Below are 114,452 nucleotides of genomic sequence, written 5' to 3' on the forward strand. Positions count from 1 at the left end.
GTCGACGTCATATAAGCGACGGTGCCGGAAAAACCGGTCAGCTTCGACCAGCCGAACATCACGAACAGCACCATCAACAGGATGCGGGCGACGAGAAGGACCGTGTCTTTCTGGTTTTCAAATAGCGTATAGCGCATGATTTTTCTCTGTAGGTAAGGGACGGTGCGGTTCGCCGCAAACTTCGCGGCGAGCCACGCTTGAGCCGGCCAGATCTAACGACAGGATTGAGCCGCTTAAGCCCACAACTCCGATACTTCAATATTACGCAGATCGAACACCAACACCTCCGCGTCGTGACCTTGCGTGAAGGTCAGGGCTTCTTCGCCGCGGACCCGCGCGCCGTCGCCTTCGCCAAGCTCGACGCCGTTTACCGTGACACTGCCGCGCGCCACGTGAATATAAGCATAGCGATTACTGGCCAGTTCGAGGCGCGCAGTTTCGTCACCGTCGAAAAGACCGGCATAGACCCGCGCGTCCTGTTGCAGCACCAGCGAGTCGTTCGCACCGTCCGGTGACATCACGAGGCGCAGCGCACCGCGCTTCTCGTCTGCGCCAAAGCGCCGTTGCTGATAGCGCGGCGTGGTGCCTTTCTGCGCCGGCGCAATCCAGATCTGCATGAAGTGCACCGGGTCGGTCTTCGAATGGTTGTATTCGCTATGCGCGACGCCGGTTCCCGCGCTCATCAACTGGATGTCGCCAGGCACGATCACCGAGCCGGTGCCCATCGTGTCCTTATGTTCCAGCGCACCTTCCAGCACGTACGAGAAAATTTCCATGTCACGGTGCGGATGCTTGCCGAATCCTTGCGCTGGCGCGACACGGTCGTCGTTGATCACGAGCAGGTCGGAAAAGCCGTTCTGCTTCGGATCGTGATAGTTCGCGAAGGAAAACGTATGACGCGAGCTAAGCCAGCCGTGCTCCGCGCGGCCGCGTTGATTGGCGTGTCTGATTTCGAGCATCGTATTTCTCCTTGTTTCCGGTTGTGCGATCCGGCCGGATGTTTGGCCGCGATCCATGAATGACAGTGTAGGTCAATCAGGATGGTTATAATCGGATGCATATAGGAAACACTGTCTCCGTAAGGTAGACAATACGATGCAACTCGATGATATGCGGATCTTTGTCGCCACGGTCGACGCCCATAACTTCACCGCCGCAGCAAAACGGCTGGCGCTGTCGAAGCAGTTCGTCAGCCGGCGCGTTATGGCGCTGGAAGAGGCGCTCGGCGTGCAACTGCTGATCCGCAATACGCGCAAGTTGGCTGTGACCGAACTCGGGCAAGAGTTTTATGAGCGTGCGCGGCGCATTCTGGGTGAGGTGGAAGACGCCGAGCAGGCGATGTCGTTGCGGCGCGCCGGGCCGCGCGGGCTCTTGCGGGTTAGTGCGCCGATGTCGTTTGGGATGATGCATCTGTCGCCATTGGTGGCGAGCTTTCTGCGCGAGCATGCAGATGTGCGCTTCGATATGGAGTTGAGCGATCGTACTGTCGATGTGGTCGGCGAGGGGTTCGATATGGCGATTCGGATTGGCGCGTTGCCGGATTCCACTCTGATTGCGCAGAAGCTTGTGGATGTCAGGATGGTGGTGTGTTGTAGTCCTGGGTATGTGCGGAGGCGGGGGGCGCCGGTTGTGCCTGCTGATCTTGCGCGGCACTCATGTCTGTTGTATGGGCATGGTGGGGTTGTGAGTTGGGATTTTGTTGTTGATGGGGTTTCTAAGGGAGTCGAGGTTAGTGGGCCGCTTCGGGCTAATAATGGGGAGTTGGTTCGCGATGCGGCTGTGGCTGGGTTGGGGATTGTTCGGCTTCCTGATTTTATTGTTGCTGAGGCGGTGGGGAGTGGGTTGCTTGTGACTGTTCTCGAGGAGTTCTTGCCTTCGGCGACTACTGTTTATGCTGTCTATCCGCAGCATCGGCAGAGCTCTGTCAGTATTCGGGTTTTTGTTGAGTTTTTGCGGGAGAGTTTGAGGAAGAGGTTGATGGGTTGATGTTTTTTGCCGGCGCGGCGCTTGTTTGTCTGTGTGCCTGGGGCTTTGGCCTTTCCTTGTTCTGGCTTTCGTGCCTTTCCTTGTTTTGTTAGTGGTCTATTAGCGTTGCCCCTGTGCGGGGCGGCACTTACTTTCTTTGCCGCCGCAAAGAAAGATAAGCAAAGAAAGCGGCTAGAAGCCCCTGCTAAGCGGGTCCCGCAGCTTGCTCAGGGTAGTGGTGCATCTGGAATCTGGGTTCGTGCCCCTGCATAAGCTTGTGACAAGGGCGTCATACTTCCGGCGGCGCTGCGCGCGCCGAAGAGCCGTTCGTGAAACCGATCGCTGCGTTTCAGTCCCCGGCTTCGCCGCTGATCAGCGACACTTCGCGGAGCAGCGGCGGACCTTGTCACGGCAGACTAATCACCGCCCGCCACTCCCAAGCCTACCGCCGCCTAGCCGTTCCGGAAAATGAAGCTGTAGCCGTTCAGTGCCGGCACGCCGCCCAAGTGCGCGTACAGCACGCGTGAGCCTTCCGGGAATTCGCCGTTTCGGACCATGTCGATCATGCCGTGCATCGATTTGCCCTCGTACACGGGGTCAGTCAGCACGCCCTCGAGGCGCGCGCATAAGCGAATTGCTTCCAGCGTGCCTTCGTTCGGCAAGCCGTATTCGGGGCCGGCGTAGCGTTCGTCCAGAACCACGTCCTTGCTCGTGATGTCGCGCTCCAGGCCGACTTTTTCGGCGGTCTGCCTGGCGATTCGGGTGATCTGCTCACGCGTTTGCGCCGGTTTTGCGGATGCGTCGATGCCGATCACTCGGTCCGCGCGGCCGTCGGCGGCGAAGCCCACTACCATGCCGGCCTGGGTGCTGCCGGTCACGGAGCACACCACGATGTAGTCGAATTTGAAGCCCAGTTCGGCTTCCTGTTGACGGACTTCTTCGGCAAAGCCGACGAAGCCGAGGCCGCCCAGCGGATGGTCGGAACAACCGGCCGGGATCGGGTAGGGCTTGCCGCCGGCGGCGCGCACGCTCTCCAGTGCATCTTCCCAGCTCTTGCGAAAGCCAATGTCGAAGCCGTCTGCAACCAGGCGGACGTCCGCGCCCAGAATGCGCGACATCTGGATGTTGCCGACCCGGTCGTATACGGCGTCCGAATAGTTGACCCAGTTCTCCTGTACCAGCACGCACTTCATTCCCAGATGCGCCGCAACCGCCGCCACCTGGCGGGTTTGGTTCGACTGGATGCCGCCAATCGACACCAGCGTGTCGCAACCCTGCGCCAACGCCTCGGGAATCAGATACTCCAGCTTGCGTGTCTTGTTGCCGCCGAAGGCAAAGCCGCTGTTGCAGTCCTCGCGCTTCGCATAGAGGTGCACCTTGCCGCCCAGGTGGTCGCTCAAACGCTTCAGCGGTTGGATCGGCGTGGGCCCGAAAGTCAGCGGGTAGCGAGGGAAACGTTGCAGGTTCATGGCAGCTCCGAATTTGTAGGTTTGACGCGAGCAGCAAGCAGTCGCGTTACAACAAATGGTAGGGAAAAGCGCTAGAAATGAGCTTGCAAATAAATTCTGTTCCGCATACTTTTAAAACCATCCGTTCAAAAATGACCTAATAAACAGCCGGACAGGAATCAATGAACGCAACAAAAGTTCGCAGGGCACCTATGACTGCAGCCGCAGCTGCCGCCGCCTCATCTGCGGAAGCCGATCCGCTTCACGCGCTCGATCGCATCGACCGGGCGATCCTGCGTCAACTGCAAACCGATGCGTCGATCTCGAACGTCGCGCTCGCGGCCAAGGTCAAACTCAGCGCGCCCGCGTGTCTGCGGCGCGTCGAGCGGCTGAAGGAGTCGGGGCTGATTCGCGGCGTCGTTGCGCTGATTGACCCGAAGGCGGCCGGGGCGGGCATGCTGGTCATCATCGGCGTGGTGCTGGATCGGTCTACGCCGGAGTCGTTTGCCGAATTCGAAAAAGCAGCGCAGAAGGTGGCCGGGTGCATGGAATGCCATGTCGTGACCGGCGAGTTCGACTATTTCATGACGATCCGTACGCGCGATAGCGACAGCTTCAACCGTCTGCACGCGGAACAGTTGCTCTATTTGCCGGGCGTCCGGCAAATCCGCTCGTTTATGGTACTCAAGGAAATCCTGTCGACCACCAAATTTCCGCTGTAGTCGCTGCCGCCAAGTTAAAAGACGCGCATGCTGTCATAAATCCCCTTGCTGGACGACTAAGTGTCGGGACCACTCGCGGGCGGCGCGCTTAGCGCCTGAGCGGGTGGGCGGTACGGACTTTCCGGGGCGATCATCATGGCTTGCAACAGACGGACATTCTTCAGGTTAATCGGCGCGGCGTCGCTCGCCGGCGGCACCGCGGCATGGCGCACGGCAGGCGCGGCGGACTTGGGCACAGCGTCGGCCTACGAGGTTGCGCACAGCGACGCCGAATGGCACAAGCTGCTCACGGACGCGCAATTCCGCGTGTTGCGCGAAGCGGGCACGGAGCGCCCATTCAGCAGCCCGCTGAACGACGAGCACCGCGTCGGCACATTCGCGTGCGCCGGTTGCGCGCTGCCGCTATTTTCGTCGAAAACAAAGTTCGATAGCGGCACCGGCTGGCCGAGTTTCTGGCAGCCGATGGATCACGCGGTCATCACGCATACCGACAAATCGTTCGGCATGACGCGCGACGAAGTACTGTGTCGGCGCTGCGGCGGTCATCTGGGTCACGTATTCGACGACGGCCCCAAACCAACCGGCCTGCGCTATTGCATGAACGGCCTCGCGTTGACTTTTACGCCTGCCGCGCACGGCACGAGTTGATCGAATCAGGACGGACATCATGAACATCGAAAAACGCATCACCGACAAACCGGCCCGCTCGCGCGGGGCGGCTATAGCGCTTTCGGTCGGACTTGGCGCGCTTGCGCTGCTGCTGGCGCAGCGCATGGCATTCTCGTCGGAAGCCGGGGTTGTCATTGCGCCGCCCGCGGTCGACGAACCAATCTCCGCCACGACCGCACACGAAGAGACCGCCGTGTTCGCGGGCGGCTGTTTCTGGGGCGTGCAGGGCGTGTTCCAGCACGTGCGAGGCGTCACAAAGGCGGTATCGGGCTATTCGGGCGGTCAGCGCGATACCGCACAGTACGAGACCGTCAGTGGCGGCGAAACCGGCCACGCGGAATCCGTGCAGGTCACGTTCGACCCCACCAAGGTCACCTACGGGCAGTTACTGCAGGTCTACTTCTCGGTGATTCAGGACCCGACCGAGTTGAATCGCCAGGGGCCGGACAGCGGCACGCAATACCGCTCGGCCGTGTTCCCATTGAATGACACGCAGCGGCACGTCGCGCAAAGCTATATCGCGCAACTCGAGAAGGCGCATGCCTTTCCGGCGCCGATCGTCACGAAAACGGAACCGTTCAAAGGCTTCTATCCGGCTGAGTCCTACCATCAGAACTACCTGACCTTGCATCCAAACTCGGCGTATATCGCTATCAACGACATGCCGAAGGTCGCCAACCTGAAGCGTCTGTTTCCGAATCTCTATCGCGACAAGGCGGTGCTGGTCGAAGCGGCGCAGTAACAGGGCGAGCGCCACGCCGGCGGCTATCTTCCCTCGCTGAACTTGCCGGCGCCGCATCGCGCGGCGCCGGCCACCCTTTTTTTGTGGTTGTATTCTGCCTGTCATCATCGCCACGGCATGCTTGCCAGCGTCCGTCGGTCTGTCCTTCCGTTTCTCCGATCAGAGTTGGCTCCCCAGCGACCAGGCCCGCATTTTGCACAGCAGCGTGCGTCGGCAAATCTTTCGCACGCATCTGTTCATACAATTGCCCCATTGACGGGGCGGTATCAGGACCGAATGGTGCGTTTTGTTGGGCAATGTGTGTCGTTTGCTGAAAAAATTACATGCCGTGCGTAGCAATGCGGCGGTTGCCCGGATGGTGTCCAATCCGTTGTGGACTTCGGGCGAGAACATAAACCTCTTCGCGATACGCGAGAAACGGAGGCTTCTGGTGTTGATCAGCCGTAGAAAGCGGATCGGCAAGATCCGCAACAAACAAACAAGCATCGCGGCAACATCGCTGGTCGCCGTGACCCTCGGCGGTATTGGCATTCTGCCGGGTTCGGCCTTCGCCCAAACCCCCTCGCCATTGGGCGAATGGCAGTACTCCGTGGGCATTCCGCTGCAGAAGATGTGGCAGCCCGACATTCCGGACTGGCAGCTACGCGTCGGCGCGGCGACATCGTTCCAGCCGCGTTACGAGGGCTCTGACCGGTATCACGTGATGGCCGGTCCGAGCATCGACGTGCGCTACAAGGATCTGTTCTTCTTTTCGAGCGGCGAAGGCCTCGGGGTTAACTTCGCGCAGGGGCAAAACTGGCGCGCGAGTCTCGCGGCCGTCTACGATCTCGGACGTCGTGCGCACGACGATCCGCAGGAGTTGAACGGCCTCGGCAACATCAATCCGGCGCCGGGCGTCAAACTCTCCGGCGAATACGTCGTGTCGAAAGATTTCCCGCTCGTGCTGCGCGCCGACGTGCGACGCTATTTCGGCGGCTCGAACGGCTGGATCGGCGATCTGGGCGCCTATATGCCGATGCCGGGCAGCACCAAAAAATTCTTCTGGTTCGCCGGGCCGAACGTGACGCTCGCGGACTCCACCTACATGAACAGTTGGTACGGTGTGAATCAGAACCAGGCGGCGCACTCGCAATACTCGCAGTATCACGCGAGTGCCGGTTTCAAATCGGTGGGTTTCGGCATTAGCGTGGTGTGGCTGTTCGACAAGCACTGGTTCGCCACTGCCGACGGCGCATTCGAACAACTGGTCGGCAGTGCGGGCAATAGTCCGATTACACACACCAGGGCCACGGGCGTGGCCGACATTTCCATCAACTATCGCTTCTGATGCAGCGGTTCTCCATTTGACAGAACGGACGCCGGCGCGCGATTCAGGCGCGCCGCTTTTTTTAGTCCATCAGTCATCAGCCTGATTCGCAGCAAATCCAGTCCGCAATCGAGCGCTCGCGGGTACATCGCTTGCTGCCTTCTTCGGGTGCGTTAAACCGGACATTCCCCGGCGCGCCCGAACGCAAGGAGCAGATCTCATGGCAGGAAAAACGAATACACGGAAGCCCGCAGCGAAACCCGGACACGCCAACGATCCGAAGTCGAAGGATCTCGAACCGTTTCGAGTCAGTCCCGAAGGTGAGGCGCTGCGAACCAATCAGGGCGTGAAGATCGCCGACAATCAGAACACCTTGCGCGCCGGTCCGCGCGGCCCCTCGCTGCTTGAAGATTTCATCATGCGTGAGAAGATCACGCACTTCGACCACGAACGTATCCCCGAGCGCATCGTTCATGCGCGAGGCTCGGCAGCCCATGGTGTGTTCCGGGTGTACGAGTCGATGAGCGAGTACACCAAAGCTGCATTCCTGCAGAACCCGAACGAGCAGACGCCGGTCTATGTCCGTTTCTCGACGGTGCAGGGCCCGCGCGGTTCGGCCGATACCGTGCGCGACGTGCGCGGCTTCGCGGTGAAGTTCTACACACAGGAAGGTAATTACGATCTGGTCGGCAACAACATGCCGGTCTTCTTCATTCAGGACGCCATCAAGTTTCCGGACTTCGTGCATGCGGTAAAACCTGAAGCGCCGAATGAAATGCCGACCGGCGGCTCCGCGCACGATACGTTCTGGGACTTCGTATCGCTCGTGCCTGAATCCGCGCATATGGTGCTGTGGACCATGTCGGACCGCGCGATTCCGCGCAGCCTTCGCACCATGGAAGGCTTCGGCATTCACACGTTCCGCTTCGTGAATGCGCAAGGCAAGGGGCGTTTCGTCAAATTCCACTGGCGCCCGGTGCTGGGCTCGTATTCGCTGCTGTGGGACGAAGCGCAGAAGCTCGCCGGCAAGGATCCGGATTTCCACAGGCGCGACTTGTGGGAATCGATTGAACGAGGCGACTTCCCCGAGTTCGAGCTCGGCGTGCAGATCGTCGAGGAAAAGGATGAGCACAAGTTCGACTTTGACCTGCTCGATCCGACCAAGCTGATTCCGGAAGAACTGGTGCCGGTGAAGATCATCGGCAAGATGACGCTCAATCGCAATCCGGACAATTTCTTCGCCGAAACCGAGCAGGTTGCGTTTCATCCGGGCCACATCGTGCCGGGTCTCGACTTCTCGAACGATCCGCTGTTGCAAGGTCGTTTGTTCTCGTACACCGACACGCAGATCAGCCGCCTCGGCGGGCCGAATTTCCACGAGATTCCGATTAACCGGCCGGTATGTCCGTTCCATAATAATCAGCGCGATGCGATGCACCGCCAGACGATCAACGTCGGGCAGGCCTCGTACGAGCCGAATTCGGTGAGTGGCGGTTGGCCGAAGGAAACCGATCCGGCGCCGGCGGATGGTGGCTTCGAAAGCTATCCGGAGCGCGTGGAAGGCAACAAGATTCGTGTGCGTAGCGAGTCGTTCGCCGATCATTTCTCGCAGGCCGCGATGTTCTACAACAGCATGTCTGCGCCTGAGAAAGACCATATCGCCGCGGCTTACCAGTTCGAACTCGGCAAGGTCACCAAGCCGGAGATTCGCGCGCGCGTGGTCAATGAGATCCTGGCTAATTTCGATGCGGGGCTTGCCGCGAAGGTGGCCGAAGGTCTCGGTTTGCCGGCGCCGAAGAAGGGCACGGCGAAGCTCAAGGGGACTAAAGTGTCGCCCGCTCTGAGTCTGCTCAATCGCGTGAAGCCCGGGATCAAGACCTGCAAGATTGCTTTGCTGGCTGCGCCGGGTTCCGATGGTGCCGCGATCAAAAAGCTGCAACAGGTGCTGCAGGCCGAGGGTGCAGCGCCGATGTTGATCGCACCGACCCTTGCTGCCATCGACGGTATGGCGCCGGACGCAACGATTGCCGGCTTGCCGTCGATCATGTTCGATGCGGTGATCGTGGTGGGTGGTGAGGCGGGCGCGAAGAAGCTGGCGCAATCGGGCGACGCACGGCATTTCGTGCTCGAAGCGTTCAAGCACCTGAAGGCGATTGCGGCCATCGGCGCGGGGCGCGACGTGTTGACTGCAGCTCACTTGCCAGCCAATGCCGATGGTGTGGCAACCGGCGACGACAAGCAGGCTGCCGAGGTGCTGAAGACCTTCATCAAGGTGGCCGAACAGCATCGCGTGTGGTCGCGTGCCGCACAGGCGGAGACGGTGCCGGCGTAGCCGCAGCAAGGGGCAAGGGTCAAGCAATCGGATTGATCAAGCAGAACTGGCCGGGGCGAACCGGCCAGTTTTTTTGCGTGCTGAATAACCGGACTCGCTCCTGAGACTTCCTGACCCGCGCGAACTGCCGCACGCAGGATCGTGGCCCTCTGGCAGATTCGGGAATGGGTCGAGGCAGGCAAGGTCGATTTCCTTGCTGTCAAGTTGGGAGCGTTGTAGTTTTATCGCCGGCCGAAGGGTTTGGGAGGACTCGGCGGCGTGAGCGGATTTCGCCGTGAAGGCAGCGCAGCATCAGATGCAATGCTTCATTGTGCTACGCTTGCCAGACCAAACTCCACGTAGCGTGACCTTGCCATCATCATGCGTTCCTGGCGCATATCCACACCGGCCCGCAGCGGGCACATCAACACCTCGCGTGTTACCGACCTCGTCATGTCGATCTCACATGACGACCCGGACGCGCTTGCTGCAAGCATTCTGAAAACGGTTGGCGACGCGCTTCCCGTTTCGCAGTGCACCATCTTCGCCTACGAATTCGACGCGAGACCGCGCACCGTCTCCGCCGCCGACCATCGCGGCGGCCGGTTCCTGCGCGATGTCGCCGATCGCTACGCCACGCACTTCTATGCGCTCGACGGAAACCGCGCCATCGTCGGCGGCTCGCAAGCGAACCAGGCGCGCGAGGCGTTAGTGCTGCATCAGCAGCAAAGCGAAGAAATCGAAAACGAAGCCTACCGCGTGGCCTGCTACGCGCAGCCCAACGTGTCCGACCGCTTGTCGCTGCTTTTGCAACCCATGGAAAGTGTCTGGCTGTCGATCAATCTGTATCGTGACAGCGCGTACGGCATGTTTCAGCCAGGCGAACTGGAACATGTGGAAAGCTTGGCGCATCTGTTCGCGCACGCTGCAAAGAGCCATTACGCGCTCAATGGGCAGCATCAGCAAGGCGCGGCAGCCGCGATGCTGGCACGCGTGAGACGTGCCTGCCCGGCGCTGACGCCGCGCGAGATCGACGTGCTGCGCGGCACGCTCGAAGGCGCAAGCGCGGCCGAGATCGCCGAGCAAATGGGCGTCAAGGCCACCAGCGTGATTACGTATCAGAAGCGTGCTTACGCGCGGTTGGGGATTTTCAGCCAGCGCCAGTTGTTTGCGCTATGTTTGCAGCCTGAGCGGTCTTGAGCCGGCGCGCTTAAATTGCAGCCGTAGATTAATCGCGAGACGGCCGAAGAAGAACTGCCGAGGTGCCGTGGAACTCGCACCAAAGATCATCCGCGCTTTGCCCGCGCATCCACCTGCGTCTCGCGATCCCAGCGCTTCAACCAAGGCATGATGAATTCCGCGAAACCATCTGCGGGCGGTGACAGTGCACGTTCGGTCGAACGATACACACACACTTCACGGATCGTTTCAGGATCCACGATCCGCTTCATCACGAGGCCAAAGGTTCGCGCAAGCGGCGCGACATAGGCGGGCGCGAGTGTCACGGCAAGCCCCTGTGACGCCAGCCCGAACGCTGTCGTAACGTTGTCCACCACATCCACCGGAATGATGCGCGCCTCCGCCGGCAGATTAGCCAGCATCTGTTCGACCGCACGCTCGTGGTCGCGGCCGGTGGCAACAATGGGCACGCCGCGCAGGTGCTGCCACTGCACCCGGCGCCGCGTGCTCAACGGATGCGTCGGCGCGCACCACATCACCCATGGGCTCGCGAAGGCCGGATCGCAACGCACCCGCGTGCCGCTCTGACGATCCGGGCCGATCGCGAGATCCACGTCGCCGCTTTCCACTCGCTCCACCAACTGTTCGACCACGGTGTCGCAAATGCGCACAACCACCTTCGGTTTGTCGCGCGCATATTCGGCGATGGCTACTGGCAACGCGGTCGCCGCGAGCACCAGCGGCGCGCCGACTCGCACGATCCCGGCCGCGCGATTGCGGATGTCGTCGGCGGACTGGGCGGCGGCGCGCACATAGCGCAACACCGATTCGGCCGACGACAGGAAATCCTGCCCCGCGCTCGACAGATTGACGCGCCGAGTCGTACGGTCGAAGAGGCGAAAGCCCAGTTCCGTTTCCAGTTCGGCCAGTAACTGGCTGACCGCTGACGAGGTCAGCCCGAGTCGTTCCGCCGCCGCGCCGATGCTGTGCAAATCGACGATGGCGAGAAACGCTTCGAACTGACGGATGGTGACGCGTGTGAGTGGCATCAGGCGATTCTAAAGAAAAACTTACGAATGGTGAAAAATCGATTGATTGTAGATAGCGTGCCATTGATCGACACTTGTCCCGATCGACGCGAAGCTGGAAACCCGCTTAGACTTCCGACTCGCCCAAGCTGCTACGACCAGCCTGCAACAGTCCACACTCAGGGTATACGCAGGCCGCAATCAAGCCGTATGCAGGGCTCCACTCAAGGAATTGCCATGTTCGACCACATTCCCGCCTATCCGGGCGACCCGATCCTGAGCCTGAACGAGGATTTTCAACTCGATCCGCGACCCAACAAGGTCAACCTGAGCATCGGCATCTATTTCGACGACGCCGGCAAGCTGCCGGTGATGGACGCCGTGCGGCGCGCCGAAACCGCGCTGCTCGATTCGATCGGCCCGCGCTCCTACCTACCGATGGCGGGCCTGCCGCTTTACCGCGACGCAGCACAGGCGCTGGTGTTCGGCGCGGACAACGAAGCGCGTGCGGCGGGTCGGATCGCGACCTTGCAGACCATCGGTGGTTCGGGTGCGCTGAAAGTCGGCGCGGATTTTCTGAAACGTTATTTCCCGGCCTCGCAGATCTGGATTAGCGATCCGAGTTGGGAAAACCATCGTGTGGTATTCGAAGGCGCGGGCCTCACGGTCAACACGTATCCGTATTACGACGAACACACCGGCGGCTTGCGTTTCGCTGACATGCTCGACACGATCAGCCGCTTGCCGGAACAGAGCGTCGTGCTGCTGCACGCGTGCTGCCACAACCCGACCGGCGTCGATCTGAGTCCGGCGCAATGGGCAGAATTGGTGCCGGTATTGCAGCGCCGCAAACTGATTGCGTTTGTCGACATGGCGTATCAGGGTTTCGGCGCAGGTCTTGAAGAGGACGCCGCCTGCGTGCGCCTGCTCGCCGATGCGGGCGTGCCCTTGATCGCCGCGAATTCGTTTTCGAAGAACTTCTCGCTGTATGGCGAGCGCTGCGGTGCGTTGAGCGTGGTGTGCAAGAGCAAGGAGGAAGCAGCTCGCGTGCTCGGTCAATTGATGTCGACGGTGCGCGCCAACTACAGCAATCCGCCGACGCATGGCGCGCGCCTCGTCGCCAACGTGCTGTCCGACGCATCCTTGCGTGCCTCGTGGGAAGCGGAACTCGCCACCATGCGCGAACGGATTCTCGCCATGCGCGGCACGATTCACGAAGGCCTCGCAGGCCGTGTCGATGAAGTGATGCGCGCACGTTACGTTGCGCAGCGCGGCATGTTCACGTACACGGGTTTGAGCGAAGCCCAGGTCGAGCGTTTGCGCAGCGAACACGCTGTGTATGTGCTGCGTTCGGGACGCATGTGCGTCGCCGGATTGAATGCGCGCAACGCCGACTATGTGGCGTCGTCAATCGCGTCGGTAGTGGCGGGCGCATAACGGCTGCCATTCGCAACGGCTTGACGATAACGAACGATAAATACGGAGACCCTGATGACGACTCTTGAAATGCAAGCGGCGAGCCCAGCGAAGGCCGCCGCGATGCACCCCGACGAATGGCAGGCGCGCGTGCAACTGGCCGCGTGCTATCGCATCTTCGACATGCTCGGCTGGACCGAGATGATCTACAACCACATCACGCTGCGTGTGCCGTCGAGCGTGAGCAGCGGCGAGCGCCACTTCCTGATCAATCCGTTCGGCCTGCACTACAGCGAAGTGACGGCGAGCAATCTCGTGAAGATCGACGCGCAAGGCCGCGTGCTCGACAACTCGCCGTATCCGGTGAACCCTGCAGGTTTCGTCGTCCATGCGGCGATTCACGAAGGCCTGGCTGATGCGCACTGCGTGATGCACACGCACACCACGGCCGGCGTCGCGGTAGCCTGCCTCGAAAACGGCCTGGAGCAAACCAACTTCTATAGCGCGCAGTTGCATGACCGCATTGCGTATCACGACTTCGAGGGCATCACGGTGCATGCGGAGGAAGGGCCGCGTCTGCTCGAACATATCGGCAACAGGCAAGCGGTGATCCTGCGCAATCATGGCCTGCTGGCATGGGGCCACACCTTGCCGCAGACTTTCGCTATTCTGTGGACGCTCAACCGCGCGTGCGAAATCCAGATGGCCACGTTTTCGATGGGCCGCGCGCGGCCGGTGCCGGAGGACGTGGCGATCCGTTGCTCGCGCGACTCCTTGCAATTCGATCCGCGTCACGGTGCGGGGCAGGATGTATTCGATGCGCTGGTGCGGCGCGTGGATCGCATCGACACGAGCTACAAGGATTAATGCGGACATTGAGCCGAAAGATTGACCCAGGGATTAACGCAAGGATTGAAGCAATGAAAGTAGGTATTTACGGTGCCGGCGCGATCGGCGGCTGGATGGGGGTGAAGCTCGCGCAGGCCGGCCACGACGTGAGCGTGGTGGCGCGCGGTGCGACACTCGGCGCGTTGCAGCAGCACGGCTTGCGTCTGATCGAAGGCGGCGTGACCCATGCGGTGAAGGTGACGGCAAGTGAACAGCCGCTGGATCTCGGCGTGCAGGACCTCGTCGTGGTGGCGGTCAAGGGTCCCGCGATGGCGTCGGTGGCCGCGCATATTGCGCCGCTGCTCGGCCCGCAGACGATTGTGCTGACAGCCATGAACGGCGTGCCATGGTGGTTCTGCGACGGGCTCGGCCGTGATTTTGCCGGCAAGCGGCTGAAGTCGATCGATCCTGACGGTGCGATCGCCGCCGCGATTCCGACCGCGCAGACCGTGGGCTGCGTGGTCCATGCCAGTTGTCTGATCGAGGCGCCGGGCGTCATCAGGCATCACCAGGGCAATGGGCTGATCGTCGGCGAAGCGTCGGGGCAAGCGAGTGAGCGCGTCAAAACGCTCACCGCCGCGCTGGTCGCAGCGGGCTTCAATGCGTCGATGTCGGAGCAGATTCAGCGCGACGTCTGGTACAAGCTGTGGGGCAACATGACGATGAATCCGATCAGCGCCATCACCGGTGCGACCACCGACCGGATTCTCAGCGACGAACTGGTGCGCAATTTCGTCACGAGCATCATGCTGGAAGCGAAGGAAATCGGCGCGCGCTTCGGTATTCCGATCGAACAGGCGCCGGCGGATCGCCACGAGGTCACGCTCAAACTCGGCGCGATGAAAACCTCGATGCTGCAGGATGTGCAAGCCGGCAAGGCGGTCGAACTCGACGCGCTGGTGGCTGCGGTGCGTGAACTAGGGCAGCTTACCGACGTGCCGACACCTTACACCGACGCGTTGCTCGGCCTCGCGCGCTTGCACGCGAGTACGTTGGGGTTGTATCCGCGGCAGTGAAGGTTGCGACGACCTCCGAAAAGAAGCCGCCCCATGTGATCAACGGGGCGGTTTTTTTCGTCTTATGTTTCGCGCGTTATTTAAAGGGCTTTCAGCATCACGCAGTCACGGCCGAAGAAGCCGGCAGCTTCGCCGCTTCGATCAACGACAGTGCTCGCTGCGTATCGCCGAGTTCCGTCATGCACAGTAGCGCAAGACGGGCCAGATATAAGGACGCTTGCGCTTCGCCTTCAGCGGTCAGTGTCTTGCAGAGCGTCGTGTAGACGAGGTCGAGTTCGCTATCGGTCATGGTGTGGGTTCCTCTTGCGTCAATTCGTCAGGCTGGCCGTCACGGCGCTTTGCACATCCGTCGCGTTGCCGTTGCGCCAGCGGGCGAGCATATGACCGTCCGGCCTGATCAGATAGACGGTGCCCGGCGTGGCATCGAGCATCTCATGCAAGCGTCCCGCCGGATCGACTACGTGCGGGACGTTGGCGCGCGGTGCATCGCCTTTGACCAGCGTGATCGCCTTGAACGGGATGCCGTGTTCGGCGAGCGCATGGGGCAATTGCTGCCACGCTTCGTCTTGCGCCGTGTCCGCGCCGAAGCATAGTGTGGTGAAGCATGGCCCAAGCAGATCGGTGAGATGGATATCGACCGGTACGCCGTCGCACGTGCGTTGAAGTCGGCACTCCGGTAGTACAGTGCCTGGCGCCGGACCCTTGGCGAACGCGCCGGATGCAGCCGCTGCGATCCAATTGAGCGGCGATTGGGCATATGCAATCGCATGCGTTTGCCGCGGATTGATCAGTGGCCGCACCGCCGGATGATGCGCGGCAAGTCCCAGAACTGCCTGGCGCATGAGGTCGAACGCGAACGAGGGCGGCGCCATGAATTCGGTGCTTTTCATACCGTAGCTCAGGTTTTCACGCGCCGCAAACACGCGCTCGTCGCTGTAGCTGTCGAGCAGGCGGTCCGACGCAATGCCGTTGACGACGCAACCGAGTTTCCAGCCGAGATTGTCGGCGTCGTCGATGCCGGAGTTCGCGCCACGCACGCCGAAAATCGGCACGAGATGCGCGGCATCGCCCGCGAACAGCACCGAGCCGTGGCGGTAGCGTTCGAGCGTCAATGCATTGGCCTTGTAGACCGTAATCCAGATCGGCGACCATTCGCCCGTTTCGCCCATCGAGTCCAGCACGCTCTGCACGCGCGGCATCACGTTCTCAGGCTTGATTGCGGCCTCGGGATCTTCATCGTCGCGAAGCTGGTAGTCGATGCGCCAGACGTTGTCGGGCTGCTTGTGCACCAGCACGGTGGAGCCGGGATTGGAGGGCGGATCGAAATAGGCGAGACGTTCGGTGGCGCGCTCGCTTTCCAGTTCGATATCGACAATCACGTAGCGTCCCTCGTACGTAGTGCCGGTGAGCTTGAGGCCGAGCGCCTCGCGAATTGTGCTGCGGCCGCCGTCGCATGCGACGACCCAATCCGCGTGCATTGTCCAGGCGGTATCGCCGGTGCTGAGGTCGAGCGTTGCACCAGTGGCGCCGTTGCCGGTATGTTGTTCAATACCGGTCACACGGGTTTGCCAGCGGATGTCGATCAGATCGGCATGCTGTTCCACTTCGTCGAGCAGCAACTGTTCGATCTGGTATTGCGCGATGTTGATCATCGGCGGCAGCGATTGCTCGTCGTCCTGATGCATGGCGAAGCGGAACACTTCGGCATCGCGGTAGAAGCTGCGGCCACCGGTCCACGGCAAGCCCTTTTGCAGGAAGCCCTGCACCACGCCGAGACGTTTGAAAATCTCCAGGCTGCGGCGTGAAATGCAGATCGCGCGACTGCCGGTGCAGACGCCGTCGTCAGCTTCGATCAGTACCGAGCGTACGCCTTGGCGAGCCAGCGCAAGCGCCAGCGTCATGCCGACCGGACCGCCCCCGACGATCGCTACGGCGCGCCGCACAGGGTCGCGCCCGTCGACCAGCGGCGGCACCTCGCCCGCACAGTGACGCGGCGTGAACGGATAGGGTTTGAAACTGCGGCTCATGCGTGTCTCCTGGATCTTCGTTGCCGATGGATTGCCCGCCGCGGCTTGAGTGCTCTCTGGAGGCGGTGCGAATCGATAGGTGAAGTATGGAGGAGGGGTAGCGCGTGGCTGTCCTCATTTTGGGTACAAGGACTCGGCGTTCCGGCGATAGAAAAGGCCGCAGGGCGCTCACGCCCCCTGCGGCCCTTCTGATTCTTGCAATGCAATGCAGACCGCGCGGACTTGCCTAATCCGCCCCGGCCAGATGCGAAGCCTGGCGCGAGTGCTGGACGCTCGCTCCCACCGTGCATTCCTCGATCATCGCGCGGAACGTCGGCGCCGCGTGTGAAGCGCCGGTCGCCCCCGTCTCCGGCCCGCTTTCCGGTGCGCCGCCCACGCCTACAACCAGGGTCGCCCTTGGCCGCCATTCCCGCGTGCGCCGCAGCATGTTGCGCAAATACGGCGGCGATTCCGGCGCGTCGAGCGAGATGATGCAGATGATCGGCGCGTCCTTGAAGCTCGGTTCGTCGGCATGCGCGCTGCGATAGCCCGAGTGCGTGGCCATCATCGGCGCGAGACCCTGCCGGCCGAGCAATTGCACGGCGATCGCGGCGGTGACCTCATCGAATGCGCCGCGTCCCGGTACGCACAGCACCGAGGTCCTGTCGGTTTCATGGCGCATCGCCGGATGGGCCGAAATGTGGCTGTCGTGCCGATCCGAAAGGTCGGCCGTAGCCGATGCCGAGATTGCCCCAGCGGAGTCAGCCGGTTCCGTGCGCGACAGGCGATCCGGCAGGCCGTCGGAAATTTCCAGGTTTTCGACGATATCGACCAGTGCGTCGTTGATTCGCGCCAGTTGCTCAGGCATCAACACCCCGCGCATCGCATCGTTGCGCGCGAGCTTGAGGCCTTCCAGCGCGACATTGTCGTAGTAATCGATCAGCGACATCTCGCGCAGCAGGCGCTCGGCCTGCACGATGGCTTCATGCGGATCGTCCGCCAGAAGCCGCTGATAGAAGTTCTGCGCAGGCGTGAGAGCAGGCTGGTCGCCCAGCAGCACCGTGAGAAAGTTCAGACGATCCGCGTAGCGTCCCAGCGTGACGACGCACAGCGTGAGCGGCGTGGACAGCACGAGGCCGATCGGCCCCCACAACCAGCTCCAGAAAATCGCCGCCACGACCACCGCCAGTGGCGACAGCCCCGAGCGATGACCGTACAGCAGCGGCTCGGCGATCTGCCCGGCTACCACATCGACGACGATAAACAGGATCAGCGTATAGACCGCCATGGTCCATTGCGGCTGGATAGCGGCCGCGAGAAACACAGCAAGAATTGCGGCGATCCAGATGCCGATATACGGCACGAAGCGCAGCAACGCGGCAATCACGCCGAACAGCAGCGCACCCGGCACGCCGATGATCGCGAGCCCGATGGCAATGATCCCGCCCGCGCTGAGATTCACGCCCAGTTGCGCGACAAAATAGCGGCTCAACCTCCCGGCGGCGTCGTTGATCGCGGTGGTGGTGCGGTGCAGATCGCGCGAACCGAAAAGACTGATCAAACGGTCGCGCAGGTCTTCGCGCTGCAGCAGGATGAAGATCGTGACGACCAGCACGATAAAGGTGGTCTCGATCGGCGCAATGGCGGGTGACAGCGCGCGTTGAGCGAGTTGCATCGGCGTGGGCGACGGCTCGTGCACTTCGACGGGCGTCGGCACAGCGGGTGCGTTGCGCGCTGCACGTCCGGTAAGGCGCGGCGGGCTCGGCTTGGTCGGCGCGACGCGTTGCAGTGTGGCGGCGGCGCGGCTCATCAGCGAATCGGCCCGGCCGACGGTTTTCTCCTGCACCGTCTCGATCTTTTGCTCGATCGCCGCCTGATACTGCGGCAGATCGCCCGCCAGTTGCACCAGTTGTGCTCCGATCAGCCCGCCGACTGCCAGCAGGGTGGCGAGGGCGAACAGCACCGCGATAAAGATCGACGGCAACTGGCCCATGTGCAAGCGCCGCAGCGCCTGCACCAGCGGCGCGAGCAGAAAGCTGAGCAGCACGGAGAGCGTGATCGGGATCAGCACCTCGCGGGCGAAGTACAGCGCGCAGACCACCACGACGCCGGTGATGACCGAGGCCAACCCATGCAGACTGGGCGTGCCCGGTGGGTATACGCGGTTCGGCCGCCCGGTTGGCGGTAACGATATTTTCATGGACACACTTCTCGATGTTGTGGCGCTGACGTTTTTACTGAGGGTTCGCGCGGCTGGAACGGCGGCGGTCGGTTAAAGCGCCCGAGCAATTCATATGCCCGGATTGTAGGCGCTTTGTAGTGCGGCGGCCGTATCCCTAGCCCATGTGCAAACGCAACAGCTCGAACAGCTGTGAGCTTGCATACAGTAGCAAGCCGATAAAGCCGCCCACAATCGTCCCGTTGATGCGGATGTACTGCAAATCCTTACCGATGTTCAACTCGATTTGCCGTGACATGTCGCGTGCGTCCCAGTTTTTCACTGTATCGCTGATGTGGCGCGTGAGGAACTGGGCAAAATCCGGCGCCATGGCGCGCGCCGCTTCTTCCAGATGGTCGTTCAGCGACTGGCGCAGCGCGGGGTCATGCGCCAGTTCGCGGCCTACCCACTGGCCCATCGCCATCACCCGGGCGTGCAGGGCCGAATCGCTGCTTTGCAGATCGCGTTTGAGCCATGCGCGCAATTCGCCCCACATGTCCTTCACATACGTGCTGAGCGCTTCGCCTTCCACCAGATAACGCTTCAATTCCTCGCCTTTCTGCAGGAATGCCGGATCGGTCTTGAGTTTGACGATCAGTTTCTGGGCCGCGTCGTCGAATTTCTGGCGCAACTGATGAGCAGGGTTCTCGCTGATCTGTTCGAGCATCCGGTTCACCGCATTGGCGATCGCATCGGCGCCTTTTTCGCCGAGCCACGCCGAGGGCAGGATCATCTCCATCTTCGGATATTCGCTCTTCACCCATTCGACGATGCGCTCAGCGATAAACTCGCGCGCCTGCGGTTCGCGCAGCAGCGTCACGACCTGTTCGATGCCGGCGTCGAGCCGTTCCTGATGACGGCCGTCCTTGGTGAGCGTGTCGAGAATCGAGCCCATGGATTGCGACAGATCGACTTTGGCCAGCACGTCGCGTAAGGCGTCCTTGATGAAGACCTGGATGCGCACGTCGTCGGTCAGTTCGAGAATGCCGCCCGTCAGTTTGACCACGTAGTCGCCCAGCCGCGCGGTATTGGCCGGTTTCGTCAGCCAGCCGGTGATGCTTTGCGCCGGGTCGTGTTTCTGGATCAGTCCGACCAGCGACGGCACGTCCAGAAACTTGTCCTGCACGAACACCGCGAGGTTGTCGGCGATCTTGTGCTTGTTCTTCGGAATGATCGCGGTGTGGGCGGAGACGATCGGGATCGGCACGCGGCGAAACAGCGCGACCACGGCGAACCAGTCGGCTAGCGCGCCGACCATGGCGGCCTCGGCTATCGCCTTGATGCCGTCCACCCAGAGGCCGCGCGGCATGAAGGCGGTCACAAGGAAAACGCAGGCGGCGGCCGCCAGCAGCAGTAGCGGGGTGCGCTTGGCCTTCTTCAATTCGGTTTCTTTGTTCATCGGCAGCAGAGCAGCGAGGTTTTATTCGAATGGAATGGTGCGGTGCGATCAGGATGCTGGTCCAGAAACGGGAGTGTAGCGCCGCTGTTCCGGCCGTGTGGAGCCGTCTTGGGACAGTTTTTGACCGCAGGCGCGGTAACATGAGCGCCGAATGAACATTGAGCGACGACGCAATTGAACGGAATGGAGGCACAGTGATCAGGTTTCTGCACACCGCGGACTGGCAGATAGGCACGCAATTCGGCCAGTTCGAGCCGGACGAAGCCGCGCATCTCGCGGAAGCGCGCTTCGAGACCGTGCGCCGGATCGCTGAGGAAGCGGCGGCGCGCAAGGTCGACGCCGTGCTGGTCGCCGGCGACGTATTCGACCTGCAGACCGTCTCGGACACGGTGATCCGCCGCTTATTCGGCGCGCTGCAGGCGTTCTCCGGACCCTGGGTCATGCTGCCGGGCAATCACGATGCGGCGCTGGTCGAGAGTGTATGGACCCGTGCACAGCGATTGAACTGCGTTGCGCCGAACGTACGGCTCGTGCTCGAACCCGGCGTGGTGACGCTCGACGCCTGCCAGTGCGCGTTGCTCTGCGCGCCGCTCACGCAACGCATCACTTACGACGACACGACGGGCTTCTTCGACACGACGGAGACGCCGCCCGGCTATCACCGCATCGGTCTCGCGCATGGCAGCGTGAGCGGGATTCTGCAGGAGGGCATTGATTCTTCGAACCCGATTGCGCCGACGCGTGCCGCGAGTGCGCGTCTGGACTATCTCGCGCTTGGCGACTGGCACGGTCATTTGCGCGTCGACGAACGCACCTGGTATGCCGGTACCCACGAGCAGGACCGTTTCCGCGCCAACGATCCGGGCTTCATGCTCGACGTCACGCTGACTGAGCCAGGCGCCGTGCCGGTCGTTGAAGCGGTGCGGGTCGGTAAATATCAATGGCATCGTTGGGAAGAGACGATCTCCGTGCCGACCGACGTCGATTCGCTCAAGCTGCGCCTCAGCGCGTTAGGCAGTCACGACGTGCTGCGCGTGACCGTAAGCGGCTCGACCGCACTGGCCGAAGCCGAAGCCATTCACGTCGCGATGGAAGAAACCCGTGCGCGCGTGCGTGCGCTACGTGTCGATCTGAGTGGTCTGCAGGTGCTGCCCACCGCCGACGACCTCGCCGAACTCGGCGCGCAGAGCGGCTACCTCGCGAAGGTGGTGGCGCGTCTGCGAGGCTTGCAGGAGGACCCGCAGTCCGACCCGCAACAGGTCAAGCGCGCGGCGGAGGCGTTATTGCTTCTGGCGCGTTTCCAACGTGAACTGCCGCGCGAAGCGAGGTCCGCATGAAGCTGGAAAGCATCGCGATTCAGGAGTTCAAGCAGTTCGCCGGACGGCTCGTCATCGACGATCTGCAACCCGGACTCAATCTGTTCACCGGCCCGAATGAGGCCGGCAAGAGCACGATCGCCGAAGCCGTGCGGGCCGTGTTCCTCGAACGCTACAAGGCTTCGCATCTGAAAGACCTGCTGCCGTGGGGCAAGGCGAGCGGGCAGCCCTCGGTTGAAGTGACGTTCGATATGGACGGCACGGCATGCAGATTGTCGAAGCAGTTCGTCACCCGGCAGCGCTGCGAGTTGAAGATCGGTCAGACGGTGTTCGGCGAGGACGAAGCGGAAGACAAGCTCGCCGCGCTGCTCGGTTTTTTGCGCGCTGCACGTGGGCCGCTGAAGGCGGAGAACGCCGGTGTCCCCGGTTTGTTGTGGGTGCAACAAGGCGGTACGCAGGAGGTGCGCGATTCCACGGGACATGCCGCGCAGTATCTGCGCGATGCGTTGTCGCAACTCTCGGGTGGCCATGAATCGGCGGGTGAGGATGCGCTGATCGCGGCGGTGCAGCGCGAGCTCCGGCAACTGCTCACGGCGCGTACGCAGAAGTCCACCGGCCCATTAGCCGAGGCAGAGCAGGCGTTGGCGGCGCTGATCGAAGAACGCGATGAGCTGGAGCAGCAGCGCCAGCAGTTCGACGAGAACATCGTGCGGCTCGCCACGCAGCAGGAAGCCTTCGACGACGCGCAACGCAAACGCCCCTGGGAGCTTCATGAGCAGAAGGCGGTGCAGGCGCAACAGCGCGCTGATGCCGCGGCCGAACTCGAACGGAGTCTTCATGGCTTGGCGCAATCGCTGCAATTGAAGGACGCGGAGTTAGCGCTTTCGTTGCAACAGGAACAGGCGGCGACTGAACTCGAAACCGCCGTTGCACGCGAGCGGCAGCAACTTGACGCAGCACGAGCCAATGTCTCGACGGTTCAGAACGAACATGCGCAGGCTCAGGCGAGCGTGGCGAAATTTGAGCAGGCGTCTGCCGATGCCAACCGTGCGTACGAACTGGCGAACGCCGCGGTGACCGCGGGCGATTTGCGCAGTCAGATTGCGTTGCACCGCACAGAAAGCGAACGGCTCGAAGCATCGATCGCGGCTGCCGGCGAGGCGAACGAGGCCGTACTGGAAGCAACGCGCGCAGCGGCCGCGCTCGAAATCGACGGAGCACAATTGAAGCGGCTCCAATCGCTCGATGCGGAATTGACCGTGCTGCGTGCGCGGACCGAAGCGGCGATGACGCGGATCGAATACCGGTTGAATGGCACGATCACAGTCGGCGATGCGAAGGTAAGCGGCGAGGGCGTGCTGCGGCTCGACGAGGAGAAACTGATCGGTCTTGGCGAACTCGGCGAGTTGCGCGTGATTCCGGGCGTTTCCGATCTGTCGGCGCGCTTGTCCGAGTTGGCGTCGCTCGAGGCCCAGCATGCGCAGTTGTTGCAGGCGCTGGGCGTGGCGTCGTTGGGTGAGGCCGAGGCCAGGCTCGAGCAGTGGAAGACGCTGGTCGCGCAGCAGAAAAGCCAGGCGAAGATTCTTGAGGTGCATGCGCCGCAGGGTATCGACGCGCTGCGGGCTGCGTTGGCTTCGGCCGATGCGCGATTGCAATCGGCCAACGAACGGCTTGCGGCCTTGCCCGATGTCTCCGCCGCGCCACCGCTCGACGAGGCTCGCCGCAATGCCGATATCGCACGTGACGCGCTGGAGGCCGCGAGGAAAGCATTGGAGCAAGCGGCGGAAAAGCGGTCGACGGCTGCGGCCACGACGGAATCGCTTGCAGCGCAGCTCCAGCGCAAGGAAGCGCAACTCGGCGACGAAGCATTCTGCCGCAACCGCGCGCAATGGCAGACGAAAATCGTCGAGCAGCGCGTGCAGGTCGAGGCGTTGAAGAAACAGCTCGAAGGTCGCGAGCGTGAGTTGGAAGCCGCGCGTCTCGACGACCCGGCGGCTGAGGCGAAGCGCTATCGGGCGTCGGCGGAACTTGCGCGCAACGAGCAGCACGAACGGCAACTGCGGATCGCGCAGTTGCGCAGTCAGCTCGAGACGGTTGGCGCGTCCGGGCTCGGCGAGCGTCTCGCGACAGTGAACGCTTCGGTCGAACAGGCCACGCGGCGTAAAGAAGAACTCAGCTTGCGAGCAAGCGCTTTGAGTCTGCTCGACGAAGTGCTTGTCGACGAACGCGATGCAGCGGTGGCGCAGCTGCGTGCGCCGTTGACCGAGCGGCTCGGGCACTATCTGAAGCGGATTTTCCCGCAGTCGACAATTGCGCTGGGCGACGATCTGAGTCCGGCAACACTAGATCGTTATGGCCGCGCGGATACGCTGGATGCGTTGAGCTTCGGAACGCGGGAGCAACTCGGCATTCTGACGCGGCTCGCGTATGCGGATCTATTGAAGGCGTCGGGTAGGCCCACCTTGCTAATGCTCGACGACGCAGCCGTGCATACCGACGCGACGCGGCGCGATGCGATCAAGCGCGCGCTGATCGATGCGGCTACGCGGCATCAGATTCTGGTGTTCACGTGCCATCCGGAGCTTTGGGACGATCTGGGCGTCAGGCAGCGGGCGATTGAGGATTTGAAAGTGGCGGCATAGGGCGTCTTGGGACGCCTTGGTTTCGTTGAATGTTTCGTTGAATGACCCGGGAACGTCATGACTCAACTTTATCGCGGCATGGATCAGGCGGCACTGCGTGCGGCCTACGACAACGTGGCGGCAGTGGCCGACGTCGCTGAGCGCATGCTCGGCTTTCAGGAGCGCAGCGCGGCGTTGTATGCCGCTTCGCAGTGTCGGCGTGATGTGGCGTACGGCCCGCGGCCCCGGCAACGTTTCGACTGGTTTCCGTGCGGGAAGCCTGACGCGCCGATTTTCGTGTTCATACACGGCGGCTACTGGCAGGCGCGCAGCAAGGAGGATTTTGCGTTCGTCGCCGGTGGGCCGCTTGGGTGCGGCTTCAATGTTGTGCTCGCGGAATATACGTTGGCGCCGGACGCGTCGATGACGCAGATTGTCGGTGAAGTCGATGCGCTGCTGGCGGCGCTGGCGGCTGATCGTGATGGGCTCGGCACGCGTGGTCCCGTTTGCCTTGCGGGGCATTCTGCGGGCGGGCAATTGAGTGCGCTTTATCGCACGCATGAGTCTGTCGTGCACGCCATGCCGATCAGCGCACTGGTGGACCTGGAACCGATTGCGATGTCATGGCTCAACGAGAAGCTGCAGCTAACGCCGGCGGAGATCGATGCGTATAGCCCGATGCGGCACATCGGCAAAGGTGTGCCGATGACTGTTAGCGTCGGCACGGCCGAGTTGCCGGAACTGGTTCGGCATTCAGAGGAATACGTGGCGGCGTGCCGGCAAGCGGGTGAGCAGGTGGAGTTCGTGCCGCTCGCCGGGTGTAATCACTTTACTATCCTTGAAGACCTTGCGCGGGCCGATGGGGTGCAAATGGAGGCGTTGGTGAAGGGAATGGGGCGCAGGTGACCCACTGTGCTCACTGATACCACCGCGGCGTGTAAACCCATTCATCGCCATCGATACCGTTAGCAAACGCGCGTGTCGTCGACGACCCGACGATCACCATCGTGCGCATGTCCACATCGGAGGAACGCAGTTCACCGAGCGTGATCGTGCGCAGTGTGCTACCCGGTCTGCCGATATCGCGGCCGAGCACGACTTTCGTCGCGGCAGTGCGATATTTCCGCACGATATCCAGCGCTTTATCCAACTGCCACGGGCGTGCGCGAGAGATCGGGTTATAGAACGCCATCACCAGATCTGCTTCGGCCGTATGCCGAAGGCGTTTTTCGATGATGCTCCACGGTTTCAGATTGTCGGACAGCGACAGCATGCAGAAGTCATGGCCCAACGGCGCGCCCGCTTGCGCTGCGGTTGCCATCGCAGCTGATACCCCCGGCACGATGGCGAGTTGGACCGCCCGCCAGTCGGCGTTCGTCGAAGCGCCTTCTTCGAGCGCTTCAAGCACCGCAGCCGCCATTGCAAACACGCCAGGGTCGCCCGAGGACACCATCACGACTGACCGTCCAGTGCTCGCAAGTTCGAAGGCGTGGCGCGCCCGCTGCATCTCTTCGCGATTGTCCGTGCCGTGTACGCGCTGGTCGGCACGCAAGGGGCCGGCCATTTTCACGTAGGTTTCGTAGCCGAGAATATCGGTGGCTTCGTTCAGCGCCGTTCGGGCGGCAGGCACCATCAGCTCCGCGTTGCCGGGGCCGAGGCCGATCACGGTCAAGCGGCCGCGCGTACGGCCAATTGTGTCCGGGTCGATTGCCAGCGCTGCTAGCGCGAGCGCGACCCCTGCGTCCGCGTCGTCATGCAAGGTTTGATAAGGGACGCGCAGCGCGGCATGCAGCAAATTGCTCGGCGGCTCACCGTCCTCCGGACCCGCCTGGGCAAAACGCAGCGGCACGTTCAGGCTCGCTGCGGCATCGGCGAGCGCGGGGTTCGCCATGTGTTCGGAAGGAGTCAGCAATGCTGCGAGCGAAAGCGGTGCAAGACCGTGCGCGTTCAATGCCTCATGTACGAGCGCGGCGATTCGCTCGCCGGAAGCAGGCAACGTGTCAGCAGTGGAATTTGCGCCCGGGTCCGTATCCGTATTGGAATGCCCACCGGCACTCGGAACCGCCACTGCCGCCACGACACTCCGCGGATGAATCACCAACTCATCATCGCGCCCATCCCACGCACGCGGCGTCACGCGGATCGCGAGACGTGCCGATTCCGAGCGCGGCAATTGCGCGTCATCGAGCCACGGCGCTTCACCTTCGATGCGTGTGCGTTCACCTGCCAGCAGATCCGACACGAAGCGCTTACCTTGCGCTATATCGGCAAGCGCATAGCCCTCAGGCGGATTGAGCACACACGTGCCGAAGCGCAATTCGCCACTCGTTGTGATCGCTGGCGACACGTTCAACGCAGCCGCAATCTCGCGAGCCATCACGTTGACGCCGGCAAGGCCGCCGAGTAAGGGCACGACCGCACTGCCGTCTTCTGCAACGGCCAGCACCGGAGGCTCGACGCCTTTATTCGACAGCAAGGGCGCCACGCAACGGATCACGATCCCGGCAGCGCACAGCGCGATGATTGGCGTACCGCGCGCATACAGATCACACAGATGCGCGCGGAGCTCCGTGTATGAGACGTCAGCCTCGACTCGCCCCTGCAAGGCATGAACCTCGCAGCCTGCATACAGCATCTGGATACGCCGCGCGGTCTCCAACGCGCCCGCACCGAGAATCACGATCGCGGGGGACGTCATCCTTGCCATTTTTCCCCCGGCACCACGAGTAGCGAAAAATACGGCGAGGCCATCGGATCGACTTCGTCGAGCGGCACGATGCGCTGATTGCCCATGGTCGCGCGTTCGACGTAAAGCGCACGATGCGCGAGCCCCAGTTCGCCGAGCACGCGCCGCACCTTATCGAAATTGCGGCCCAGTTTCATAATGACGGCTGCGTCCGCATCGGCCAGACGTCGGCGCAATTCGTCTTCGGGCAACACGCCGGAGAGCACCGACAGACTCTGATTGCGATACACCAGCGGCGAGCCAAGTACCGCTGCGCCACCGAGCATCGAGCACACGCCGGGTACGACTTCAGCCTCGAACCGGGCTGCGAGACGGTCGTGCAAATACATATACGAGCCGTAGAAAAACGGATCGCCTTCGCAAATCACCGCGACATCGCGGCCCGCGTCGAGATGGCCGGCGACGACCTCTGCAGCGGTGTCGTAGAAGTCGGCGATGATCGCTTCATACGAAAGCGGCGGTTCGAGCGCTTCGGTCGTGACAGGATAGACGAGCGGCAGATGCTGTTGAGCGTCATGCAAATGCGCCTCGATGATGCTGAAGGCGTTGCCCTTCTTACCCTTCGCGACGAAATACGCGACCACGGGTGCCGCTTTCAGCAAACGCAGCGCTTTCAGCGTGATGAGTTCCGGGTCGCCGGGGCCGACGCCGAGTCCGAATAAACGTCCTTGCACGGTCATTTACTCGACCTCCGTCGCGAGCGCGTTCACAGCAGCGGCGGCCATCGCGCTGCCGCCGCGTCGTCCGTGAACCACGACGAAGGGCACGCCGCGGCTGTCTTCGGCCAGCATCGCTTTCGATTCGGCCGCGCCGACGAAACCGACCGGAAAGCCTAGGATCAGCGCGGGCTTTGGCGCACCGGCATCGAGCATATCGAGCAGATGAAAGAGGGCGGTCGGCGCATTGCCGATCACGACGACGCTGCCGGCCAGCTGCGGCCGCCACAATTCGAGCGCGGCCGCCGAGCGCGTATTGCCGAGTTCGCGCGCGAGCGCAGGCACGTCCTGATGCGTCAGCGTGCAGATCACGTCGTTGTTGACGGGAAGTCGTGCGCGCGTGATGCCTTGCGCCACCATGCCGGCATCACACAGAATCGGCGCGCCTTGCGCGAGCGCCGTACGGCCCGCGGCGCCTGCGCCTTCGGAAAACTGAAGATCTTCAACGACGTCGATCATGCCGCAGGCGTGGATCACGCGCACCGCGAGTTTCTCGAGGTCGGCAGGGATACGCGATAAGTCGGCCTCCGCACGTATCGTCGCGAAGGATTGGCGATAGATCTCCTGACCGTCGCGAATGTAATCAAGCATCTGAGGGGCTCCGGGCCGGGTGTGCCAATGGGTCGAGCATATCGGCGGCCTGTTCGATCGTGAGTTGGTGCGCGACGCACGAGCCGAAACCCGGCTGGCCGTCGCGGCGATAAAGGTCGTAGATGCCGGGCGCTGCGGCCAGCAGCGTGTAAGGCGCGCAATGTGCGGCGGCGCATGAGCGCGGACAGCCGCTCAGATGGACATCGACGCCGTCAGGTAAGCGATCTGCTAGAAGTAACGCGTCGGCTTTGGTGTCAGAGAGGCTTTTTGCGCAGCCTGTGGAACCGGCGCAGGCGATCAAACGCGCCATAGGCTGCGCGGGATCGCAGGCGAGGCCTAGCGCGTTCATTTCAGCGAGCACGGTGGGCGCGGCATCGGCTGCGATATCGGGCAGCAATACGCTTTGCCAGGGCGTCATGCGCAGCGTGCCGTTGCCTTGCTGTTGCGAGAGCGTGGCGAGGCCGCGCAAGGTCGTGGCGTCGAGGCGTCCGAGCGGCGGTTGGCCGCCTACGTGCAGCATTCCCACAACTCGCTGTGCGTGCGCGCCGAGTCGCAAAGTGGCATCGGCAGGTGTGGGGCGTTGCCAGTTTGCAAGCGATGTGTCGCGTGACAGCCGGAAATCGACGTACGTTTGAGCGTGCTGCAATACGGCGTCGATGGAATGCGCGGCGAGCAGGTGACGCATGCGCGTGTCATCTGGAGCGGCCAGATCGAGGAACGTGTGCAGCAGCGCGCAGACGAGGTCTGTGACTTGCGAAGGCAGCACGGCGGCGAGAGCGCCGGCGTAGTTCGGACGAGAATGGTCAACGGCGCTATGCGCGATGTGTTGGAAGGCATCGGAGTTCGCCGCAGCTGACGGGCAACCCGCCAATCCGAACACAAATCGCACACCGTCTTCGGCCTGCGTCGCCGCGAGCCAGACATCATGCGGATGATCCAGTCTGGCAAGACGCTCACCACCATCGAGCAGAAGCGCGAATTTCGGCGATAGCGCCGCGAAACGCGCTTCGGATTGCAGCAAGGTGAGCAGTTCAACGCAAAGCGGCCTTGTATCGAACAGCGCAAACGGATCGCGTCCGGCAGTCGGGCTCACCATCACATTGCGAACATCGTCCGCAGCGGACGCCGAAATTGAGCCAGGAGTTTGTTGTGAGCTCGTGAGCAGCAAGCTGACAGCATCCGCTGCACCGCCCGTCGGAATCGGCCCAAGCCCCGCCTCGACCAGCGCCGCGATCAACGCCGCCTCATGCCCGCTTCGCACACCACGCACCTGCAGATTCGCGCGATTGGTCAGCTCGACCACGCCCGCCCCATACCGCTCGCTGACATCAGCAATCACCGCAGCCTGCGCCGCACTCAACTCGCCTCCGGGCAATTTAATCCGGCAAATCCCCCCATCACGCGCCGCGACGATGCGCAGCAGCCCCGGACACGCCGAGGGCCGCAGCACGAGAGCCGCGTCGGACAAAGCAGTGGAGGGCGAAGCTTGATTCAAGACGGACACCGGGTTGAGCGTCGCGCGACGGCCCGAGCAAGCCGCAAAGCGGCCGTTGCTACGGCATCGGTACACCCCGCCCGATGTAGGCTGGCACGAACAGTCTGGCCGGCAGGTCTCCTGGCTCGCAGGTCATGGTCCGCCGCGGCCTTCCCGGTCGAACCAGTGGCGCGGAGCGCAGGCGGACTCGCTGCATACAGTTGCGGGGGCAGCCACAGCGACACTGTGTTCCCTCTTCGGCCCCGAAGGGCACCGGCGGCTGTATTATGCCTTTTTTCGAACAGCACAACGAGGCTGGACGCTTTGATCGGCGTGGCACAGCGCATTATTTGAAGATACAGAAAGAGGATGGATGCATGCCGGCGTGGCTGACCGTGGTGGGCATAGGCGATGACGGCTTCGCCGGCTTGGGGAAGCCCGCGCGGCGTGCTTTGCTGGAAGCGTCGGTGGTTTATGGCGGCGAACGGCATCTGGCGATGCTGCCCGCGCGCCTCGCCGCGCGCCGCGCGGCATGGCCGAAGCCGTTCGATCTCGCGCCTTTGCTGGCGGAGCGTACAGGGCCCGTGTGTGTGCTGGCGAGCGGGGATCCGATGCTGTTCGGCGTCGGCGCGACTCTCGCGCGGCAGTTGCCAGCGGGTGATTTGCGGGTGCTGCCTGCGCCGTCGTCGTTGTCGCTGGCGGCCGCGCGGCTTGGCTGGCCGCTGCAGGACGTCGCCACGGTTTCGCTGGTGGGACGGCCGTTGCCGACGCTGAATGCTCATCTGCACGACGGCGCGCGCGTCTTCGTGCTGAGTGCCGACGGGCGCACGCCTGCAACGCTGGCCGAACTGCTGAATGCACGCGGTTTCGGCGCGACGCGGATGACCGTGCTGGAACATCTGGGCGGTGATCTGGAGCGGTGCATAGATGGCCGCGCGGACCAGTGGCCCGCAGGGGAAGTGGCGGCGCTGAACTTGATCGCGCTTGAATGCCGCGCAACGGAAGGCGCCCCGCGTCTGCCGCTGACGGTCGGTTTGCCCGACGATGCCTTTCGCCACGACGGTCAGTTGACCAAACGCGACGTTCGCGCGATCACACTGGCGCGCCTCGCGCCGACGCCCGGCGAATTGCTATGGGACGTGGGCGCGGGCAGCGGCTCGATCGGCATCGAATGGATGCGCGCACACCCGACTTGCCGCGCGATCGCGATCGAAGGGCACGCGGAGCGGCAGCGCTTCATCGAACACAATCGCGATGCGTTGGGCGTGCCGGGTTTGCAACTGGTGGCCGGCCGCGCGCCTGATGCGCTGGAGGGATTGGCTGTGCCGGATGCCGTGTTCATCGGCGGTGGGGTGACGGTGCCGGGCGTGCTCGACGCCTGCTGGGCGCGTCTGCGCGACGGCGGACGTCTGGTGGCCAATGCCGTGACCTTGCAAGGCGAGGCAGCGCTGGCGGCGTGGCGTGAGCAACACGGCGGCACGTTGACTCGCATCGCGCTGGCTGACGCGCAGCCGCTCGGCGGCTTCGATACGTGGCGCCAGGCGTTGCCGATTACGCTGCTGGAGGTGACGAAGCTGGCCAGCAGCGCGAGCGCCACATGCAGCACGTCCACCGGTTCAACCGACTCACCATTCCATCCGTAATGCGCGAAGAAACGCCCGAACAACCCGCGCCGCTGCGTAGCGGCTACACGACCGGCAGTTGCGCCACCGCGACGTCGCTCGCGGCCGCGCGTCTATTGCTCGCGGGTATCGTCAGCGAGGTCGCGGAGATCGTGTTGCCGAAGGGCCAGCTCGTGCCGATGCCACTGGTGTTCTGCCGCCTGACCGCCGATGGCGCGGAAGCCGGCACAGTAAAAGACGCAGGCGACGACCCCGACGTGACACACGGCGCTATCGTATTCGCCCGCGTGCGCTTGCTTGCCGAACCGGGCGTGATCTTCCGCGCGGGGCCAGGCGTTGGCACGGTGACACGCGCCGGCCTCACGCTGCCAGTCGGCGAACCGGCGATCAATCCCGTCCCGCGCAAGATGATGACCGAGCATCTGACCGAACTCGCCGCGGAACATGGATACACTGGCGGCTTCGAAGTGACGATCGGCGTCGAAGGCGGCGAAGCACTCGCACTGAAAACGATGAACCCGCGCCTCGGCATTCTCGGCGGCCTGTCGATTCTCGGCACCACCGGCATCGTGCGGCCGTTTTCGTGCTCGGCCTATATCGCCTCGATTCATCAGGGCATCGACGTCGCGCGTGCGAACGGTTACCTGCATCTCGCGGCCTGCACCGGCAACGCAAGTGAAGACGCGATGCGCGCGCATTACGGTCTGCCGGACATCGCACTGATCGAAATGGGCGACTTCGTCGGCGCGGTGCTCAAGCATATGAAGCGCGCGCCGGTCGAGCGCCTGAGCGTGTGCGGCGGCTTCGGCAAACTCAGCAAACTGGCAGCCGGACACCTCGATCTGCATAGCCGGAATTCGAGCATCGATCTGGAACGGCTCGCAACATGGGCCGCCGAGTATGGCGCCGATGATGCATTGCAGACGGCCATCCTCGCCGCCAATACGAGCCAACAGGCGGTCGCATTGGCGCACGCGCAGCACGTACCACTCGGCAACATTGTCTGCCAGCATGCGCTCGCCGTAGCGCGCGATATCGTGCCGCCGCAGGTCGCGGTCGAAATGTTCGCGATCGATCGCCAGGGCAATCTGATCGGAGTCGCGCAATGATGCGAGTCCTGCTGCTCGGCGGCACAGGCGACGCTTTGCGGATCGCCAGACAACTTGGCCCTGAACATGTGTACAGTCTCGCGGGTCTAGGCAAGGTGCCGGAGGATCTGTCATGCGAGGTGCGCGTGGGCGGCTTCGGCGGCAGCGAAGGCATGGCGCGCTATATCGAGGATCAACGCATTAGCCTCGTAATCGACGCGACACATCCATACGCCGCGCAGATCAGCGCAAATGCCGCGAAAGCGAGCAGTGCGGCGCGCGTACCGTGCTGGGCGCTGCGTCGCGCGGGCTGGCAGCCGCAAGCCCGCGATGATTGGCGCATGGTCGACGATTGGACGGAACTCACGGCCGCGCTAGCCTCATTCCATCGCCCGCTGTTCACACTTGGCCGCGAACCGCTCGCGCATCTCGACGAAATCCCGCAGCACCAGTTCTGGACAATACGCTGCCTCGACGCAAACGAATCTAATCCACGTGCGCGAATTCTGGCGACACGCGGCCCGTTTACGCTCGAAGGCGAGCGAGCGTTGTTCAGCGCGGAAGCATTCGATGTCGTCGTCAGCAAAAACAGCGGCGGCAGCGCCACCGAAGCGAAACTCGAAGTCGCGCGCGAACGGAGCCTGCCGGTGGTCATGCTGCGGCGTCCTGCATTGCCTGCAGTCGATCGCGAGTTTGCAAACGTGGCCGACTTGCTGGAAGCATTGCAAGTCTCAGGTTAAGTGGCGCATGTCATGCATGACATGCCGGCCAAACGAATCATGGAGTAGTGAATGACGGTGTTTTTCATCGGCGCGGGTCCCGGCGACCCGGAACTGATCACGGTGAAAGGGCAACGCCTTGTGCGCACCTGCCCGGTGATCCTGTATGCCGGCTCGCTGGTGCCGGCCGCTGTGCTCGAGGGGCATAGCGCGGAGCAGGTCGTGAACACCGCCGAGCTCGACCTCGATCAGATCGTCGCCTTACTCAAGGCCGCACACGACAAAGGCCAGGACGTGGCGCGCGTGCATTCCGGCGACCCGTCCTTGTACGGCGCGATCGGCGAGCAGATTCGCAGACTTCGTGAGCTCGACATTCCCTACGAGATCGTGCCCGGCGTCACAGCAACCGCGGCATGCGCAGCAACACTCGGTTGCGAACTCACCTTGCCCAATATTTCGCAGACGCTGATCCTCACGCGCTTCGCAAGCAAAACGACCATGCCGGAAGGCGAGCAACTCGCCGATCTCGCGAGACATCGCGCGACGATGGCGATTCACCTCGGCGTGCGCCATCTCGCGCGCATCGTCGATGAACTACGGCCGCACTACGGCGGCGCGTGCCCGATCGCAGTGATCTATCGCGCCAGCTGGCCGGATGAAGAAAAAATCACCGGCACGCTCGACGATATCGTCGGCAAAGTGCAGTCCACCAACATTGAGCGGACTGCACTGATCCTGGTGGGACAAGTGCTGGCGGCAGAAGGATTCGCGGAGTCGACGTTGTACGCGAAAGGCGGCTGACCCGCCCACCGTCGATTCAGCCGATTCCTTATCCCCCTGACTTCAACTGTGCCCAGAGCCTGCTTTCCAGACGTTTGATCTGGGCGGGCAGGGGCTTGAGCAGAAACAGCGTTTTCAGCACGGATTCAGGCGGGTACACGGTCGGATCGTTGAGAATTTCCGGCCGAACGAATTTGCGCGCGGCGGCGTCCGCATTCGGATAGAACACCTCGTTGGTGATCCCGGCATGAACCTCCGGGCGCTCGATGTAGTTGATCCAGTTGAGCGCCGCTTCCGGATGCGGCGCATCTTTGGGGATCGCCATCATGTCGAACCAGATCGGCGCACCGCCTTGAGGAATGAAGTATTTGACCTCGTAACTCTTGCCGGCTTCGCGCGCGCGATGGCTCGCCATCGACACGTCACCCGACCAGCTCAAAGCAAAACAGATGTCGTCGCCCGCAAGATCGTTGATATAGCTCGTTGCGTTGAACTGCGTGACGTACGGACGGATTTTCTTCAATGCGTCATACGCAGCCTGATAGTCGGCCGGATTCACGCTGCTCGGATCGCGCCCGAGATAGTGCAACGTCACCGCGAAAACATCACTCGGCGCGTCGAGTATGGACACGCCGCAAGTCTTCAGCTTGCTCAGATACTCGGGCTTGAAGAGGATGTCCCAGCTATCGAGCGGCGCATCGTTGCCGAGAATTTTCTTGACCCGTGTAACGTTATAGCCGAGCCCCGTGGTGCCCCATGCCCACGGCACCGCGTACTGATTGCCGGGGTCCGCGTCGGCGACCAGCTTGAGCAGATTGTGGTCGAGGTTCACCAGGTTCGGCAGCTTCGATTTGTCGAGTTTCTGGTAGATGCCGGCTTCGATCTGCTTGGCGAGAAAGTTCGAGGTCGGCACCACGACGTCGTACCCCGTAGAACCCGTCAGCAGTTTCGCCTGCAAGGTTTCGTCGCCGTCGTAGACATCGTATTGCACATGAATGCCGGACTCTTTCTCGAAGTTTGGCACCGTGTCTTTCGCGATGTAGTCGGCCCAGTTGTACAGATTGAGCTGCTTTTCGTCGGCGTGCGCGGCGGTGCCGAACGCGCAGAACAACAGCGCTGCCAGCAGCGATGCGCTCGGCCTCGGCTTCATGAAGGTGTGGGGCATGGTTGTCGTCCAGAGAGGGTTCAACAGAGCGGTCGCGGCCTTACATACGCTGATGGCGTTGCAGCTTCTGATTGCGCATCAGGCACAGCATGTCGGCGGCAAGATGGGCCGCGGCGAGCGCGGTGACGTCGCTGTGGTCGTAGGGCGGTGACACTTCCACCACGTCCGCGCCGACCAGATTCACTGCGCCCAGTGCGCGAACGATTTCCAACGCCTGTGCCGAGCTCAGGCCGCCTGCCACCGGCGTGCCCGTACCGGGCGCGAAGGCAGGATCGAGACAGTCGATGTCGAACGTGAGGTACGTGGGCGCATCGCCGACAATCGACAGCACTTCGTCGATGGTTGCCTGCGTGCCGTTGCGATGGACCCACGGCGCGTCGAGAATGCGCACGCCCATGAAGTCCTCGTTCCAGGTGCGAATGCCGATCTGCACCGAGCGCGCCGGATCGATCAGCCCTTCACGGATCGCCTTGTAGAACATCGTGCCGTGATTGAGCGAATCGGGGTTGTCGTCCGGCCACGTGTCGCAATGCGCGTCGAAGTGGATCAGGCTCAGCGGCTTGCCGTACTTTTCAGCGTGGGCGACCAGCAACGGGTAAGTGATGTAGTGGTCGCCGCCGAGCGTCAGCATGCGGGCGCCCGTGGCGAGAATCTCGCGGGCGTGGGCGATGATCGCGTCGCGAATGCCGAGCGGGTTGTGGGCGTCGAACCAGCAGTCGCCGTAGTCGACCACGTTTAAATGATCGAACGGGTCGACGCCCCACGGAAACGCGCCCAGTTCGGCCAGTTGCACCGAGGCGGCGCGCATGCCCGCCGGGCCGAAGCGTGTGCCGGGGCGGAAGGTCGTGGCGAGATCGAGCGGAATGCCCGATACGGCGACGTCGACGCCGGTGAGATCGCGCGTGTAGGGCCGGCGCATGAAAGACAGCACGCCGGCGTAGGTGGGCGGATGAGGTTGGCCGGCCGCGTCAATGCCCGCGGCAGGAGCGGTCGAGGCGGGGTGCAAAGCGTTCAGGTTCAAGGTCATACACGTCGATCCGGTCAGTTTCAATGAGTGCTGTCACACAAATATTTCTCATGTCTGCAGAAACGACACGAGGCGTGTGAAGGGCAACTGGCGCTATGATTGCGAGGCAATATTCCGGCGAAAAGCGAAGAATCTTGCTGGAAGTATCGATATTTCTAATACCTTCCCTGACCGTGGCGATCCGATGCGTAGACTTCCCCCTCTGCAGGCCTTGCTCGCTTTCGACGCCGCCGCGCGCCTCGGCAGCTTCACGCGCGCGGCGCAAGAACTCGCGCTGACCCAGTCGGCGATCAGCCATCAGATACAGCAACTCGAGGAGTGGGCCGGGGTGCCGCTGTTCCGGCGGATTGGACGCGGCGTCGAGCTGACGGCGGCCGGTCTGCTATTTGCGCAGACCGTAACGTCTGCCATGACGACCCTCGCGGATGGGCGCGATCGCATCGAGCCCTATGGCAACCCCGATTCCGTGATCATCTATTGCGCGCCGCAGTTCGCGACGGGCTGGATCATGCCGCGCATGCCGGCATTTACGGCGGCCATGCCGAACATCGAGATCTGGCTCGTTACCGGGGACGAGGTCAACGAGATCGATCGTGTCGATGTCGACCTGATCGTTTCCGCGAAGGAGATCCGCACGCCCGAAGTGATCTGCGAGCCTTTGCTCGACGAGGAGGCGGTCGCTATATGCGGACCCGTGACCACGCGCCGTCTGCATTCGACGTCCTTTCCCGAGGTGTTGACGCAGGCGCCTTTGCTGGTGCTCGAGCAGCGTCCGGAGTGGGCTCCGTGGTTGCCTGAGTTGAGGCGCGGTGGTTTGCGCACGCGGCGCGCGATGACGGTCGACGACCCCCGCATCCTTGTGGCGGCAGCCGAGCAGGAAGCGGGCATTGCGATGGTGTCGCGGCTCACCGCCGGGGATGCGTTGACGAGCGGGCGCGTCGAGGTCTTGCCGCAGGTCCCGGGCTTCCCACTCGCGCCGCTCTGGCTGATGCGCTCCGCCCAACCGGCGCGTTCCGCTGCCGTGGACGCGGTTTATGCGTGGATGGTGAGGCTCTGCCGGGACGGTGGTTGAGGCGTGACCCATGCGCGCCGCGCCCGGAAAATTTCGCAAGCTCTGCACCATTTTCCGGCCATGACGCGGCTATCCTAGCGCGATGATGAAGCCCAGCACCGAACGCGATTACCGTCGACGGATTGCCCGCGTAATCGAGGCAATCCTGGTGGAGCCAGGCGCGCCACACACGCTCGAAAGCCTTGCCGCAGTGGCGCATCTCTCGCCCTATCACTTCCATCGCATCTATCGCGCATTGACCGGCGAGAGTGTGGTCGAGACCGTGCAACGGCTGCGGCTCGCCCAGGCCGCGCAACGGCTGACCGATGCCTCTGCTTTGGTCACAACGGTCGCGCACGATGCTGGCTACAACAGTCCGCAAGCTTTTGCGCGCGCGTTTCGTGGTTTCACCGGGGTCACGCCGAGCGAATTCAAGGCGCGGCAGAAACGCCTCGCCGCACCGTCGAAAGCGCGCCGCACAAGCGAGCCATGCGAGGCCGCCGCGACTGAAAGCCAGATGTCGGTTTTGCCGTCGGTCGAACTCGCCGAGATCGCACCGATCGATCTCATGTGCCTTCGCCACGATGGACCCATCGCGACGATCGGGCAGACCTACCGCTCGCTGATGGACATACTGCGCAGCGAAGGGAATTCGACGAAGGGTCAACGCGTCGGCATCTGTATGCACGATCCCGCGCTGAGCGGTCGCTTCCAGTACTACGCCGGCATCGTCGCCACGCCTCCTCGCGTGCCGCGAGCGGTGGAGGGCGAGGCACTCGAGGCGGTGCGCGTGGAGGGCGGCCTGTATGCGGTCCATCGGCTGATCGGTCCATATGCGTTGATCGCGCCGACCTTCCGGGCGCTCTACGGCGGCTGGCTGCCGCAAAGCGGCTATGCGCACGACGACCGTCCGGGCCTTGAGGTGTACCGGAACCTGATGGTTGCCGGTTTGCAGCACGCCTGCGTCACGGACCTGATGATCCCCATTCGCAAGGACTGAACATGTTTCGTCGTTACTGTGCCGCCTTCGCATGCGCGGCGGCGTTGTGGTCGGCGGCGGCCGCCGCGCCGGGAGATCAGGCCGCCTGGCATGTGGGCGAGGCGACGCGTGTCTTTCATCCTGCTGCGGCTCGTCATTGGCGTGGGGCGCAGACGCAGGCGCTGGTGACGAGCATCTGGTATCCCGCTGATCTGACACTCTCGGAAGTCGCGCATGACATTGGCGCGCACGGTCGTCCGTTTTTCCACGGGCATCCCGCTGTCGTGGATGCGCCTGTGTCCATCGCTCGCGCAAAATATCCGCTGCTCGTGCTCTCACACGGCACTGGCGGCACCGCGGACAGTCTCGACTGGCTGGCATCGGCGCTGGCCGCCGCAGGCTATATCGTCGCCGGTACCAACCATCCGGGTAACAACGCAGTCGAGCCGATGACCCGCGACGGCTTCATGCTCTGGTGGGAACGCGCCACGGACGCAAGCGAGGTGCTCGACGGCGTGCTTGCCGATCCGATGCTGGGGCCGCATGTCGACAGGGAGCGGATCGGCGCGGTGGGCTTCTCACTTGGTGGGTATACGGTTCTTGAACTGGCGGGCGCGCGCACCGATTTGGCGGCGTTCGAGCATTTCTGCTCGTCACCGCAGGCCGATGCGATCTGTCATCCGCCGGAAGCGTCCAGAATTCACGAGGACCCCGCCGCGCCTGCCTTGACGTTCGCCACGCTTTCGCCTGAGACGAAGGAGTCGCGAGCGCGCGCCGGCGACTCGTATCGCGACCCGCGCATCAAGGCGGTCTTTGCAATCGCGCCGGCACTGGGCGAGGCATTCGACAGCACCTCGTTCGCGGACGTCAGCGTTCCTGTGTCGCTGCTTGCGGGCGAAGCCGACGTGACCGCACCGGTGGACACCAACATTCACCGCATCGCGGGCTTTATGCCGAAGGCAACCGTCACGACGGTGCCGGGCGCGTCGCACTATACCTTTCTCGATACCTGCTTGCCCGCAGGCGTCGAACACCTTGCGAGCATGTGCATGGACAATCCGGGCGTCGATCGCGATGCGATCCATGCGCAGACGGCCCAACGGGCAATCGATTTTTTCGCCGCCACGTTGCCTGCGGGCGGCGAGTAGCACAGCTCAGTCCTCAAGCGGCGAGAGCGCTTCAAGCGGCACCTGCTTCGCCGGCCCGATGTTGATCGCCGGCACGAAGCCCAGCAGCACGACCACAAAAATCGCAATCGCGAAGATCGAGATGAAGGTCAGGTGCAGCGATTGATGCAACACCATGCGGATCATGTCGCTATCGGCAAGACTCGCTACCTGATTCTGCAGCAGCGCCTTCAACTGATCGGACGTCACCACGGCGACGTCCTTCGAGTGACTGAGTCCGAAGTTGAGCACCGCACCGAACAGCGTCGCGCCGAGCGTGCTGCCGAGATTGCGCGAAAAGAGATTCGATGCGGTGGCGCTGCCGCGCTCTTCCATCTTGACGATCTCCTGAATCAGCACCAGCGAACTGACGCTCGAGGTGCCCATGCCGAAGCCCATGATGAGCGAACCGAACGCCGCGATAAGCGGCGAGCCGCCAGGCTGCAGGAACAGCAACAGCACCGCGCCAATCGGGATGAACGCGCTGCCGCCGATCAGAATGCGCCGCAAGCCGATACGGTGAAATGTCTTCGCCGCGAGTGTCGCGCCTGCGGGCCAGCCCACCATCATCATCGTGAGCGCAAGACCGGCGACCACCGGCGAGCGGTGCAGCACGCCCTGAACATACATCGGCAGGAAGGTGGTGGAGCCCATCAGGATCATGCCGGACAGCACGGTTGCTGCATTGCACGCGGCAATCGGCCGACGGCTCCAGAGCGCGAACGAGATCATCGGCTCGGTTGCGCGGCGTTCCTGGAACACGAAGAACAGCAGGCACAGCATGAACGCGCCACCTGCGAGCGATGCTTTGCCGATGTCGTCGTCGCCAGCATAGGTCAGCGCCATCATCAGTGCAGCGATCGCCGCCATGAATAGCGCCGCGCCCGCGAAGTCGATCGACGGACGCGCATGCCGTTCCGATTCGCGCAGGAACGCGATGAAGCCGGCTGCCGAGGCAAGTCCGATCGGCACGTTCATCCAGAAGATCCACGCCCACGACATGTTGTGAATGATGAAGCCGCCCACCATCGGGCCGACCACTGCTGAAATGGCCCACACGCTGGCGAGATAGCCTTGCACCTTGCCGCGTTCGCGCGCCGGATAGAGATCGGCGACGACGGTCAGCGTGACCGGCTGGATCGCGCCCGCGCCGACACCCTGAATCAGGCGGAACACGATCATGGCGGGCATAGACCAGGCGAAGCCGGCCAGTACCGAGCCAAGCAGAAAGATGGCGATGCCGGCGAGTATGACCGGCTTGCGCCCATAGAGATCGGCAAGCTTGCCGAACACCACGGTCATCGCCGTTTGCGTCAGCAGGAACGACGAAAAGACCCAGCTATACAGATGCAGATCGCCGAGTTGGGCGACGATCTGCGGCATGGCGGTGGAAACGATGGTGGCTTCGATGGCGACCATCGCCATTGATGCCATGACTGCGGCAATGACTAAGGGACGCGACGATTGCGGGCTGCGGGACATGGGGCGGGTAGTATTAGGATGTTGGAAGCGTCTGACGGCTTGAAAGGGAGCACGCACGCCGCGACGCAAAAGCGCGGCCGCACGAAGGCGGCCGATGTCGAGTATGCACCTTGCGGAGAATGTGTGCTGAGCGCCCAGCAATGGCCAGGCTCAAGCGGCTTTGATTCGGCTTCAAAGCATCAGCCTGGCACAGCCTTTGCGCGCTCATCGCTACTTTCGCTAAATGGAGGGTCATTATGAGGATCGAATTCACCGGACGCCGTGAAGTGGTGGCAGCGGCGCGCGTAGCCTTCGAAGCTAATGTCGATGGGGCTGACGTCTGGTGCAGCGTGTCGCTGGATGCGCTGAACGACCATTTCGGCAACGAGGGTCCGTCGGCCCACAATCTGGTCGGTACCTTCGAGGCCAATCGCGCGCGGATTGAAAATGCTACGCGGCGAGTCCTCGAGAAAAACGGGGGACGATCCGTGGAGCTCGAAACCGGGGATTTCAACTGAGGTCTCAACGTTCCGGGCCTTGACTTGGAAGGGCGGTCCGGTATCTATTCGCCGGGCCTGCTCCGATAGCTTTTCACTCGCAAACCACCTACGCTTCAAAGCACTCGAGCCCTCGAGCCCAATCCGCACTAGCGAAGCGCGATGGATTCGTCTGACCTCACGTCTCACGTCCTCGCGCGCGTGGAGAGCGTCATGAAACCAATGCCCAAAGTCTTCGCCGCCATCGTGGTCGCGTTCGCGGTATGGTGCGCGCCCGTGCGAAGCGCTTTTGCTCAAACCGCGGACAGCCTCGTGGGGTCGTGGTCGCTCGTTTCGCTGACGGTGGCGAAGAGCGGCAACGAAGTGGAATTGCTCGGTCCGCATCCGCAGGGGCAACTCATCTTCGGCAATGACGGGCGCTACGTGCTGCTCGTGCTGAGTTCCGATCTGCCGAAGTTCACTTCTGGGGAAAGGCAGCAAGGCACGGCGGAAGAAAACGCGAAGATCGCTCGCGGCAGTGTCGCGCATTTCGGCACGTATACCGTGGACCCCGCGGCGCGGATTATCGTCTTTCACATTCAAAAGAGTTCGTTTCCGAATTGGGACGCGGATGTTCAGCGCCGCCCATTTACGCTCGACGGTGACCGGCTGACGTACATCACGCCCGGCGCCTTCGGCTATGGATCGTCGAAAGTCGTGTGGCAACGAATCAAATAGCGTGCTTCGCCTGTAATCACAGGGATAATCTGAACTGCCCGGTGCGCATGAGCGATGCCATCGAGTTCCGACACGATCAATTGCAACGCCGTCAAGTACGTGAACGTGAGCTTCGGCTTTTTTATGTGCTGCGGTATAGTCGCGCCAACCGATCGCAGATACGCCTTGGACCTTTGCCGCGTGCCTGGCAGGCTGAGGCATTGACTATCCGGAGAACGTCGTGCAGGAAATCATAGAAGGATTCATCCGCTTTCAACGCGAAGTCTTCCCGCAGCAAAGCGCATTGTTCAAGCGCTTATCGATTGCGCAAAATCCACGCACACTGTTCGTGACCTGCTCGGACAGCCGTGTCGTTCCCGAGTTATTGACCCAGGTGGAGCCCGGCGCGCTGTTCGTGATCCGCAACGCGGGCAACATCGTGCCGTCTTACGGCCCGGAACCGGGCGGCGTATCGGCCACTGTCGAATACGCGGTGGCAGTATTGGGCGTGCGGGATATCGTGATTTGCGGCCACTCCAATTGCGGGGCGATGACGGCGATCTGCACGTGCACGAACCTCGACCATCTGCCGGCCGTGGCGGGTTGGCTCCGTCACGCCGATGCGGCGAAAGCGATTAACGCATCGCGAACTTATGCGTCAGATGCCGAGCGTCTCGACGCTCTCGTCAAAGACAACGTGATGGCGCAACTCGCGAACATTCGTACGCATCCGTCAGTGGCCGTGGGCCTCACGAACAAATCGTTGCGACTGCACGGCTGGATCTTCAATATCGAAAGCGGCGCCATGCTCGCACTCGATGGGCGCACAGGAGAGTTTTTGCCGTTGGTGGACAACCCCGAAATTTATGCAGTCTAGCTTCGGACCGCAGCCCCACGAAAAGCACATGCGGTAAAACCGGAAAACCTCTTCGGCGTTCCGGATAGCCGCCTATACTGCCAGAGCGCCTGGAGCCGGCGGCATCGCTCCAGCGTGTGTTGCAACACGCGCCTCTAACGCCGCTCGATGGCCTGGTGCAACGCGAATCGAATCCGTTCGCGAGGTTGCCATGAAGATTCTGGTGGTACTGACTTCACATGACCAGCTCGGCAATACGGGCCGGAAAACCGGCTTCTGGCTCGAAGAGTTTGCCGCGCCTTATTACGTGTTCAAGGATGCAGGCGTCGAGATGACGCTCGCTTCGCCCAAAGGCGGCCAGCCGCCGCTCGACCCGAAAAGCGACGACCCCGATGCGCAGACCGAGGCGACCCGCCGATTCAAAAAGGATCCGGACGCGCAAGCCGCGCTGGCGAGTACCGTGAAGCTTTCAACCGTGTCGGCCGCAGACTATGACGCGGTGTTCTATCCGGGTGGCCACGGCCCACTATGGGACCTCGCCGAAGACACGCATTCCATTGCCCTGATCGAAGCGCTCTATGCCGCCGGAAAGCCCGTTGCCGCGGTATGCCATGCGCCGGGTGTGCTACGCCATGCAAAGGGGCCTGACGAGACACCACTCGTGCGCGACAAGCCGGTCACCGGCTTTACCAATTCCGAAGAAGCAGCCGTGGGTCTCACCGACGTCGTGCCTTTCCTCGTCGAAGACATGTTGAAGAAGAACGGCGGCCGGTATTCGAAGGGGCCGGATTGGCAGTCGCATGTCGTGGTCGCGGGCAATCTGATTACGGGGCAGAACCCGGCGTCGTCCGAAGCCGCGGCCAAAGCGTTGCTCGCGAAACTCGGCGTGACCTGAAAAACCGGTGAAACTCGATTGAATCTTTTTCAAGGAGCCGCCATGTCTACGGAATCCGCGCACGTTGATAGTTACCTGTTCGAACCGGTCGCGCTCGGGCCGCTGCAGTTGCCCAATCGCATCGTGATGGCGCCGCTGACGCGCAGTCGCGCGAAGGAGGCCGACGTGCCGAGCGAACTGGCCATCGAGTATTACGCGCAACGTGCAACGGCCGGTCTCATCATCGCCGAGGCGACGCAGATTTCGCAGCAAGGAAAGGGCTATGTGTTCACGCCTGGCATATATGACGACGCCCAGGTGCAGGCGTGGAAACATATTACCGATGCTGTGCATGCGAAAGGCGGCCATATGTACCTGCAGTTGTGGCACGTGGGCCGTATCTCTCATCCGTCGCTGCAGCCGGGTAATGCGTTGCCCGTAGCGCCTTCGGCGATCAAACCCGAAGGTCAGGCCTATACCGACGAGGGCTTCGTGCCGCTCGTCACGCCGCGCGCACTTGAAACGTCGGAAATGCCGGGTATCGTCGAGCAATATCGTCTGGCCGCGCAAAACGCGAAGGCCGCTGGTTTCGATGGCGTGGAAATCCACGCGGCAAACGGTTATCTGCTCGATCAGTTTCTGCGCGACAGGACCAATCAACGAACCGATCAATATGGCGGCTCGATTGAAAATCGCGCGCGCCTTTTGCTGGAAGTGGCCGATGCCGTGACGGCCGTGTGGGGTGGCGAGCGCGTCGGCGTGCGTATTTCTCCGCTCAGCAGCTTCGGCGATATCGCCGACAGCGATCCCGAACCGCTTTTCACCTATGTGGTGAAGCAGCTCAATGCCCGCAAGCTTGTCTACTTGCACGTTATAGAAGGCGACACGGGCGGCACGCGCGACGTCGAGGGCGGTTTCGATCTGCAGGTGTTGCGCCAGGCATTCGATGGGTTGTTCATGGCGAACAATGGCTATGACAGGGAACTCGCACAGAAGACGCTCAAGGCAAAGCGGGCAGATCTGATCGCGTTCGGCCGGCCTTTCATTTCGAATCCGGATCTGGTCGAACGGCTGCGGATTGGCGCAGCGCTGAACGAGCCGGATCAGAGCACGATGTATGGCGGCGGTGCGGAAGGCTACACCGATTACCCGACGCTGGACGAGGACGCGAAGCGCTGAGTGGACCTACGCTTCCGCGCACACGCCGCTATGGGCGACGTGTGCGCCTCCTTGCATTGCTACACCGTGCAGATCAGTCGCCCGGGCTATACAGATCGAGTAGCTTGAGCGTCACCCCGTTGGTCCATCCAAAGCCGTCCTGCAGCGGATATTCGCCACCGCCGCCGCCTCCGGTGCCCGCGCCTTCCACCACGTACTTTTCAACCAGCTTGTTCTCTGACGCGTAAACCCCTTTCACGTCAGTCAGAAAGCGCGTGCCGATCTGCTGCGCAAGCGCATCCTGGCCATAGCGCTTCAAGCCTTCAATCGCGACCCAGTGCAAGGGCGCCCAGCCGTTCGGTGCATCCCATTGCTGCGTGGTGTTGTAGGTGGTGGTCGCAAGGCCGCCCGGTTGCAGCAGGACGGATTGCACCTGCTGAGCCGTCTTCTGCGCACGGTCCGGCCACGCTGCACCGACCCACAACGGAAACACCATTGCCGCAGTCTTGTTGTCGCGCGGCTTCGCAAGCGTCCAGTCGTAATCGCCGTAATAGCCCTTGGCGTTCCACAAGTACCGGTTGATCCCGAGCGCCCGTTTGGCGGCGCGCTCGGCGAACTCGCCGACACAACGGAAATCGCGCGTCTCGCCGCAGCCTTTCGCGATGGTGATTTCAAGGTGGAACATGAGGCTGTTCAAATCGACCGGGATGATCGACGTGGTGCGCACCGTCGCGAGTGTCATGTTGTCACCGAACCAGCGGGAGCTGAAATCCCAGCCGCTCTCGGCGGTCGCCCGCAACTCGCGATAGACATCGTTCGGATTGCGGCCCGTTGCCTGCTGGGCAGTCTGAATGTCCTCCAGATAGGACTCGTCACGCGGCGTGTCGAGTTCATCCCAGTAACGGTTGAGCACCGTGCGATCCGGCATCACGACGACGTTGCGGGTGGCCTGGCCCGGCTGCGTCGAGCTTTCTCCCTGCATCCAGTAGGCGTACTCCTTGCGCAGGGCAGGCAAATACTTCTGATAGACGCCGCGGCCTTCGACCTTCTCCGCCAGTGCGACCATGTACGAGAAGAACGGCGGCTGGGACCGGTCGAGGTAGTAGGTGCGATTGCCGTTCGGGATGTGGCCGAACGTATCGATCTCATAGGCGAAGTTGTCGAGCATGTTGTCGACGAGATCTTCATGCCCCGACTCCTGCAAGCCTAGCATCGTGAAGTACGTGTCCCAGTAGTAGCCCTCGCGGAAGCGGCCGCCTGGCACCACGTACGGCTTCGGCAATGGGATCAGCGAACTGTTTGCCGGTGCGCTCGTGGTGGTGCGGGTGAGGGCAGGCCACAGCCAGTTGATGTGCTCACGCAGCGTCTGATTCGCGGGCGGCGTGATGACGGGTTCGCTCGGCGGCGTGAAGTACTGGTTGACGAAGTTCGCCAGCGAAAAGCCGGGATTGTTCTTCTGCTGTTCGTACAGTTGCACGATCGCGGCAGGATCGGCGTTCGGCGTTGCGTCGACGAAAGTCTTCTGATCCGGATAGATCTGCGCGGTTTGCACGGCCACGAAAAGATCGCCGTATAGCTTGTCGGGAGCGGGAGGAAGCGTGCCGCCGACCTGGGTGTCGGCGTGACAGACGCCGCTGAGACCGGTGAGGAAAACGAAGCTGGAAACGGTGGTGGCTTTTCTTAATCTGGCAGCGCCCAGCGGCGGGGCGAATGTCAGGCGACGGGCGAGGCCGATGCGGCGCAACTGCGATGACACAATCATGTCTCCTCCTGAGGAATGGACAACAGGATTGGTCTGCCTCACGCCCGTGTTCTTCTCGTGATTGCCGGGGCGCGGCTAGCATCGCACAAAACGGAGGGCGGTTCAAACTATGCGGGAGGAATGCGCCGAGGTGCGCTGAGCAAGCCGATGGCTAACGGCGGCTACCAACAGCCCGGCAGCTTGCGCGCTGCCGGACTGTTAATTAAGCCTTCCTTCAGTTCGATGTCACGAGCGAATCCGACGGCACGATCCTCAGTGCCCCGGGGCTCTGCGCCTCGGGGCTCGACCATGACAGGTGCATGCTGGCCGGGCCCGTACCGTGCACATACTCCACCTTGATCGACGCGCGCTGCTTCGCGTTCAGCCAGGTCGTACCGCTCACGGTGCCTTGCGTCGAGGTCTTCTTGTTGATGACCCGCACCCCGTTGATCCACAGGCGCGCTACGTTGTCGCTATTGATCGAGAACGTGTAGAGCCCGGTTCTGGCGGCCTCTATCGCACCGGTCCACCGCAGGCCATAACCCGTCGCGTTGACGCCCGCTGAGGCATCCGGCGAATCGGTGCCGCGCTCGGTGTTCAGGTCGAAGTCGATCAACGGCGCAATCGATGTCTTGACCGGCGCGCTGCTGAAGGTCGGATCGTTGTAGTAGCCCACCTGCAGCACCGGCAGCTTCACATCGAACCCACCCGTCAAGGCCTGAGTCTCCGACGTCTGCCACGGATGACCGTCCGGATAGATCGTTCCCTGGAACGGCGTGGCAGGTTCGACGGTGGCAGGCGCGCTCGGCACCTGGCCCCAGTGGAAGCGCGTATTGGTGCGGCCGATCATCAGTTCCCACACGACGAAGCCCGTCGTGCTGCCGTAGTTCGACACAATGCCCGGCATCGTCTGACCCGTCGTGCCAGGGAAGCCACGCTGCAGCGTTTCGGAATTTAGCGCGCTGACATTGCTGCCATTCACCGGACCCGTGTACGGGTTGTTGTACGGATGGAACGCATAGAAGTCCGAGAAATACGAACCTTCGTCCTCCTGCACCTGCGGCGAATTGATCGGCTGCGTCGCACCCGCATTCAGGATCGCGATGCGCGCATCGTTCATCATCACGGCGCGCGTTTGCTGCAACGAGCCGTTGCCGCTGCAACCCGGTTCGTTCATCGGCTCCCAGAAAATGATGCGGGGGTCGTTGCGGTGCGGCGCGACGAAGTCGGTGATGTAGCTCGCGAGACTCGCCTTGTACGTGATGCTGGCATTGGCCGCTGTCGGCTGGAAATACGCCTGCTCGACCGGTGTGCCGGGCGACTGGACCCACTGGCTGTTATGCACGCCCCAGACCGGCGCGGGCTGCGGACCATATGCGGGCGTCGGGTTCCAGCAGTCGTCGTAGAAGATCGGCGAGACCTTGATGCCATGCCGCGCGGCGATCTTCAGCAGGTTCTCGAACTTGCTCAGGAATGCGACGCGATCGTTCGCCCACACGAGGTAGTGCAGATACACGGCAATCGTGTTCATACCGTACGTTTGCGCGTACGTCAGCTCGCGGTTGACGATCTCGGGGTCGTAGTTCTCCCAGAAGTCGATCGCATTCACCGCGTTGGACGGCGTGTAGACCGCACCGACAACCTTGGAGAAATCGAAGCTGGGTGACGTAACGGTCGGATACGTGTGGATTGTGATGTTGCTGAAGGTCGCGCCGACGCCGAAGCGCCGCAGCCCGAAGCTGCCCGACTGGAAGGCCGCGGGGAGGGCGTTGGTGGCGTCGTTGACGCTGATCACGCGCTGCTGGTCGAAATCGACGGTGATGGCCGTGCCGCTCGTCGTGACCTTCAGGTGATGCGTGCTGCCGCCCACGATCGAGTTCATCGGATACGCGATGAAGTTCGTCCAGTTGTTGTTTTCGCGGCCGACCTGCAACACGTGCGAACCGGTATCGAGGCCGATGTAGTAGCCGGTCAGGCTATCGGGGCCGCCGGCGGTGGGGTTGGTCGTGCGCACGATAAAGCCGGCGTTAGCGGCGCCGTTACCCACGGGCGCGCTCACCGTCACATCCGCTTCGTAGGACGCCGTGGCATAGGTGCTTGCGAGCGCAACGGTTTTGTCGCCGGCGCCTGTGCCGTTGGTGGCCGGTGGGGCAATCGTGATGGTCGAACTGCTCGTGCCGGGTTGCCAGCCTTGTGTCGATCCGGGCGCGAGGTAGCTCGTGAAGTCGCCGAAGTTGAGGGTCGTGGTGGAAACCGGAGTGGGCGGCGGTGGCGGGGTGTACGGCGGAAGGTTGAGGGTGGGGTCAGCGATCACAAGCGGGGGTGTCGTCGTTTTCATCCCCAATGGAATGGTCTTCGCGGCCCTGAATTCGGCTTCGACGTTGGCGGTGTCCGCGAGAGCCGCCGCAGAGGCCGCCGACGCTGCCGATGCCGCTGCGGAATCGACTGCCGCGATCTGCCTGTTCGCTGACGCAGTCCCGCCCGGTGAACCGTCATTGCCGCCGCAAGCGCCCAACATGGCGAGCGCCGCCAGCACAAAGTAATTGCGCACCTGTATCTCCTGATGTCCCCGCTTAATTGATGGTCATAATTATTATTAAATTTGCATGGGGCCATAGACAGTGTGTCCAATCCCCATGGATGCGGAAATCGCTATGAATAATATTATTAGTTAGCGAGAGCTGTATCGGTACTTACCCGGAATGGTGCAAACAAGAGGCAGCTTGTCAGGTGGGGGCACGCGGGCTTGTCTGGTGGCGCGGATGCAGAATGGGTGAGGGCAGTTTTTCCAGTCGATCGCGCGCGGCACCGCAGGCATAATCCGTTTTCCGATTACGCCTTCCTTTCACCGGAGGCGAAACCTAAGCGACGCGCAGCTTCGCGCGTTCCCAGGAAAACTCATGCCGCCCATCACCGCCGTCCGGAGTGCAGGCGTGCCGCTGCGTAGCGTCGCGCTGATTCTCGTTTCGATGTTCTGCTTCGCCGTGGTCGACGCTTTGGCGAAATCCGTCGCGCTCGCCTATCCGGCCAATGAAGTGACGTTCTTCCGGATGCTGTTCGGCTTGGTGCCTGCGGTGGCGGTTTGCCTGCGCGGCAAGCCGCTCATCGAGCGTTTCAGGCAGATGGATGTACGTGGACAGACCTTGCGCGCGCTGACGTTGCTCGGCGCGTCGGGGCTGTTCTTTGCTGGGCTGCCCTATGTGCCGCTCAGCGAAGCGGTGGCGATCGTCTACTCGGAGACCTTGCTGGTGATCGTGCTTGCACCGCTGCTTCTGAAGGAAACGCTCAAGCCGCGCGATGCGCTTGCCGCCGCGGTCGGTTTTATCGGCGTGCTGTTCGTGGTGCGTCCGGACGGTTCGCATTCGAATTGGCTCGGTCCGGTCCTGCTGATTTCGAGCGCGTTTTTCGGTGCTTTGTCGATCATTCAGATCAAGCGGATTCGCGCCACCGACGATTCGGGCACCACGGTGCTGTACTTCACGGTGATCGGTACGATCGTCACCGGGGCATCGCTCTATTTCGCGTGGCGCACACCGTCGATCGAAGCGCTCGCGGTGATGGCCCTGCTCGGCGGGTTCGCCACGGCAGGGCAGTTGCTGATGACGATGGCATTTCGACGGGCCGATGCCGGCGCGCTCGCGCCGTATAACTACACGAGCATCGTGTGGGCTGCGCTGTTTGGCTACATCGTGTGGGGCGAGACGATCGGCAGCATGTCGTTGTTCGGCATTGCGTTGATTGTCGGCAGCTCGATTGCGGTCGCCGTGCGCGGCAAGCAGACTGAAGGTCCGCTCGTGTAGGTCTGTGCTCCCTTCATCGAATTCAAACGACGGATTAAAATCCGCCTTCATTGCTTCGCAGTTCAAACAATCGTCCTAGGAAAGCGTGGTCAGTAAGCTGGCTTTTTCGGACAACACACCCTGCGTGCGCGGACGAATCGACGTTTGGCGACTATAAATGGTGGATAGCACGCATCCAGTTTGCACTCTTATTCGTACGTGACTGCGCCGGCCCGAATTCGCGGTCGTTGCGGCGGCATCGATTGATTCGCTGCGAACCCTCTGATGAATTCGGGCCCGTTTGCGATACGGCAAACGCGCATGTCCACGATTTGAGAGGGAGACGTCATGGTTGTCGAACCCAGGAAGATAGTTCTCACGAGCCTCTTTGTCGGCGCGCTTGCGATCGCGGCTTATATTTCGCAGTCGGACAAAGACTGGCTGCCGACGGACGAACTCGGCCTCGAGCGCGACAATGGATCTCACGCCACACGTGGCGATACGATAACGGGCTCAGTGAGTTCCGGGCCGGTCGTTGCACGCAGTGATTCAGCGGCGGCTATTGCCGGGGATTTGCAGGCGGCGCGCAACAGTCTGCAGCGCAACGATCTTGTTTCCGCGCAGGCGCAACTGGACGCGGTGCGTTCAGCACATCGGAACGACGATCAGGTTCTTGCGCTGCAAAGAGACGTCGAGGCGCGTGCGAAGCAGACGCAGCACGCGCTGGCCGTTGTGCATGGGGACAAGCCGACGCAGCGAGGGGCGAAATCGGCGCGATCTTCGGCGACGTCTTCCGGGAAAACAGGCCGCACGCACGAAAGCTACGTAGCGACGCGCGAACGCTCGAACCGTGCGTCCTCCAGTTACTCGAAGACCCGGCATGCTCCCGAAACCGCGGTAGCCGATGTTAGTGCGGGTAGCCTCTCGAACGGGAGAGCGAGTGGCGTTGGCACACCTGCTGGTGCGAGTTCGTCATCCTCTGTTCCGGCCGAGGCGAAGGCACTCTCCGGCGTAACCAGCGCGCCTGCCGTGTCAACGCCGATACGACTGATACAGCCAACAGAGCCAACAGAACCGATATCAGCGCCGCCAGGCTCGCAAGCCCAGCTAAGCCCGCAAGCCATACCGGCGCCATCGACACCTCAACTCGCGCCCGCCGCCAGCGCGTTGTTGAAATCCGGGAGCGGGCCAAAAACCCGCGCACAGGTACGCGCGGAGATCGCCCGCGCCCGCGCCGACGGCAGCCTGCCCACGTTCGGTAATCCGGACCCCGCGGGCCCCGGCGGCGCACCGAGCATGACGGGGGCGCCGCGTCCGTGAAGCTGCTCAGTCCGCCGTTAGTGCAGCGATGCAGCGAGCCGTGCAGAACTGGGTTTCTCCGTGCAATGTGATTTCTGCGCGGCCTTTAAAACTAACAATAACTATTTTCAATTTCAGCAATAATGGATTGAATTGGTTTATTTATCTGCCAAGATATTCCAATTAATTTCCATTGGAATTAATTGGAATTATAAATCGGCCTTAATTCGTTGTTGACAGATATTTGCCATGCTATTCTGCGTTGGCTTGATTCTCCGAGAGCAGCATCAAATCAGGCACTTGGGGCGTGCTCGCGAGAGGAGTACGCCCCATTTAATTTTCGGCAGCGGACTGGCTGTTACGTGAAATGATCGGCAATCTAAAAAATCAGTGGCGTCGTATATACACAACGTCGTAATTAACTGAAAAACAGTATTTCGATTAGTGGGATATTCTCGGCCGCTCGATAGCATCCGCTATCCGAATCAGGAGAGAAATCCATGAATAAATTCGTATTGTCGGGCCTCTCGCTCGCACTCATCGGCGCCGCGGGTGCCGCCCACGCACAAAGCTCGGTCACGCTGTACGGTTTGATCGATACGGGCCTGACCTACACCAGCAATTCGGGCGGCAGCAGCAACTTTCAGCAAGCCAGCGGCATGCTGAACGGCAACCGCTGGGGCCTGCGCGGTTCGGAAGATCTGGGCAACGGCCTGAAGGCGATCTTCGTGCTGGAAAACGGCTTCAATCTGTCGAACGGCAAGCTGGGGCAGAACAGCCGTGAGTTCGGGCGTCAGGCCTTCGTCGGTCTGTCGAGCGACCAGTTCGGCTCGGTCACGCTGGGTCGCCAGTACGACAGCCTGGTCGACTATCTCGCTCCGCTCGCGCTGAACGGCACGCAATACGGCGGCACGCTCTCGGCACACCCGTACGACAACGACAACCTGAACAACTCGGTGCGTATCAACAACTCGGTCAAGTTCCAGAGTGTCAACTACGGCGGCTTCAAGTTCGGCGCGTTGTACGGCTTCTCGAACGCAGCGGGCAGCTTCGCGGACAGCCGCGCCTACAGTGTCGGCGCATCGTATGCATTCGGCGGCCTGAAGTTCGCTGCGGGCTACCTGCAACTGAACGGCGCCGGCTCGACGACCAACACGAGCGGCGCTGTGGCGAGCGGCGACTCCACGTTCAACGCAGGCCTTCAGCGCACCTATGGCGCCGGTGTGAACTATGCGTTCGGCGCGGCCAACGTCGGCCTCGTGTTCACGCAGACGCAACTGCACAACGCAACGTCGATCGGATCGTCGGCGTCGGGCACGACGAGCGGATTCGCGCTGACCGGCGGCAGCGCGCGCTTCACGAACTATGAAGTGAACGCACGTTACGCATTCACGCCGGCATGGACGGTATCGGGCGCGTACACGTTCACCGACGCACGTCTGAACGGCGCGAGCCCGAAGTATCAACAGCTGACGTTGCAGACCGACTACGCCTTGTCCAAGCGTACCGACGTATATGTTGAAGCGGCATACCAGCACGTCGGCAGCGTGGGTGATTCGGGCGTCACGGCGGATATCGTCGGTGTTAGCCGTTCGTCAACCGATTCGCAGGTGGTTGGCACGGTGGGTATCCGCCATCGCTTCTAAGCTGATGGTGTAGGCAGTAAGCTGTAAAAAAAGCCCGCATTTCGCGGGCTTTCTTGTTTCCAATAGAGCCGTAAGCGCTGCAACCATGAAGGCCTCCGCCGCGCCAAACGAGAATCGCGTTCATTGTGTACCATGCAGATTGCTCCGCGCGCTCAGTGCGCATCAAGCTCGCTTCGCACTTTGGCCCCTGCTGGATTGCCGTGAACAGCGCTATCGAATCCGAAGCGCCTGTTATTCCCACACCCTGTGCCGGATGAACTGACATGCAGATAGAGCCGTTTCAGATTGCCGTGCCTGATGCCGACATAGCCGATCTTCACCGGCGGATTCACGCGACCCGTTGGGCACCGGCGACGCCGTCGCCTGGCTGGCAACAGGGCGCCGACTCCGCCTGGCTGCGCGAGCTCGCGCAGTACTGGGCCGAGCGTTTCGATTGGCGCGAGGCCGAGCGCAGGTTGAATCTGCAGCCGCAATTCCTCGCCGAGATCGACGGTCAGCGCGTGCACTTCGTGCATCGGCGTGGCGTCGGCCCGACGACTTATCCGCTCGTGATCACACATGGCTGGCCGGGATCGTTTTTCGAGTTCCACGCGTTGCTCGACCGCTTATGCGACCCGGCCGCATTCGGCTGCGATCCCGCCGATGCGTTCGACGTCGTCGTTCCATCACTGCCCGGTTTTGGTTTCTCGCAGGCACCGGTAGAACCCGGTACTTCCGCGTTTCAGGTGGCGGATTTGTGGGCTTCGCTGATGCGTGGCCTCGGTTATGAGCACTTTGGGGCCCAGGGCGGCGATCTGGGCGCCGGCGTCTCGATCGCGCTCGCGGCACGGCATCATGAGCATGTCGACGGCATTCATCTCAACTTCCTGCCGAGTTCATACGAGCCCGCGAGCGGTGCCGCGCAAACACCGCTTACGCCCGAGGAGGAAGCCTATCTGCGGGAGAAGAACGAATGGGTCGCCCTGGAGGGCGGCTACGCCCATATGCATGCGACGAAACCGCAAACCGCGGCGGCGTCGCTGAACGATTCGCCGGTGGGCCTCGCGGCCTGGATCGGTGAAAAGTTTCGCGCGTGGAGCGATTGCGACGGCGACATCGAGCGGGTGTTTTCGAAAGACGAGTTGCTTACCAACATTTCGCTCTACTGGTACACGCAGAGTATTGGCACGGCGATGCAGATGTATTGGGAGAACCGGCTGCAGCCGATGCGCTTCGCCGAGGGGCAACGCGTCGTGCCGCCGGTGGGCTTCGCCTGTTTCCCGAAGGAGATCAACCATCCGCCGCGCACGTGGCTCGAACGGACCTTCGACGTCGTGCAATGGACCGACATGCCGAGCGGTGGCCATTTCGCTGCGATGGAAAAGCCCGATCTGCTCGCTGCCGAGATTCGCAAGTTTTTCAGGAAGTTGAGGCGCTAGTCCGATAGCAACTCTGGTGCACGGCGCGGTGCGCTTGCGGACTTAATCTTCAAATAAGGTCAGGACCCACCACGGCGACCGCACAGCCGCGTATGATCGACGGTCGTTGTCGCATCCGGTTTTTCGTTAGCCGACGTCCGCAGCGCCGCCGGCTCGCCGAAACCGATGCACCATGAAATGGCAGCTCCCGGTACGCGCCTGATTCACGAGGACAGGCATCCGCGGCCATGGAGCAACAAGAGCAATGTCGTGCGAGGGGCCTGGCCACACCAGGTTTCAGAGCAGGCCCGGCGAGAAAACAAAAAACAATGCAGAAAATGAAGGCCATCAAGCGGCGTGTCATCTACTTCACGCGCGATCCTTCGCCGGCGCTATTGGCGAGTTTCGAGGAGCGCGATTGGCAGGTTGACGTCATCGGCTCGGTTCGTGGCGTGCGCGAGGCCGTGGGTGACGGCTCGCTGGCGGCTGGCCTGGCCGATCTGTCGAGCGTGTTCGATCCCGGTGATATTGCCGCGCTGGAAGCTTGCCTCGCGATGCCGAACATCGGCTGGGTCGCGATGACCGCGGCGCCGGAACTCGATGACGCCGCCATACGCAGGCTGGTGCGCGACTACTGCTTCGATTACGTGACGCTACCTACCGCGGACGCCAGAGTGATCGATACGGTAGGCCATGCCTGCGGCATGATCTCGCTCGGTGAGCCGGTGTTTGTGGATACGTCCACGGCAGAAGACGAGATGATCGGCACCTGCGATGCCATGCTCGCGTTGTTCCGCTCGATCCGCAAAGTGGCCGCAAACGATGCACCCGTTTTTGTCTCCGGTGAATCGGGTACGGGCAAGGAGCTGACGGCGGCGGCGATTCACGCGCATTCGGCGCGTCGCAACGCGCCGTTTGTCGCCATCAACTGTGGCGCGATTCCGCCGCACCTGCTGCAGTCGGAGTTGTTCGGCTACGAGCGTGGCGCCTTCACAGGGGCGAATCAGCGCAGAATAGGGCGCGTCGAAGCCGCTCACGGCGGTACCGTGTTTCTCGATGAGATCGGCGATCTGCCGTTCGAGAGTCAGGCGAGCCTGCTGCGCTTCCTGCAGGAAAGCACCATCGACCGCCTGGGCGGTAACGGTTCGATCGATGTCGACGTGCGCATCATCTCCGCCACGCACGTCAATATGGAGGCCGCGATCGAAGACGGGCGCTTCCGTACTGACCTGTATCACCGTTTGTGCGTACTGAGAATCGACGAGCCGCCGCTTCGCGCGCGCGGCAAGGACATCGAACTGCTCGCGCTGTACACGCTGGATCGCTACAGGAAAGATGCGAGCCGTCGGCTATACGGTTTTTCTCCCGACGCGATCACGGCGATGCATCAATACGACTGGCCCGGCAACGTGCGGGAACTGATCAACCGGGTTCGTCGCGCCATTGTGATGTCGGAGGGGCGGACGATTACCGCTGACGATCTCGAACTGGCGAGTTACGTCGCGACCGCGCCCCTGACGCTTGCACAGGCACGCGAGACAGCGGAGCGGCAGGCCATCGAACTCGCATTGCTGCGCCACCGCGGACGCCCCGGCGACGCCGCGCGCGAGCTCAGCATTTCACGCGCGACGCTGTACCGTTTGCTCGGCGCGCATGGCATGCGATACGGGGGAGACAGCGCCGCCGAAATGTGACACCCGACGCAAAGATTGCGTACGGCAGGCAGGTAACTTGTTCACTCGAATGTTAAGGCGCCAGATATTTTGGCGTACTTTCGACCGGCTGAAAGCCGATTGACGGCACCCGCGTTGCGTCTTGCTGACTCTTGCTGACTTTTGGCGGAAAGGCAACGCAGGGACGTGAAACGATAGTTCATACCTGATGCCTGCGCCCCGGTTCATCCGACTCCATCGCCGCAGATCAGATCACCCGGCTCGAGCGTGACGCCATAAAGGCGCGAGCCGCGGCACGATGGCTGCGCATGGCTGTGCACCTTGCGCAGACTTCTGACTTAGCCCATGAAAGGAGAGGCGGATCAATCCGCGAACGATAGCGGCCACGCTGGAAAAAAGCGAACCGTCTCTCACGCCTGGTGAGGAGCAACGTGAATCTTTTTCCTTGCACGCTGGTTTATGTGGATGTGGACGTGAGTCCGGGTCCCAACTCGACGAATCGCGATCCGCTGGCGTATGTGAGTCAGGCGATCTGCCTGAACAACAGCTTGCGGCGAGCCGGCATGCCGAAGCTGACCATCATGACCAACGCGCCGGCGGTGGTCTCGCAACGGCTCGAAGGCATGGCAAAGGAGCACCGGCCGGCACTGATGACGTTGAAGGCGACAATCGAGTTGCCGAAGAACACGCCGTTCTATGCCGCGCATTTCAAACTGGACCTGATGGATCAGATGGCCGATTCGCTGCCGGCCGACACGATGCTGTTGCTGCTCGACGCCGACATGGTCGCGTTGCGTGCGCTCGAACGTAATCTGATCGAGCGCTGCGCTGAAGCCGGACTCGGCGCATTCGATATTTCGGATCAAGTATTTCCGCCGTACGGCAGCGACTGTGTTGTTGCGGATCTCGAGATCGTGGCGGACAGGCGGCTCAGAAATCCGCGCTGGTACGGCGGCGAGTTTCTTCTGGCGACGCCCGCCGCATTACGCCGGCTGGTTCCGTGCGCGCGTGCCAGTTACGCTCGCTACGTCACCGAAATCGGTCGCGTGAGACATCACGGCGACGAAGCGTTTATTTCCGCGGCACTCAACGTACTGGTCGACGAAGGGCAGGGCCTGATCGAGGTGGGTGCTTATCAGGCCGTTGGCCGTCATTGGCCCGGCAATAATTATCGCGATCTGCGGTGGTTTCGCTGCTGTTCGTTCGTTCACTTGCCAGGCGGTAAGGCGTTGCTGGAACGCGAGGCGCGTTTTTCTGAGTTCGCACCGGACCGTTTCTGGCGCCAGATGCGCATGGCGCATCTGCGCGGCCGTGTACGTCACGCGTTGAAACGGCTCGCCCGGTTGCTCAGTGTCGAACGCCTCGCGACGCTGTCTGCTTACGCCTTGCGCAGCGTAAAGAGCTAGGCGCTCACATCTTCACGTCGATGCGGCCATAAACGCCATTGGCTTCGTCGTTAGGCCCCGCAGCAAAAAACAGCGTGTTGGTCGGCTGATTATCGAGTCCGTTACCGAACGCGATACCCCAGAGCCCAGGCTGCACGAATGTAGTTCCGTTCGACAGGTTGATGGTGCCGAGGGATTGCCCGCTTGCCGGATCGAACGCGTTGATCGTGCCGTCGCCGAAATTGCCGACCAGTATGTCGCCACTGAAGCGGCCGAAGTTGCCAGGCGCCTGTGCGACGCCCCACGGCGCGTTGAGCGGACCTGCTGACGCAAAGTGCTGCAACAGGTTGCCGGACGTATCGAATACGTCGACGAAACCCAGGCCGGAACCGTCGACATTGTCATGTGCGGCTGCGTCCTGTTTGGCGTAGGTCACGAAGAGTTTTGAGCCAATCGCCTGAATACCGAACGGCGCAAAGCCTGCCGGCAGCGTTGCGTCCTGAAACTTGCCTGGCATCGCGACTTTCGCGAAGTTCGTGTCGAATACGTCGATCCTGTTGTTATGGAAATCGGTGGCATAGAGGAAGTTCGCCGTGCCATTGCTGGCGAGCGCGAGCCCCTTGTAGACCGCGCCGGCACTGCCGCCATCGAACATGACGATCGCGTTCGTGGGCGCGACCGCCGGCGCCCATGCGGTGATCGTGCCGCCTTCGCCGGAGAAGATAAAGGCGCCTACGCCGGACTTGCCGCCCTGTGTGACCGTAAAATCGGTCGTGCCGTTGAATACGATGCCGGTCGGATTCGCCGAGCCGCTGGTTCCGTTCGGAATGCTGACGACCAGGGACTGCGGCACGCCGTTGCCGTCGTAGAGTGTGGCGACTGAGGTCCCGTTGTCCGCGACCCAGACGAAACCCTTTGGATTGAACGCGACACCCCATCCATTTTTCAGATTGGGGTCGGTGTGCGGCGCGGAGACCGCGCCGTCGGAGACCAGCACTGACGAGGTAAACGACTGCGAATTGATAGATCCGGAACTGCCGCCGCACGCGACAAGACTCGTCAAAGCCGCGGCGCTCACCACGGCGCTGAACACTGTAAGCACAGACTTCATGACCGCACCTCTCTCAAGACCGATGGTCGTTGCGGTTATTGAACGAGGCAGGTGGTGGGTTTATTCCTTTGGTGGTTGAACAATTTTGATTTGATTTATCAGATCGTGCCGAACAGTGCCCGGGGGCGATCCTTCAGCGTGCCCGTCAACAGCCGCAACGCGCTCACGAGTTGATCGCGGCTCGTCGCGCAAGCGAGATTGATCCGCACGCCGTGCTCGATCTCCGACCTGTCCACCGCAAATGCAGACGACGGCATCACCACGACGCCGCGCGCCTTCGCATTCGCCGCAAAGTCGTCAGCACGCCACGGCGGCGGCAGCTTGAGCCACACGAACATGCACGCCGGGTCGGTCTGCAGTAATTCCTGTGGCAACAGCTCGCGCGCCAGATCCTGCCGCGCGCGAATTTCAGCAAGCTGCGCGTCCATGATGTGGCGCGCGGTGCCGTCCTCGATCCAGATCGAAGCAATCAGCATCGACATCGGCGCGGGCATCCACGCGGTGGTGCGCACCGCCTCCGCACACAGCGCGGAACTGTCCGGCGGACTCAACAGGTAGCCGAGCCGCAAACCGGGCGCGAGAATCTTTGAGGTTGCCGCCAGGTGGAACGTCAGTTCCGGGCACAGGCTAGCAATGGTCGGCAGCCGCTGCGAAACCAGCGGCCCATAAACGTCGTCTTCGATGATTGCCACGCCATGCCGCCGTGCAATGTCGACGAGCGCCATGCGGCGTTCGAGACTCATCGTCGTCACGGTCGGGTTCTGCAGATTCGGAACGGTGAAGATCGCCTTCACCGGCATACGGCGGCAGGCACGCTCCACCTCGTCGGTTAGCAAGCCGTCGCGGTCGCTCGGAATGCCGACGATCTCGAACTGAAACACGGGAGCCAGTGCCTTCAACCCGTAGTAGGTGAGTTGGTCGGCGAGGATTACGCCATCGGTGCCGATCAGGCTGTTCAGCACCGCATATAGGCCGTGCTGCGCACCGCTCGTGACCACCACGTGGTCGGGCGCCGGCGTGAAGCCTGGCGCGGCCATCCAGCGTGCGCCGGCGGCGCGCGCCCAGGCGGGGCCTTGCGGCGGCTGGTACTCCTGCAATTGCGGGTACCGCGGATCGCGCGGCAATTCCGCCAGCGTGCGCGCGAGGCAGTTCAGGAATTCGCCGGTGGCCGGCCGGTTGACGGTCAGGTCGATCGCCGCGTTGCTGGCCGGCTGGGCCGGTTCGACGCTCGGCATGGCGCCGCCGGTCACGAGCGAGCCGCGCCGTTTGCTGCCGATCACCAATCCGCGTAACTGCAATTCCTTGTACGCGCGGGACACCGTCGACACATTGATGCCCAGTTCGGTGGCCAGTTGCCGCTGCGGCGGCAGGCGGCTGCCCGGCGGATAGACGCCGCTGCGAATCTCGTTCTCGATCGAACTGGACACCTCGACATACGTGGAACGCTTCGCCTGCGCCGGCGCGCCGTTGGTCCCACGCGCTGTGTCTTTGCCAGAAGCCATAAGAACTGGTGTCTCCATACAAAATCGACTTTGTCCGCGATTGTGCGGAATTTTGCCGATTCTATACCAGACAAGCGCCGCCGCAACGCCTAAAAACGGCGCTCCAGAACGGTTGGCGTCCGGTTCGCCCATGTTTGCAAGGACTGCGCCATAGACCATCCAGGGAAAATGCCAGGGCCACACAATGTGAGTTTTAATTGCACACAAAAAAATATTGTGTGATTCTGATTGCCAGAGTTTGTCTGGTGGCGAGTGCGCCAAGCTGTCACCGGACAGTGTCCGGATTCTGTCCCCAGGAGTTTCCCAATGAGTTTTCCGCAGTCTCCTCAAGCCCCATGCGCGCCGAAACCCGGCGCGCTGGCGGGCGAGCGGCATGCCACGATGCACGCGCTCTCCGGCGACGGCTGCGACATGCAAGGACGCAAGTGATGCCGGAGATTGCCATCATCGGAGCGGGATTCATCGGCCTCGCGAGCGCTGCGGCGCTGATGCGCGACGGCCATCGAGTCACGCTGTTCGATCCGGCCGGCGTGGGGCAGGGCGCGTCCTTCGGCAACGCGGGAACCTTCGCGCACTATGCGTGCATCCCGGTCAACAACCCGTCCGTGTTTCGCGATTTGCCGCGCTTTCTGCTATCGAACGAAAGCCCGTTCAGATTGCGTTGGGGTTACCTGCCGCATCTCGCCCCGTGGCTTGCGCGTTTCATGATGAGTTCGCTGCCGCGGCGTTATGAGGCAAGCGCCACGGCACTCGCGGCGTTGCTCGATCGCGCGCACGACGGCTATGCACCGCTGCTGGCAGACGCGGAACTGGCGCGTTTCGTCCGGCCCCGCGAATGCCTCTATCTGTATTCGAATTCGGCTTCGTTCGATGCCGCGCGTCCTGCACTCGATCTGCGCCGCCAGTTAGGCGTTGCCTTCGACGTGCTGGGCGGCAACGACATCCGTGCGCTCGAACCGTCGCTCGCCCCGATCTTCGAGCGCGGTGTGTTGTTCAGTAATAGTTGGCATTTCTCTAATCCGCAAGGCTTTCTGCAGACACTTTATCTACAGCTTGCCGACCAGGGCCTGACACTGCAGCGCTCGACCGTCGACGCGGTGCAGCCTGCGGCTGACGGCGCGAGTGTGACGATTGAAGGCGCCACGCGCCGCTTCAATCACGTCGTGATCGCCACCGGTGCGCGCTCCGCCCAATTCGCCAAACAATGCGGCGATCCGGTTCCGCTCGACACGGAGCGCGGCTATCACGTCCGCTTTCCAGGCGCCCAACAACTGGTCTCGCGACCGGTCGGCTGGGCCGAGCGCGGCTTTTACATGACGCCGATGAGCGACGGCCTGCGCGTCGCCGGCACGGTCGAACTGGCGGGTTTTGGCGACACGCGCAACCGCTCACTGATCGATCTGCTCACGTTTTCTTCGAAGCGCGCGTTACCCGCGCTCGATACACCGGATAGCAGCTGGCTCGGGTTCCGTCCGACGTTGCCGGATGGCGTGCCGGTGCTTGGACGCTCGCGCGCGAGCGAACGGGTGATCTACGCATTCGGCCACCAGCATCTCGGACTGACGTTAGCCGGGGTGAGCGGACGCATCGTCGCCGATCTGATTGCGCAGCGTGCGCCGCCACTCGATCTCGCGCCTTACTCGGCAACGCGTTTCTGATTTTCATTGAGTTTTTGACCGCACCGATTTTTTTGTTTCACGACTAGCACCGCAGGACAGATTCGACGCGTCGCGCATCGGATCGGCCAACCTACACATCGCGCGACGTTACATCTCGCAAGGAGCGCATCATGAATCGCCGCAATTGGCTGTTGAGTGCCACAGTTTGCGCACTCGTCACATATCTACCGTCTGCGTGGGCGGCCGATCCTGAAGTCGTCAAGATCGGTTTCGTCGGACCGTTGACCGGGCCGGTCGCGCGAGTCGGTAAAGACTTGCAGTACGGCGCGCAACTCGCGCTCGATGAAGAGAACGCGAAGCATCCAATGATTGGCGGAAAGCCGGTCAAGTTCGAGCTCGACGTGCAGGACGATCAGGCGGACCCGCGCGTGGCGATTCAGGTCGCGCAGAAACTGGTCGACGACGGCGTGGTCGGCGTGATCGGTCACTACAACTCGGGGTGCAGCATTCCTGCTTCGACGGTCTATCACCAGGCGAACGTTGCGATGATCACGCCGGGTTCGACCAATCCGCAACTCACCAAGCAAGGCTACAAGAACGTGTTCCGCACCATGGGGCACGACGGCATTGGCGGTGTCGTGGCGGGGCATTTCGTGGTGGAGCAGATGAAGGCGAAGCGTATCGGCATCATCGATGACCGTACGGCATTCGGGCAAGGGCTCGCCGATGCGTTCGAAAAAGGTGCAAAGGAAGCGAACGGCAATATCGTCGATCGTGAGTTCACGAATGACAAGGCAGTGGATTTTCGCGCCATTCTGACGACGCTCAAGAGCAAGAACGTCGATCTGATTTTCTTCGGTGGCCTGGATGAACAGGGCGCGATGCTGGTCAAGCAGATGCGTTCGCTCGGCATGCAGGCGCAACTGTTCGGCGCGGGCGCGCTGAAGAGCAATGCATTCCTGCAGATTGCCGGCACGGCGGGTGACGGCACGCAGGATCTCGAGCCTGGTCCCGCGCTCGACAAGCTGCCTGCCGCGCAGGAGTTCGGCAAGCGCTACAAGGCGCGCTTCAATCAGGATGTCGAACTGTACGCACCATTTGCCTACGACGCCGCGCTCGCCATGATCAAGGCGATTCACGGCGCCGACTCGCTCGATCGCGCGAAGATCGTCGACAGCCTGTCGAAAGTGAAAGTTACCGGTGTGACCGGCAACATCACCTTCGACCCGTATGGCGATCTGATCAAGCCGCCGTACACGCTGTTTCAGGTCCAGCAAGGACAATGGAAGAGCATCAAGACGGTGGGCGGCAGCGGCGCCTAGTTCTTCGCGGGAAGTTGCGGATGATTCTGCGTTTATGAGGGCGGGAAGAATCCGTGATACCGGGAATTGCCGGCAGCGGTGGGCTCAGCGAAGTGACCGATGGCGCCCACCGACAGAAGCGTTTCCAGGGTCCCCGCCCGATTCGACACAAACGTCCATTGCGCGGCTGCGTCTTGCGATTCCGGCGCCGCGCGAACATGGCGCAGGGCAGTCAACAGCGCTTCGCTATCCGGCGAAATCATGACAAAGCCTTCGTTCGCGAGCGCGGCATGGTTCAGTCCCAATTCGAGGCATACCTGCATGCGCAGCGGCGCCTCGAGCTGATTCGCGCGACGCGACTGCTCGACCCGTTCGACGGTCGCAGCATCGACAAGGATTCCGTGCCTTTGCAGCGGCGTCTTCTGCCACGCATCTGAAGGACACGCCTTGTTTTCCGGTGTCAGCACGACGAAAGGATTGATTTCAGCGGGATAGATCCGGCATACCAGCGGTCTTTCTTCGTAGATGCCGCAACGCATGTCGGCGCCCAGGTTGGGGCAGGCTCCATCGAACGCCGCGGCGAGAACGATCGAGATACGGACCGGCAGGCTTCCGCTCATTGCAGGCGAAGAACGCGCCCGTTTGTACTCGGCTTGTGCATTGCCCGGCTCGGGCTCGACGGGCCACGGTATGGCCTCGCAGATGAGTTCCATGTGCCCGCCGCGCTCCAGCCAGGCGATAGCCTCGGCAATTGTCAGCGCCAGGCGCAAATCGTGGCAGCATTTGCCGCACGCAGTGCATTCGAAATTGATATCGTTCACGCTAAATCCCTCGCCGCAAAAGTCTACGCGTGCTTTAGTCGAGGCAGAGTAAAAATTCTGACTGCGAATTCGATAAATTTTTGCTGTGAACTCGGCGCGCTGCCCAAGGTCTCCGCCTGGCGGTGGATTGCGTCTGTATGCCTGATCTCTTTTCGTTCATGCGGCGCATGGCGTCGCCGGCTAGCCGAGGCACAATAGAAACAGATCGTCGTCCGATGGCCTACAGTCGGATGGCATGTTCATTTCTAGAAGCTTTCGATGCGAGGCCGACAGCATGACTGCATCCATCACGCTGGTCCTGTTCGATATGGAGGGTGTTCTGTCCCATTACGATCGTTCGGCGCGGGTCGATCGTCTCGCGGCAATTTCCGGGCAGACGCCGGAGGCTGTTCGGGACGCGATCTGGGGATCCGGGCTCGAAGCTCGTGCCGACGCTGGGCAGATCAGCGACGACGACTATCTGGCCGCGCTCGGCGAACTGCTGGGCTATCCCGTCAGCCGGGAAGACTGGCTGAGCGCGCGCCACGCATCGATCACGCCGAATAAAGAAGTGCTCGCGCTCGCCGAACGCGTCGCCGAATATCACCGGATCGCCGTGCTCACCAACAACTGCCGTCTGCTCACCGACCACATCGGCTTTCTCAATCCACCCGTCGCGCAACTGTTCGGTGTTCACGTGTATGCGTCCGCCGCGTTCGGCGCAGCGAAGCCAGCCGCTCAAACCTATCTTCGTTGTGTGGAGCAACTGGGTGTTCCTGCGGCCGAAACGCTCTTCATCGACGATACGGATGCCAACGTAGCCGGCGCACGCCACGCCGGTCTGCAGGGATATCGGTTTGTCAGTGCAGAAGCGTTGTCGGCGGAGCTGGAGCGTTGCGGATTGATCGAGCCGACGTGATGTAACCGTGACGCGGGCGCGGTGCGAGATACGCGGTTAAGCGTGCCGCTAACCGTTGAGGTCCGGATTATTCTGCGCGAGTTCGTGAATCCACTCGCTGAATACCCGCACGCACATGCTCAGCCGACGGTGCGGATACAGCAAGGAAAGCGGCAAGGACGGACATTGGTAGGCGCTAAAGAGTTCGCGCAATGCGCCGGCCTCAATCGCCTTGGCGACCATGAAGCGCGGAACCTGAATGATCCCCATGCCTGCGGTCGCGGACATGACATACACCAGCCCTTCGTTGACCGCGATGATGCCGTTCACCGTTTTTCTGATTCGCGTTCCATCCACTTCAAACTCGAATGGATAGATGCGTCCGGTGCGCGCGGAAAAATAATTAACGGCACGATGACGGTCGAGGTCGTCGGGGGTGGTGGGTTCGCCCATTTGATCGAGATACGCCGGCGCCGCGCAGATGGTCGTGCGGACGCTGCCGATCGGTCGCGCGACGAGGTTCGAGTCGTCGAGAACACCGATCCGTATCACGCAATCGACACCTTCCTGAATGAGGTCGACGTTGCGATCGGCCAACCCCAGCTTCACGGTGATGTCGGGGTAGCGCGCATTGAAATCAGGCATGACAGGCAGCAGCACGTTGGCGGCGAACGTGGCCGACGTGTCGACGCGAATTGTGCCGCGTGGGCTGAGGCGTTTGTTCGATAACGCGGACTCCGCGTCGGAGACTTCGGCCAGAATGCGCGAGCAGTACTCGTAGTAGAGCGCGCCGTCCTCCGTAACCTGCACGCTGCGCGTGGTGCGATTCAGCAGGCGCACCCCCAGATGGCTCTCCAGATTCTGCACGAGGGTCGACACCGACGCGCGCGGCATCTCCAGCGAATCAGCCGCCTTCGAGAAGCTCGATGCATCGACGACGCGCTTGAACACTGCCATGCCTTGAAGAATGTCCATACCGGCTTGCCCCCTCGAATGTGGCCGACCCGCAGTCTAGAACGGACTGGTGATGGGCCGCAAACGGGAGTGCGTGCGCCGTGGCTCGCTCACAAAAAATCTTGACACTGTTCGTTCACTGCCTATAGTTCACCATATGGCAAAGTCTCCAGTCAGTCAACTCGATCGTACGTTTTCCGCCCTTGTGGACCCCACACGCCGGGCCATCCTCGCTCGCCTCGAGCGGGAGCCCGGCCTGTCGATTACGGAGATCGCGCGGCCGCTGCCGCTCAAGCTTCCGACGGTCATGAAGCACCTTGACGTGCTGAGCGACGCGGGTCTGGTGGCGCGTAGCAAGAACGGGCGGACTGTTTCGGTCGATCTGGTTCCAGGCCCGATGGAGGAGGCGATGGCATGGTTGAGGCGCTATGAGCGCTTCTGGTCCGCGAGCCTCGACCGGCTTGCCGATTTTGTGGAGGGACACGAGGAATGACCCAGGAAAAGCCGAGCCTGACTATCGTGCGGCGCATCAAAGCCCCGCCAGCCCGAGTTTATGCCGCGTGGACAAGACCCGAACTGATGGCGCGCTGGTGGGGGCCTGACGCGGGGCCGGTGCTCAGCGCCGAAGCCGATCCGCGCGTGGGCGGCCACTTTCGCGTGGTGTTCCAGACACTGGACGGCAAAACGCACGACTGCCGCGGCGGATACCTGGAAGTCGAAACGGATCGCAAGCTCGTCTTCACGTGGGAGTGGGTCACCGCGCCCGAGCAACGATCGCTCGTCACCATCAGGCTGCGCCCCATTGAAGACGGCACCGAGCTCACTCTCACGCATGCGCAGTTCTTCGACGAGTTCGAACGCGACGCTCATCAGAACGGCTGGAGCCCCGCACTGGACAAGCTCGACGCATTCGTGGCTCAACTGGACTGAAGACACGACCATGTGCTGCGCAATCGTTGCACTCGCCATGACCTTGCTCGCCAGTTGGCGTAGCGTGTCGGGTACGTTGATCGGTCGTGCCGGCCGTCTGCGCCGAATCGCGATCGTGTTGATTGCGATCGGCGCCGCCGCCGGCTCCGCGTTGGCGGCCGATCAATTCGCCGACGTCCGCGGCAGCCAGTCGTCGTTCTATGCGCGCCTGAGTGCGATGCCGATTTGCGGTCGCTTTATTCGCTAATGGGTTTATTTTCTCTCGTGAACTCAACAGCTAGTTAATTTTAAAAACATTGGCTGTCGCCACGTCTAATAGCACACTCCGCACTGCAATAAAATAAAGTTTCTCGTAGAAATGTGCGCGTATCCCGCCTTTAGAGGATTAACTCTGCCTATTACCACATCCATTCGATCTGCATACGCCGCGCACTCATTTAGGAAAGATTGTGAAAGGAAGTTGACACGAGAACGTTTGCCAATCTAGGCTACGCACTGTCGCTAAAAACTGACCCGGTTCCTGTCCACCTGCTCGGAGACGCAGGTAAGCCACCGCTTTGTCCGTCAGTCAGGCGATCGCATGAAACTGCAGAAAGACGGCTCACGTCGTCTTTTTGAAAGTATTGTAATAATCAGGAAGCGTAATTCGAAAATCAGCCACAAGTGCTGAGGCAGTAACACGTCCATATATTCTCGCTAGCAATCCGGCGCTAGTGCGGGAGACCTTTTGTGCTGAAAAAACAGAGAAACACAGCTTAAGCACTCATCGCACTTTCTTTATGCCGATTTTGTCAGTCGAGGATTAACTATGCGTATAAATTTCCGATTGCAGATACAGTGCCTGGCCTTAGCCGGAATAATGGTCCTGGCGGGCTGCGGCGGTTCAGACAGCTCGTCGACGCTCTCGAGCAAGTCCGCCCAGACGCCTGCCGCCGCCTCCGAGGTGGCACTTGCGCCGCCCACTGCGCCGATCGTTGCGGACGCATCGATCAACAAGAGCGTACCGCCGGTCGAATTGCCCGATACGGTCACCCCGATCAACTACAAGCTGTGGTTCCGGCCGAACCCGGCGCTCTCTTCATTCGACGGCCGCGCGGATGTCCAGATCAAGGTGCTGAAGGCCGTCAACGCGATCACGATTGCCGGGCATCGCATCAAGTTCACGAACGGCACGATCACGCTGCAGCCGGGCAACATCCAGCTGATCGCCACGCCGCAGGATGACGGCGATTTCTATCAGCTTCGGCCAGTGAGCGGGCAGATCGCCGCCGGCAACTACTCGCTGCACATGGAGTGGAGCGGCATCATCAACTTCAAGACCTACGACGATCCGGTCGCCAAGACCGGCGGCAGTTGCGGCGACGATCCCTATCCGGGTTGCTCCGCGGCGGAGGGCGTGTTCCGCGTTGACCTGAAGTCGACCGATGGCACGACGAGTGGCGCGATTCTCACGCAAGGCGAGTCGAACCTCGCGCGCCAATGGTTCCCGGGTTGGGACGAACCGGCTTTCCGGCCCACCTACGAGGTGAGTGCTGAAGTCCCGCAGAACTGGAACGTCGTCTCGAACGCGGCGGAAAAGCCGGCTGTGAATGTGGACAGCGGCTACAAGCTGGTGTCGTTCGAAAAGACGCCGCCGATGCCTTCGTATCTGCTTTTCTTCGGCGGCGGCCAGTTCGACATTCTCGAAGACGACTTCTCGAGCCCGCTGCCTGATCACAAGGGTCTGCATTTGCGCATCTTCACGCCACCCGGCATGCGCGATTGGGCGAAACCGGCCATGCAGCAGACCAAGCAGGCACTCGATTACTACTATCGCTACACCGGCATTCCGTTGCCGCTCACCAAGTTCGACACGATCGCCGCTAACGACGCGTTCAAGGAGCAGAAGGATCTGAACTTCGGCGGGATGGAGAACTGGGGCGCGATTCTCGAATTCGCCGACGACATTCTGCCGGCGCCCGGCACCACGATGTCCGATTACGGGGTGACGGTTTTGACGCACGAAGCCGCGCACCAATGGTTCGGCGATCTGGTCACGCTCGACTGGTGGGACGATGTGTGGCTGAACGAATCGTTCGCGACGTTCTTCGAGAACAAGACCAAGGTGCGCTTCTTCCCGGACCGCTTCAGCTGGGTCGACGACGTGAAGAACAAGTATGCGGTGATCAACGCCGATCTGAAATCCACTGCGTTCCCGGTGCAGCCGAACTTCAACGGCTGGGCCTCGAACGACTTCGTGCTGAGCGCAAGCGCCTTTACGTACGACAAGGGCGGCCATGTGCTGAAGATGCTGGAGAATTATCTGGGCGAGGACGTGTTGCGCAAAGGGCTGCAGTCGTATCTGGCCGACTATGCGCTCGGCAACGGCACGCCGAAGCGCTTGTGGGACGAACTGGCCAAGGCGAGCGGCGAGCCAATGGTCGCGATCGGCGACAGTTTCGTACGGCAAACCGGGGTGCCTTTGCTGTCGCTCGACACCCAGTGCGATCTGACGACCAATCAGACCGTGGTCACGCTCAAGCAGCAGCCATTCCCGAACCAGAATCAGTATCCCGGCACGCAATGGACCATTCCGTTGACGCTCGCCTACGGTGACGGACTGACATCGCGCAAGACGGTTGCGATGAAGGACACGCAAATGCAGGTGCGCCTGAACGGCTGTTCCGCGGTGCTCGCGGATCCGAGCGGTCTCGACTACTACGTGACGAACTACAGCAACAACGCGTGGAGTCAGTTGCTGGCGCAGGGGAACGCGCTGAAGGATCCGGTTTTGCTGACCAGCCTGCAACTCGAAGCCAAGCTGCTGGTGAAGAACGGTCTGGCGGATCCGTCGCGGGCAACCAGTATCGGCTCGCTTAGCCCGACGGCTACGCCGCTTGCGCGTCAGTTGCTGATGACCGCGCCGACGACCCAGTCGCTGCGTCCGACGATCCGCTATCAGGGCAAGTTCAAGCTGAAGCCGCAAGCGCAGCAAGGGCAATAAGCAAGGAAAGCCCGTAGCTTTACGGGCCGTAGTAAAGGGCAGGGCCGAGGCCCGCATCCTCACACGATGCGGGCCTCGGCACGTCTGCAGCATCGGGCGAGCGCCGCCTTTTCAACCATGCACTGACATCTGCATCCGCATAGATGAGTGGGCGAATGCCGGTGTCGCTCAGGCCGAACTCGGGCGGCGCTCCAGCCAATTCCGCAACAGACCCGCTAAAAGCGCGCTGACGACCACGGCGAGGTAAAGCGAGACGAGACTGTGGCGCCACGTATCGAGTGCAAGCTGGTGCATCACCAGTTTCGAATCAGGCGCGGGGAGAACCACATGCATTGCCACGACGGCTTGCTTCATCCGCAGAAAGCCGACGGCGGATAGCAATGGCAAACCAACGAGCAGGGTCAGCAGGGCGGGCCTCGCGCGTTGCATCGCCGGATAGTGACGCAATCGGAACCACACGCCCAGGCAGCCATGGATCCAGCCTGGCGCGAGCAGCGCAAGTTGCAGACCCTGCGTGCCGCTCGTGATCAGCGATATCACGATCCGCTCGTAGTTAGGCTCGAAGCCATACAGCGACGTCGCGAGGCGCGTTGCTACGGCATGCCGGATGAGCAGCAATGGCAGGCTGAGTCCTGCCCACAACCGGATCCATTCAGCGGGTGGAAGCACCCAGTGACGACGTCCGTAAATCGTGCGCACGGCTAACGCGAAATGGACGAGAGCCGCGCCGTACAGCAGGATCGTGCCGGGCACGCTATGCCAGATCCACAGGGCGAACGTCAGTCCGCGCCCGGCAAGGTCGAGCGACCAGATTCCGAGCGCGTGATTGACCAGGTGCAAAAACAGATAAATGAGCAGCATCACGCCCGATCCGAGTTGCAGGCGGCGCAGAACGGGCCACAATTCCGGTCGCACATTATTCTCCTTTCAGTTTGTATGCTCGGAAGCGGCAGGGGAGGCCGCACTCGAATCGCGTCGGGCATGCGGGCGCGCCGGCCTTCTCAAGCTCCTTACGCGCCTCACGCTCTGCGAGTGAGGCGCGACGGCGCATGTCTGATGTCCGCTCTGTTGAACAACGCCCTGACGCACCGCTTCGGCAAATCGCTGCAATGCGGATAGCGAACCGCACACGCTCTGGTATTCCTCGCGGCCAATCCTGCCCTCGAGGGTGACTGCCATGCCCGAGGCACGGGCCATGTCGATGATGTCCATGATAGCGACTCCTTTCAGGTTCTCTCACCTGCATGACCGCCGCCGCGGCGCGGCTATTCCCACGCTTACCCTGGCATGCGCCATATATGCGCCATATCGGCCTGCGCGGTTGGATTGGCCGTCCAGCACTAATTTTCTGTCCCGGGAATAAAACCGGCGGTACGCCAGTCTTCCAGATGAACCGAGTCGTGTGGCCCGCCGGATGATCCCGCGGTTTGCCTGCGAGTCCTTATCGTGAGGTCAACATGTCGTCACATCATTCATCCGATCCTGCCTTTAACCCTTCACGCCGTGGCGCCCTGAAATGTCTCGCTTTCGGCGGCGTAGGTACAGTGTTCGTTCTTGCCGGCGGCATTCTTACGCCGGTGGAGCTGGCTCTCGCGGCCGACGCGAAATCGTCCGCGACGTCCATGGGCGTCCCGCTTTTCCTCCAGATCAGCGATTCGCATATCGGCTTCAATAAAGAAGCCAACCCGGACGTCGCGGGCACGCTCAAACAGACGATCGACTACGTCAATGCCATGCCGGTCAAGCCCGCGCTGACCATCCACACGGGCGACATCACCCATCTTTCCAAGCCGGCTGAGTTCGATCTCGCGGCGCAGTTGATGTCCGGTCTGAATATCACCGAACTCCACACCGTGCCCGGCGAGCATGACGTGACGGACGGCCCCGGAACCGAATACTTCAGCCGCTTCGGCAAGGCTTCGGACAACAAAGGCTATTACAGCTTCGATCACAACGGCGTGCACTTCGTGGCGCTCGTCAACGTGATGCATTTCAAGCCTAACGGCCTGGGTGGTCTCGGCGACGAGCAACTCGCCTGGCTCGAAAACGACCTGAAGGGCCGCTCGTCCAGCACGCCGATCGTCGTTTTTGCCCACATGCCGATGTGGACGATCTACGAACCGTGGGGCTGGGGCACAGGCGATGCCGGTCAGGCCATGAGCTATCTGAAGCGCTTCGGCTCGGTGACCGTGCTCAACGGCCATATTCACCAGATCGTGTCGAAGGTGGAAGGCAATATCACTTTCCACACGGCCCGCTCGACAGCCTATCCGCAGCCGACCGCCGGCAACGGTCCCGGCCCCGGTCCGCTCACGGTAGCGAGCGATGAGCTCCCGAAGATGCTCGGCGTGACCAGCATCAAGATCGTGCGTCATCCGCTCAAGGCGACGCTTGCCGATACGACACTTGTTTGATTTCAGAATTTTTTCTTTCGCAGGAGATCAGTTATGCAAACTAAAATTATTTGTCGCGCGTTTTTCGTGTTGCTCGGGAGTTCGACGCTGATCGCCGCGTCGGCCGGACTTTCCGTTGCGCGGGCAGAAACGCCGAACGCCGTGGTCATCAAGAATTTCATGTTCTCGCCGATGGCAATCACGGTCAAAGCCGGCTCGACGGTGACGTGGAAAAATCTCGACGGCGAGCCGCATACGGTCGTGAACGACGCGGGCATGTTCCGTTCCGCCGCGCTCGATCAGAACGACACGTTCCAGTTCAAGTTCGACAAGCCGGGCGTCTACAAGGTGTTTTGCGGCATTCACCCGAACATGAAAGAAACGATCACCGTGCAATAGGTGACGGATCGGGTGTGGGGCGTCCTGCGCTCCACCGGGCATGCATGGCGTTTTAAGCGGTCGCTACCGATTGGCACGTTCCAGATAGGCGTGTTTATTGCGTGACGCAGAACTGCCGTGCGTGCCCCCATCGCTGCCTCCAGTCCCCACGTGGAGGCGGCCTGCAAGCGCTCGCGGCCCAGCCCGTGGATACGCGTGGCGTTGAATCTTTTACCTGTCTCATCGACGCAAAGCGGACTCGCAAAGCTCGCGTTTAAAGCGCAGCATTGCTGTGTTGTCGCTGCCCGGCGAGCGGGAAAAATTCTTCCAACAACAACGCCAGATCGACCCCGCCGAATCGTGTGAACAATGTCTGCCAACGGGTCAGACATGTGAGGATTCCGGAGAGTATTGCGATGCTCAACGATACCGAATTTTCAAAATCTGCCGTAGAAAGCCCGGATACTGGCTTCGATTCTGGCGCTGAACCGCCGGCTGCGGCGCCGCCTGTGCGATTCGGACGTCTTGCGCTGTGTGTCGCGACGGCAAGCGCGCTGGCTTTGGGCGTAGTGGGTACGGTCGCTTACGGTGTCTGGTTCAACCACGATCAACAAGCGTATGCCGAGGCGATGGCGCATGCGCGGCAGGCGCTCGGCACGGCTGCGTCAGCGGCTGCAGCACCGGCGCTGGTGAAATCGATTGTGACGCCACGACCGGCAACTTTCGCGGCAGCGCCGCGATCGGCCGCGGGTGGTATGCCGGCGCCCGCAGTTAAACCGGTGACAACGCGCACGCAGGCAACAGCAGCTGCGTCGGCGACCACGGGCACGCAGGCAACAGCAGATCCGCCGGCAACAGCACAAACGCAGGCAGCAACGGCAGCGTCGGACGGCGAAGAGGGCGGAAAACTGGCCTCCTGGTCCGGTCCAGTCACGCGACTCCCGGCGCCGACGGTTAGCGAAACCGTCGTGGCCGATGCAAAACCCGCCCCGACCGCGTCGTCCGCCCCTGCTGCGGCGCCGTCCAATCCTGCGCCTCAGCAGTTGGCGTCCGGCCGGCCCGGCAGGGATGCGCGTCTCGCGCAGCAGGATCGTCGCGCTACTTCGGCGGCAAATGCCAGGCACAAAGGCAGTCTGTTCGCCCGGATGGGTTCGTTCTTTCGTCGCGTAAGTTACCGCCAGCATGACACCGGAAACCGGCAAGACATCTATTCCCATCCCTGAGCGGACGCGTCCCCCCCGCGCCGCTCGCAGAGGCGCGCTCGCGATCCGCTTCAGGCCGGGCCCGGCTGCGATCGCCGCCGCCGCGCTGGTTTGTCTGCTGATCGGCCTTCTGTATCTGGCGCTGCAAATCCGGACGATCTTTTCCGATCAGTTGAAGCAGGAATATGCGGGGCTCGTTCTCGAAGCGGTCGATCGGGCGGAAGGCGCCCGGAATCTGGTCGGCGTCTGGCAACAGTTGCCCGACGCCACGGAAGCCAAGGCCGCCGGGTATCGGCAGGCACGAACCGAACTCGCCCATCGTCTCGCGTCGCTCGCGGCGCTGGTAAACGAGAGTCCGTCGGCGGCGCCGCGTCTGCCGCCAGCTTCGCTCACAGCAGATGCCGATCTGCGCGACACGGACGCCGTGCTCGGTGCCGTGTCGGCCTGGTGGCGGGCACAGCGCGACGCCGATAGCGCCGACGTGCGCGTGAGGATTGCCCACGTTGCGCGCACGCTGATCGCGTCGGCGGCATTGCTGTTCTGTATGCTGATCACCGCGCTGGGGATGTACGCCAAACGGAATCGTTTGCTGGCAGGGCAGTCGCACGAATTTGAATGGGCGGCGCTGCACGATGCGATGACCGGCTTGCCGAACCGGCGCAAGCTGTTTGCCACGCTCGAAGCGGCGGCGACGAAATTGTCCGCGCGCGCCGCGCCTTCCAAAATTGCCGTGCTGTATATCGATCTGGATGGATTCAAGCAGGTCAACGACTCGCTCGGTCACCGTGTCGGCGATGAATTTCTGATCGCGGTTTCGAAACGCTTTCGTGAGTCGGTGCGTAAAGTCGATGTCGTCGCCCGGATCGGCGGCGATGAATTCGCCGTCCTGGTTCGCGAATTTTCGACGAATGCGGAGCTCGGCGAAATCGCCCGGCGGCTGATTGCCTGCGTGGTTCAGACGGACCTGGCGATGGGGGTCGGGATGGTTCGCGCCAGCATCGGTATCGCCAGTTTTCCGGATTCCGTCGACGATTACCATCGCCTTGTAGCCGCGGCCGACGAGGCGATGTACCGGGTCAAACGCAATGGCAAGAACAGTTATGCGTTCGCGGATCAAGCGAACTGACTGGCGTCTTTACGGCGTTTGCGTCTCCGGCGTTTCCGGCGTTTCAGGTATCTCAGGCACCGCCGGTTTCACCTTGGCCTTGCGGCGCAAAGCGTCATTGATAACCTGATGGCGCCGGTAGTCGGTCATGTTTTTCCACTCGCGAATCTCGTCACGGGTGCGCAGGCATCCGATGCAGAAGCCCGTTTTTCCGTCGATTTTGCAAATGTCGATGCAGGGTGATTGAATTGCCATCTTCAGGCGATCTGTTCCGTTGGGTTGACTTCGACGGTGACGTGCGAGAGTCCGTTAAAGCGTTTCAGCAACGCATGATAGAAACGCGAGTCATGGCGCGTTTCCTGGGTCGCGACGGATATTACCGCACTCATATGACCAGGCCCCACGCGCCACACGTGTAAGTCGAGCACCTTGTCGCCGTTGTCTTCGATGGCGTGGCGCACGTTCTCCGTCATGCGCTGGTCGGGGTTGATATCGAGCAGGATCGCACCCGTGTCGCGCATCAACCCGTATGACCAGTTTGCGATCACCAGCGCGCCGATGATGCCGGCGAGCGGGTCCATCCAGAGCCAGCCGAATTCACGTGCGAGAACGAGGCCGATGATGGCCAGTACCGACACTGCGGCATCCGCGATCACGTGAATGTAGGCCGAGCGGATGTTGTGGTCTCGCTGGGCCGCACTTTCAGTATTGTGATGGGGCGCGTGAGCGTGGTTGTCGTGAGCGTGACCCTCTGCGTGATCGTGATCCTCATGCCCATGAGCGTGTTCGTCGTGCTCATGCTCATGACCGTGATGTCCGTGCCCATGTCCATGGCTGTGCCCGTGATGATCGCCACGCAGCAGCCACACGCTGGCCAGATTCACCAGCAGCCCGGCCACGGCAATCGGAATCGCTTCACCGAAATGAATGGGTACCGGCGAGAGAAAGCGCGACACAGCTTCATAACCGATCAGCAGCGCAATCATGGCCAGCGCAATAGCGCTTGTGAATCCCGCGAGGTCGCCCAGCTTGCCGGTGCCGAATACAAAGCGTGAGTCGCTCGCATGCTTGCGCGCGTACGTATAAGCGAGCGCGGCGATCAGCATCGCCCCCGCGTGCGTCGACATGTGCAGGCCATCCGCCACGAGCGCCAGCGAACCGAACAGGCTGCCGCCGACGATTTCGGCAACCATCATCACGGCACACAAAGCGATCACCGCCCATGTTCTGCGTTCGTTCTTTTCATGGGCGGCGCCCAGAAAAATATGATCGTGTCCCGCGCCGAAGGCAGCGTTTCTAAAGTCACTCATGTCCTGCTCCGGATTACTTGAAATAGCTGTGAACGACTTCGATGAGTTGTTCGGTGGCGCTGCCAGCAGGGTCTTCGTCAGTATGCGCATCCACCAGGTGGTTTCTGATGTGGTCCTCGAGCACGACCGCCAACAGACCATTCATCGCGCCGCGGCAACTGGTGATCTGCTGAAGGACATCGGCGCAGCCGCGTTCGTCTTCGAGCGCGCGTTCAATGGCCTCGATCTGCCCCTTGATGCGGCGAACGCGGTTGAGAAGCTTCTGTTTTTCCCGAATCGTGTGGCCCATGAATGCTCTCGAAAAATACCCTAGGGGGGTATATCTTATCAGACCGAGCGGAGGCGATTCAGTTCGTCTGCTTTGGGGCCGGACATTCACGCGCCAATCCGTTTCGTGTTAAAAAATCGGAGCATTGCCGATGCGGGATGAAAAACGCATCGGCATGGCCGAAGTCGTTCCGAAGTCATCCGCAGCGGAAGGGTTAATGTCCAGATATTCGTTGATGCGCGCCATTGAGCGCGTAAGCCGGCCTGAGTGGATTGTTGTTGTGCTGACGGCAACACTGGCGGCCTGCGCGCCGCTGCCACCGGCTGCCAATCAAGCCACGAATCAAACCGCGCATCAAGATACGCATCAAGCCCCCGCAGCGGGCATGGCGCGCGCAGCCGACGGGCCGCTGCCCGTTCCGCCGAACCTGATCGCGCTGACGCAGCCAGCCGGTCAGCAGCGCTTGATGGCCACCACCCATAACCAGTCGTACTGGCCGCTGTCGCAGTACTTCGAAACGCAGCGCAACGAAGCCTACTGTTCGGTCGCGACTTCGGTGATGGCGCTTAATGCATTGGGCATTCGCCGTCCCGAGTCGACGCAGTACCCGGATTTCCCATTCTTCTCGCAAGAGGATTTTTTTCACAGCGTCGATCCGCAGGTAGCCAACGCCGCGCGAGTATCGAGGGAGGGCATGACGCTCGACCAGCTCAGCACGGCGTTAAGCGCGTTTCCTGTCGAGGTGAGGAAATTCCATGCCGGCGACCTGACGCTCGGTCAGTTTCGCGATCTGATTCGCGACACGACGGGGCACAGCGACCGCTTTGCCTTATTGAACTTCAGGCGGGTGGAGATAGGCGAAGCAGGGGGCGGTCACTGGTCACCCCTTGCCGCCTACGATGCGGCGAGCGACAGCGCGCTGCTTCTTGATGTGGCGCGCTACAAGTATCCGGCAGTCTGGGTACCGGTTACGCAATTGTACGCAGGGGCGCAAGCGGTCGACAACGTGAGCGGACTGTCACGCGGCATCGTGATCGTCGGCACGCGCGCGAACTCGAACTAACTGACGTTTTTCATAGTTACGCGGTCACGCTAACCGACGACGAGCGAAAATTAGTTGCACGCGCATCAATCATCCTGATTGCGCCATTCGGTAAGCCCTTCTCGCGCATTCAATTCGATGAACGAGGGCAGCGCTCGCAGCCCGCGGATATAGCGGGCGAGATGCGGCCAGCCGAGAGCGGGGCGCGGCATGTTGCGTGTCCAGCGCATCACGACGACCGCGAGGAAATCGACCGTGCTGAGCTTGCCGCCGACCAGATAGTCACGTCCATCGGCGAGATCGGCGTTGAGCTGGTCACAGGCTTCTTCGATGCGGCGCCGCGCGAGTGCTTGAACTGCTTCGGCGCCGGCAGGCTCGCCGTCGACGTCCGCGTAAAACCAGTCACGCATGGCGGGCAGCAGCGTATTGGCCAGATAGATCATCAGTTCGAGCCACGCGGCACGGTCGGCGGAACCCGGCGCCGGCGCGAGGGCGGCTTCAGGATGCCGCTCGGCCAGCAGCATCAGCAACGCGGCTGACTCGTGGCGCGGCGTTCCGTCGACTACCAGCGTGGGAACGCGGCCTGCTGGATTCAGCCGTAGATAGTCCGGGTTTCGCTGATTGCCGGCGTCGATATCGACAAGCTGGGCGTCGAACGGGATACCCATTTCTATCAGCATCCAGTGAACGGCCATGCTTGCCGCGCCCGGCGAGTAGTAAAGACGATAGTCCATTCATTCGCTCCGCATACTCATTCCATTCGGTCGACTTCAATTCGGGCGAAGTCTAGCGCGATTCGTGAAAAAAAGGGGCTGGCGCGCAAAGCGACCAGCCCCTTCAACTGCCATACAAAAGATACGAAGAAAACCTCAATGCACCGGCGCGTGAGTCTGCTCGACCGAGCGCGGCTGCGTCACAGCGCTCACCAAGGCAAAAACAATCACGTTCACAGCCAATGCCAGGAAGCCGATATTGATGTCCTTCAGGGCGTCAGGCAAAAACGGCATCAGCTGCCCGATACTCAGATGCATGGTCGTCGTCACCGTGACGACCGCAACGCCCGCAAGAATCCCGCAAAACGCGCCGTACTTGGTCGCCCGGTTGTGCGGCAGCAAACTGCAGATCACCGCCGGAAACAGCTGGGTCACGAAGCTGTAGCCCATCAGCAGCAACGCCACGATCGTCTCACCGCCATGCAGCGTAAAGCCTACCGCCACCAGCGCCACCACCGGCACCAGGATGCGTGCGAGGTTGGCCACCGTCGCGTCCGAGGCATTGCGGCTCACCATGCCGCGATACACGTCGTTGGCGAGCAGCGTGGACGCCGACGTCAGGATCATCGAACCCGGCACCAGCGCCGTCAGAATCCCGGCCGCACCGATCACGCCGACGAACCATGGATCGAAAGTCTGCAAGGACAAACGGAACAATGAGAGGTCGATGTCGCCGCCCTTCAGGCCCGGTACCTTCAGCGTCGCCGCAAAGCCCACGAAGAATACGAACAGCAGAATCAACTGATACAGCGGCAGCACCATCGCGTTGCGCCGGAAAATACGCTCGTCCTTCGCCGTGAAAATCGACCCGAACGTGTGCGGCCACATGAAGAAGCCCAGCGCGGTCAGGAGCACGGTCGACTGGAACCAGGTCACGCTCGAGCCCTTGGCCGGGAAGGTCAGGAAGCCCGGGCGCGCCGCGTCGATGGCGTGGAACATCTCGCCGAAGCCACCGTAGTAGTGCAGCGGCAGATAAATCCCGAGGAAGAGCACGATCGCCAGAATCAGCAGATCCTTCACCACCGAATTCCACGCGGAACCGCGCACGCCGGAGACGATCACGTAAGCCGTCACCACCGCGGCGCCGATCCAGATGGCCGCCGTCGACGAAATCGCGCCATACGAGGCCGTTGCCACGATGATGCCGAGTCCCTTGAGTTGCAGCACGAGGTACGGAATCAGCGCGGCCACACCCACCAGGGCAACGAGGGTGCCGAGCGCCGGGCTGTCGTACTTGCGCGTGAAGAAGTGCGGCTGCGAGACGAGATGGTGATTCTTCGCATAGCGCCAGATGGGCGGCAGCATCCAGTACGAGAGGATGTACGCGAGCGTGCCGTAGGCAAGAATGTAGTAGACCGGCGCGCCCTTGCCATAAGCAAAACCACTGCCGCCGAGGAAGGTGAAGGTGGTGTAGATCTCGCCCGCCATCAGCAGGAACACGAACGCGGTGCCGAAGCTGCGGCCGCCCACGGTCCACTGTTCGAGACTCATGTCGTGGCCGCGCCGCGCGCGCACGCCCAGGTACAGCGCAAATAGCGTAATGGCCGCAATGATGACGAGTGCGCTCATGGTCGGACCTCCTCGGCATCCGTGGCAAGCTGCCGGTTGCTCGGGTCCAGACGGTAGATGATCGCCATGATGATCGAACTCAACACCACCCACATGACGATCCAGGCCAGCACGAACGGCATACCGAGCACCAGCGGCTCGACACGATTCACAAACGGGACGCCGAGCAGAATGCCGATGAACGGCAGCGCAGCGAGTACACGAAGCAACATAGGGGCGACTCCTCGAACCGGTAAGTACGTCTCGTTGAAAGTGCGGCTTCGCTGGGGACTGTATGCCTGATGCTTCTGTTACGTAAAGTAAGTCAAAAAAGTGTAGGCTTTTCGAAAGTTGTGCGCGCATCTTTCTACGCCCGTCTGCTGCGGTGCAGCGCCGCGCGCTGTGTGCATCGCCCCGTTTTTCGCCATTTTGCGTGCCGCGCCGCGATATCATCTGAGCCACGCAACGCGAGCAACAATCTGGACCGCCCGAAGGCGTCCGGCACTTCAACCTGGCGTGGCGCGCTGGTGGGCGGTCAGTCGATCGGCCCGCCCGCGCCGCTGCCCGAAACGGATCGCATATGGTCGAAAGTCTGATCTCGGACATTCTCTTTGGCTTTACCGGGCTGATCAGCATCATCAACCCAATCGGCATGGCGTTCGTCTTTCTCGACCGGACCGCATCGCTCACCACGGAAGACCGCACGGCGCTCGCGAAGAAGATCGCCTTCAACGTCATGTGCGTGCTGCTTGTCGCCTTCTTTGTCGGCACCCCGATTCTTCATTTCTTCGGCATCTCCATGGAGGCCTTGCGCATCGGCGGGGGCCTCGCGGTCGCGGTCGGCGGCTGGCAGATGCTCAACGCGCCCGACACGCAACCGGCCGAGCAGCCCGCGGTCAAGCGCGTGGACGCGGATAACGCCATGTCGAAGGCGTTCTTCCCACTCACCATTCCACTCACCACCGGGCCGGGTTCGATCGCTACCGCGGTCGCGCTGACCGCGAACCGCACGCATAAGCTCTCGGCGTTCGTGCTGTCGAGCATCGCTTCGGTGGTGATCTCGCTGCTGGTGGCGGCCACCGTGTATCTGATCTACAGCCGCGCGGTGGTGTTCGCCAAGTATCTCGGCGTGGACGGCACCAAGGTCGCCATGCGCGTCTCTTCGTTTCTGCTGCTGTGCATTGGCGTGCAAATTATCCTGACCGGTTTTTCGGAGTTCCTGACGCCGATCGCACAGCTGCAACCCGTGGTCAAATAGCGGTCGGCGGCACGTGAGCCTGATCGAGGCTCGCGCGAGTTTCGTCAGACATCTCGTCGCAATTCATCGCATTACGTCGCAACCGGAGGGGAACTCATGTGCCGCTGGCTCGCTTATACCGGTAACGCGCTGCAACTCGAAACGGTGCTGTTCAACGCCAAACACTCCCTGATCGACCAGAGTCTGCATTCGCGGCTCGGCCAGACCACCACCAACGGCGATGGCTTCGGCATCGGCTGGTACGGTCAGCCCACCGACATCCCGTTTCGCTATCGCTGCATCCACCCCGCGTGGAGCGACCGCAATCTGCGCGAGGCCGCGCGGGCGATTCGCGCGCCGCTGTTCGTCGCGCACATTCGTGCGGCCACCGGTACGCCCTCGCAGGAAACCAACTGTCATCCGTTCCGGTACGGGCGGTGGCTCTTCATGCATAACGGGCTGGTGCGTAACTTTCCGCTGGTACGCCGCGATCTGATGCTGGCGATCGATCCCGAGTTTTTCCCGTCAATCGAAGGTTCGACGGATTCCGAGGTGTTGTTTTTTCTCGCGCTGACCTTCGGTCTCGAACTCGCGCCGGTTACCGCGCTCGAGCGGATGGTGGGTTTTGTCGAGGACATCGGGCGCAAACACGGTGTCGATGAGCCGCTGAACATGACCGTATGTGCCACCGACGGCGAACAGATCGTCGCGGTTCGCTATTCGAGCGAAGGGCAGTCGCGCTCGCTCTTCCACAGCACCTCGTTCCGGCATCTGCACGATCTGTATCCAGACGACCCGCGCATCGCGACAGCGGGTGAAGACGCCTTCCTCGTGTTGTCGGAGCCGCTGTCGGATTTGCCTGGCTGGTGGGAAGAGATTCCGGAGAGCACGGCCGTGGTCGCGCGGGGCGGGGAGATCGATCAGTATCCGTTCAGGCCGCAGCTGGCGTAGGCGCGCTAGCGCGTCAGCAGCATCGAACTCAACACCGAGAAGACCGTCGACGGCAATTCGGCCAGGCGGCTCACCACCACGTTGTGAGGATAGAAGTCCTCGACCGCGTCGGTCAATACGCCGATCCCCAGCAGTTCGATGCCGCGTTTCTGGATCGCCGCGACGCGTTCGCGCAGATCGTGGCGCAATACCTGCGGATCGCCGTCGCCGGTCGACGGATAGCCGTCGGAGAACACGATCAGGATGCGCCGCTCGGCCTGATGATCCGCGAGCCGCGTTGCCGCCCAGGCGAGCGCCTCGCCGTCCGGATTCTCGTGACCGCAATCGATCGTGGCGATCCCGCTTGGATCGATCGCGCCAAAGCGTTTATAGACTTTCAGATCGAGTCGCTCGACAAAGCGGTTATAGCGCTGCAGATCAGCGCCGGCCGCGAGTTGCCGCTCATACAGTTGCCTCATCGGCGCGGACTCGAGCGAGCAATAACCGAGTACTTCACAGTCGAACGACAACTGCGTCAGCGCATCGCACAGCGCGGTCGCGCACAGACGCGCCAGCTCGATCTTGCGCCCGGCCATTGAACCGCTGCGATCGATCAGCAAGCTCACGGCGACGTCGCGCCCTTTGGCTGCCCGCTGCGTGCGAAACGGCGTGCGGTAACCGGGCGAGGTCGCCAGTTTGGCGAGCGCGGTGCGGTCGATCTCGCCGCGTTCCTGTTCGCGGCGCCAACGGGTGCGTTCGTCGGCGCTCAGCGCACGCTCCAGTTTCTCCTTGAGCGGCGCGGTGTCCGCGCGGGCCTGCGCGCGAAGCTCGCGCCATGTCGCGCCATCGCCTTGACCGGTAACGTCGGTGATCTCGTCGAATTCGGTGGCGAGAGGAATCGAGAGTCGCGCGCGAGTGGTGTCTGACGCGGTACCCGCTTGCCCTTCAGAACGTGCCGACGCTTGCTGCGCATCGGCTAGCGATTGCCCCATGCCCACCGCGTTTTCCGCTAGTGCGCCACCGCTTTTATCGGACGGCGGTGAGGCTGCGTTGTCCTGGCCGGGCAGGGTGGTGTCGTCGTCGTTGAGTGGCGCCGAGGAGGACGCCGCGGTTTCCGTGTCGATGTCTTCAACCGGATCCGCGGTGAACACCATGCTGTTGACATCGCCCGCCGATAAAGCCCGCACGCGCGCCACCAACGCCTGCGCGGCCGCGATGCTTTGCGCGGTCGAACGGCTTCTGCGCGACTCGTCCAGCAGATCCTGCGCGGCGTGCAGCGCGGCCAGCAGGGAATGGCTCGCTTCGGTCCGGGTCGGCTGTTCGTCCCACAGCGCGCGCTCCACCAGCCAGACCAGCCGGTCGCGCCAATGCAGCTTCGGCCAGCGCAGCCGCGCCTGCTCAGCGGCATGCACACGCAGTTTGCCGATGAACCAGCGCGCGCCCGGATACTCGTCGAGTAGTTGTACGCAGACGCGGCGATCCTCGATCACCTGCGCGAGATTCGCCGCCACGCCCGGCGGCAGCGCGTCCATCTGTGCGAGCGACGAATGTTTGGCGCGTGCCACCAGCAGATCCAGATAGCCGATCAGCACGTCGCGCTCGACGCCGCCGCTCAACTCGTAGTCGGGAATCACGATGCGGCCGGGTTCCACACGTGGCCCATCCGGGCTGAAGGCGACCGTCACGCCGTATTGCCCGGTCAGCACGCGCGCCACTTTGCTCAGCGTCGATTCAAACGCGAAGCCTCGCGTGTCGCGCATTGCGTGCATGGCGTTCATTTGCGTGTCGTGGTCAGTGTGCTGTGGTCACTTAGCGTCAGGCGGCCGGCGCAATGTGATGGCGAACGATGCCGCGAATCAGGGCCGCGTCCTCGGGACTGACCTTCGCATAGATCGCGGGACCGGCGGCGCGTTCGGGGTCGCCGGTGCGCAGCATCAACTCGGCCCAGTCGAGCAGGCGCCGCGTGGAGAATGCGCTCGACAGGTCTTCGCGAGCGAACGCCGCGCGGCAGTCGGCGGCGATCGCGGCGAGGGTGGTGGCGAGCGCGCGAGTCATATGCGGGGCGAGGGTGCGCATCAGCACGTCGGCTTCTTCGGCGGGCGTCAGATAATCCAGCATATAGACGCGCCAGCGATCGAGAAACGCCTCGTTCATCAGATTCGCGCCCTGATACAGATGACGGAACTGGCTCATCGCGCCGACCGCATTCGCGGTAGCGAACAGCCGGAACGCGGGATGCGGCGCGACGATCTCGTTGCCTTTCTCTTTCAGCACGAGACGCCCGTGCGGTTCGAGCACGGCGGTGAGAGCGGCGAGAATCGACGGTTCGGCGAAATCGATTTCATCGACGATAAGCCAAAGGCCTTCACGCATCGCCGTGGGCAATACGCCGTCCACCCAGATCGTCTCGCCACCCTTGACCGTCCAGAAGCCGACAAAATCGCCGACGGTGGTTTGCCCGTTCATGTTCGAGCGCAATACACCGTGATGCGAGCGCGCGGCGACCTGCTCGATCAGGCTGGTCTTGCCGGCGCCGGTGTGGCCGATCAGCATGACGCGCCGGTTCTCCACGATATCTTCGACGATGTCGTTAAAGCGTTCGGAAAACAGATAGGCCGGATTGACGCGCGGCACGAGCGGGTTGTCCACGCCGCAGGGCACGTCGACACGACCGATGCGCACCGTTTCGCCCGCACCCTCTACTTGCAGATGGCGCTTCGCCGCCGAGGCCAGCGCCGCAGCGCGCTGCAACTCCGGCATGAAGGCAACGCGTTCTGCCGCGCCTGCTGCGTCCGCGGCATCGGGCGTATCGATTGCAAAGCCCTCGCGGCGCCATTTCTTCAGCTTCGCGCGCAGGTTTTCCGCATCGACCACGAGATCGATATCGACCGATCCGGCGCCGTTGCCGTCATCGACCCCATGTTCGAGCCGGTAGTTTTCCGGCCGGTCCGCCACGCTGACGCGCCACCATTCCGCGCCGTTCTCTGTCGCACGTTGGTAAAGGCCAAGGTTTTCGTCTTCGGTCAGTTCAGGCACGTTCATGGCGAGTGGAAATGGATGAATGGACAAACGATTAGCGCGTTTCTATTTGGCTGATGCCGAATGAGCGACTATCTTATCGTGAGTACCTTTCGATCTCACCGATGGGGATTTCTTTTGAGGCACGCCGACTCCACTGCGGATTTTCAATGCCGAGCGCGCAGTCCGCAAAAGCTTATTGCGTCAAACGGATAGGCCAGCAAGCACCGATCACCTATAGTTCGTGCGCGAAACGTGTAGTTTTACAACATTCTATTCTCGACAGAAGAAACTCACGGCAAAACAATGATGAGACTACATACAAAATTAGTGGCCGCTCTGGCGGTGATCAGTCCGCTGGCATATGGTCAAACCAGCGTGTCGTTATATGGCCGTCTCGACGGCGGCCTGGAATACCTGAATCACATCAATAATGGCGCGGGCGGCAGTTCGACCCGTTGGAGCGCTGAAGGCGGCGATTGGGGCACCAGTATGCTGGGCCTCAAAGGCAATGAAGATCTGGGCGGCGGGTTGAATGCGATCTTCAACCTCGAAACCGGTCTGCAAATCATGAACGGCACCACAGGTGGCGGACGGCTGTGGTCACGGCGTGCTTTCGTCGGCCTGAAGAGCGACCAGTGGGGCACGCTGCAGGCCGGGCGCAATCTGTTTATCGATAGCGACGGCGTATGGGAATTCGACCCGTTCGTGCAGGAGGCATTTTCGTCGGCATCGCTCGTGCGCGGACGCAACTGGCAGCAGACCAGCAACAACGTCGAGTATCACAGCCCGGTGTTCTGGGGCTTCGACGTGCAGGCGCAATACGCTTTCGGCAATCAGGCGGGCGCATTCAACAGCGGTGCATCGGGCGAGTTTGGCCGCTCCGACGGCATCATGCTGACGTATCATTCGCCGCTCTTCGACGTGCGTGGCATCTACGACGAACTGCGTGACAGCAACGGCCGCTTCACCAACATCTTCCAGGCCTCGCGCGAATACTTCGCCGGTGCGAACGTGCATTTCGATGCGTGGAAAATCCAGGGCGCCTATACGCATTACTCGGCGCCGGATTCACCAGTGGGCGTGGCCGACACTGCCGATCACTACTGGCTCGGCGCGACGTACAACATCCAGTCGCGCTGGGCGGTGACGGCGGGCGGCTATTACATCAAGGTCGGCGACGGCGGCAGCGATGCCGCGCACGACCCGTCCGGCCACGCGATGATGTACGTGCTCGGCACCACCTATAACCTCTCGAAGCGGACCTTCGTGTACGGCACGGTGGGCTACGTACGCAACGGCAGCAACTCGAATTTTTCGCTTGAAGCGTCGCCGCGCGATGCCACCAATAACACGAGTCCGCTTGCGGGCGAATCGCAAACCGGCGCGTATGTCGGGATGCTGCATCAGTTTTAAGGTAGCTTTCGCGGCACGTTCGTAACGGCCGTCCATACGACGGCCGCCGCAACCCGTTGCGGCAGCAACAACCTCATGTCGATTTGCCCAGGCGCACTGGAACCGGGTTCACCGGATTTCCAGTGCGCGCTGTTTTACTTCCCTCCCAATTTCGCGCTGAGCCCATTCCGCTTCGGGTGGAACGGGTATTGCTGGACGCCGGTACGCAGCTTGCTGCCATTGGAATTGGCGCACCGGACCAGAGGTGCAGGGATAAGGGATATAAACATGGCGCGACATAAGGCCGACGTGGTTGACGACGACTTCGAGATTTACGCCAGCTATCACGGAACAGGCGACGGCCGTTACATAGGTGGATTGAAGGTCGTCAGAAAAGCCGACCGGCGGATTCTGTTTCCATTCGATGGCGCACCCGAGATCGGCCCGTACGCGACCGCCGACGAGGCGCGCCGCGCGGCGATCGACTACGGCCGCGAGATTGTGGCCGCCGACCGTGCGGCCCCCGAGAAGTAACGCGCCTGGTAAAGCCGCAAGCCTTTTGAAAGAACTACCTCCAATCATCAGCACAACGCGGCACAGGATGTAACGCGCCGTGCAGATTTACGCGCATCGGCGCATCATCGATGAGCCTTGTGGTCCTCAAGCGTTCTTCCACGTTCTTCCAAATGAACACCGGTCGCCGACCACGCCGATTCAATGCGCGTCCCGGCGATGTCTCCAACCGCCGAACAAGGAGTGTCCCCATGCAAAACGATCCCGCCCTCGATCAGTTGTGCATCAACACGATTCGCACGCTGTCGATGGACGCTGTGCAAAAGGCCAATTCCGGTCACCCCGGCACACCGATGGCCCTGGCGCCGGTCGCCTACCATCTGTGGCAAAACCACCTTGTTTATGATCCGGACGAGCCGCTGTGGCCGAATCGCGACCGTTTCGTGCTCTCAGTCGGGCACGCGTCAATGCTGTTGTACTCGCTGTTGCATCTGGCGAACGTCAAGGCGGTGGACCACGACGGCAAGCCGACCGGTTCGCCCGCCGTCTCGCTCGACGACATCGAACATTTCCGCCAACTCGACAGCAACACGCCTGGCCACCCTGAATACCGAATGACCACCGGTGTGGAGACGACCACCGGTCCGCTCGGCCAGGGGCTGGGCAATAGCGTCGGCATGGCGATGGCGGCACGCTGGCACGAAAGCCACTTCAACAAGCCCGATGCGCCGCTGTTCGATTACCGCGTCTACGCGCTATGCGGAGACGGCGACATGATGGAAGGCATCTCGCACGAAGCGGCGTCGCTGGCAGGGCATCTGAAGTTGTCGAATCTGATCTGGATCTACGACAGCAACCGCATCACCATTGAGGGCCACACCGACCTCGCTTATAGCGACGACGTGGAGAGCCGTTTCCGTGGCTACAACTGGCACACGCTGCATGTGAACGATGCCAACGACGCCGCGGCGCTCGAAGCCGCGTTTGTTGAAGCGAAAAGCATCACGGACAGGCCGACGCTGATCGTGGTCCATAGCATCATCGGCTGGGGTGCGCCGCACAAGCAGGACACGTCCGCCGCGCATGGCGAGGCGCTGGGTGTCGAAGAAGTGGCGCTGACCAAGAAATTCTATGGCTGGCCCGAAGACAAGTTCTTCTACGTGCCGGACGGCGTGCATGAACGCTTCGCCGAGGGTATCGGCGCGCGTGGCAAGGCGGCGCGCGAGGCATGGCTGGCGAAGTACGATGCGTACAACAAGCAATACCCAGAACTGGCCCGCGAATTCGCGCAGATGGAAGCGCACGAATTGCCGGAGGGTTGGGACAGCGGCATCCCCACGTTCGATGCCGATCCGAAGGGCATCGCCTCGCGCGATTCCTCAGGCAAGGTGCTCAACGCGATTGCCGCGCGTGTGCCCTGGATGATCGGTGGTGCGGCCGATCTCTCGCCGTCCACCAAAACGAATCTGAAGTTCGAAGGCGCCGGCAGTTTCGAAGCCGACAACTATGGCGGATGCAACCTGCACTTCGGGATTCGCGAGCATGGCATGGGCGCGGCAGTGAACGGGCTCGCGTTGTCGAATATGCGGCCGTTCGGCTCGACCTTCCTGATTTTCAGCGACTACATGAAGCCGCCGATTCGCCTTTCCGCAATCATGGAAGTGCCGGCGATCTACGTGTTCACGCACGATTCGATCGGCGTCGGTGAGGATGGTCCGACTCATCAACCGATCGAGCAACTGGCTTCGCTGCGTGGCGTGCCGGGACTGACCGTGCTGCGTCCGGGCGACGCGAATGAGGTCGCCGAAGCGTGGCGCGTGGCGATGTCGCATTCACAGCGGCCGTCGTGCATCATCGTGTCGCGTCAGGCCTTGCCGACGCTGGACCGCACGCGCTATGCGTCGGCGAAAGGCGTGCAGAAGGGCGCTTATGTGCTCGCCGATGCGCCTGACGGGCAGAAGCCTGAAGTGATTCTGCTCGCCACGGGCAGCGAATTGTCGCTATGTGCCGACGTCTACGAGAAGCTCAAGAGTGAAGGGATCGCGGCGCGGGTGGTGTCGATGCCATCGTGGGACCTCTTCGAGCTACAGGACGAGGCCTATCAGGATTCCGTGCTGCCGCCCGATGTGGATGCGCGCGTGGCCGTCGAGCAGGCGGGAACGTTGGGTTGGGACCGCTATGTCGGCCGGCTCGGCGCGCAGGTGGTGATGCATACGTTCGGCGCGTCGGCGCCGCTCGCCGATCTGAAGAAGAAGTTCGGCTTCACGCCAGACCATGTGTATGACGCGGCGAAGCAGCAGATTGCGCGAGTGAAGGGGAAGCGCGGCAAGGCGTAGGGTGTGTGTCGGCAGAGGGACGTTCACGCCGTTCTCACGGCTGGGCGACCGCCTGCGCTGCGGCGCTCTCGATCCTGCCGGCAGCGTTGTCGAGCGTGCTGCGATAGCTGCGCGATTGCATTTCGGCGAGCCTGCTGAGCGTTCTCGACAGATCGTGCGCGCCTTCGAGTCCGCTCAGCGCTGCCTCGATCGGCTGATCGGACGCGATGAACAGCGCGCATTTGCGATCGTAGAAGATATCGACAAGCCATATGAGCCGCTGCAGCGTATGCGCCTGGGCAAGCCACTCCGTGCGCACCTGATCGAGAATCAGGCCGTGCCAATGCTCGGCGAGGTCCAGGTAGTCAAGGTGCGAACGGCTTGCCACGCACAGGTTTTCGAAGTCCGCCCATAGCAAAGCGGCTCCCGCGGCGCGCGCGGCGAGCGGCCGGCCTGCCGCGCTGACGGTGGCAGGCTCCAATGTCTCGTTGCCTTCATAGCGCTCGAAAATTTGCAGGAGTGCGTCGCCGGTTGCTGCGTCGAGCGGCGCAAAAAAGTGCGACAGCGCGGCTTCTTCGCCGCCGAAACGGTAATCACGTGCGCCGTCGAAATGAATCACCGTGAAGCAACGTTTGATCTGTTCGATCGTGGGCAGGAAGCGCTCGTGAAACTCCGGGTCGGACAGCAGGGCGTCTGGTGCGTAGTTCGAGGTCAGCACGATGCGTGTGCCCAAACCGATCGCGGTATCGAGAAACCGGCCCATCAGGAACGCGTCGGCGATATCGTGCACGTGAAATTCGTCGAAGCACAGCAACTCCACGCCGTCGAGCCATTGTTGCGAGACTGACCCCAGCCGGTCGTCGCCGCGCGGCTCATTCACCAGACGCCGGTTCATCTCGCGCAGGAATTCGTGGAAATGCAGGCGCCGCTTCCGGCAGCTTGCCAACTCGAACACCGTGTCGACTACCAGGCTTTTGCCACGACCGGGTAAGCCGTGGCAGTAGACGCCCTGATGTGTGGGCGTGGAGCCGGACTTTGCGCGGCGCGCGACTGACCCATTTTCGCCCAGCAACGTGACGAGCGCCGCGATGGCATCGCGCTGAGTTGCATCGGGAAGGATGTCGCGTGCGGCGAGGGCACTGACTACATGAGCTTCATCAAGCATAGGCTGGAGGTTCCGTCCGTTAGCGGTTCAATACGCGTTGTAATTCCCGCGGATCGACGGGCTTGGTGAAATGATGGTCGAAGCCCGCTTCTTCAGCGGTTTGTTTGTCCTGCTGCTGCCCCCAGCCGGTAACGGCGATCAGCAGAATGCCCGCGTCATAATGATCATGACGAATGCGCCGCGCCAATTCATAGCCGTTCAGGCGCGGCAAACCGATGTCGAGAATCACCGCCTGCGGTGCGAATTCGCCGATCAGTTCCAAGCCGGCGATGCCGTCGCCGGCAGTGCGCACCTCGTGGCCCTCGAGTTCGAGCACCATGGCGAGGCTATCGGCGGCGTCTGCATTGTCGTCGACGATCACGACGCGCAAGCCCGCCGTGCGCGGCATTTCGGCCGGCGCATTCTCCGACTGCTGCGGGGTCGCTTTCGATAAGGGCAGGCGGATCACGAACTCGCTGCCGCTGCCAGGACCGCTGCTGAATGCGGCGACCGTGCCGCCGTGCAGTTCGGCGAGGCCGCGCACCAGCGCGAGGCCGATACCGAGGCCGCCTTGCGAGCGCTCCAGCGCCGGGGCGAGTTGCGAGAACATTTCGAACACGCTGTCCAGATGCTCGCGCGGAATGCCGATGCCAGAGTCACGTACGACGATCACCGCTTCATCGCCTTCGCGCTCCGCGGCGAGCGAGATGCTGCCGCCCGGCGGCGTGTACTTCGCGGCATTGTTCAGCAGGTTTAGGATCATCTGCGACAGGCGTGTGGGATCGGCGTCGAGATAGAGCGGCTCGCGCGGCAAGGTCATGCTCAGATGATGCGCCGACGCCTGCACGGTGGGCTGCGCCGCTTCCATGGCGGATTGCATCGCACGCGCGAGTTCGAGCCGCTGCTTGCGCAATTCGAGTTTGCCCTGCGTGATGCGCGACACTTCCAGCAGGTCGTCGACCAGATGCGTCATGTGTTGCAATTGCCGGTCGAACACGTCGCGAGACCAGCTCAGTTGCGGGTCGGCGAATTCCTTCAGACGCAGGATTTCGAGCACATTGCGCATCGGCGCGAGAGGATTGCGCAGCTCATGCGCGAGCGTGGCGAGAAATTCGTCCTTGCGGCGATCGGCTTTTGAGAGCTCCAGATTCAGGCGCTGCAATTGCTGTTCGGCACGCCTGCGCCCGGTGATGTCGCGGCTCACGCTGACTGCGCCATAGATGTCGCCGCGCGCATTCGCCAGCGGCTTGACCACCGTTTCGCACACGCCACGTGAGCCGTCGCGGCGCATGAAGGTCAGTTCGCTGCGCCACGTGCCATCTGCAGCGAGGCCGGCGAACGCTTCGCGGCGGATGCGTAGCGCATCTTCCGGCGGATGGAACATCGAAATCGGTTTGCCGAGAATCTCACGCATGCGATAACCCAGCATGCGTTCTCCGCCGACGTTGAAATCGGTGATGTTCCCACGGAGATCGGTGATCACGATCGCGTCGCTCAGATGCTCGAAAATCGCCGCCTGGCGCAGCAGCACGGTCTGTGCTTCCTTGCGCTCGGTAACGTCAATGCCGAGGCCGTAGATCATCAGCGGCTCGCCGTGGCTGTTATAAGTGGCGCGGCCGCGGCCTTCCATCCAGCACCAGTCGCCGCTTGCATGCAGGAAGCGGAATTCGGCGACGTAGTCGTCACCGCTTTTCACCGCATGATCGACTGCCTCGTTGAGTGCAATCAGGTCGCCGGGATGAATCAGTTCGAAAAAACCACCGGGTATTTTCGCAAACCGTCCCTCGGCGTAGCCCGCGAGCGCTTCGAGTTCGCGGCTCCACCAGAACTTGCCCGACTTCGGTTCGTGCGACCACGCACCCATACGCGCACCGCGCATGGCGAGGCTCAGCACATCGCGGCTTTCCTGTAACTCTTTCTGTGCGAGTTGATGCGCGGCGACCGACGCCTCCGCATTACGGCGCGCGAGTAGCAATTCCTGCTCGTACTTATGGCGATCCGCGACGATCAGTACCGCCACTTCGACATAGGTGACTTCGCCATGACGACGGCGTACGGCGTTGAGCAGCATCGGCACCACGTGGCCTTCGCGATGCATCATGTTCAGTTTGACCTCGGCCACCGAGCCTTGCATCTGCAGAAGCGGCGCCCAGTGTGTCTGGTAGAACACTTTGCCGCCGGTGGTCAGCAGGTCCTGAATGCGCTTCGTGGTGGCGAGCTCAAGCGCTTGATAGCCGAGCCAACCGCAGAAGGTCGCGTTCACGCGCAGGATGCCGCCGTCGGTGTCGGTCACGAGCAGGCCGCAGGCGGCGTGCTCGAACAACACATCGGCAGACGGCAGCGGACGGTCCGTGCTTTGCATTGTCTTACAGACTCATCGGCTCGAGGAAGGCGCGCATGGCCGCGGCGCTCGCGCTGGGAGAACTCAGATGCGGACAATGGCCGACGTTCTCGATGACGTGCAGCGTGCTGGCGGGCATCATTCTCTTCATATATTCGCCAACCGAGCGCGGCGCGATGATGTCGTCGCTACATTGCAGGATCAGCGCAGGCGTGACGATGCGCGGGAGCAGCGCGCGGTGATCGGAGAGAAACGTGACGCGGGCGAAGTGCCGCGCGATCTCGGGGTCGGTGCGACAGAAGCTGTTGGTCAGTTCGATGCCGAGTTCGGGCTGCTCGGGCGCGCCCATGATGACCGGCGCCATGGTGCTCGACCAGCCGAGGTAATTGCTTTCGAGCGTGCGTAACAGGTCCTCGATATCCTCGCGCGAAAAGCCGCCGACATAGTCGCCGTCATTCACATAGCATGGCGACGGACCTACCATGATGTGCGCGGCAAAGAGATCTGGCGCTTCGAGACCGGCGATCAAGCCGATCATTGCGCTGACCGAGTGGCCGACGAACACCACCGGCCCCTCGGCGCCAACATCATTGACGATCTCGATCAGGTCGGCCGCATAGCCGTTCAGCGAGCCGTACTTGTCGAAGTCATAGGCCGACAGATCAGAAGAGCCGCTGCCGACGAGGTCGAACATCACGGTTCTGTATTCGCCATGGAACGACGGCGCGAGGTAACGCCACATGCTCTGATCGCAGCCGAAGCCGTGCGCCATCACCATGGTTCGTTGGCCGGAACCGGAAACTTTCACGTTATTGCGCTTGCTGATGCTCATTACCGATTCCTGAGGCCTGCGGGCCTAAGTGGCGGAACGCCAGGCCCGGCATGTTATGAGGCAATGTTACCGCAGTCTTGCCGTGAGGCCGTGCCCGATGTGCAGCCGCAAGGGTGCGATATCCCTCACGCTGTTTTTATTTCCTGCGGCGGAGCTTCAGCCGGCTCGAGCCCGAATCGTTCGTATTGCGAAATCACCTGCGCGCCGAACAGAAGCAAGGTAGCTAGCCACTCCAGACTGAACAGGATCACGATGGCCATGGTCAGCGACCCATACACCACACTGACCTGCGACAGCGTTGCAAAATACCAGACCAGCACATGCCGCGTGATCTCCCACAGCACGGCGGCAACGATTCCGCCGAAGAGCGCGTGTTTGAGGGAAGGTCGCCCAACGGGCATGACCATATAAATCGACGTCAACACAAAAACCTCGCCCGCGAGGCCGAGCAGATATAACACCGCGCGCGACAATCCCTGCAATGAAACATGCAGGCCGAATAGTTCGACACCCTCGGCCCCGACGGCCTCCAGGCCGCTCGACACAAACGTCACGATCAATAATCCAATGCCGAGAAAGAGGATGTAGCAATAGGGCAGCAGCGCAGAGAGCAAAAAGTGTCGGCGCCGCACCACCACCCGGTGTACGAAAATTAACGACATCGCGTTCTCGAGCACCGTGAATGCGAGCGAGCTGAAAAAAATCATGGTCAGCAATAGAACCCAGCCAATCACCGCGCGATGCGCCAGAAAGTTGGCCAGCTCTCGTACCAGCGCAGTGGACTGACCAGGGACCAGCCACTGCAACAGATGTCCCAGCGCTGCCAGCAGAACGTGCTGCGGCACGAGGCGTGACAACACGATCACGATAAGAATCATGAGCGGCACAATCGACAATAGCGCGTAATAAGCGACCGCCCCCGCGAGCAGCAAACCCTGGTTCGCGCGGAAGGCTTTCAACGTCTGCAGCACAAACGTGCCGGGATGTTTCGCCACATACAGCGCGTGCTCATCGATGATGGTTGGCATGGCTCCTCACGGTGTGCGTCTTCGGGCCTGATAGAAAGGCAATCCGTTTCAGCACCTACCGTAAATTCGTAGCAAGAACGCAGCCACCCCGGCGACCGTGCGGGATAACCCGCAGGCAGCGTTATCGATGCGACGCCGTTTTCCGACAAAATTTCGCGCATTTCTCCAACCGACGTTTGGGTGTTTTCCCCAACTCGTCGCGACTATATTCGTTCGTATACAACGGGCCGATGATGCCATGGTGAATACGAAGCTATGCGCAATGCACGCAGCAAGGGCGGCATGCACGGCGGAAGTGCGTTTCATCTGTATTTCAGCGCAATATCCCGTGCTTGCGCACGATGTGTCGCGAGGCGTCAAGACAGCATAAATCAGGAAGCGGCAGTTCGCCCGTTGCGCTATGGTGAGGATGTGGCGCATGTGCAGCGGTGGATCGAGCGCGGCGTGGCGAAAACCGAAGCAAATGCCTGGCGAGCGATAAGCGCTTGCCGCGCGGTGGGAGCGAATCTTGCTCGCATGTTCCTCGATGCCCAGAAGCGGCACCAGAAAGAAGCCAGGAGACCAGGGTGACGTTCGACGACAGAATGGACGAGAGCGATGACGTCGTGGTTTGGCGGACTATTCAGTATGCGATGGCATCAAACCGTCGCGTACTGGTGGTCGACGATTACCGCGAAGCGGCCGAAGCATTGCAGATGCTGCTGAACGCCGACGGTTTCGAGTGCCGTGCGCTATGCGATCCGCTTGCAGTCTGCGGTATGGCCTGCGAGTGGCAGCCGTTCGCGGTTTTGCTTGACATCAAGATGCCCGGCCTTGATGGCCTTGAGCTGGCTCGTCGCCTGCGGGCCAATCCGTTGACTTCGGACATGTTGCTGGTGGCCTGTACGGCGTTTGCTTCGCGCGAAGACAAGGTGCGGGCCAAGGCCGCCGGTTTCGACGCGCATTGTGCCAAACCCTTGACACCGGAGCGGCTCTTGCGCGTGCTCGAGTCTGCCGCCGCGTTGCATACTGTGGGACCGCAGTAAAGACGGCGTAATCATGCCCGTTCGTTAATTTCTCTTCGAAGTTCCCACCGGTTAGCCGGTTCTGCGGACGCTCTTTAGTCCGCGTCATTCCTGTCTCCATTCATGCGCGGCGAACGCATCGTATGCAGTGCTTGCACTGCGACGTCCATGCGTTTTTCCGTAGTTGCCTGAAGGGCGCCATGTTCCGTTGCATTCCAGTTGCGCAACGCTCAGGCCCATAATTTGCTGACGCAGCAAGCTTGCACATTTAAAACACGTCTGCGAGCGCCCTCAGCTTTTACAGGAATCCCTATGTCATTCCAAGCCAGCTATTCGACGCGCATCGCGGAAGGCACGCCTTTCCCGCTTGGTGCGACGTGGAACGGAAGCGGCGTGAACTTCGCGCTGTTCTCAGCGCATGCAACCGGCGTCGAACTCTGTCTGTTCGACGAAACCGGCGAGACGGAAATCGAACGCATCGAACTTCCGGAGTACACCGACGAGGTCTGGCACGTGTTCGTGCCGAATCTGAAGCCAGGCGCGGTGTACGGCTATCGCGTCCATGGCCCCTATGAACCGGAAAACGGACATCGCTTCAATCCGAACAAACTCCTGCTCGACCCCTACGCCAAAGCGCATATCGGCGAGCTCAAATGGGCGCCGGAAATTTTCGGCTATACGCTCGATTCGGAAGAGGGCGATTTGTCATTCGACGAGCGCGACAGCGCGCCCTTTGTACCGAAGTGCAAGGTGGTCGACGCCAACTTTTCGTGGAGTCATCCGGAACGCAACGCGCTGCCCTGGGAGCGCGTGATTTTCTATGAAACTCACGTGCGCGGTTTTACCAAACGTCATCCCGAAGTCCCGGAGAATTTGCGCGGCACCTTCGCAGGGCTCGGCCAGCAGGTGGTGCTCGATTACATCAGGAGCCTCGGTGTCACGTCGGTCGAATTGATGCCGATCCAGACCTTCGTCAACGACAGCCATCTGCTCGATAAAGGCCTCACCAATTACTGGGGCTACAACACGATCGGCTTCTTCGCGGCCGACCCGCGCTTCTTCGCGTCGTCGATCGACTCGGTTGGAGAATTCAAAGAGATGGTGGATCGCTTTCACAACGCCAACCTCGAAGTCATTCTCGACGTGGTCTACAACCACACCGCGGAAGGCAACGAGCGCGGTCCGACGATCTCCTTCAAAGGTATCGACAACTCGTCTTACTATCGCCTGATGCCTGACAAGCCGCGCTATTACATCAACGATACCGGCACCGGCAACACGCTCAATCTGTCGCATCCGCGTGTGCTGCAGATGGTCACTGACAGCCTGCGCTACTGGGTGACGGAAATGAAGATCGATGGTTTCCGTTTCGACCTCGCCACGATTCTCGGCCGTGAAACGCATGGGTTCGACGAAGGCGGCGGCTTCCTCGACAGTTGCAGGCAGGACCCGGTGCTCTCCGCTGTGCGGTTGGTCGCCGAGCCGTGGGACTGCGGCCCCGGTGGCTATCAGGTGGGCGGCTTTCCGCCCGGCTGGGCCGAATGGAACGATCGCTTTCGCGATACGGTGCGCGGCTACTGGAAGGGCGACGAAGGCGAGGTCCCCGATCTCGCCAAACGCCTGACCGGTTCGGGCGACAAGTTCAACCATCGCGGGCGCCGACCGTGGGCCAGCGTAAACTTCGTCGCCGCGCACGACGGCTTCACGCTCAACGATATGGTCTCGTACAACGACAAGCACAACGAGGCCAACGGCGAAGACAACAAGGACGGCCACTCCGACAACAAGTCATGGAACATGGGCGTTGAAGGACCAACGGACGATCCGGAGATCCGGCAGCAACGTGAGCGCCAGAAACGCAATCTGCTGGCCACGCTGCTGCTCTCGCAAGGTACGCCGATGATCCTCGCGGGCGACGAATTCGGCCGCACGCAGAAGGGCAATAACAACGCGTATTGCCAGGACAATGAAATCAGCTGGGTCGATTGGGAAGGCGTCGACGACGACGGCCGTGCGCTAATCGAATTCGTCAAGAACCTGACCACCCTGCGTCATCGTCTGCCGGTACTGCGTCGTGGGCGTTTTCTCAGCGGCGAATATAACGAGGCGCTCGACGTGACCGACGCGCGTTGGCTTTCACCAGACGGCACTGATCTTTCGCAGGAACAATGGGACGATCCGTCGATGCGCTGCTTCGGCCTCGTGATCGACGGACGTGCTCAGGCGAGCGGCATTCGACGGCCCGCGTCGGATGCGACCTTGCTGCTGGTGCTGAACGCGCATCACGACGTGGTCAATTTCACGCTGCCCGATGTTCCCGAGGGCGATCAGTGGACCTGTCTGCTGGATACGAATATGCCGGTGCGCGCCGAGTTGCCGCAATTCAGCGCCGGCGACGCGTATCAGGTGACCGGCCGTTCATTGCTGCTGTTCGCACTCGAAGCGCCGAGCCGCGCAACCCAACGCGTGTTTGATCGCCTGGAAGAACAACTTACCACTGACGAAAACGAACCTCCGGCCGGAACGTGACGAGGCTGGAGCCTCGCGCGAGTGCTGGCAGCCAGGTATAGCGCTTGCTCGATTCCGGATAGCTGCGCGCCCGTCGTTTGCCTTGAGTTTTCATCGACAGACGCGCGGTACAGCCGATATCGGTCTTCGTCAGCTCCAACCGAGGGGTGATCAAATGGAACAGGAAACACAAATGGAACAGGAAGCAATGTCTAAGGAAGAGCAGATTCGCACACGCGCTTACTACCTTTGGCAACAGGCGAGCGATCCGAAGGGCACGCCTGACGAGTATTGGGAGCAGGCACGCGATGAGGTCGAGAAGGAAGCGCCGCCGACAGAGAGCGGCCCGGTGGCTGGGGCGCCGAAGAAGTGACAATGCGCCGGTCCACACGTCGACGCGCAGGCGCCATCGAAACACACAGATGAGGTGCAGAAGCGAGTTGCATCGTCGACGGCCAGCGGCCGTCGACGTGTGCCGCTCACTGACCCGTTACGCCCATTACGTCTGACTAAATAGGACCTACCCCATCTTCGCCGCGCTGCAACACGGTGAACGACCTATTAATGAACGCCCCGCGAGAGCAATGCGTGTGCCGACTCTCCGCAACCCTAAGTGCGTCACTTTCGGCACGAGCCACGCTATGGAGAACGGCGGAAGTGCGGTAAATTCCGGGGAGCGGAAATAGCGCACGAACAACGCGGGGCGCGTTGTCGTTGTGTATGACTACCCCGACCCGTACCCATCTTTCATGGAGATCGTGACCGTGCAACGTGCCGAACGTGTCGCAGTCGATTTCCCCATGCCGTCGCGTAATTTCGCGGCGACGCGGCGTGTGCTTCTGATCGTACTCGTGGTTTCGATTGTGTTTCCTTTGGCATGCCTCGCGGGTTATGGGTATTTCGATTACCAGCGCCGGATTGCCGATTCGAACGACATGATCGACCGGCTCGCGCGCGTCACCGAGGAACAGGCCGTCAAGGTGCTGGACCTCAACCAGCAGATGGCCTCGCGCATCGTCGATTTGCTCGGCAACGACAATGATGCGCAGATTCGCGCTCAGGAAGCCGGCTTGCACGACCGTCTGCGGCAAATCGGCGGTGACTTTCCGCAGGTCGGCTCGATTTACCTGCTCGGTGCGGATGGAAAGTTGCTGGTGTCGAGCCGCGCTTATCCGGCGCCGGTCATGTCGAATAGTCAACGTGAAGACTTTACTGCCGCCAAGGCGATGCGGCCGCAACCCTATTTCTCATTGCCCTTATTCGGGCCGCTGTCGCAAACCAATGTGTTCAACACCGCGACCGGCCGCTCGGGCGAGAATGGGCAATTCCTGGGCGTGGTGTCCGTAGCGTTGCGCACGGATTACTTTTCGCGCTTCTACCGTGAGCTGACGAATGGCGATACGTCGCTCTCGCTAGGTCTGTACCGCCAGGACGGCAGCTTGCTGGTGCGTTATCCGGCGTGGCCGAGCGGCGCCAAGCCTACCCAGCAGAGCGCGTTCACCGCGGCATTGCGCGACAAACAGCTATTCGGCCACATCCGTCTGACGTCCACGGTCGATGGCGTCGAACGGCTGCTGGCGTTTCGCCGCGTAGGCGACTATCCGCTCTATGTGATGAGCGCGTATGAAGCCGGCTCGATCGGCGCCGCGTGGCGCGAGCACTTCATGGCGATCGCGGCGATCACGGCTGTGCCTTGCGTCGCGATCTGGTTGCTGGTGTTTTTCTCATTGCGCCAACTTGCCGACGAGCGCCGCGCGTGGGAGCGCTGGCAAGGCGAAGTGGCGATGCGTCTTTCGGCCGAGGCTTCGAGCCGCCAATTGCAGCGCATGGGTGCGCTCGGCAATCTCGTCGCCAATGTCGCGCACGATTTCAACAATCTGCTGATGGTCGTATCGGCCAACACCGAACTCGCGCGTTTGAAGCGCTATAACAACCTGGAAAAAGAAGTGCAAGCTGTCGAGCGCGCCACCGCCACGGCGGAATCGTTGACGCGGCGGCTTTTGAGCGTGGCGAAAAAACAGCCGCTCAAGCAGGAACCGGTCAACCTCGCCACATGGTTGCCGAGCGCCGCGCCACTCATCGACGCCGCGCTCGGCGACAACATCGAAATGGCCTTGAACATGGTCGAAAACGTCTGGCAGGTGCTGGCCGACCCGACCGACCTCGAATTCGCGATCATGAATCTGGCGGTCAACGCACGCGATGCAATGCCGCGCGGTGGCCGTTTTGTGATCCGTTGCCAGAACAACCGTCTGGTGGGCAGCGACACCTTGCTGCCTGACGGCGAATACGTGCTGATTGCCTGTTCCGACGACGGCGAAGGCATGCCCGAAGCTGTCGCCCGTCGCGCGTTCGAGCCGCTGTTCACCACCAAGCTGCGCGGCTCGGGCTCCGGCCTCGGCCTCGCCCAGGTCCTCGCCATGTGCGAGCAAGCCGGCGGCACGGCCAAAATCGACAGCGTGCCGGGCAGTGGCACAACGGTCAGACTATATTTGCCGCGCTATCGCGAGCGGCAGAAGGCGACAGTGCCTGACGTAGAAACGGCGCAGCAGCCGGCACCGGAGCCAATGGGCGTCGTGTTGCTGGTGGAAGACAACGAGGATGTAGCGGCCGGCGTAGCCGCCGTGCTGGAAACCTTCGGCTGCGAGGTGCGGCACGAACCGACCGCCGACCAGGCGCTCGACGTGCTGAGCGGCGGTGCAAAGTTCGAACTCGTGCTGTCCGACATTCAGATGCCGGGCAAGCTCAACGGCATCGACCTCGCGGAGAAAGTACGCAGTGCGTGGCCGGCACAGAAGATCGCGCTGATGACCGGCTACGCCGACGAACTCGATCGGGCGCGCCGGCTCGGCATAGCGATACTCGCCAAACCCTTCAATATCGACGAGCTGCACGCACTGGTTGTTTGCGAACCGTAAGGCCGCCCTGGCAAGGGCGGCACGCACGAACCGCCCGTCGTGGGACTAACTCTTTTCCTGAGAAGCTTCGTACTTGCCAAGCGCCGCCGCGCTGTTCAAACGGGCGCGCTTGAGCAACGCCGCCTGGGCTTCCTTGACGTTACTCGCTTGCCCTTTCCATGCTTGCAGCGGCGGTTCCTGCAACGCGCGGCCATACGAGAAGCTCAGATTCCACGGCAGCGGCCCGAGGCGATTCATTGCATCGAGGTTGGCCGTTGCCTCTTCCGGGGATTGGCCGCCGGACAGGAATACGATTCCAGGCACCGCCGACGGCACCGTGCGCTTGAGTATCCGCACCGTGTGCGCCGCGATGTCCGCGGTCGATGATTGCTGCGCGTGTTCAGAGCCCGCCAGCACCATGCTCGGCTTCAGCAGAATGTGTTCGAGCACCACGCGATGCCGGTGCAAGGCGTTGAAGACTTCGTGCAACACGGCCTCGGTCACTTCCGCGCTGCGTCCGATGGTGTGATCGCCGTCCATCAATACCTCCGGTTCGACGATCGGCACGATGCCCGCTTCCTGCGAGATCGCCGCGTAACGCGCGAGGGAGTCGGCATTTGCTTCGATGGCGAGGCGGCTCGGCAAGCTCGCCGTGATGTTGTAGACCGCGCGCCATTTCGCAAAGCGTGCACCTTGCCGCTTGTAATCGACGAAACGTCTAGCGAGGCCGTCGAGGCCTTCGGTGATTTCGTCACCCGGGGCGAGCGCGAGCGGAATCTTGCCGAGGTCCACCTTGATGCCGGGCACGATGCCGTTCCTCGCGGAGAGTTGCGGAAAAGGCGTACCGTCGTCCGCTTTCTGCCCGAGTGTTTCTTCGTAAAGAATCACGCCGCTCACGAATTCGCCGAGGCCCGGCGTGGTCAGCAGCAGGTTGCGATAGGCGCGGCGGTTTTCCTCACTGGATTCGAGGCCGATCGTCTTGAAGCGTTTGGCGATGGTCGGGCCGCTTTCGTCGGCGGCGAGAAGACCTTTGCCGGGTTGGGCCATCGCATCGACGGTGGCTTGCAGCTCGCTACGGGTGTCCATGAAGTGTGCTCCCAGTAATCCGGTTAGCGGATGAAGTCTTGTCAGACCGACGCGAAAGCCTCTGCTATCTCGGTGGCGTTAGCCGGGCGCACAATGCGTGCGATTTCGGCGCCGTCGCGCATGAAGATCAGCGTGGGCCAGAGTTTCACCTTGAAGGACCGGCCCAGCGGGCGGCCGGGACCGTCCTCGATTTTCAGATGTCTGATGCCGGCATGCGGTTCGAAAGCTTTTGCAATCGATGCTTGTGCGCCCTGGCAGTAGCCGCACCAGTCGGTGCCGAATTCTATGACCGTGACGCCCGGGAAGGCGTCGATTTCGGCTCGTGCGGGTGCTTTGGGGGAATAGGCGGTTCGGGTTGCCATGAGTGCTCCGGTGCTTTTTTTACCTGTGCCGGCAGGGCTTTCCACTGTCGCGGAGTCTCGCTGCCCGTCGATTTTTGTAAGAGTAGCAGCTATGGTCAGGATCGTCAGTGCGGGTGGCTTTGTCTGTGCGCAGGCAAACCCACAACGCCGCCCGAGGCGCAAAACCTGCTACCTCGCGCATTGCGTCACCGCTTGAGCTAAAGCATCCTGACCTGCGGGGTTCTGGAAAAAGTCCTCGACGCTAACGTGCTGTTCCTCGGCCAGCGCCTGCAAACAACGCTCGTTGTTGCTGCGTACGGCAGCGGGCGCGCAGGCAATCGCGATGCCAAGCAGGACACAAAGCAGGACACAAAGCGCAATCCCGATCACGCCGCCAAAAATCCAGTTCGCCGACCACCGCACATGGCCGGCAGAAAGTCTTGCACCCTTGCGGATCGCTGTGCAGTGCTGACTCGCCAGATCATCCATTTACGCCTCTCGTTATAGTTAGCAAGACAACCATCTGGTTAAAAAAAAGCGCCTTCCCTTATCCAAGCGCTTTTCGCACGCCGTGCATGGCGGTAACGGCCGCTTCAAACAATTCGGGCCCAATCTTCGCTCGCAGATTTTTCGCTATCTGCGCGCTGGCCTCGTTGATCGGCCGGTCCAACGCCTTGCCGGCCCGCGTGGCATACACGCGCCATTCGCGGCCGTCAGTTTCGCCCTGACGACGCTCGATCAAGCCCTTGTCGCTCAGGTTATCGATCAGCCGCGTGGCAGTAGGGCGGGCGATGCCCAGCAGATCCGCCACCTGGCTGCTCAAGCAACCGGGCGTGGCCAGCACGACGCGCAGCACGAAACCCTGCGGCGGCGTCAGCCCGAATTCGGCGTACACGAGACCCCATTCGCGCTCGGCAAGCCGCGCCAATGCGGATGAATTGAAGTAAAGGCAATGATCGAACATGAGCGCTATTGAAACTCAATATGGTTAGCAAGGCAACTAAAATTTGCCGGGATGCATCTCACTGTTTGGGAGCCACCAGCGGGTGCATCGTCGCGCAAATTTCACACAAACGCATATTCTTGCAAGCGTGACATGTTAAACGTCATGATTCGCTCTCAAGGCACCATCGCGTTCAGGAAAGGACATGGCAGAAAAGATCTACCTTCGGCACCCCGGTAAGGATGAAACCGTCGCGGTCGCCACCGGTTTCAGTTGGGGCGCGTTGCTATTGGGCTTCGTCTGGGCCATGTCGAAGAGAATGTGGTTTGCCACTTTCATCATGCTGGCGGTCAACACGTTGCTATTTTTCTCGGGCTTGTGGGGCGAAACGATCGGCACGATCGGGCTGGTGCTGTCGGTGCTGTTCGGCGTTGCCTGTGGTGTTTATGGCAACCAGTGGCACCGTTGGACGCTCGAGCAGCGCGGATACGTTGTGGTGCGTCCGGCGGGCGAGGGCAGTTCGGTGGGAGCGGATAGCGCTCAAGCTCAAGCCGCTCATGCACGTCCCCCTGAGCAGATCCCCTGAAGCAGGCCGCCAGGTCTTCTCACGCCGTCATGGAGATATTCGATGCCGATTGGAATTGCCGTAAGGACCTCCGCCCCGTTTGTCCCGTCTGCCACGCCTCGCGCCGTGCTCCGCCGCGGACTGTTATGCGCGGCGCTTATCTCGTCGCTCAGTGCGGCGCCGCTTGCATACAGCGCTGGTCCGGCCGTTGCGCCAACGCCTGGCCCTGGCGCACCGGCCGCGCCAGGCGCGCAAGCCGCAGCGTCGGCTACGTCGCCCGACGACACCTTTCTGCTCACCATCTTCCTGCGTCACGACGAATCCAAACCGCTGCCGAAAATCAACGATCAGTTGCGCGCGCAAGGATTTTTCAAAACCTTTCCGCCGCCCGGCATCGAGGTCGTGTCGTGGTACGTGATGATGGGCATCGGCCAGGTCGTCACGCTGCGCGTGCCGGCGAGCCGTCTGCGTGAAGTCAACCGAGCCATCGAGACGACGGCGTGGGGCGGCTATCGCACCGAGTTTTATCCGACCTACGATTACAAGGCGCAAGCGCAGCAAATGCGTTCAACGGACGGCAAGTAGCGTCGTCCATGCCGTCAGCGTGTCCGCAACGGCGCGCAACATGGATTTGGGATGCAGGGGGCGCAGGTTTACGCGTCCACAAGCTAGGCTGATAATGCCCCGGTTGTTCCGGCCACGAAGTCTGCGCCGCGCATCGTGCGTCGCAGACTCGCTTTCCCTGACCCACCGCCACCCGTGTTGAAAACCTCCCGTTTTTTCGACCTGCTGCACATCCCTGGCTTCAAGCCGCTGGCCGCCGCCACGCTCATGCTCGGTGTGGCCATGTCCTTCACCGCTCCGTATCTGTCGCTGTTCGGCGTAGAGCGCGCCGGCATGACGCCGCTCAAGCTCGGCATCTTCATGACGCTGATCGCGGCGAGCGGGGTGCTCGCCAGCACCTTCGCCGGCCGCTGGAGCGACGCGAGCGGACGGCATCGGCCGTTGCTGCTGGCGGCGCTGGTGGCCGCCGCGCTCGGTTATCTCTGTCTATGCGTAGTGCGTGATTACCGGTTGCTACTGGTGGTCGGCATTGTCTTCATCGGTGCGGGCGGCTCGGCCATCTCGATGGTGTTCTCCTTCAGCCGCGCGGCGCTGCCGGTGCCGGACCCCGCGGAGCGCGCCTTTGCCAGCGCCACCTTGCGGACCATCCTCTCGGCGGCGTGGGTGTTCGGGCCGTCGGTGGGCGCGCTGGTGCTCGCCGGCGCCGGCTTCTATGGGCTCTTCCTGTTCGCGGCGGCAAGTTTTGCGGCCTGCGCGACCATCGTCTGGCGCATGCGGGAGCCGCAAGGCCATCTGGGCGATCACACGGTGGAAGACACGGCCTCGGAACCATCGGCCTCGATCACCGTGCCGCCGCTGACCGCACCCGGCGAAGAGGCGCATGAGGACTTGCCGGGCGTCGCCTCGCAGAACGATATCCGTCGTGCCGTCGCCGCGCTGACCTTGCTGGGTCTCGCCGCGAACGCCACCATGATCGTGCTGCCGCTCTATATCGTGCACGGCCTGAACGGCACGCATCTCGACGTGTCGGTGATGCTCGGCCTTGGCGCCTTGACGGAAATTCCGATGATGCTCGCGCTCGGCGCGAAGTCGTCGACGCTGCACAAGCCGAACTGGCTGGCGGCCTGCGCAGCGGTTCACGCGCTGTATTTCGTCGCGATGTCGATGGCAGGGAGCGTCCACGTGCTGATTCCGATGCAGATACTCAACGCGTTCGTCGTTGCGGTGACTTCGTGCCTCGGTATGGTCTACGTGCAGGATCTGATGCCCCACGCACCGGGCCGCGCGACGGCGTTGTTCTTCAACGCTGCGCGGGTCGGCTCGATTCTCTCAGGCGTGTTGTCGGGTTTGCTGGTCCAGGCATTCAGCTATCGTGGCACGTTCCTGTTCTGCGGATTGCTGGCGCTTTGCGCGCTGGTGCTGTTTGCGGTGCCGGGTTATCGTTATCCGATCATGTGGCGCGCGGTGCGACGTTTTGCACTCGCGCAATACGAGAAGGTCCAGGCGCGGCGGCGATAGGGCTTGCCGTTCGTACGTGCCACGCCCTTCGCGCGTTCAAACCGATCCGGTCCATGCCCACATGCGGCGGCGCCCGCGAAAGCGTCGCGCTTTATCCCGTGCCAGAAGTGTAAGAAGGCAGTTAGCTAAATCGAAGCCTTCGCGCTGACTACAGCGCGCACCGACGCACGTCCGGAACTTCCGGCTGCGCAAAACCTCTGCAAAGAAGCGTATCGTCGTTCGACGCAGGCGGGGATGCGCGATTCAATGCATGAACGGTGCGAGCCTGCTACCGTGTGTCCGTCGGACCACGCGAAACGCAACTACAGTTAGGAGAGCCACTTGCCGCATGCAAAGCGCACGGCATGGCCGCAGCACACCGAGCCAGACCGAGCAGCGCAACGAGACACTTTCCGGAGCGAGATATGCAGCTAGGCATGATTGGATTGGGACGCATGGGCGCCGACATGGTGCGGCGCCTGACGAAACGCGGTCAGCAATGCATCGCTTACGACGTGCAACCGGCAGCGGTGGAAAAACTGAAACAGGACGGCGTCGCGGGGGCCGCATCGCTGGAAGACCTGGTCGCGCAATTGCAAAAGCCGCGCGCGGTGTGGCTGATGGTGCCCGCTGCGGTGGTCGACAAAACGCTCGAGAACCTCGTGCCCTTGCTGGAGCCCGGCGACATCGTGATCGACGGCGGCAACTCCTATTACCACGACGACATACGCCGCAGCGCCGAGTTGGCGAAGCGCGGGCTTCACTATGTGGACGTCGGCACGAGCGGCGGCGTTGCGGGACGTGAGCGCGGCTACTGTCTGATGATCGGCGGCGAGCCTGAAGTGGTGAAGCGGCTCGAACCGATTTTCTCGACGCTTGCGCCAGGTGTGGGCGCAGCGCCTGCCACGCCGGGACGCGCAGCCGGCAGCAGCACGGCCGATCAGGGCTTCCTGCATTGCGGCCCGCAGGGCGCGGGGCACTTCGTGAAGATGGTCCACAACGGTATCGAATACGGCATGATGGCCGCGTATGCCGAAGGCCTGAACATTCTGCGTCACGCCGATGCCGGCAAACATGCGCGCGAAGCAGATGCCGAAACGTCGCCGCTGCGCCGTCCTGAGCTTTACCAATACGAACTGAATCTCGCCGAGGTCACCGAGGTATGGCGGCGCGGCAGCGTGATCGGCTCGTGGCTGCTCGACCTGATCGCAGGTTCGCTTGTCAGCGACGCCGATCTGCAAAGCTACGCCGGGCGGGTATCGGATTCCGGCGAAGGGCGCTGGACGGTGGCGGCAGCGATCGACGAAGGCGTGCCCACGCCGGTGCTGAGCGCGGCGCTATTCGCGCGTTTCAGTTCGCGGGGCGACGCGGATTTTGCGAACCGGGTGTTGTCGGCCATGCGGCACGACTTCGGCGGTCACGTCGAGAAAGCGGCCACGCCGGCCGATGGACACAAGAGCTAATTCAGGGAAGCCGCGATGCCAGCCTCCAATACCACCCCTCACGACGTCGTCTTTCTATTCGATTGCGATAACACGTTGCTGGACAACGATCATGTGCTGGCGGATTTACGCGCGCAGATGAAACGGGAATTCGGCGAGCAGAACTGCGCGCGGTACTGGGAAATTTTCGAGGAGCTGCGTGCAGAGCTTGGCTACGCCGATTACCTCGGTGCGTTGCAGCGGTATCGACTGGAGAACCCTCGGGACACGCGCCTGTTGTCGATGTCGGCGTTTCTGATCGATTATCCGTTTGCGAACCGGCTGTATCCGGGCGCATTGGATGCGATCAAACATGTGTCGCAATGGGGGCCTGCAGTGATTCTGTCCGACGGCGATGTAGTGTTCCAGCCGCGCAAGATCGCCCGCTCGGGCCTATGGGAAGAGGTCGGGGGACGGGTTCTGATTTACATCCACAAGGAGCTGATGCTCGATCAGGTGATGGAATGCTATCCGGCCCGGCACTATGTGATGGTGGACGACAAATTACGGATTTTGACCGCCATGAAGAAGGCTTGGGGAGAGACGCTGACTACGGTTTTTCCTCGCCAGGGGCACTACGCCTTCGATCCCAAGGAGATTTCCAGCAATCCGCCAGCGGATGTGACCATCGAGCGGATTGGGGAGCTGGCTGATATCGACGTCGACATGCTTCTGAGCGGTGGGACGGTAGGCGGCGCCTAGATTTTCTGCCTTTCGGCGCCCACCCGGTGGCTTCAGTGGCTTGCTAGCCAAGGCCCAGCAGTTTGACCAGCAAGCCGAATATGCCCACCAGCACGGCGACGCCGGCGCACAACAGCACGAGCGAGAGAAGGAGAATCAGGGGCCCTTTGAGGCGGCTGGGAGTCGACATGATGGCCGTTCAGATAGAGAGCGAGCAGCAGAGAGCGCGCCAGATGCGGCCCGCCGTCGCGCATTTAGCATGAAGAGCTTAATCGCATTCACTTAATGCTCACTTAAAGTCCGGCGCAAGACCGCCAGCCTCTGCCGCGCCAACGGCCCGCCAGCCGGACCGTCCAACACCGTACAGACACGGCGGCCAATTGAGCGCATGATCCTTGCTTGGCGCGCGTTGTAACCCCTGATTGACTCATAATCGGCCGCGCGCTCAATCGGATGCCCACTTTCACGTCGCAGGCGCTCAAACGCAGTGCGGCCGGCGGGCCAAGGAGAAATCATGACATCCGCAATCTGGGGCATCGTAGCAGGCATGGCGCTGATGGTCGGCGCTTCGATGTACCTGCGTCAGCTTCGTCTCCTGCACCGCCCGGACCCCCGTTGGACTGGCAAGAAACGTTGATTCGTCCCACATCCTCGAAAAAGGGAGGCACCATGTCACCAGTACCCGCTCCGCGACGTTCGCCGTCGCCGTTACGTCAGTCCGATTCGCCTGGCGCCGTGCGTGACCGGCGCGCTGAGTTGGGCCGCGCCGACGAAGCGCGTGCCGAGCAACGCGAACGCGACGACACGCGCAACGATCCCAATGCCAGCAAATGGCGCTACCAGCCACCACAGCGGAAAGAGAAAGAGCCGGTGTAAGGACTGCAACTGAACACCCGCGAAAGAACGAACACACAATCGAACGGGCGCTAGCCAACGTTCGGGTCGGCAATCGGATCGGCCATTTCCCTATCGGCGCTTCCCGCGCCTACACGAAAGCGACGCACACGTGTCGCAAGATCAAGCTTTGGACGATCGCGCCGAACCATGACGCGCGCTTCCTGTCACACCTCTGACGATCGCTGGCCCGCCCTCAAGAGCCTTGCACAACGTATCTTTTCCCTACGCTTGCGTTATGTCATGCGCATGACAAGGTGGCAGCCATTACCGGTTTTTCTTCACTGATTGCGTCGCGAACAATCGCTGCAGCACCCGCTAACCAGCCTGACAGTCCTTTTCAAGGAGTGGCGCCATGGCCGAAGCAACCTCCCGTCCGACCCCGCCGAAAACATTGGAGCCCGAAACGTTACGCAAGATGGATCGCTACTGGCGCGCCTGCAACTACCTCTCGGCCGGCATGATCTACCTGCGCGACAACCCGCTGTTGCGTGAACCGCTCAAACCAGAACACATCAAGAATCGTCTGCTGGGCCATTGGGGCTCGGACCCAGGGCAAAGCTTCCTGCTGGTGCATCTGAACCGGCTGATCAAAAAGCTCGATCTGAACGTGATCTATATCGCCGGCCCGGGCCACGGCGCGCCTGCCACGCTGGCCCATTGCTACCTCGAAGGCCATTACTCGGAAATCTATCCCGACCGCAGCGAAGACGAAGCCGGCATGCGGCGCTTCTTTCGCCAGTTTTCGTTTCCCGGCGGCATCGGCTCGCATTGCACGCCCGAAACGCCGGGTTCGATTCACGAAGGCGGTGAACTCGGCTATAGCCTGTCGCACGGCTACGGCGCTGCGTTCGATAACCCCGATCTGATTGTCACGGTGATGATCGGTGACGGCGAGGCGGAAACCGGTCCGCTTGCCACCTCATGGCACTCGAACAAATTCCTCAACCCGATTCGCGATGGCGCGGTGCTGCCGGTTCTGCATCTGAACGGCTACAAGATCGCCAATCCGACGATCCTCGCGCGCATTCCCCGCGAGGAACTCGAAGCCTTGCTGACCGGCTATGGCCACAAGCCGTATTTCGTCGAAGGCGACGATCCGGACACCATGCATCAACAGATGGCCGCAACGCTCGAACAATGCGTCGGCGAAATTCGCGCGATCCAGCAGCATGCACGCGAAGCGAATGATGCGACACGCCCGCGCTGGCCGATGATCGTGCTGCGTTCGCCGAAAGGCTGGACCGGGCCGAAGGAAGTCGACGGCCATCAGGTAGAAGGCTCGTGGCGCGCGCACCAGGTGCCGGTGCTCGATCCGGTCACGAATAGCAAGAGCCTGAAGCTCGTGGAGAGCTGGCTGCGCAGCTATGAACCGGAATCGTTATTCGACAAAACAGGACGTCTGGTCGAAGAGCTGCGCGAACTCGCGCCCGAAGGCACGCGCCGCATCAGCGCCAATCCGCATGCGAATGGCGGCATGCTGTGCAAAACGCTCGACCTGCCGGCGTTTTGCGACTACGCGGTAGCGGTGAAAAAGCCCGCAGGCTCGTACACGTCGCCGACTGAGGTGTTAGGCACGTTTCTGCGCGACGTGATGCGCAACAACATGACGAACTTCCGCGTGTTCGGCCCCGACGAAACCGCCAGCAACAAGCTGACGGCGATCTACGAGGCATCCGAGAAAACCTGGCTCGCCGAAACCATGGCAAGCGACGCTGACGGCGGTGAACTCTCGGTGGACGGCCGTGTGATGGAGATGCTGAGCGAGCATACGCTCGAAGGCTGGTTCGAAGGTTACGTGCTGACCGGACGCCATGGGCTGTTCGCCACCTATGAAGCGTTCGTCCACGTGATCGATTCGATGTTCAACCAGCACGCCAAGTGGCTGGAGAAAGCGAAGCGCGATCTCGGCTGGCGGCAACCGGTGCCGTCGATCAACCTGCTGATCACGTCGCTGGTATGGCGTCAGGATCACAATGGCTTCACGCACCAGGACCCGGGGTTTCTCGATGTCGTGACCAACAAGAGCCCGGACGTGGTGCGTATTTATCTGCCGCCGGACGCGAACTGTCTGCTGAGCGTCGCCGATCATTGTTTGCGTTCGCGTGACTACGTCAACGTGATCGTGGCCGACAAGCAGCCGCATCTGCAGTATCTCGACATGGATTCGGCCGTTACGCATTGCACCAAGGGCATCGGCATCTGGGATTGGGCGTCGACGGATCAGGGCGTCGAGCCGGACGTGGTGATGGCCTGCGCGGGCGACATCGCGACGATGGAAGCGCTTGCCGCCGTGCAGATTCTGAAGGAGCGCTTTCCCGAGTTGAAGATCCGCTTTGTCAACGTGGTCGATCTGTTCCGCCTGATGCCTGAACATGCGCATCCGCACGGTCTGTCTGATCGCGATTTCGATTCGTTGTTCACCACCAGCTCGCCGGTGATTTTTAACTTCCATTCGTATGCGTCGCTGGTGCATAAGCTCACGTACAACCGGACCAATCACGGCAATCTGCATGTGCACGGCTACCACGAGAAAGGCAACATCAATACGCCGCTCGAGCTGGCGATCATCAATCAGGTCGACCGTTTCTCGTTGGCTATCGACGTGATCGATCGTGTGCCGGCGCTGCGCGGCGTTGGCGACCACGCGAAAGAGTGGCTGCGTGGGCAGATCATCGAGCATCTTGCTTATGCGCATGCCGAGGGCATCGACAAGGAAGAGATTCGCAACTGGACGTGGAAGGGCTGAGCGGAGCGTGCCATGGCGACTCATGAGAAGACCGACGACCCGGCTCCGACGATTCTGGTGTTGAACAGCGGTTCGTCGTCGCTGAAATTCGGGCTGTTTACGCGCTCCGCGCACGCTGGCGGCGATGAAACATTGTTGCTGGAAGGGAGTGCTGAAGGTATTGGGCGCGGCGACGGAAGCTTGCGTATCAAGTCGCCTGACGGTCGCGTGCTGGTGCAGGAGAAGGATGTGCTGGAGTTGCAGACCGACGCGTTGCAGAAGCTCGCACGCGTGCTTGCGGAGCAGAAGCGCGGGCGTCCTGCTGCGGTGGGGCATCGCGTCGTGCATGGCGGCCCGCATCTGCGAACGCATCAACGCCTGACACCTGAAGTCCTGCAGCGCTTGAAGGACGCCGTGCACTTTGCGCCCTTGCATATTCCACCGGCGCTGGCATTGATCGACGAGGCAATGAAGATTTTCGGCGACGCCGAGCATTTCGCCTGCTTCGATACGGCGTTTCATTCAACACTGCCGGCGCGTGCGGCGCAGCTTGCGTTGCCGCGCCGTTATGCGGAGGCGGGCGTGATTCGCTACGGGTTTCACGGGCTGTCGTATGAATCGTTGGTGACTCGGCTCGGCGCTGATTTGCCGCCGCGAGCGGTGTTCGCCCATTTGGGCAATGGGTCGAGTTTATGTGCATTGCAGAACGGCAAATCCGTCGATACGTCGATGGGTCTCACGCCGACCGGTGGCGTGCCGATGGGCACGCGCAGTGGCGATCTCGATCCGGGTGTGCTGCTGTATCTGATGCGCGTAGAGAAGCTCGATGCCGATGCGCTGGAGACGCTGTTGAATCGTCAGAGCGGTCTCGCCGGTTACGCCGATGGCGAGAGCGATATGCAGGCGCTTGAAAAGCGCGCCGCGGCGGGCGAAGTGAATGCATTGCTGGCGCTGGATGCGTTTGCTACGGCCGTGCGCAAGACGGTTGGCGCCTATGCAGCTTTGTTAGGCGGGATCGATTTGCTGGTGTTCACGGGTGGAATCGGTGAGCACAGTGAGGAGATTCGTAAGCGGGTGTGCGCGGGGCTTGCGTTTTTGGGGCTATCCGAAGGGGATTCAGCGGGGAGGGTGAGGGCCATTCATACCGAGGAGGAGAAGCAGATTGCGAGGCATTGCCGGAGGCTGTTGCAGGCCGGTTCCGGCTGAGGTTATTCGTTTTTGATCGTGGTGCGGTCCGAGACGCCGGTTACACCGAACAGACGGGTGACATCTTCGAGTGCGGCGGTTCTTTGCTGCTCACGGTGAAGTTCGCCCTGCAGCGTGATGCGGCCGTGGGAGACCTTTACTTTTATCGCGTCTTTAGGCACCGCGGCGTCCCACGCTAGCCGCGTTCTGGCTTCAGCCGCAACCTGTCCATCACTCAGGCGCGAGCTGCCGATAATGCCTGCGCTGTGCGCAGCCTGGCGGGATTTACGCATACGAACTCCATCGAGGTGCCAAGTCACCGAACACTAACAGATGCAGACGATTCTGCCTTTGGCCGCAGCTATGGAAACCGCCTTCTGATACCGCCCTTAAAATCCCCACAAGTATTCAGGCAATAGCACAATCAATAGTGACTCCAATGTGAATTGATTATGAAATTGTTAAAAATTGCGACATTACGTTCGTTAATTCACAAGGCCTTGATATAGTGACCGCCGTCATGCGGTGTCAGATTAACTCCTGAAAAAGAAACCTCCTGTGTATCGCTTTTATTGGCGATAAGGCTCCCCAATAACCTGGCGGGGTAAATCATGAGTTTTGCATCAATTGGAAGTGGTAACGGCGCCGGTGGCAGTCCCATCGGATCGCTTGCGGCGGGCGGTGTGCTGGGTGATGTCGGCTCGATCGCCGGCCTTGCCGGTCAGGCGGGTTCGCTCGCCGGCGTGCCCGGCGCGGGCTTGATGGGCGGGGCAGCGCGCGCTGTGCAGCTTGCCCAGACGGGCATGTCATTGCTCGGGCGAACGCCGGCCTCGATTGCCGATTCGATCAACGGTGCGTCCGGTTTAAAGCCCCAGCTGACGCAGGAAAACCGCTTTATCAAAATCGAGTCGCCGCTTGGCGGCAACGTGTTGCTGGTCAGTGCGCTGGTTGCCGATGAATTCGTCAGCCAGCTTCCGGAAATTCATCTCGATCTGCTATCCCACCAGAATAATATCGAGGTTGAAAAAATCGTCGGCCAGCGCGTGAAGATTACGCTGGATCCGCAGAGCGCCAATACGAATATTCTGACAACGACCGTTGCGTCTCCCGACAGCAGTCGCCGGTATTTTCATGGATATGCGGCATCGTTCAGCCGTGTTGGCAATTCCGGCACGGTCACCCGTTACGAAATGACGGTAGTGCCGTGGTTCTGGTTTCTCACCCGTTCGTCGGACTGTAGGATTTTCCAGAACGAGACCGCGCAGGACATTCTGACGTCGATCTTCAAGGAGCTGGGATTTTCGGATTTCGAGTTCCATATCCAGAGCGAGCGCCCGCAACTCGAGTATGTGGTGATGTACCAGGAGTCGTA

General features: G+C 61.7%; 104 protein-coding genes and 1 riboswitch (2 of these 105 only partly in view). Of the genes, 63 read left to right on the top strand and 41 right to left on the bottom strand.

The window, feature by feature from the left end; genetic code table 11:
- On the bottom strand, positions 1-137 hold the beginning of the coding sequence (locus KHO30_RS10445) for a DoxX family protein (protein WP_200573122.1). It extends 277 nt beyond the left edge of the window; 137 of the gene's 414 nt are visible here — the first part of the coding sequence; the start codon lies at positions 135-137; its stop codon lies off the left edge, out of view.
- Between the two features lie 96 nt (positions 138-233).
- Entirely contained in the window at positions 234-959 is a 726-nt protein-coding gene (locus tag KHO30_RS10450) for a pirin family protein (RefSeq protein ID WP_200651869.1), read from the bottom strand.
- A gap of 136 nt (positions 960-1,095) precedes the next feature.
- On the opposite strand from KHO30_RS10450, the gene KHO30_RS10455 reads away from it, so the two are divergent.
- The gene (locus tag KHO30_RS10455; protein ID WP_093635776.1) at positions 1,096-1,986 is read left to right on the top strand and encodes a LysR family transcriptional regulator; all 891 of its coding nucleotides are present in this window, start codon (positions 1,096-1,098) and stop codon (positions 1,984-1,986) included.
- 431 nt (positions 1,987-2,417) lie between these two features.
- Here KHO30_RS10455 and KHO30_RS10460 read toward each other — a convergent pair whose 3' ends face one another.
- Complete coding sequence (locus KHO30_RS10460) at positions 2,418-3,434, bottom strand: 1-aminocyclopropane-1-carboxylate deaminase (protein ID WP_200618820.1); 1,017 nt, start codon at positions 3,432-3,434, stop codon at positions 2,418-2,420.
- A gap of 161 nt (positions 3,435-3,595) precedes the next feature.
- Between KHO30_RS10460 and KHO30_RS10465 the strand changes: the two genes are divergently transcribed.
- The 6 genes from KHO30_RS10465 (at position 3,596) to KHO30_RS10490 (ending at position 10,363) form a co-directional block, all read left to right on the top strand.
- On the top strand, positions 3,596-4,135 hold the full coding sequence (locus KHO30_RS10465; protein ID WP_211700806.1) for an Lrp/AsnC family transcriptional regulator: 540 nt from the start codon (positions 3,596-3,598) through the stop codon (positions 4,133-4,135).
- Positions 4,136-4,270: 135 nt separating this feature from the next.
- A complete protein-coding gene (gene msrB / locus KHO30_RS10470; protein ID WP_211700808.1) occupies positions 4,271-4,783 on the top strand; it encodes a peptide-methionine (R)-S-oxide reductase MsrB in 513 nt (170 codons plus the stop codon).
- Between the two features lie 19 nt (positions 4,784-4,802).
- On the top strand, positions 4,803-5,546 hold the full coding sequence (msrA, locus tag KHO30_RS10475; protein ID WP_211700810.1) for a peptide-methionine (S)-S-oxide reductase MsrA: 744 nt from the start codon (positions 4,803-4,805) through the stop codon (positions 5,544-5,546).
- 430 nt (positions 5,547-5,976) lie between these two features.
- Positions 5,977-6,873 carry a MipA/OmpV family protein gene (locus KHO30_RS10480; protein ID WP_093636139.1) on the top strand — a complete coding sequence of 299 codons (897 nt, stop codon included), beginning with the start codon at positions 5,977-5,979 and terminating at the stop codon, positions 6,871-6,873.
- A gap of 199 nt (positions 6,874-7,072) precedes the next feature.
- Positions 7,073-9,184, top strand: a complete 2,112-nt coding sequence (gene katE, locus KHO30_RS10485; RefSeq protein WP_211700812.1) for a catalase HPII — start codon at positions 7,073-7,075, stop codon at positions 9,182-9,184.
- A gap of 360 nt (positions 9,185-9,544) precedes the next feature.
- Positions 9,545-10,363 carry a helix-turn-helix transcriptional regulator gene (locus KHO30_RS10490; protein ID WP_211700814.1) on the top strand — a complete coding sequence of 273 codons (819 nt, stop codon included), beginning with the start codon at positions 9,545-9,547 and terminating at the stop codon, positions 10,361-10,363.
- Between the two features lie 86 nt (positions 10,364-10,449).
- Here the strand turns inward: KHO30_RS10490 and KHO30_RS10495 are convergent, their stop codons facing one another.
- On the bottom strand, positions 10,450-11,391 hold the full coding sequence (locus KHO30_RS10495; protein ID WP_200618827.1) for a LysR family transcriptional regulator: 942 nt from the start codon (positions 11,389-11,391) through the stop codon (positions 10,450-10,452).
- Positions 11,392-11,607: 216 nt separating this feature from the next.
- On the opposite strand from KHO30_RS10495, the gene KHO30_RS10500 reads away from it, so the two are divergent.
- Genes KHO30_RS10500 through KHO30_RS10510 form a run of 3 tightly spaced genes read left to right on the top strand, consistent with a single transcriptional unit; the run spans position 11,608 to position 14,690 of the window.
- Positions 11,608-12,807, top strand: coding sequence for an amino acid aminotransferase (locus KHO30_RS10500; RefSeq protein ID WP_211700816.1), 1,200 nt, complete (start codon positions 11,608-11,610; stop codon positions 12,805-12,807).
- Between the two features lie 54 nt (positions 12,808-12,861).
- Positions 12,862-13,653: a class II aldolase/adducin family protein gene (locus tag KHO30_RS10505; protein WP_211700818.1), complete on the top strand. Its 792-nt coding sequence runs from the start codon at positions 12,862-12,864 to the stop codon at positions 13,651-13,653.
- Between the two features lie 53 nt (positions 13,654-13,706).
- Entirely contained in the window at positions 13,707-14,690 is a 984-nt protein-coding gene (locus KHO30_RS10510) for a 2-dehydropantoate 2-reductase (protein WP_211700820.1), read from the top strand.
- Between the two features lie 97 nt (positions 14,691-14,787).
- Here KHO30_RS10510 and KHO30_RS10515 read toward each other — a convergent pair whose 3' ends face one another.
- The 4 genes from KHO30_RS10515 to KHO30_RS10530 form a co-directional block, all read right to left on the bottom strand.
- Entirely contained in the window at positions 14,788-14,979 is a 192-nt protein-coding gene (locus KHO30_RS10515; RefSeq protein WP_054035384.1) for a hypothetical protein, read from the bottom strand.
- A gap of 19 nt (positions 14,980-14,998) precedes the next feature.
- Positions 14,999-16,717 carry an FAD-dependent oxidoreductase gene (locus tag KHO30_RS10520; protein WP_211700822.1) on the bottom strand — a complete coding sequence of 573 codons (1,719 nt, stop codon included), beginning with the start codon at positions 16,715-16,717 and terminating at the stop codon, positions 14,999-15,001.
- 226 nt (positions 16,718-16,943) lie between these two features.
- On the bottom strand, positions 16,944-18,896 hold the full coding sequence (locus KHO30_RS10525) for an AI-2E family transporter (RefSeq protein ID WP_200618832.1): 1,953 nt from the start codon (positions 18,894-18,896) through the stop codon (positions 16,944-16,946).
- A gap of 136 nt (positions 18,897-19,032) precedes the next feature.
- Positions 19,033-20,313 (bottom strand): DUF445 domain-containing protein, encoded by a 1,281-nt coding sequence (locus KHO30_RS10530; RefSeq protein WP_211700824.1) that lies wholly within the window; start codon positions 20,311-20,313, stop codon positions 19,033-19,035.
- A 194-nt stretch (positions 20,314-20,507) separates the two neighbouring features.
- On the opposite strand from KHO30_RS10530, the gene KHO30_RS10535 reads away from it, so the two are divergent.
- Genes KHO30_RS10535 through KHO30_RS10545 form a run of 3 tightly spaced genes read left to right on the top strand, consistent with a single transcriptional unit; the run spans position 20,508 to position 25,156 of the window.
- A complete protein-coding gene (locus KHO30_RS10535; protein WP_211700826.1) occupies positions 20,508-21,650 on the top strand; it encodes a metallophosphoesterase family protein in 1,143 nt (380 codons plus the stop codon).
- Positions 21,647-24,271, top strand: a complete 2,625-nt coding sequence (locus KHO30_RS10540) for an AAA family ATPase (RefSeq protein ID WP_211700828.1) — start codon at positions 21,647-21,649, stop codon at positions 24,269-24,271. The genes KHO30_RS10535 and KHO30_RS10540 overlap by 4 nt, the downstream gene beginning before the upstream one ends.
- A 57-nt stretch (positions 24,272-24,328) precedes the next feature.
- Positions 24,329-25,156, top strand: a complete 828-nt coding sequence (locus tag KHO30_RS10545; RefSeq protein WP_211700830.1) for an alpha/beta hydrolase — start codon at positions 24,329-24,331, stop codon at positions 25,154-25,156.
- A 10-nt stretch (positions 25,157-25,166) separates the two neighbouring features.
- Here the strand turns inward: KHO30_RS10545 and cobJ are convergent, their stop codons facing one another.
- Genes cobJ through cobG form a run of 4 tightly spaced genes read right to left on the bottom strand, consistent with a single transcriptional unit; the run spans position 25,167 to position 29,807 of the window.
- Positions 25,167-26,948, bottom strand: a complete 1,782-nt coding sequence (cobJ, locus tag KHO30_RS10550) for a precorrin-3B C(17)-methyltransferase (RefSeq protein WP_211700832.1) — start codon at positions 26,946-26,948, stop codon at positions 25,167-25,169.
- Complete coding sequence (locus KHO30_RS10555; RefSeq protein WP_093644341.1) at positions 26,945-27,676, bottom strand: precorrin-2 C(20)-methyltransferase; 732 nt, start codon at positions 27,674-27,676, stop codon at positions 26,945-26,947. Before KHO30_RS10555 ends, cobJ begins: the two co-directional genes overlap by 4 nt.
- A complete protein-coding gene (locus KHO30_RS10560; RefSeq protein ID WP_211700834.1) occupies positions 27,677-28,303 on the bottom strand; it encodes a precorrin-8X methylmutase in 627 nt (208 codons plus the stop codon).
- Positions 28,296-29,807, bottom strand: coding sequence for a precorrin-3B synthase (cobG, locus tag KHO30_RS10565; RefSeq protein ID WP_211700836.1), 1,512 nt, complete (start codon positions 29,805-29,807; stop codon positions 28,296-28,298). The genes KHO30_RS10560 and cobG overlap by 8 nt, the downstream gene beginning before the upstream one ends.
- A gap of 84 nt (positions 29,808-29,891) precedes the next feature.
- Positions 29,892-30,070: riboswitch (cobalamin riboswitch) on the bottom strand.
- 84 nt (positions 30,071-30,154) lie between these two features.
- On the opposite strand from cobG, the gene cbiE reads away from it, so the two are divergent.
- The 4 genes from cbiE to cobM are packed head-to-tail and all read left to right on the top strand — an operon-like array spanning position 30,155 to position 34,007.
- Positions 30,155-31,420 carry a precorrin-6y C5,15-methyltransferase (decarboxylating) subunit CbiE gene (gene cbiE, locus KHO30_RS10570; protein WP_211700838.1) on the top strand — a complete coding sequence of 422 codons (1,266 nt, stop codon included), beginning with the start codon at positions 30,155-30,157 and terminating at the stop codon, positions 31,418-31,420.
- On the top strand, positions 31,420-32,508 hold the full coding sequence (locus tag KHO30_RS10575; RefSeq protein WP_211701017.1) for a cobalt-precorrin-5B (C(1))-methyltransferase: 1,089 nt from the start codon (positions 31,420-31,422) through the stop codon (positions 32,506-32,508). The genes cbiE and KHO30_RS10575 overlap by 1 nt, the downstream gene beginning before the upstream one ends.
- Complete coding sequence (locus tag KHO30_RS10580; RefSeq protein ID WP_211700847.1) at positions 32,505-33,227, top strand: cobalt-precorrin-6A reductase; 723 nt, start codon at positions 32,505-32,507, stop codon at positions 33,225-33,227. Before KHO30_RS10575 ends, KHO30_RS10580 begins: the two co-directional genes overlap by 4 nt.
- A gap of 51 nt (positions 33,228-33,278) precedes the next feature.
- The gene (gene cobM / locus KHO30_RS10585) at positions 33,279-34,007 is read left to right on the top strand and encodes a precorrin-4 C(11)-methyltransferase (RefSeq protein WP_093644333.1); all 729 of its coding nucleotides are present in this window, start codon (positions 33,279-33,281) and stop codon (positions 34,005-34,007) included.
- Positions 34,008-34,035: 28 nt separating this feature from the next.
- Here cobM and KHO30_RS10590 read toward each other — a convergent pair whose 3' ends face one another.
- Complete coding sequence (locus KHO30_RS10590) at positions 34,036-35,151, bottom strand: polyamine ABC transporter substrate-binding protein (RefSeq protein ID WP_408286127.1); 1,116 nt, start codon at positions 35,149-35,151, stop codon at positions 34,036-34,038.
- A 40-nt stretch (positions 35,152-35,191) separates the two neighbouring features.
- Positions 35,192-36,178 (bottom strand): agmatinase, encoded by a 987-nt coding sequence (gene speB / locus KHO30_RS10595; protein ID WP_244863979.1) that lies wholly within the window; start codon positions 36,176-36,178, stop codon positions 35,192-35,194.
- 184 nt (positions 36,179-36,362) lie between these two features.
- On the opposite strand from speB, the gene KHO30_RS10600 reads away from it, so the two are divergent.
- From KHO30_RS10600 to KHO30_RS10610, 3 genes are all read left to right on the top strand, one after another.
- Complete coding sequence (locus KHO30_RS10600; protein ID WP_211700849.1) at positions 36,363-37,250, top strand: LysR substrate-binding domain-containing protein; 888 nt, start codon at positions 36,363-36,365, stop codon at positions 37,248-37,250.
- Positions 37,251-37,332: 82 nt separating this feature from the next.
- Positions 37,333-38,229 carry an AraC family transcriptional regulator gene (locus tag KHO30_RS10605; RefSeq protein ID WP_425312884.1) on the top strand — a complete coding sequence of 299 codons (897 nt, stop codon included), beginning with the start codon at positions 37,333-37,335 and terminating at the stop codon, positions 38,227-38,229.
- A gap of 2 nt (positions 38,230-38,231) precedes the next feature.
- Entirely contained in the window at positions 38,232-39,356 is a 1,125-nt protein-coding gene (locus tag KHO30_RS10610) for an alpha/beta hydrolase family protein (protein ID WP_211700851.1), read from the top strand.
- A gap of 6 nt (positions 39,357-39,362) precedes the next feature.
- Here KHO30_RS10610 and KHO30_RS10615 read toward each other — a convergent pair whose 3' ends face one another.
- Positions 39,363-40,856 (bottom strand): MDR family MFS transporter, encoded by a 1,494-nt coding sequence (locus KHO30_RS10615; protein ID WP_211700853.1) that lies wholly within the window; start codon positions 40,854-40,856, stop codon positions 39,363-39,365.
- Between the two features lie 236 nt (positions 40,857-41,092).
- On the opposite strand from KHO30_RS10615, the gene KHO30_RS10620 reads away from it, so the two are divergent.
- The 5 genes from KHO30_RS10620 to KHO30_RS10640 all read left to right on the top strand — a co-directional run bounded on the left by KHO30_RS10620 (position 41,093) and on the right by KHO30_RS10640 (position 44,937).
- Positions 41,093-41,353, top strand: a complete 261-nt coding sequence (locus tag KHO30_RS10620; RefSeq protein WP_054035399.1) for a DUF1488 family protein — start codon at positions 41,093-41,095, stop codon at positions 41,351-41,353.
- Positions 41,354-41,545: 192 nt separating this feature from the next.
- Positions 41,546-42,049: a lipocalin-like domain-containing protein gene (locus tag KHO30_RS10625; RefSeq protein WP_234486592.1), complete on the top strand. Its 504-nt coding sequence runs from the start codon at positions 41,546-41,548 to the stop codon at positions 42,047-42,049.
- Positions 42,050-42,269: 220 nt separating this feature from the next.
- Positions 42,270-42,905, top strand: a complete 636-nt coding sequence (locus KHO30_RS10630; protein ID WP_093644324.1) for a carbonic anhydrase — start codon at positions 42,270-42,272, stop codon at positions 42,903-42,905.
- 190 nt (positions 42,906-43,095) lie between these two features.
- Positions 43,096-43,779, top strand: a complete 684-nt coding sequence (locus KHO30_RS10635) for a type 1 glutamine amidotransferase domain-containing protein (RefSeq protein WP_211700855.1) — start codon at positions 43,096-43,098, stop codon at positions 43,777-43,779.
- Between the two features lie 42 nt (positions 43,780-43,821).
- Positions 43,822-44,937, top strand: coding sequence for an alkene reductase (locus KHO30_RS10640; protein WP_211700857.1), 1,116 nt, complete (start codon positions 43,822-43,824; stop codon positions 44,935-44,937).
- Between the two features lie 73 nt (positions 44,938-45,010).
- Here the strand turns inward: KHO30_RS10640 and treA are convergent, their stop codons facing one another.
- Positions 45,011-46,678, bottom strand: a complete 1,668-nt coding sequence (gene treA, locus KHO30_RS10645; protein WP_093644318.1) for an alpha,alpha-trehalase TreA — start codon at positions 46,676-46,678, stop codon at positions 45,011-45,013.
- A 214-nt stretch (positions 46,679-46,892) separates the two neighbouring features.
- The gene (locus KHO30_RS10650; protein ID WP_244863980.1) at positions 46,893-49,208 is read right to left on the bottom strand and encodes a PA14 domain-containing protein; all 2,316 of its coding nucleotides are present in this window, start codon (positions 49,206-49,208) and stop codon (positions 46,893-46,895) included.
- Between the two features lie 349 nt (positions 49,209-49,557).
- On the opposite strand from KHO30_RS10650, the gene KHO30_RS10655 reads away from it, so the two are divergent.
- The 6 genes from KHO30_RS10655 to KHO30_RS10680 all read left to right on the top strand — a co-directional run bounded on the left by KHO30_RS10655 (position 49,558) and on the right by KHO30_RS10680 (position 57,857).
- Complete coding sequence (locus KHO30_RS10655) at positions 49,558-50,457, top strand: DMT family transporter (protein ID WP_211700859.1); 900 nt, start codon at positions 49,558-49,560, stop codon at positions 50,455-50,457.
- Between the two features lie 327 nt (positions 50,458-50,784).
- Positions 50,785-51,756, top strand: coding sequence for a DUF4148 domain-containing protein (locus KHO30_RS10660; protein WP_211700861.1), 972 nt, complete (start codon positions 50,785-50,787; stop codon positions 51,754-51,756).
- A gap of 479 nt (positions 51,757-52,235) precedes the next feature.
- Positions 52,236-53,381 (top strand): porin, encoded by a 1,146-nt coding sequence (locus KHO30_RS10665; RefSeq protein ID WP_093644312.1) that lies wholly within the window; start codon positions 52,236-52,238, stop codon positions 53,379-53,381.
- Between the two features lie 263 nt (positions 53,382-53,644).
- Complete coding sequence (locus KHO30_RS10670) at positions 53,645-54,799, top strand: epoxide hydrolase family protein (protein WP_211700863.1); 1,155 nt, start codon at positions 53,645-53,647, stop codon at positions 54,797-54,799.
- Positions 54,800-55,116: 317 nt separating this feature from the next.
- Positions 55,117-56,472 carry a sigma-54 dependent transcriptional regulator gene (locus KHO30_RS10675; RefSeq protein ID WP_211701021.1) on the top strand — a complete coding sequence of 452 codons (1,356 nt, stop codon included), beginning with the start codon at positions 55,117-55,119 and terminating at the stop codon, positions 56,470-56,472.
- Between the two features lie 410 nt (positions 56,473-56,882).
- A complete protein-coding gene (locus tag KHO30_RS10680; RefSeq protein WP_200618850.1) occupies positions 56,883-57,857 on the top strand; it encodes a hypothetical protein in 975 nt (324 codons plus the stop codon).
- A 4-nt stretch (positions 57,858-57,861) separates the two neighbouring features.
- Here the strand turns inward: KHO30_RS10680 and KHO30_RS10685 are convergent, their stop codons facing one another.
- Positions 57,862-58,947, bottom strand: a complete 1,086-nt coding sequence (locus KHO30_RS10685; RefSeq protein WP_211700865.1) for a TIGR03118 family protein — start codon at positions 58,945-58,947, stop codon at positions 57,862-57,864.
- A gap of 98 nt (positions 58,948-59,045) precedes the next feature.
- Positions 59,046-60,449: an aminotransferase-like domain-containing protein gene (locus KHO30_RS10690; protein ID WP_200618852.1), complete on the bottom strand. Its 1,404-nt coding sequence runs from the start codon at positions 60,447-60,449 to the stop codon at positions 59,046-59,048.
- 306 nt (positions 60,450-60,755) lie between these two features.
- Here KHO30_RS10690 and KHO30_RS39520 point away from each other — a divergent pair, with 306 nt between their 5' ends.
- From KHO30_RS39520 to KHO30_RS10700, 3 genes are all read left to right on the top strand, one after another.
- A complete protein-coding gene (locus KHO30_RS39520; RefSeq protein WP_267913846.1) occupies positions 60,756-60,878 on the top strand; it encodes a hypothetical protein in 123 nt (40 codons plus the stop codon).
- The gene (locus KHO30_RS10695; RefSeq protein WP_211700867.1) at positions 60,878-62,107 is read left to right on the top strand and encodes an NAD(P)/FAD-dependent oxidoreductase; all 1,230 of its coding nucleotides are present in this window, start codon (positions 60,878-60,880) and stop codon (positions 62,105-62,107) included. Before KHO30_RS39520 ends, KHO30_RS10695 begins: the two co-directional genes overlap by 1 nt.
- A 131-nt stretch (positions 62,108-62,238) precedes the next feature.
- A complete protein-coding gene (locus tag KHO30_RS10700; protein WP_093644299.1) occupies positions 62,239-63,390 on the top strand; it encodes a branched-chain amino acid ABC transporter substrate-binding protein in 1,152 nt (383 codons plus the stop codon).
- A 32-nt stretch (positions 63,391-63,422) separates the two neighbouring features.
- On the opposite strand, the gene KHO30_RS10705 is transcribed toward KHO30_RS10700, so the two are convergent.
- A complete protein-coding gene (locus tag KHO30_RS10705) occupies positions 63,423-64,190 on the bottom strand; it encodes a YkgJ family cysteine cluster protein (RefSeq protein ID WP_211700869.1) in 768 nt (255 codons plus the stop codon).
- 274 nt (positions 64,191-64,464) lie between these two features.
- Between KHO30_RS10705 and KHO30_RS10710 the strand changes: the two genes are divergently transcribed.
- A complete protein-coding gene (locus KHO30_RS10710; protein WP_211700870.1) occupies positions 64,465-65,088 on the top strand; it encodes an HAD family hydrolase in 624 nt (207 codons plus the stop codon).
- Between the two features lie 48 nt (positions 65,089-65,136).
- On the opposite strand, the gene KHO30_RS10715 is transcribed toward KHO30_RS10710, so the two are convergent.
- Entirely contained in the window at positions 65,137-66,042 is a 906-nt protein-coding gene (locus KHO30_RS10715) for a LysR family transcriptional regulator (protein WP_211700872.1), read from the bottom strand.
- 136 nt (positions 66,043-66,178) lie between these two features.
- On the opposite strand from KHO30_RS10715, the gene KHO30_RS10720 reads away from it, so the two are divergent.
- The 4 genes from KHO30_RS10720 to KHO30_RS10735 all read left to right on the top strand — a co-directional run bounded on the left by KHO30_RS10720 (position 66,179) and on the right by KHO30_RS10735 (position 69,934).
- On the top strand, positions 66,179-66,514 hold the full coding sequence (locus tag KHO30_RS10720) for an ArsR/SmtB family transcription factor (protein ID WP_211700874.1): 336 nt from the start codon (positions 66,179-66,181) through the stop codon (positions 66,512-66,514).
- A complete protein-coding gene (locus KHO30_RS10725; protein WP_093644289.1) occupies positions 66,511-66,951 on the top strand; it encodes an SRPBCC family protein in 441 nt (146 codons plus the stop codon). The genes KHO30_RS10720 and KHO30_RS10725 overlap by 4 nt, the downstream gene beginning before the upstream one ends.
- Positions 66,952-66,961: 10 nt before the next feature.
- Positions 66,962-67,198, top strand: a complete 237-nt coding sequence (locus tag KHO30_RS10730; protein WP_093644287.1) for a hypothetical protein — start codon at positions 66,962-66,964, stop codon at positions 67,196-67,198.
- A gap of 561 nt (positions 67,199-67,759) precedes the next feature.
- Positions 67,760-69,934 (top strand): M1 family metallopeptidase, encoded by a 2,175-nt coding sequence (locus KHO30_RS10735; protein WP_093644285.1) that lies wholly within the window; start codon positions 67,760-67,762, stop codon positions 69,932-69,934.
- 168 nt (positions 69,935-70,102) lie between these two features.
- On the opposite strand, the gene KHO30_RS10740 is transcribed toward KHO30_RS10735, so the two are convergent.
- Positions 70,103-70,795: a hypothetical protein gene (locus KHO30_RS10740; protein WP_244864009.1), complete on the bottom strand. Its 693-nt coding sequence runs from the start codon at positions 70,793-70,795 to the stop codon at positions 70,103-70,105.
- A gap of 66 nt (positions 70,796-70,861) precedes the next feature.
- Positions 70,862-71,146: a hypothetical protein gene (locus KHO30_RS10745; protein ID WP_211701028.1), complete on the bottom strand. Its 285-nt coding sequence runs from the start codon at positions 71,144-71,146 to the stop codon at positions 70,862-70,864.
- 245 nt (positions 71,147-71,391) lie between these two features.
- On the opposite strand from KHO30_RS10745, the gene KHO30_RS10750 reads away from it, so the two are divergent.
- From KHO30_RS10750 to KHO30_RS10765, 4 genes are all read left to right on the top strand, one after another.
- The gene (locus KHO30_RS10750; RefSeq protein ID WP_093644281.1) at positions 71,392-72,348 is read left to right on the top strand and encodes a metallophosphoesterase family protein; all 957 of its coding nucleotides are present in this window, start codon (positions 71,392-71,394) and stop codon (positions 72,346-72,348) included.
- A 33-nt stretch (positions 72,349-72,381) separates the two neighbouring features.
- The gene (locus KHO30_RS10755; RefSeq protein ID WP_211700876.1) at positions 72,382-72,726 is read left to right on the top strand and encodes a cupredoxin domain-containing protein; all 345 of its coding nucleotides are present in this window, start codon (positions 72,382-72,384) and stop codon (positions 72,724-72,726) included.
- Between the two features lie 395 nt (positions 72,727-73,121).
- Positions 73,122-73,928: a hypothetical protein gene (locus KHO30_RS10760; RefSeq protein ID WP_211700878.1), complete on the top strand. Its 807-nt coding sequence runs from the start codon at positions 73,122-73,124 to the stop codon at positions 73,926-73,928.
- Positions 73,888-75,033 carry a GGDEF domain-containing protein gene (locus KHO30_RS10765; RefSeq protein WP_211700880.1) on the top strand — a complete coding sequence of 382 codons (1,146 nt, stop codon included), beginning with the start codon at positions 73,888-73,890 and terminating at the stop codon, positions 75,031-75,033. Before KHO30_RS10760 ends, KHO30_RS10765 begins: the two co-directional genes overlap by 41 nt.
- 9 nt (positions 75,034-75,042) lie before the next feature.
- Here KHO30_RS10765 and KHO30_RS10770 read toward each other — a convergent pair whose 3' ends face one another.
- The 3 genes from KHO30_RS10770 to KHO30_RS10780 are packed head-to-tail and all read right to left on the bottom strand — an operon-like array spanning position 75,043 to position 76,611.
- A complete protein-coding gene (locus KHO30_RS10770) occupies positions 75,043-75,267 on the bottom strand; it encodes a DUF1289 domain-containing protein (protein WP_200618861.1) in 225 nt (74 codons plus the stop codon).
- Between the two features lie 2 nt (positions 75,268-75,269).
- On the bottom strand, positions 75,270-76,322 hold the full coding sequence (dmeF, locus tag KHO30_RS10775; RefSeq protein WP_211700882.1) for a CDF family Co(II)/Ni(II) efflux transporter DmeF: 1,053 nt from the start codon (positions 76,320-76,322) through the stop codon (positions 75,270-75,272).
- 13 nt (positions 76,323-76,335) lie between these two features.
- Positions 76,336-76,611: a metal/formaldehyde-sensitive transcriptional repressor gene (locus KHO30_RS10780; protein ID WP_054035422.1), complete on the bottom strand. Its 276-nt coding sequence runs from the start codon at positions 76,609-76,611 to the stop codon at positions 76,336-76,338.
- Between the two features lie 130 nt (positions 76,612-76,741).
- On the opposite strand from KHO30_RS10780, the gene KHO30_RS10785 reads away from it, so the two are divergent.
- Positions 76,742-77,653 carry a phytochelatin synthase family protein gene (locus tag KHO30_RS10785; RefSeq protein ID WP_244863981.1) on the top strand — a complete coding sequence of 304 codons (912 nt, stop codon included), beginning with the start codon at positions 76,742-76,744 and terminating at the stop codon, positions 77,651-77,653.
- Between the two features lie 65 nt (positions 77,654-77,718).
- Here KHO30_RS10785 and KHO30_RS10790 read toward each other — a convergent pair whose 3' ends face one another.
- The 3 genes from KHO30_RS10790 to KHO30_RS10800 form a co-directional block, all read right to left on the bottom strand.
- Positions 77,719-78,366, bottom strand: a complete 648-nt coding sequence (locus KHO30_RS10790; protein WP_211700884.1) for a glutathione S-transferase family protein — start codon at positions 78,364-78,366, stop codon at positions 77,719-77,721.
- 135 nt (positions 78,367-78,501) lie between these two features.
- Positions 78,502-79,974, bottom strand: a complete 1,473-nt coding sequence (locus tag KHO30_RS10795) for a sodium:solute symporter family protein (protein WP_093644265.1) — start codon at positions 79,972-79,974, stop codon at positions 78,502-78,504.
- Positions 79,971-80,186 (bottom strand): DUF3311 domain-containing protein, encoded by a 216-nt coding sequence (locus KHO30_RS10800; protein WP_093644263.1) that lies wholly within the window; start codon positions 80,184-80,186, stop codon positions 79,971-79,973. Before KHO30_RS10800 ends, KHO30_RS10795 begins: the two co-directional genes overlap by 4 nt.
- A 347-nt stretch (positions 80,187-80,533) precedes the next feature.
- Between KHO30_RS10800 and KHO30_RS10805 the strand changes: the two genes are divergently transcribed.
- Positions 80,534-81,211 carry a MarC family protein gene (locus tag KHO30_RS10805; protein WP_200561711.1) on the top strand — a complete coding sequence of 226 codons (678 nt, stop codon included), beginning with the start codon at positions 80,534-80,536 and terminating at the stop codon, positions 81,209-81,211.
- A 96-nt stretch (positions 81,212-81,307) separates the two neighbouring features.
- Positions 81,308-82,141, top strand: coding sequence for a class II glutamine amidotransferase (locus KHO30_RS10810; protein WP_200654203.1), 834 nt, complete (start codon positions 81,308-81,310; stop codon positions 82,139-82,141).
- Positions 82,142-82,146: 5 nt separating this feature from the next.
- Here the strand turns inward: KHO30_RS10810 and KHO30_RS10815 are convergent, their stop codons facing one another.
- The gene (locus KHO30_RS10815) at positions 82,147-83,898 is read right to left on the bottom strand and encodes a cobaltochelatase CobT-related protein (RefSeq protein ID WP_211700886.1); all 1,752 of its coding nucleotides are present in this window, start codon (positions 83,896-83,898) and stop codon (positions 82,147-82,149) included.
- 37 nt (positions 83,899-83,935) lie between these two features.
- A complete protein-coding gene (locus KHO30_RS10820) occupies positions 83,936-85,162 on the bottom strand; it encodes an AAA family ATPase (RefSeq protein WP_211701024.1) in 1,227 nt (408 codons plus the stop codon).
- Between the two features lie 285 nt (positions 85,163-85,447).
- Here KHO30_RS10820 and KHO30_RS10825 point away from each other — a divergent pair, with 285 nt between their 5' ends.
- The 3 genes from KHO30_RS10825 (at position 85,448) to tkt (ending at position 89,382) form a co-directional block, all read left to right on the top strand.
- A complete protein-coding gene (locus KHO30_RS10825; RefSeq protein WP_200618882.1) occupies positions 85,448-86,554 on the top strand; it encodes a porin in 1,107 nt (368 codons plus the stop codon).
- A gap of 267 nt (positions 86,555-86,821) precedes the next feature.
- Entirely contained in the window at positions 86,822-87,067 is a 246-nt protein-coding gene (locus KHO30_RS10830) for a DUF6723 family protein (protein ID WP_093644253.1), read from the top strand.
- Positions 87,068-87,297: 230 nt separating this feature from the next.
- Positions 87,298-89,382: a transketolase gene (tkt, locus tag KHO30_RS10835; protein ID WP_211700888.1), complete on the top strand. Its 2,085-nt coding sequence runs from the start codon at positions 87,298-87,300 to the stop codon at positions 89,380-89,382.
- Positions 89,383-89,416: 34 nt separating this feature from the next.
- Here the strand turns inward: tkt and zapE are convergent, their stop codons facing one another.
- The 4 genes from zapE to KHO30_RS10855 form a co-directional block, all read right to left on the bottom strand.
- Entirely contained in the window at positions 89,417-90,526 is a 1,110-nt protein-coding gene (gene zapE / locus KHO30_RS10840) for a cell division protein ZapE (protein WP_211700890.1), read from the bottom strand.
- Between the two features lie 19 nt (positions 90,527-90,545).
- Positions 90,546-92,867, bottom strand: coding sequence for a hybrid sensor histidine kinase/response regulator (locus KHO30_RS10845; protein ID WP_211700892.1), 2,322 nt, complete (start codon positions 92,865-92,867; stop codon positions 90,546-90,548).
- Positions 92,868-92,871: 4 nt separating this feature from the next.
- Entirely contained in the window at positions 92,872-93,678 is an 807-nt protein-coding gene (locus KHO30_RS10850) for an alpha/beta fold hydrolase (RefSeq protein ID WP_211700894.1), read from the bottom strand.
- A gap of 125 nt (positions 93,679-93,803) precedes the next feature.
- Positions 93,804-94,706 carry a YihY/virulence factor BrkB family protein gene (locus KHO30_RS10855; RefSeq protein ID WP_093644243.1) on the bottom strand — a complete coding sequence of 301 codons (903 nt, stop codon included), beginning with the start codon at positions 94,704-94,706 and terminating at the stop codon, positions 93,804-93,806.
- A gap of 566 nt (positions 94,707-95,272) precedes the next feature.
- On the opposite strand from KHO30_RS10855, the gene KHO30_RS10860 reads away from it, so the two are divergent.
- From KHO30_RS10860 to KHO30_RS10875, 4 genes are all read left to right on the top strand, one after another.
- Entirely contained in the window at positions 95,273-95,731 is a 459-nt protein-coding gene (locus tag KHO30_RS10860; protein ID WP_175051437.1) for a response regulator, read from the top strand.
- Between the two features lie 291 nt (positions 95,732-96,022).
- Positions 96,023-98,239 carry a glycogen debranching protein GlgX gene (gene glgX / locus KHO30_RS10865; RefSeq protein ID WP_211700896.1) on the top strand — a complete coding sequence of 739 codons (2,217 nt, stop codon included), beginning with the start codon at positions 96,023-96,025 and terminating at the stop codon, positions 98,237-98,239.
- Between the two features lie 172 nt (positions 98,240-98,411).
- Positions 98,412-98,591 carry a DUF2934 domain-containing protein gene (locus KHO30_RS10870; protein WP_093644239.1) on the top strand — a complete coding sequence of 60 codons (180 nt, stop codon included), beginning with the start codon at positions 98,412-98,414 and terminating at the stop codon, positions 98,589-98,591.
- 391 nt (positions 98,592-98,982) lie between these two features.
- Positions 98,983-101,136, top strand: coding sequence for a hybrid sensor histidine kinase/response regulator (locus tag KHO30_RS10875; RefSeq protein ID WP_208620740.1), 2,154 nt, complete (start codon positions 98,983-98,985; stop codon positions 101,134-101,136).
- A 45-nt stretch (positions 101,137-101,181) separates the two neighbouring features.
- Here the strand turns inward: KHO30_RS10875 and KHO30_RS10880 are convergent, their stop codons facing one another.
- The 4 genes from KHO30_RS10880 to KHO30_RS10895 form a co-directional block, all read right to left on the bottom strand.
- Positions 101,182-102,201, bottom strand: coding sequence for a class I fructose-bisphosphate aldolase (locus tag KHO30_RS10880; protein ID WP_211700898.1), 1,020 nt, complete (start codon positions 102,199-102,201; stop codon positions 101,182-101,184).
- 41 nt (positions 102,202-102,242) lie between these two features.
- Positions 102,243-102,563 (bottom strand): thioredoxin family protein, encoded by a 321-nt coding sequence (locus KHO30_RS10885; RefSeq protein WP_093644233.1) that lies wholly within the window; start codon positions 102,561-102,563, stop codon positions 102,243-102,245.
- A gap of 168 nt (positions 102,564-102,731) precedes the next feature.
- Entirely contained in the window at positions 102,732-103,031 is a 300-nt protein-coding gene (locus KHO30_RS10890) for a hypothetical protein (protein WP_211700899.1), read from the bottom strand.
- 58 nt (positions 103,032-103,089) lie between these two features.
- Entirely contained in the window at positions 103,090-103,506 is a 417-nt protein-coding gene (locus KHO30_RS10895) for a MarR family winged helix-turn-helix transcriptional regulator (RefSeq protein ID WP_211700900.1), read from the bottom strand.
- A gap of 184 nt (positions 103,507-103,690) precedes the next feature.
- On the opposite strand from KHO30_RS10895, the gene KHO30_RS10900 reads away from it, so the two are divergent.
- From KHO30_RS10900 to KHO30_RS10920, 5 genes are all read left to right on the top strand, one after another.
- Positions 103,691-104,071, top strand: coding sequence for a DUF2628 domain-containing protein (locus KHO30_RS10900; protein ID WP_200621880.1), 381 nt, complete (start codon positions 103,691-103,693; stop codon positions 104,069-104,071).
- Positions 104,072-104,113: 42 nt separating this feature from the next.
- On the top strand, positions 104,114-104,635 hold the full coding sequence (locus KHO30_RS10905; RefSeq protein WP_211700901.1) for a hypothetical protein: 522 nt from the start codon (positions 104,114-104,116) through the stop codon (positions 104,633-104,635).
- Positions 104,636-104,809: 174 nt separating this feature from the next.
- Complete coding sequence (locus KHO30_RS10910) at positions 104,810-106,132, top strand: sugar efflux transporter (RefSeq protein ID WP_211700902.1); 1,323 nt, start codon at positions 104,810-104,812, stop codon at positions 106,130-106,132.
- Between the two features lie 404 nt (positions 106,133-106,536).
- On the top strand, positions 106,537-107,574 hold the full coding sequence (gene gnd / locus KHO30_RS10915; protein WP_244863982.1) for a phosphogluconate dehydrogenase (NAD(+)-dependent, decarboxylating): 1,038 nt from the start codon (positions 106,537-106,539) through the stop codon (positions 107,572-107,574).
- A gap of 15 nt (positions 107,575-107,589) precedes the next feature.
- Complete coding sequence (locus KHO30_RS10920; protein ID WP_211700904.1) at positions 107,590-108,294, top strand: HAD family hydrolase; 705 nt, start codon at positions 107,590-107,592, stop codon at positions 108,292-108,294.
- A 43-nt stretch (positions 108,295-108,337) separates the two neighbouring features.
- Here KHO30_RS10920 and KHO30_RS39525 read toward each other — a convergent pair whose 3' ends face one another.
- On the bottom strand, positions 108,338-108,463 hold the full coding sequence (locus KHO30_RS39525; protein WP_266210775.1) for a hypothetical protein: 126 nt from the start codon (positions 108,461-108,463) through the stop codon (positions 108,338-108,340).
- Between the two features lie 324 nt (positions 108,464-108,787).
- On the opposite strand from KHO30_RS39525, the gene KHO30_RS39530 reads away from it, so the two are divergent.
- The 4 genes from KHO30_RS39530 to KHO30_RS10935 all read left to right on the top strand — a co-directional run bounded on the left by KHO30_RS39530 (position 108,788) and on the right by KHO30_RS10935 (position 113,101).
- Complete coding sequence (locus KHO30_RS39530) at positions 108,788-108,910, top strand: hypothetical protein (protein WP_266226224.1); 123 nt, start codon at positions 108,788-108,790, stop codon at positions 108,908-108,910.
- 32 nt (positions 108,911-108,942) lie between these two features.
- Entirely contained in the window at positions 108,943-109,149 is a 207-nt protein-coding gene (locus KHO30_RS10925) for a hypothetical protein (protein ID WP_093644221.1), read from the top strand.
- Positions 109,150-109,522: 373 nt separating this feature from the next.
- Complete coding sequence (locus tag KHO30_RS10930) at positions 109,523-111,916, top strand: phosphoketolase family protein (RefSeq protein WP_211700905.1); 2,394 nt, start codon at positions 109,523-109,525, stop codon at positions 111,914-111,916.
- Between the two features lie 12 nt (positions 111,917-111,928).
- The gene (locus KHO30_RS10935) at positions 111,929-113,101 is read left to right on the top strand and encodes an acetate/propionate family kinase (protein ID WP_211700906.1); all 1,173 of its coding nucleotides are present in this window, start codon (positions 111,929-111,931) and stop codon (positions 113,099-113,101) included.
- A 2-nt stretch (positions 113,102-113,103) separates the two neighbouring features.
- Here the strand turns inward: KHO30_RS10935 and KHO30_RS10940 are convergent, their stop codons facing one another.
- Positions 113,104-113,373, bottom strand: coding sequence for a BON domain-containing protein (locus KHO30_RS10940; protein WP_093644215.1), 270 nt, complete (start codon positions 113,371-113,373; stop codon positions 113,104-113,106).
- Between the two features lie 318 nt (positions 113,374-113,691).
- On the opposite strand from KHO30_RS10940, the gene KHO30_RS10945 reads away from it, so the two are divergent.
- A protein-coding gene (locus tag KHO30_RS10945) for a type VI secretion system Vgr family protein (protein ID WP_211700907.1) crosses the window boundary here: on the top strand, positions 113,692-114,452 show its beginning. It continues 1,372 nt past the right edge of the window; 761 of the gene's 2,133 nt are visible here — the first part of the coding sequence; the start codon lies at positions 113,692-113,694; its stop codon lies beyond the right edge, outside the window.

Source organism: Paraburkholderia aspalathi, from assembly GCF_905220735.1.
Taxonomy (GTDB): Bacteria; Pseudomonadota; Gammaproteobacteria; order Burkholderiales; family Burkholderiaceae; genus Paraburkholderia; species Paraburkholderia aspalathi.

Excerpts from the sequence above, each read along its gene's own strand:
- KHO30_RS10450 (WP_200651869.1), bottom strand. The coding sequence starts at position 959 with ATGCTCGAAATCAGACACGCCAATCAACGCGGCCGCGCGGAGCACGGC.
- KHO30_RS10455 (WP_093635776.1), top strand. The coding sequence starts at position 1,096 with ATGCAACTCGATGATATGCGGATCTTTGTCGCCACGGTCGACGCCCAT.
- KHO30_RS10460 (WP_200618820.1), bottom strand. The coding sequence starts at position 3,434 with ATGAACCTGCAACGTTTCCCTCGCTACCCGCTGACTTTCGGGCCCACG.
- KHO30_RS10465 (WP_211700806.1), top strand. The coding sequence starts at position 3,596 with ATGAACGCAACAAAAGTTCGCAGGGCACCTATGACTGCAGCCGCAGCT.
- msrB (WP_211700808.1), top strand. The coding sequence starts at position 4,271 with ATGGCTTGCAACAGACGGACATTCTTCAGGTTAATCGGCGCGGCGTCG.
- msrA (WP_211700810.1), top strand. The coding sequence starts at position 4,803 with ATGAACATCGAAAAACGCATCACCGACAAACCGGCCCGCTCGCGCGGG.
- katE (WP_211700812.1), top strand. The coding sequence starts at position 7,073 with ATGGCAGGAAAAACGAATACACGGAAGCCCGCAGCGAAACCCGGACAC.
- KHO30_RS10490 (WP_211700814.1), top strand. The coding sequence starts at position 9,545 with ATGCGTTCCTGGCGCATATCCACACCGGCCCGCAGCGGGCACATCAAC.
- KHO30_RS10495 (WP_200618827.1), bottom strand. The coding sequence starts at position 11,391 with ATGCCACTCACACGCGTCACCATCCGTCAGTTCGAAGCGTTTCTCGCC.
- KHO30_RS10500 (WP_211700816.1), top strand. The coding sequence starts at position 11,608 with ATGTTCGACCACATTCCCGCCTATCCGGGCGACCCGATCCTGAGCCTG.
- KHO30_RS10505 (WP_211700818.1), top strand. The coding sequence starts at position 12,862 with ATGACGACTCTTGAAATGCAAGCGGCGAGCCCAGCGAAGGCCGCCGCG.
- KHO30_RS10510 (WP_211700820.1), top strand. The coding sequence starts at position 13,707 with ATGAAAGTAGGTATTTACGGTGCCGGCGCGATCGGCGGCTGGATGGGG.
- KHO30_RS10515 (WP_054035384.1), bottom strand. The coding sequence starts at position 14,979 with ATGACCGATAGCGAACTCGACCTCGTCTACACGACGCTCTGCAAGACA.
- KHO30_RS10520 (WP_211700822.1), bottom strand. The coding sequence starts at position 16,717 with ATGAGCCGCAGTTTCAAACCCTATCCGTTCACGCCGCGTCACTGTGCG.
- KHO30_RS10525 (WP_200618832.1), bottom strand. The coding sequence starts at position 18,896 with ATGAAAATATCGTTACCGCCAACCGGGCGGCCGAACCGCGTATACCCA.
- KHO30_RS10530 (WP_211700824.1), bottom strand. The coding sequence starts at position 20,313 with ATGAACAAAGAAACCGAATTGAAGAAGGCCAAGCGCACCCCGCTACTG.
- KHO30_RS10540 (WP_211700828.1), top strand. The coding sequence starts at position 21,647 with ATGAAGCTGGAAAGCATCGCGATTCAGGAGTTCAAGCAGTTCGCCGGA.
- KHO30_RS10545 (WP_211700830.1), top strand. The coding sequence starts at position 24,329 with ATGACTCAACTTTATCGCGGCATGGATCAGGCGGCACTGCGTGCGGCC.
- cobJ (WP_211700832.1), bottom strand. The coding sequence starts at position 26,948 with ATGACGTCCCCCGCGATCGTGATTCTCGGTGCGGGCGCGTTGGAGACC.
- KHO30_RS10555 (WP_093644341.1), bottom strand. The coding sequence starts at position 27,676 with ATGACCGTGCAAGGACGTTTATTCGGACTCGGCGTCGGCCCCGGCGAC.
- KHO30_RS10560 (WP_211700834.1), bottom strand. The coding sequence starts at position 28,303 with ATGCTTGATTACATTCGCGACGGTCAGGAGATCTATCGCCAATCCTTC.
- cbiE (WP_211700838.1), top strand. The coding sequence starts at position 30,155 with ATGCCGGCGTGGCTGACCGTGGTGGGCATAGGCGATGACGGCTTCGCC.
- KHO30_RS10575 (WP_211701017.1), top strand. The coding sequence starts at position 31,420 with ATGCGCGAAGAAACGCCCGAACAACCCGCGCCGCTGCGTAGCGGCTAC.
- KHO30_RS10580 (WP_211700847.1), top strand. The coding sequence starts at position 32,505 with ATGATGCGAGTCCTGCTGCTCGGCGGCACAGGCGACGCTTTGCGGATC.
- cobM (WP_093644333.1), top strand. The coding sequence starts at position 33,279 with ATGACGGTGTTTTTCATCGGCGCGGGTCCCGGCGACCCGGAACTGATC.
- KHO30_RS10590 (WP_408286127.1), bottom strand. The coding sequence starts at position 35,151 with ATGCCCCACACCTTCATGAAGCCGAGGCCGAGCGCATCGCTGCTGGCA.
- speB (WP_244863979.1), bottom strand. The coding sequence starts at position 36,178 with ATGACCTTGAACCTGAACGCTTTGCACCCCGCCTCGACCGCTCCTGCC.
- KHO30_RS10600 (WP_211700849.1), top strand. The coding sequence starts at position 36,363 with ATGCGTAGACTTCCCCCTCTGCAGGCCTTGCTCGCTTTCGACGCCGCC.
- KHO30_RS10605 (WP_425312884.1), top strand. The coding sequence starts at position 37,333 with ATGATGAAGCCCAGCACCGAACGCGATTACCGTCGACGGATTGCCCGC.
- KHO30_RS10610 (WP_211700851.1), top strand. The coding sequence starts at position 38,232 with ATGTTTCGTCGTTACTGTGCCGCCTTCGCATGCGCGGCGGCGTTGTGG.
- KHO30_RS10615 (WP_211700853.1), bottom strand. The coding sequence starts at position 40,856 with ATGTCCCGCAGCCCGCAATCGTCGCGTCCCTTAGTCATTGCCGCAGTC.
- KHO30_RS10620 (WP_054035399.1), top strand. The coding sequence starts at position 41,093 with ATGAGGATCGAATTCACCGGACGCCGTGAAGTGGTGGCAGCGGCGCGC.
- KHO30_RS10625 (WP_234486592.1), top strand. The coding sequence starts at position 41,546 with ATGAAACCAATGCCCAAAGTCTTCGCCGCCATCGTGGTCGCGTTCGCG.
- KHO30_RS10635 (WP_211700855.1), top strand. The coding sequence starts at position 43,096 with ATGAAGATTCTGGTGGTACTGACTTCACATGACCAGCTCGGCAATACG.
- KHO30_RS10640 (WP_211700857.1), top strand. The coding sequence starts at position 43,822 with ATGTCTACGGAATCCGCGCACGTTGATAGTTACCTGTTCGAACCGGTC.
- treA (WP_093644318.1), bottom strand. The coding sequence starts at position 46,678 with ATGATTGTGTCATCGCAGTTGCGCCGCATCGGCCTCGCCCGTCGCCTG.
- KHO30_RS10655 (WP_211700859.1), top strand. The coding sequence starts at position 49,558 with ATGCCGCCCATCACCGCCGTCCGGAGTGCAGGCGTGCCGCTGCGTAGC.
- KHO30_RS10660 (WP_211700861.1), top strand. The coding sequence starts at position 50,785 with ATGGTTGTCGAACCCAGGAAGATAGTTCTCACGAGCCTCTTTGTCGGC.
- KHO30_RS10665 (WP_093644312.1), top strand. The coding sequence starts at position 52,236 with ATGAATAAATTCGTATTGTCGGGCCTCTCGCTCGCACTCATCGGCGCC.
- KHO30_RS10670 (WP_211700863.1), top strand. The coding sequence starts at position 53,645 with ATGCAGATAGAGCCGTTTCAGATTGCCGTGCCTGATGCCGACATAGCC.
- KHO30_RS10675 (WP_211701021.1), top strand. The coding sequence starts at position 55,117 with ATGAAGGCCATCAAGCGGCGTGTCATCTACTTCACGCGCGATCCTTCG.
- KHO30_RS10685 (WP_211700865.1), bottom strand. The coding sequence starts at position 58,947 with ATGAAGTCTGTGCTTACAGTGTTCAGCGCCGTGGTGAGCGCCGCGGCT.
- KHO30_RS10690 (WP_200618852.1), bottom strand. The coding sequence starts at position 60,449 with ATGGCTTCTGGCAAAGACACAGCGCGTGGGACCAACGGCGCGCCGGCG.
- KHO30_RS39520 (WP_267913846.1), top strand. The coding sequence starts at position 60,756 with ATGAGTTTTCCGCAGTCTCCTCAAGCCCCATGCGCGCCGAAACCCGGC.
- KHO30_RS10695 (WP_211700867.1), top strand. The coding sequence starts at position 60,878 with ATGCCGGAGATTGCCATCATCGGAGCGGGATTCATCGGCCTCGCGAGC.
- KHO30_RS10700 (WP_093644299.1), top strand. The coding sequence starts at position 62,239 with ATGAATCGCCGCAATTGGCTGTTGAGTGCCACAGTTTGCGCACTCGTC.
- KHO30_RS10710 (WP_211700870.1), top strand. The coding sequence starts at position 64,465 with ATGACTGCATCCATCACGCTGGTCCTGTTCGATATGGAGGGTGTTCTG.
- KHO30_RS10715 (WP_211700872.1), bottom strand. The coding sequence starts at position 66,042 with ATGGACATTCTTCAAGGCATGGCAGTGTTCAAGCGCGTCGTCGATGCA.
- KHO30_RS10720 (WP_211700874.1), top strand. The coding sequence starts at position 66,179 with ATGGCAAAGTCTCCAGTCAGTCAACTCGATCGTACGTTTTCCGCCCTT.
- KHO30_RS10725 (WP_093644289.1), top strand. The coding sequence starts at position 66,511 with ATGACCCAGGAAAAGCCGAGCCTGACTATCGTGCGGCGCATCAAAGCC.
- KHO30_RS10730 (WP_093644287.1), top strand. The coding sequence starts at position 66,962 with ATGTGCTGCGCAATCGTTGCACTCGCCATGACCTTGCTCGCCAGTTGG.
- KHO30_RS10735 (WP_093644285.1), top strand. The coding sequence starts at position 67,760 with ATGCGTATAAATTTCCGATTGCAGATACAGTGCCTGGCCTTAGCCGGA.
- KHO30_RS10740 (WP_244864009.1), bottom strand. The coding sequence starts at position 70,795 with ATGCTGCTCATTTATCTGTTTTTGCACCTGGTCAATCACGCGCTCGGA.
- KHO30_RS10745 (WP_211701028.1), bottom strand. The coding sequence starts at position 71,146 with ATGGACATCATCGACATGGCCCGTGCCTCGGGCATGGCAGTCACCCTC.
- KHO30_RS10750 (WP_093644281.1), top strand. The coding sequence starts at position 71,392 with ATGTCGTCACATCATTCATCCGATCCTGCCTTTAACCCTTCACGCCGT.
- KHO30_RS10755 (WP_211700876.1), top strand. The coding sequence starts at position 72,382 with ATGCAAACTAAAATTATTTGTCGCGCGTTTTTCGTGTTGCTCGGGAGT.
- KHO30_RS10760 (WP_211700878.1), top strand. The coding sequence starts at position 73,122 with ATGCTCAACGATACCGAATTTTCAAAATCTGCCGTAGAAAGCCCGGAT.
- KHO30_RS10765 (WP_211700880.1), top strand. The coding sequence starts at position 73,888 with ATGACACCGGAAACCGGCAAGACATCTATTCCCATCCCTGAGCGGACG.
- KHO30_RS10770 (WP_200618861.1), bottom strand. The coding sequence starts at position 75,267 with ATGGCAATTCAATCACCCTGCATCGACATTTGCAAAATCGACGGAAAA.
- dmeF (WP_211700882.1), bottom strand. The coding sequence starts at position 76,322 with ATGAGTGACTTTAGAAACGCTGCCTTCGGCGCGGGACACGATCATATT.
- KHO30_RS10780 (WP_054035422.1), bottom strand. The coding sequence starts at position 76,611 with ATGGGCCACACGATTCGGGAAAAACAGAAGCTTCTCAACCGCGTTCGC.
- KHO30_RS10785 (WP_244863981.1), top strand. The coding sequence starts at position 76,742 with ATGCGGGATGAAAAACGCATCGGCATGGCCGAAGTCGTTCCGAAGTCA.
- KHO30_RS10790 (WP_211700884.1), bottom strand. The coding sequence starts at position 78,366 with ATGGACTATCGTCTTTACTACTCGCCGGGCGCGGCAAGCATGGCCGTT.
- KHO30_RS10795 (WP_093644265.1), bottom strand. The coding sequence starts at position 79,974 with ATGAGCGCACTCGTCATCATTGCGGCCATTACGCTATTTGCGCTGTAC.
- KHO30_RS10800 (WP_093644263.1), bottom strand. The coding sequence starts at position 80,186 with ATGTTGCTTCGTGTACTCGCTGCGCTGCCGTTCATCGGCATTCTGCTC.
- KHO30_RS10805 (WP_200561711.1), top strand. The coding sequence starts at position 80,534 with ATGGTCGAAAGTCTGATCTCGGACATTCTCTTTGGCTTTACCGGGCTG.
- KHO30_RS10810 (WP_200654203.1), top strand. The coding sequence starts at position 81,308 with ATGTGCCGCTGGCTCGCTTATACCGGTAACGCGCTGCAACTCGAAACG.
- KHO30_RS10815 (WP_211700886.1), bottom strand. The coding sequence starts at position 83,898 with ATGAACGCCATGCACGCAATGCGCGACACGCGAGGCTTCGCGTTTGAA.
- KHO30_RS10820 (WP_211701024.1), bottom strand. The coding sequence starts at position 85,162 with ATGAACGTGCCTGAACTGACCGAAGACGAAAACCTTGGCCTTTACCAA.
- KHO30_RS10825 (WP_200618882.1), top strand. The coding sequence starts at position 85,448 with ATGAGACTACATACAAAATTAGTGGCCGCTCTGGCGGTGATCAGTCCG.
- KHO30_RS10830 (WP_093644253.1), top strand. The coding sequence starts at position 86,822 with ATGGCGCGACATAAGGCCGACGTGGTTGACGACGACTTCGAGATTTAC.
- tkt (WP_211700888.1), top strand. The coding sequence starts at position 87,298 with ATGCAAAACGATCCCGCCCTCGATCAGTTGTGCATCAACACGATTCGC.
- zapE (WP_211700890.1), bottom strand. The coding sequence starts at position 90,526 with ATGCTTGATGAAGCTCATGTAGTCAGTGCCCTCGCCGCACGCGACATC.
- KHO30_RS10845 (WP_211700892.1), bottom strand. The coding sequence starts at position 92,867 with ATGCAAAGCACGGACCGTCCGCTGCCGTCTGCCGATGTGTTGTTCGAG.
- KHO30_RS10850 (WP_211700894.1), bottom strand. The coding sequence starts at position 93,678 with ATGAGCATCAGCAAGCGCAATAACGTGAAAGTTTCCGGTTCCGGCCAA.
- KHO30_RS10855 (WP_093644243.1), bottom strand. The coding sequence starts at position 94,706 with ATGCCAACCATCATCGATGAGCACGCGCTGTATGTGGCGAAACATCCC.
- glgX (WP_211700896.1), top strand. The coding sequence starts at position 96,023 with ATGTCATTCCAAGCCAGCTATTCGACGCGCATCGCGGAAGGCACGCCT.
- KHO30_RS10870 (WP_093644239.1), top strand. The coding sequence starts at position 98,412 with ATGGAACAGGAAGCAATGTCTAAGGAAGAGCAGATTCGCACACGCGCT.
- KHO30_RS10880 (WP_211700898.1), bottom strand. The coding sequence starts at position 102,201 with ATGGACACCCGTAGCGAGCTGCAAGCCACCGTCGATGCGATGGCCCAA.
- KHO30_RS10885 (WP_093644233.1), bottom strand. The coding sequence starts at position 102,563 with ATGGCAACCCGAACCGCCTATTCCCCCAAAGCACCCGCACGAGCCGAA.
- KHO30_RS10890 (WP_211700899.1), bottom strand. The coding sequence starts at position 103,031 with ATGGATGATCTGGCGAGTCAGCACTGCACAGCGATCCGCAAGGGTGCA.
- KHO30_RS10895 (WP_211700900.1), bottom strand. The coding sequence starts at position 103,506 with ATGTTCGATCATTGCCTTTACTTCAATTCATCCGCATTGGCGCGGCTT.
- KHO30_RS10900 (WP_200621880.1), top strand. The coding sequence starts at position 103,691 with ATGGCAGAAAAGATCTACCTTCGGCACCCCGGTAAGGATGAAACCGTC.
- KHO30_RS10905 (WP_211700901.1), top strand. The coding sequence starts at position 104,114 with ATGCCGATTGGAATTGCCGTAAGGACCTCCGCCCCGTTTGTCCCGTCT.
- gnd (WP_244863982.1), top strand. The coding sequence starts at position 106,537 with ATGCAGCTAGGCATGATTGGATTGGGACGCATGGGCGCCGACATGGTG.
- KHO30_RS10920 (WP_211700904.1), top strand. The coding sequence starts at position 107,590 with ATGCCAGCCTCCAATACCACCCCTCACGACGTCGTCTTTCTATTCGAT.
- KHO30_RS39525 (WP_266210775.1), bottom strand. The coding sequence starts at position 108,463 with ATGTCGACTCCCAGCCGCCTCAAAGGGCCCCTGATTCTCCTTCTCTCG.
- KHO30_RS39530 (WP_266226224.1), top strand. The coding sequence starts at position 108,788 with ATGACATCCGCAATCTGGGGCATCGTAGCAGGCATGGCGCTGATGGTC.
- KHO30_RS10925 (WP_093644221.1), top strand. The coding sequence starts at position 108,943 with ATGTCACCAGTACCCGCTCCGCGACGTTCGCCGTCGCCGTTACGTCAG.
- KHO30_RS10930 (WP_211700905.1), top strand. The coding sequence starts at position 109,523 with ATGGCCGAAGCAACCTCCCGTCCGACCCCGCCGAAAACATTGGAGCCC.
- KHO30_RS10935 (WP_211700906.1), top strand. The coding sequence starts at position 111,929 with ATGGCGACTCATGAGAAGACCGACGACCCGGCTCCGACGATTCTGGTG.
- KHO30_RS10940 (WP_093644215.1), bottom strand. The coding sequence starts at position 113,373 with ATGCGTAAATCCCGCCAGGCTGCGCACAGCGCAGGCATTATCGGCAGC.